This window comes from Nocardioides sp. (assembly GCF_044226765.1).
Taxonomy (GTDB): Bacteria; Actinomycetota; Actinomycetes; order Propionibacteriales; family Nocardioidaceae; genus Nocardioides.
In genome coordinates this window covers 1-112527 of record NZ_JBGAGJ010000007.1, presented here as the reverse complement: position 1 = coordinate 112527, position 112527 = coordinate 1, and the positions used below count along the sequence as shown (strand labels likewise).

Here is a 112527-nt window from a genome sequence, read left to right as displayed (position 1 = left end):
CCGACTCCCCACCGAGCGCGATCGCGAAGAGCGCCGCGAAGACGGGCTCGGTGCTCATGATGATCGCGGTGCGGGTGGCCGACAGGTGTGCCTGCGCCCAGGTCTGGCCGAGCAGCGCGAGGCCCGCGGGGAAGATCGCGAGGTAGACGACGGTCGTCCAGTCCGCGGTCGACTGCGGCAGCACGATCCCGCCCGGGGCGCTGGCCACCAGGCAGATGACCGCGACGGCGACGACCTGGAGGATCGCCATCCCGAGCGCGTCGGCCTCGGTGGCCCAGGCGCCCAGCCCGACGATGTGCAGCGCGAACAGGACGGCGGAGACGAAGGTCAGTGCCTCCCCGTAGCCGATCGAGAAGCCGCTCAGCGAGAGGACGGCCAGGCCGGCGAAGGCCAGCGCGACGGCCGCCCACGTCATCAGCGTGATCCGGTTGCGGAGCAGCACCGCGGCCAGCAGCGGGGTGAGGACGACGTACATCCCGGTGATGAAGCCCGACACGCTCGCGGCGGTGTGCGCGAGTCCGGTCGTCTGGAGGACCTGCGCGACGCCGTACACGACCCCGAGGACGGCGGCCTGGCGGCGCGCGGCCGCCGAGAGCCGCAGCACCGACCGGGGGGCGACGAGGAGCAGCAGCACCCCGGCGATGGCGAAGCGGACCGCGATGAAGTCCAGCGGCGGGACCCGTTCGACCAGGTCGTGGATCATGAAGAACGAGCTGCCCCAGGAGGCGGTGACCCCCAGCAGCACGAGCGTGGCCCACCGCGTCATCGCCCCGCGGCCTCCGCGCGAAGCGCCTTCAGCAGGGGGATGTCGCGGTTGTCGGCGGTCCGCGAGTCCGGTGTCTCCAGGATCATCGGGACGCCCGCGGTCGCGGGGTGGGCGAACAGCTCGGTGAACGCGCCGACGCCGATGTGGCCCTCGCCGATGCGCTGGTGCCGGTCCTTCGCCGCACCGCGGACGTCCATCGAGTCGTTGGCGTGGATGAGGCGCAGGCGACCGGGTCCGCCGATCTCGACGACGCGGTCGACGGTCGCCGTGGTGCCGCCCGCCTCGTCCAGGGGCGCACCGGCGGCGAAGACGTGGCAGGTGTCGAGGCAGATGCCGGCCTTGGGGTGGAAGTCCAGGGCGGCCAGGTACGCCTCCAGGTCGTCGACGCCGGCACACAGCGACCGGCCCTGCCCGGCGGTCGGCTCGAGCAGCAGCCACGGTGCGTCGTCGCCGGCGATCGCGTCCAGCACCGGCAGCAGCGCCTCGCGCACCTGCCGGAGGGCGGCGGCGTGCCGGGCGGCCGAGTCCCCGCCCCCGGGGTCGACGTAGGACCCGGTGTGCACGACGACCCCCTCCGCACCGATCTGCGCGGCCCGGGCCAGGTTGTGTGCCACCGTGGCGGCCGACTGCTCGTAGGTCGAGGCGGTCGGGCTGCCCAGGTTGACCAGGTACGGCGCGTGGATGAACGTCCGGATGCCGCGCTCACCCATCAGGTCGCGGAACCGGGCGTCCTCGGCCGGCCGGCCGGCTGACAGTGCCCACCCGCGCGGGTTGCCGGTGAACACCTGGAACGTCTCGCAGCCCAGCAGGTCGGCCTGCGCGGCGGCCCCGTCGACCAGACCCTTGCCGACCAGCACGTGGGTTCCGACCGGGTTGCGCACCGCGACAACCTACCGACCGTCGGGTCGGCCGAAGGGATCGGGATCAGATGATCTCGAGGACGATCGTCGAGCCCTTCGGGGCCTTGTCGCCGCCACCGGGGGACTGGGCGTAGACGAAGCCGAGCCCGAGGTAGCCGGGTGCCTTCTCGGTGACGACCTTGAAGCCGAGCGCCTCCAGGGTGGAGGTGGCGGCTTCGACGCCCTGCGCCCGCACGCCGGGCACCTCGACCAGCTCGGGGCCCTGGGAGACCACGAGGTTCACGTCGTCACCCCGGTGGAGCGTGGTGCCACCCGGCGGGTCCATGGAGATGACGTCGCCGTCGTCGACCGTGTCGGAGTACTCCTCGCTGGTGACCTTGCCGTCCAGCCCCTTGCCGTCGAGCCAGGCGAGGGCGTCGTCGGAGCTCTTGCCGACCCAGTCCTTGAGCGTGACCGGCTGCGGGCCCTTGCTCACCACGAGGCTGACCGCGGTGTCGGGGCGCACGGTGACCCCGGCCTTCGGACTCGTCGACACCACCGTCCCCTTCGGGACGGTGTCGGACCAGGCACCCTCGGTGCTCCCGACGACCAGGTGGGTGGCCGCCAGGGCCGCCTTGGCCTTGTCCTCGGTCAGACCGGCGAGCTTCGGGACGTCGTAGCGCTCCTTGCCGAGCGAGAGCGTCACTGCGACGCTGCCCCCGTCGACGACCTTCGCTCCCGGCGCCGGATCGGTGGCGACCACGCGGCCCGCGGGCACGGTCTCGGAGTAGGCCTCGTCCTCGAAGGTCGCCTCCAGGCCGGCGTCCTGCAGCTCCTGGGCGGCGGCCGCCCGGGTCAGGCCGAGCACGCCGGGGGTCGAGGTGTAGCGCCCGTCGAGGAACCACCACGCGCCGACGCCGAGCCCGGCCACCAGGAGCACCGCCAGCACGGTCGCCAGCAGGCCGCGGCGGCGCCGCGGCCGGCGGCCGGTCCGCACCGGCGGCCCGGCGGCAGGGGGCGGCGGGGACTGCGTGGGCAGGAACGTCGTGCGCTCGGCGTGGTCGCGGGGAGCGTCCTGCGGCTGCGGCTGCGGCTGCGAGGAGAAGAGCAGGGGCGTGAGGTCGGCGGTGAGGTCGGGGTCGTCGGCGACGCCCTCGGCGAGCGCGTGGCTGACCCGGTGCACCTGGTGGAGCAGGACACCGGCGTCCGCCGGCCGGTGGCTGCGGTCGCGGGCCGTGGCGCGGGCGACGAGCGCGTCGACGTACGCCGGGATGCCCGGCACCAGCGACGACGGGGCCGGCACGTCCTCGTGCACGTGCTTGTAGGCCACCTGGATCGGCGTCTCGCCCTCGTGGGGCTTGGTGCCGGTCAGCATCTCGAAGAGCACGACCCCGGCGGCGTAGACGTCGGCCCGGGCGTCGGCGCGACCGTCGACCACCAGCTCGGGGGCGAGGTAGGAGACGGTGCCGATCAGCACGCCACCGGTGGCGGTGTGCTGGGTGTCCGCGCTGACCGCGCGGGCCAGGCCGAAGTCGGCGACCTTGATCCGGCCGTCGTCGGCGATGAGGACGTTCTCCGGCTTGACGTCGCGGTGGACCAGCCCGGCCCGGTGGGCGGCGGCCAGCGCCGAGAGGACCGGCTCGATCAGCGCCAGCGCCCGCGCGGGCGCGATCGGCGCCTCCTTGCGGATCACGTCGCGCAGCGTGATGCCGTCGATGAGCTCCATCGCGAGGAAGACCGTGCCGTGGTCGTCGCCCTGGTCGTAGACCGCGACGACGTTGGGGTGGGAGAGCCGCGCCGCGGCGCGTGCCTCGCGGACGAACCGGGCCGCGAACTCGTCGTCGTCGCCGAGTCCGGGATGCATCACCTTGACCGCGACCGTGCGATCCAGCCGCAGGTCGGTGGCCTCGTAGACGCTGGCCATGCCGCCGCGCGCGATCCGCGCGCCGACCCGGTAGCGGCCGTCGAGGACGCGACCGGCCAGCTGGTCGGTGACGAGCGTGGACGTGGGCTCGTTGACGGTCGCGGCGACGCCCGCGGGGGCGTGCCGCTCCGAGCGCCGGTCAGGCGTCACAGCGACCCTCCTGTGGCCGGACGGGGAAGGGTCCGGTGTCCTCATGGTACGGACCGGCCGGTCCCGGGGCGTGCTCAGACGCCCCCGGCGTGGCGCGGGAGGTGGGTGGGACACTGGTCGGCATGGAGCAGCGTGTTGATCCCGGGGGCCTCGCCGCGGCGGACCTGGCGGCGCTCGTGCCCGCGTGGCTGGACTGGGCGGGCGTCGCCGAGCGGCTGGGCGTCACCCCGGCCAAGGTGCGCACGATGGTGCGCGACCACGAGCTGGCCGCCGCCGTACCGGTCTCCGGCGCCGGACCGCAGGTGCCCGAGGCGTTCCTCGGGGACGACGGTGCGCCGGTCAAGGGGCTCGCGGGCCTGCTCACCCTGCTCCACGACGCCGGCTTCGACGACCGCGAGTGCATCGCCTGGATCTTCACCGACGACGACTACCCCGGCCGCCCGATCGACGCGCTGCGGGAGAACCGCGGCTCCGAGGTCAAGCGCCGCGCCCAGGCCCTCGCCCTGTAGCGACGCAACCCCCGCGTCGCACGTCAGACCGCGCGCTGGGTGACGGCCTGCGCCAGGCCGCGCAGCACCTCGCGGGCCTGGTCGTCCACGTCCGCGCGGTCGAGCGCGTCGACGGCGTGGCCGGCGAGCTCCTCGATCACGGCCTCCACCTGGGCGTGGGCGCCCGATCCTTCGATCACCGCGCGCAGCTCCTCGACCTCGTCGCGGGAGAGCGCCGTCCCGAGCGCCGCGTCGAGCCGGGCGGCGTCGGCCGGGGGAGCGGCGTCCAGGGCGAGCGCGACCAGCACGGTCCGCTTGCCCTCGACCAGGTCGTCACCGGCCGGCTTGCCCGTCGTCGCGGGGTCGCCGAAGACGCCCAGCAGGTCGTCGCGGAGCTGGAAGGCCTCCCCGAGCGGGAGGCCGAACCGGGACAGCTCGGCCATCGTCCCCGGGGTCGCACCGGCCAGGGCGGCGCCGATGTGGAGGGGACGCTCGATCGAGTAGCGCGCCGACTTGTAGCGCAGCACCGTCATCGCGGTCTCCACGTCCGCGTGGCCGCGGGCCTGCACCGAGACGTCGAGGAACTGCCCGGCGATCACCTCCGAGCGGCACCGGTCGAAGACCTCGAGGGCCGGGGCGACCTGGGTGACGGGCAGTCCGCAGCGGCGAAGGAGCTCGTCGGACCAGCTGAGCAGCAGGTCGCCGAGCAGGATGGCCGCGGCCGCGCCGTACTGGTCCGGGTCGCCCCGCCAGCCCGAGGCACGGTGCTCGGCGGCGAGCTTGCGGTGGGTGGCCGGCCTGCCCCGCCGGGTGTCGGAGGCGTCCATGTAGTCGTCGTGGACCAGCGCGCTGGCGTGCAGCAGCTCCAGCGACGCGCAGGCGCGGACGAGGGCGTCCTCGTAGTCGTCGTCCGGGGCGGACCGGACCGCCCGGTGGCCCCAGTAGCAGAACGCCGCGCGGAAGCGCTTGCCCCCCGAGACCGAGGTGTGCGCCTCCCGGACCAGCCGGTCCGCGTCGTCACCGAGCGTCGCGAGTCCGCCGGCCTGCCGGTCCACGAACGCGTCGAGCGCTCCCTGCACGCGGTCCCGGAACTCGGCGCTGTCCCAGCCGGTCTCGCCCGTCACGGCGTCGAGACTAGCCAGCGGGCCCGTCTTCCTGGACACCGCCCGGGCGTCGACCGGCCGCTCCCTAGACTCCTGTCATGACCAGTCCCAGCGCGGGCCGCAGGATCGGTGACCTCGTGCGCCACGGCGAGCGGTCCTTCTCGTTCGAGTTCTTCCCGCCCAAGGACGAGGCCGGCGAGGAGCAGCTCTGGCAGGCGATCCGGGACCTCGAGCCCTACCGTCCGACCTTCGTCTCGGTGACCTACGGCGCCGGAGGGACGACCCGGAGCACCACCGTCCGCGTCACCGGGCGGATCGCGCGCGAGACCTCGATGACCGCCATGGCGCACCTGACCTGCGTGGGCCACACGCGCGCGGAGCTCGAGGGGGTCCTGGACTCGTACGCCGACGCCGGCATCAGCAACGTGATGGCGCTGCGCGGCGACCCGCAGGAGGGACCGCGGGCGCCGTGGACGCCGACCGAGGGCGGGCTGACCTACGCGGCCGAGCTGGTCGAGCTGGTGAGGGACCGCGGAGGCTTCAGCATCGGGGTGGCCGCGTTCCCCGAGAAGCATCCCTCGTCCGCCTCGCTCGACCACGACGCCGACGTGCTGGTCGCCAAGGCCCGGGCCGGCGCCGAGTTCGCGGTCACCCAGATGTTCTTCCGCGCCGAGGACTACTTCGCGCTGGTCGACCGGGTGCGGGCTCGCGGCGTCGACATCCCCATCCTGCCGGGCATCATGCCGATCCTGAACCTGGGCAACATCCGCCGGCAGGGCGAGCTGATCGGCACCGAGGTCCCGGCCGCGGTCATCGAGCGCATCTCCGCCCACGACGGCGACCCGGCGGCGATGCGGGCCGCCGGCATCGACCTCGCGGCCGAGCTGTGCGACGCACTGCTCGAGGGCGGCGCGCCGGGCCTGCACTTCTACACGCTCAACCGCTCGAAGGCGACCCGCGAGATCTTCGCCGCGCTCAACGTGGTCGTGTGATGCGCAGCGTCACGGTGGTCGGCCACGGAGCCACACGCGTGGCTCCCGACGCCGCCGTCGTGCACGTCGCGGCGGTCCACCGCGCCCGGTCACTGCCCGACGCGCTCGCGGGCGCCGAGTCGGCGCGCGAGCAGGTGGTCGCGGTCGCGCGCCGCTGGACCGACCGCATCGCCAGCCAGCACCTGTCGGTGTCCCGTGACGACCTCGGACGCAGCAGTGCGGGCTACCAGGCACGGCACGCCCTCCTCGTCCGGTGCTCCGGGCTCGAGGAGGCCGGCGCCCTGGTGACGGCCCTCGCCCAGGAGGTCGGCGACCGGCTCTCGGTCGACCATGTCGGGCTCGAGGTGACGGACCCGACCGCCGCCGAGCGCGAGGCCCGGGAGGCGGCGTTCGCCGACGCGCGGGAGAAGGCCGAGCACCTGGGCCGCCCAGGCGGGCGGCGCGCTCGGCCGGGTCGAGTCCGTCTCCGAGGGGGGCCTGGCGGGCAGCCCACGGTTCGCCGTCCCGCAGGCGGCCGGCGCGAAGGTGTCCTTCGAGCCGGGAGAGACGACCGTCGAGCAGCAGCTGACGGTCACCTTCGAGCTCGTCTGACGCGGCGGCTCAGGCCGGCCCGACCGCCGCGGCGACCAGTGCCGCCGAGAGCCCCACGAACGGCAGGCCGGCGCCCGGGGTGGCGTGCGCGCCCGCGGCGTACACCCCCGCGACCGGCGTGCGCGGTCCCAGCCGCCGCCGCACCGTCCCGCGGCCCTGCCACACGACGCCGTACGGCGAGCTGCCCCAGCGCTCCACCTGATCGCGGGGGCTGCGGTCGACGCGGGCGACGACGTCGGCACGCACGTCGATGCGGTGCCGCGCGAGCGCGCGCAGGATGTCCTCGGACAGCCGGCCACGGCCGTGCACGGTCAGGGTGCGCGGGCCGTTGCGGCGCACGACCAGCATCGGGTCGCCGTGCAGCACCAGCTCGTGGGGGAGCGCCGGCACCTCCTCGGCCAGGCCGACGTGCACGACGACCGGTGGCATCGCGGGCATCGTCCGCACGACGTACGGCGCGAGCGCGGGCAGCCGCCGCGGGTCGATCGCACAGACCACGGCGTCGGCGGCCAGGTCGCCGGCCGTCGTGCGGACGGCGACGACCCGGCCCGCCTCCACGACGAGGTCGCTGACCTCGGTGCCGGTCATCGTCGCGACCCCGCGGGTCGAGAGCCGCGCCGCGAGGGCCTCGCCCAGCCGGGCGAGGCCGCCCTCGACGGTCCATGCACCGAACCGCTGCTCGACGTACGCCGTCACGCCGAGCCACGCCGGCACGTTGCGCAGGTCGTGGCCCTCCGCGACGAGTGGGTGACCGGCGACCAGGCGCAGCCGCTCGTCCTTGAAGGCGCGACGCAGCCGCTGGTGGAGGGTCCGGCGGCTGTCGAGGCGGGCGGCCAGTGGCGCCGGCAGGTCCGTGGGGTCCCAGGGGCTCTCGAGGTAGCCCCGGCGCACCACGTCCCAGTCCTCCGCGTAGGACGCCACGTGGTCGACCCACCGCTGGCCCAGGCCGGGGCCGAGGTCGTCGAAGGCCGCGAGCTGGGCGGCTCGTCCGTGGGGGAGCCGCAGCGACGAGCCGTCCTCGAAGCGGTGCTCGCGCAGGATGTCCAGCGGCACGAGGTCCAGCTCACGCTCGAGCGGCCGCCCGGACTTGCGGAACAGGTCGCGCACCACCGCGGGGAGCAGCGTGTACGTCGGCCCGGCGTCCCAGCTGAAGCCGTCCTCGCTGACCGTCGACAACGCGCCGCCGAGGCTCGCGGACCGCTCCACCAGGGTCACGTCGTGGCCGAGCTTGGCCAGCCGCACGGCCACCGCCAGCCCGCCGAAGCCGCCGCCGACCACGACGACCCGCACGGCTACTCGACCTCGATCTCGGGCGCTCCGGTCATCTGGGCGAGCTCGTCGAAGGTGGTCGAGAAGACCGCGGAGGGGTGGCCGGCCGCCGCCCACACCACGTCGTAGCGACGCAGCCAGGAGTCGAGGTACGTCGGCACCGGCCGCGGGTGCGCGAGGGGGGACACGCCGCCGATGACCTGGCCGGTGTGCTCGCGCACGAACTCGGGCGTGGCCCGCCGCAGCCGGTCCACCCCGACGGTGGCGGCCACCTTGGTGGTGTCGACGCGGTGCGCCCCGGAGGTGAGGACCAGCACGGGCGAGCCGTCGCCGTCGAAGAGCAGGCTGTTGGCGATCGCGCCCACCTCGCAGCCGAGAGCCTCCGCGGCGAGCGCCGCGGTGTGGACGCTGTCGGGGAGGACCACGATGCGGCCGGTGCCTCCCCGGGCCGCGTGGTCGGCGCGGAAGCGCGAGATCGAGGGGTGCTCGGTGGTCATGGTGCGAGACCTTAGGGTGTGTGGTTCCAAGTGTCCTCGGCAACGGGTGCAGCGGACCCGAGAGGAGGCGGCGGTCGGATGACCCCCGGAGGAGTGACCCCGGAACGACCGGCGACGGTGACGGGTGCGACCTGGCTGTCGGTCGGGGTGGTGGCGATGACCGGGCTGACCGCGCTGATGACGCTCGTCTTCGAAGGCGAGCTGGTCGACGCCTGGGCCGCCCACAACTCGGGATCGGTGGAGCCCCCGGCGTTCGGCCCGGTCGCGGTGACGCTGTCGGTGGTGGTGGCGCTGCTGACGGTCGTGCTGCTGTGGTTCTTCCGCGGCGGGCACGAGTGGGCTCGCGTCGTCATGAGCGTGGTCGCCGCCCTGGTCGCGGTCGCCACCCTGGCGATCCTGCGCAGCAACCCGCCCGCCCTGTTCTGGGCGGTCGCGGTGGTCTCGCTCGTGGTGGACGCCGCGGCCGTCGCCGCGCTGTGGCACCCGGCGACGCGTGCCTACTGCCGGCACCGCCCGGTCGCGGCCACGGACGGGAGCTGAGGGCGTACCTCCACCACCCGACCGGCGGACCTTGACGGCCGGTCGGTCGGGCGGTGTACGGTGGGGCATCGTTCGAACAGATGTTCGAACGATGCCCGGCGGGGACGACCTCGACCCCCGTCCCCGCCGGGTCCTGGTGCCGGTGGGGTCGTCGGTCCGGGGTCGAGGAGAGGTCAGCGATGAACCCGTACGCCCTGCCCGCCACCACCCACTCCTACCTCGCGCGCGCCGCCGAGTCGCTCAGCGAGGCGATCGCCGCATCCGAGGTGCCGACCCGCTACGCGTGCGCCCACGTCGCGGCGCTGCGCGCCGCGGCCGCGCTGCTCGCCGCGCGGGCCCGGCCGGAGCCCGCCGGGAGGCGCCGTCAGAAGAACGCCTGGGTGCTGCTCGCCGACGTCGCACCCGAGCTCACCGAGTGGGCGCAGCTGTTTGCCGGGGGAGCGGCGAAGCGGGCCGCCGCGGAGGCGGGCTCGACCCGGGCGGTCACCGAGCGTGAGGCCGACGACCTGGTGCGCGAGGCCGACCGCTTCCTGGCGGTGGTCGAGCGCTCGCTGGGCCTGGTGCCCCACCACGGCGGGGCCGCACGGGCGGTGGCGATGCGGGCCGGGTGATCGGCCGGGATGCGGCGGGGCGGCCACTAGGGTGGAGGCATGACGGAGACCGCCAGGCCGGCCGAGCGGCGGGGTGCGGCACGCACCTCCGTGGTGTGGGACGCCCTCCGACCCGTCCTCGACACCGGGTCCCTCGAGGTACTGGACATCGGGGGTGGCACGGGTGGCTTCGCGGCCCGGGTCGCCGGGCTCGGACACCGGGTGACGGTGGTGGACCCCAGCCCCGACGCGCTGGCGGCGCTGGACCGCCGGGCGCGTGAGTCGGGTGTCGAGGTGACCGGTCGCCAGGGTGACGTCTCGTCCCTGCGCGAGGTCGCCGCACCCGCGTCGGTGGATCTCGTGCTCTGCCACGGGGTCCTCGAGGTCGTGGACGACCCCGGGGCGGCCCTCGCGTCGATCCGCGAGGTCCTGCGTCCCGGCGGGACGCTGAGCCTGCTGGTCGCCCAGCGGCACGCTGCCGTGGTCGCCCGGGCGATGGCCGGTCACTTCGCCCAGGCGCTGGCCATGCTCGACGATCCGGCGGCCGGTGGTCGGGGCACCCGCTTCACCGAGGACGAGGCGCGCTCGCTCCTCGTCTCGGCCGGCCTCGACGTCCGCGCCGTGCACGGGATCCGGGTGTTCGCCGACCTGGTGCCCGGGTCGCTGCTCGACCTCGAGCCCGGTGCGACGGCGGCGCTGCTCGAGCTCGAGCGTGCGGTCAGCGGGCGACCGGAGTTCCGCCCGCTGGCGACCCAGCTGCACGTCCTCGCGGGCTGACGGCGACGCGCGCCGGTCTGCACACGAGCCCCCCTGGCGCACGAATTTCCCCAACCCGCCTACCGCACTGCCCACCCGCTGCCTAGACTTGGGTCTACCGGGCAGCCAGTCCGGGCGAGGCCCAGGGGAGGTGCGGTGCCACTCTCGGAAGAGGAGCTCCGACTGCTCGAGCAGATGGAGCGCGCCCTCGTCGAGGAAGACCCCAAGCTCGCCTCGACCCTGCGCGGGACGGCGTTCCGCCGCTCCGCCCGCCGCCGAGCGATCATCGCCGGCGTCTGCTTCGCCCTCGGCGTCGCGGTGCTGATGACCGGTGCCGTGTCCCAGATCACCGTCGTGGGCGTCGTCGGCTTCGTCATCATGCTGGTCTCCGCGACCGTCGCCCTGACCGCTCTCCGCGGCCGCCAGGTGCACGGGCCCGACCCGCGCTCCGGTCACCCCAGCCAGGGCCTCACCGTCATCGAGGGCGGTCGCTCGGGCCGGTCGCGCCGGTCGCGCCGCCCCTCGGGCCGGTCGTTCATGGAGCGCATGGACGAGCGCTGGCGCCGTCGTCGCTCCGACGGCGGGTGGTGACGAGGACGCGCCAGCGGACTCGTCGTTGGTGGTTGAGCGCCCTTCGAGACGCCTCGTCCCTCGGCTCCTCAGGAACCGCAGAGCGGCGGCTGAGGGACGAAGCCGCGACCGGCGTGTCGAAACCGAGTCGGTGACGCGACCGAGTCGCCCGAGCCAAGCGGCATGCCTCGGCACCGCGGGCCGCTCTCGATCAGCCCCTACTGCGCGTGGTCCACGACCCCGCCGTACCGCGCCTCGACGGTGCCCCGCGCGACCCGGGCGCGCGGCCGGGTGCGCAGGACCGAGCGCGGCCACCAGGTGGCCCGCCGGCGTGAGGAGCGCAGCGCGCCACCGGCGAGCGAGTCGATGACGGTGCCGGCGTCGGCACGCACCGCGACCGGGTCGGCGGTGCTCGCACCGGGCCGGGCGTAGCGCAGCTGCTCGATCGCGAGGACCAGTCGGTCGAGCGCGGCGACCGACTCGGGCGCCACCAGCGGGCCGTGCGCAGGCCGGTCGCCGGTGGCGGGACCCAGCGGCGACCCGAGGTGGTCCACCAGGCGGTCGCGCGTGGCCCGGGGCGAGCGGCCCTCGGGCCACGGCACGCCGAGGTCGACCGCGGTGTCGTGCACCTCGGCCCAGGCCGCCTCCGGGTCGCCGGTCCCGAGCCGGCGCGTCCGGCGGCGGCGGCGGATCACGCCGGGGAGCAGCAGGACGAGCGCCGCCAGAGCGACGACCACGGCGCCGCCGGCCCACGGCCACCACGACCCGCCGCCGTCCCGCGCCCGAGGAGCGGCGCCGGTCTGGGCCGGGGCGTCCACGCTCGGCCGGTTGGTCGGCCGCAGCGACGACGCGGCGCCGGTGGGCGCGCTCGGCCCGGACGGCGCGACCCCCGGCTGCCGGTCGATGACCGTGTAGCGGGGCGCGTCGCCGGCGCGGCCGGCCGGGGTGGGCTCGAACCGGACCCAGCCGGCGCCGTCGAAGTAGAGCTCGGGCCAGGCGTGCAGGTCGTCGGAGGAGTAGATCCAGGTGTCGGGGCCCGCCGGCTGCGGGTGCAGGAAGCCGATCGCGACCCGTGCGGGGATGCCGAGGATCCGCGCCATCACCGCCATCGAGGAGGCGAACTGCTCGCAGTAGCCGACCCGGCCACCGGGGCCGGCGGTGAGGAACCGGACGAGCGCGTCGTAGCCGCTGCCGGGGGCGGTGTCGAGCGAGTAGGAGAAGCCGCCGTCCTGCCGGAACCAGTTCTGCAGCGCGACCGCCTGCTCGAACTTTGTGTCGGCGCCCTGGGTGACCTGGTCGGCGAGCTGGCGCACGACGTCGGGGACGTCGGCCGGGACGTCGGTGAACGCCTCGCTGACCTCGCCGGCGGAGCTGCCGGCCTTCTCCAACCGGGCGGCGGTGAGATCGAGCCGCAGGGCGGTCATCGTGTAGTGCAGGTTCCTGGTCGTGAGGTCGTCCGGGACCGCGAGGAAGTCCATGGTCCTGCTGTCGTAGCGCCAGTCGCCGTCGGCGTCGATGCGGCTGATCGGCGTCTGGGTCGGCAACCAGGACGAGTCGAAGGTGGGCAGGACCTGCACGTCGTAAGGCACCTCGTGGCGAGACACCGCCGCCGGCACCCCGACCAGCGGTGGCATCGCACCGGTCGCCCGCTGGTCCGACGGCACGTCGCGGTTGCCCGGGCTCCACTCGACGTCGCTGAACCGGGTGAGGGTCAGGATCCGCAGGTACGACGGGTCCGGGTCGGTCGTCGTCACCTGGACGAGCGGGGTGTCGGCGCCGCGCTGCAGGTCGCGGACCAGGTCGGCGGTGGGGTTGTCGACCCGGATGTCGTTGCCGCCTCCGCTGCCGGGGCCGACGTCGAGGAGGTGCACCCCGGCGGTCGGGATGAGCACGGGCAGGAAGACCGCGAGCGCGGTCGCGACGCCGCCCACGGTGCCCGCCGTGCCGCGCACCACGTGGGCGCCGGCACCGAAGGAGATCGGGTCGCCGGTCTCGCGGTCGACACCGAGGGGACGACCCCACCGGGTGACGTGGTCGCTCTCCTGCAAGAAGAGCATCGTCAAGAAGCCGGCCGCCGTCGTCGCGAAGACGCCCCAGCCGACGGCGTCGCCGAGGAGGCCGATCGGGACGCTGTAGACCGCCAGGAGGGGGAGTCCGGCCACCGGCACCCGGCGCAGCGTGCAGGCGAGGAGGTCGACCAGGAGCAGGCACGCCAGCCCGCAGAGTACGAGGAGCGGGTCCAGCGGGGCGGTACTGTCCGGGACCGGGGCGGCGTACGTCCGCGAGGTGTGCAGTGCGTCGGCGACGACCTGGTGCAGCTCGGTCCACGCTCCGCCGACGGGCAGGGGCGAGCCGGTGAGCAGCAGCATCGCCACGACGCCGGAGGCGACGACCTGCCCGAGCAGCACGAGCGCAGGCGAGATGCGCCACCAGCGCAGGGCGGCGCCCGTGGCGGCGACCACGACGGCGAGCAGCAGCAGGGGGTTGAGGAAGCCGCCGGGCGTCTCGGTGAAGCCGCGCCAGGCGTTGAGTGCCATCCAGGTCGTCGCGGCCGCGGCTGCCGGGAGCCCGACCGCGGCGGCGACGGTGCCACGGCTGCGGGTCAGCGGTCGGCTCATCCGGCCACCCCCGTCGCGGGCCGGCTCGTCGGTGCCTGGCTCGCCGTCGACGGGGGAGTCCGGACGGCGGACCGGGCGTTGTGCGCACTGGTGTGGCCGAGCTCCTGCCACACCGCGTCCAACCGGTCGCGCGGGGCCAGCGCGGCGGCGCGCCAGCCCTGCTGGGCGAGGGCCTGGACCGCTCCGTCGCCCGGCGTCGCACCGGCCCAGGCCGCCGCGTCGACGGCGAGCGCCAGCGCCGAACCGGCCTGGTGCTGCATGCGGCGCAGCACCGGCAGGTCGTGCGGGCCGACGGCCCCGAACACCGCGACGGTGAGGCCACCGTGGGTGCCCTCGGCGAGCCAGCCGGTGTCCAGGTGGGCCTGGGGGACCGCCTGCAGGACGGCGAGCGCCTCGAGGAGCGGGCCGGTGTTGAGATCGGCACCGCGGACGTGCCAGGCGCTGCTCGGGTCCTCGCCGGTGGCCGTCACCAGGCGCACGGCGAACCCTCGATGGGTGAGGTGCACCGCGACCGAGGCGGCGGCGGAGACCGCCGCCTCGAGCGAGGAGGCGATGCCGTGCCCGCGGTGCGCGCCCGCGCGGTTGTCCAGGAAGAGCGTGGCGCGGGACTGCCAGGGCTGCTCCTCGCGACGCACCATCAGCTCCCCGACCTTCGCCGAGCTGCGCCAGTGGACCCGGCGCAGCTCGTCGCCCCGCCGGTACTCGCGCACCGTCACGTCCTCGGCGCTGCCGGTGGCGAACGCTCGCGGTCGGTTGTCGCCGGAGCCGGTCCAGGCGCCGCCGAGCGGGATCTGGGGCAGCGGCACGGTGCGCGGGGTGACGACCAGCGGCACGGTCGTCCGGAACGCCCGGCCCAGCTCGACCAGCCCGAACGGGTCGGTGACGCGCACCGACATCGGTCCGATCTCGAAGCGGCCCCGCACGTCGGAGCGCACCTGGTAGGTGACGACCTGCTTCCACCCGGTGCCGATGCCCTCCACGACGAAGCGCGGTCGGGTCCCGAGGACGTAGGGGACCTGGTCCTCCAGCAGCAGCACGCCGTTGGGGGTCCGGCCGTCGTTGGTGAGGGACAGGGTCACCCGCGCCGGCTGCCCGGCGGCCACCAGCTGCGGCGTGACCGTGCGGACCAGCGCCAGGCGGTACCGGTTGCGGCTGACCACCCACGCGGTCAGCAGGGGCAGGGCGACGACGAGGATGCCCACCCGGGCCAGCGCGGTCTGGTCCAGCAGCACGGCGCAGACCAGTGCGGTGACGCCGGCGGCCAGGAAGGCCCGACCACGCACCGTCAGCCCGCCCAGGGCCTCCCTCATGGCTGCGTCCTCACCGCTTCGTCATCACCTGCGTCATCACCCTGCGTCATCACCCGGAGGTGCTCAGGGCTGAGGGACCGGTACGCCGGCCAGCAGGGCGTCCAGGATCGCCGTGGTCGACCGGCCGCTCATGGCCGCCTCGACGCTGGGCAGCAGCCGGTGCGCGAGCACCGTCCGGGCCAGCTGCGAGACGTCGTCGGGCAGCACGTAGTCGCGGCCGTCGAGCGCCGCGGTCGCCTTGGCCGCGCGCACCAGGTGCAGCGAGGCGCGGGGGGACGCACCCAGGCTCAGGTCCTCCGAGCGCCGGGTCGCCGAGGCGATCGCGACGGTGTAGCGCTGGACGGCCTGGGAGACGTGGACCTGTCCCACGATCCCGATCAGCTTGCGGACCTCGGCCGCGTCGGTGACCGGCTCGAGGTCGTCGAGCGGGTTGGACCCGGTGTGGGAGGTGAGCATCGCAACCTCGGCGCCCTCCACCGGGTAGCCGACCGACACCCGGGCCATGAAGCGGTCGCGCTGGGCCTCGGGCAGGGCGTAGGTGCCCTCCATCTCGATCGGGTTCTGGGTCGCGATCACCATGAACGGCTGGTCGAGCTGGTAGGTCGCGTTGTCGACGGTGACCTGCCGCTCCTCCATGCACTCCAGCAGCGCGGACTGGGTCTTCGGCGAGGCCCGGTTGATCTCGTCGCCGACGACGATGTTGGCGAACACGCCGCCGGGCCGGAACTCGAACTCGCGGGTGTTCTGGTTGAACACCGACACGCCCGTGACGTCGGAGGGCAGCAGGTCGGGGGTGAACTGGATGCGCCGCACGGAGCAGTCGATGCTGCGGGCCAGCGCCTTGCTCAGCATCGTCTTCCCGACGCCCGGGACGTCCTCGATGAGCAGGTGACCCTCGGCCAGCAGGACGACCAGCGCCGCGTTGACGACGTCGGGCTTGCCCTCGATCACCCGCTCGATGTTGGCGCGGACCCGGCCGACCACGCGCGCCAGCGTCTGCAGGTCCGCAGCACCGGACCCGGCGCCCGAGCCTGCCTGCGAGTTCGCGTGCGAGTCAGTGACCACTGCCGTTCCTCCCGATGTCCCCACGGTGCCCCACGTGACCTGCACCACGACGTCTCCACCGTAGTCGTGCCGCAGAAACCTACGTCGTCCGAGCGCTCCGGGGTTCGACGACCCCGGTCACGAATTGGTTGCAGTCGTCCCGGCCCGACGCGCGCCGGGCCGCTCCACCCGGCGCTCCACCACGCCCCACCTCCGCGCCCCACTGGCGCTCCACCCACCGGTCCGGGGCGCTGACCTGCGCAAACACTGCCCGGGCGGCGGGAGCGGCCGGTCCACGACGGCCGCAGAACCGGGCTGCGACACGCGTCTGATGGTTGACGGTGGGGGAAAGTGGCGTAGAGTGGGGCGCAGTGGAGGAAGAGTGAGGGGTGGAGGTGCCCGATGTTCTTCATGGGCACGTACACGCCGAAGCTCGACGACAAGGGGCGACTGTTCCTCCCGGCCAAGTTCAGGGACCGACTCTCGGAGGGGCTCGTGGTGACGCAGGGTCAGGAGAACTGCCTGGTCGTGTGGCCCCGCGACGTCTTCATGGAGGAGGCCCGGCGCGCCCAGTCGACGCCGCTGACCGTCCGGGGGGCGCGTGACTACGCGCGCATCCTGTTCGCCGGCGCGGACGAGGGGGCGCTGGACAAGCAGGGCCGGATCGGCATCCAGGCCTCGCTGCGGGAGTACGCCGGCCTCGACCGCGACGTGGTCGTCATCGGCGTGATGGACCGCATCGAGATCTGGAACCCGGACCGGTGGCGCGACTACAGCAGCGGCGCCCAGGCCAAGTTCGCCGAGCTCGACGAGCAGCCGAACCCGCAGCAGGCCTGACGGCCCACCAGAGCAGACACACCAGCAGACACACCAGCAGACACACCAGCAGACACACCAGCAGACACACCAGCAGACACACCAGCAGACACACCAGCACGCACAACAGCACGCACAACAGCACGCACAACAGCACAGCGATCCGCAGGGCGAGGCCTCGTGCCCGCTCCCGACGTCATCTGGGACACCTTCCCCGGCCCCAGAGGACGCCTCATCTGGGGCACCTTCCCCGGTTCCAGATGGCCACGCAGGGAGCGGGCAGGGACCTGGCCAGGCGGATCGCAGCGATTTCCACCAGGTCCGGCGGACGCCGGACCACCGAGCACAGCAAGAGGGTCGAGGGTCGATGAGCATCGTGCACGCGGCGGTCACGCCGCACGAGGTCGTGGAGGACGGGCCGGCCGTGCGTCGGGTCCGCCACCAGGCCCGCGACGCCGCGACCGTGATGGCGTTCTCCGCCGCCACCTCCGTCGGGGTCGCGGCGGTCTTCCTCCTCCTCGCCGTCGTGGCCCGACAGGCCTGAGCATGGACACCCCCACCCACGTCCCGGTGCTCCTCGACCGGGTCGTCGCCCTCCTGACGCCTGCGGTCGAGCGCGAGGGGGCCGTGCTGGTCGACGCCACACTCGGCCTCGGCGGCCACAGCGAGGCGGTGCTCTCCCGGTTTCGAGCGGTGCGCGTCGTCGGCATCGACCGCGACCCCGACGCGCTCGCGCTGGCGAGCGAGCGGTTGGCGCCGTTCGGTGACCGGTTCACCGCGGTGCACGCGGTCTACGACGAGATCGCCGACGTGGTCGACGACCTCGGGCTCTCCTCGGTCGACGCCGTCCTGTTCGACCTCGGCGTCTCGTCGATGCAGCTCGACGTGCGCGAGCGCGGCTTCGCCTACGCCGAGGACGCGCCCCTGGACATGCGCATGGACGGGAGCACCGGCAGCACCGCCGCCGACGTGCTCAACACCTACGACGCGGCCGACCTGACCCGGGTCCTGCGGGAGTACGGCGAGGAGCGCTTCGCCCGCAAGATCGCGGCTGCCGTGGTGCGCGAGCGGGCGGTCGCGCCGTTCACGACCTCGGGCCGCCTGGTCGAGCTGCTCTACGCCGAGATCCCGGCGCCAGCGCGACGGACCGGCGGGCACCCCGCGAAGCGCACCTTCCAGGCGCTGCGCATGGAGGTCAACGACGAGCTCGCGGTCCTGCGCCGGGCGATCCCGGCGGCGATCGACGCGATCAGCGTCGGCGGACGGGTCGTGGTGGAGTCCTACCACTCGCTGGAGGACCGCCTGGTCAAGCAGGCGTTCGCGGCCGCGACCCGCCTCGACGTGCCGGAGGACCTGCCGTTCGTCCCGGAGGGCCACGAGCCGGCCCTCCGCCTCGTCACCCGGGGAGCCGAGAAGGCGACCCCGGACGAGATCTCGCAGAACCCGCGCGCGGCCTCCGTCCGGCTGCGTGCGATCGAGCGTGTCATCCAGGGAGGGGTCGCCGCATGAACAGCTCTGCCGCCCAGGTCCGGGTCCGGGTGCCCCGGATCGCCGAGTACGCCGTGGAGCGCGCCCGGCTGACCGTCGTGCCGCGCCGGCGCACCCGGGCGGCCCGGGTGCCGTTCGTGGCGCTGGTCTCGATCATCCTCCTGGGGGGCGTGGTGGGACTGCTGCTGTTCAACACCTCCATGCAGCAGGCGTCGTTCGCCTCGACGGCCCTGGAGGAGCAGGCGGACACGCTGGCCGCACGCCAGCAGACCCTCGAGATGGACCTGGACCGGTTGCGGGACCCGCAGCGGATCGCCACCAAGGCCCAGCACCTCGGCATGGTGCAGGCTGGTAACCCGGCGTTCCTCGAGCTCGGCGCCGACCGCGTGGTGGGCGAGCCGTCCAGCGGGACCGCCGCGACGCCGTTCCGGATCAACCCCCGCCCGCCGGCCAAGCCCGCCGCGATCAACCCCGCCCCCCACGTCGTGGTGGTCCCCGCCCCGACCCAGGGCACCGGGTCGAACTCGTCGGACGACACGGCCCGCGGTGCCACCGCAAAGCCCGGCAGCCGGGCGAAGATGCACCAGTAGGACCTCCGGACCCGATCCCCACCAGAAGCGAGCACCGACGTGCGCCAGACCCGGCCGCCCCGCGGATCCCGCCGGGGTGCTCCCGAGCTGCGGCTGCGGATCGGGTTCGTGGTGATCGCGATGGTGCTGTCGGTCTTCGCCGCGCGTCTGGTGCAGCTGCAGGGCCTCGACCCGAACTCGTACGCCGCGATGGCCGCCGCCGAGGGCCTGGTGCGCGTCGAGCTGCCGGCCGAGCGTGGTGACATCCTCGACCGCAACGGCGAGCCGTTCGCGGACTCGGTGGACGGCCTGATGGTCGTGGCCGACCCGGAGCTGACCGCCTCGAAGGCCCCGCAGCTCGCTCGGTTCCTCTACCGCCACCTCGACGTGGAGTACGCCCCGACCCTGGCCAAGCTGCGCGCCGACAGCAAGTTCGAGTACATCGCCCGACGGGTGCCCTCGACCGTCGCGACCGAGGTGGTGGCCGCCGCCGAGAAGCAGGGGTTCGAGGGCCTGGACACCCGCCGCGACCCGGTGCGCGACTACCCGGCCGGCGACGTGGCGGCCAACCTGGTGGGGTTCGTGGGCACCGACGAGCCGCTGGCCGGCATGGAGCGGACCTTCGACCGGCAGCTCTCCGGCACCGACGGCTCGGCGCGCTACGAGGTCGGCGGCGGCAACCGGATCCCGCTGGGGGAGAGCACGGTCACCGACGCCGTCGACGGCACCGACCTGCGCACGACGCTCGACCTGCACCTGCAGTGGTACACCCAGAAGGTGCTCGCCCAGGCGGTCGAGGATGCCAACGCCGACTCGGGGTTCGCGGTGGTGCTGGACCGCCGCTCCGGTGAGACCCTGGCGCTGGCCGACGTCCCGACGTACGACGCCAACGACCCGACCGAGGCGCCCAAGGAGGACCTCGGGTCGCGCGCCATGCAGGACGTCTACGAGCCCGGCTCGGTCGAGAAGGTCCTCACCGTCAGCGCCCTGCTCGACCAGGGCCTCGTCACGCCCCGCACCAAGATCGTGGTGCCGCCCGAGCTCGACCGTCAGGACCGTCCGATCCACGACTGGTTCACGCACGGCACCATCCACCTGACCATGGCCGGCGCGATCGCCCAGTCGTCCAACATCGCGACGGTGCTCGCGGCCGACCGGTTCAAGCGCGGCCAGCTCTACGACTACCTGCGGAAGTTCGGTCTCGGCCAGCCCACCGACATCGGGGTGCGCGGCGAGACGCAGGGCCTGCTGCCCGCCAAGAGCTCGTGGACCCACCAGACCCAGGACCGCATCGCGTTCGGGCAGTCGCTGTCGGTCAACGGGATGCAGATGGCGGCGGCGATCAACACCATCGCCAACGGCGGTGTCCGGGTGTCGCCGAGCCTCATCGAGGGCTCCGCCACCACCGACGACGGCACGCTCGTCGGCACCGACCACACGACCGAGCGGCGGGTGGTCAGCCCGCAGGCGGCCCGGGCGATGACGCAGATGATGGAGCGGGTGGTGGACCCGGACGCCGGGGTGGCGCCGGCCGCCCAGGTGCCGGGCTACGTCGTGGCCGGCAAGACCGGCACGGCGCAGGCGGTCGGTGCGGACTGCGCCTGCTACGACGGCACCTTCGACGTGTCGTTCGCCGGCTTCGCGCCGGCCGACGACCCGCGGTTCACCGTCTACGTGGTGATCAAGAACCCGCGCAACGGCGGCGGTGGAGGGTCCACCGCCGGCCCGGTCTTCTCTCGGATCATGAGCTACGCGCTCAAGCGCTACGCGATCCCGCCGACCGGCGCCAAGCCCTCGCGGCTGCCCACCACCTGGTGAGGCGATAGGTTCACCCGGTGAGTGACCCGACCCGTCCCGAGCACCCGCCCCGGACGCCGCTCGCGGAGCTCGGCGAGTGGCTCGACCGGGTCGCCCCGCCGGCCGGACACGAGCACCACGAGCGCTCCGAGGTCGTCGATGCCGAGGAGCGCGCCGAGCTCGCCCGGCTCGACGAGGTGGTGGTGACGGGGGTCTCGCTGAGCTCCCAGCGGGTGCGCCCCGGCGACCTGTACGCCGCCCTGCCGGGCGCGCGGACCCACGGGATCGCCTACGCGGACGCGGCCGTCGAGGCGGGCGCGGTCGCCGTCCTCACCGACACCCTCGGCGCGGCCCGGGCGCCCGCGGACGTCTGGATCCTCGAGGTCGAGCGGCCCCGAGCCGTCCTGGGCCGGCTGGCCGCGCGGGTGTACGGCGAGCCGGCCCGCTCGATGCGGATGATCGGTGTCACGGGCACGCAGGGCAAGACCACGACGACGCGGCTGCTCGAGAGCGGCCTGGAGCGGGTCGGCGTGCCCGCCGCCGTCGTCGGCACCATCGGCACCCGGGTCCGGGGAGAGGAGCTCGCCACGGTCCTGACGACGCCGGAGGCCCCCGACCTGCACGGGCTGTTCGCGGTCATGCGCGAGCGCGGCGTGGACGTGTGCGCGATGGAGGTCTCCAGCCACGCGCTGGTCATGGGGCGGGTCGACGGTGTCGTCTTCGACGTCGCGGTCTTCTTGAACCTCGGCCGCGACCACCTCGACTTCCACACCGACCTCGAGGACTACTTCCAGGCGAAGGCGTCCCTGTTCACGCCCGAGCGCACCCGGCTCGGGCTGGTCGACGTCGACGACGAGCACGGCCGCCGCCTGGTGGGCGAGGCGACCGTGCCGGTGCGCACCTTCTCGGCGACCGGAGCCGACGCCGACTGGCGAGCGGTCGACGTGGACGTGCGCGCCGACGGGTCGTCGTTCACGGTCCTCGCCCCCGACGGCGCGCGGATCCCCGCGGCCTGCCCGCTGCCCGGCGCCTTCAACGTCGTCAACACCCTCGCCGCCGTGGCCGCCGCGGGGGAGGCGGGGCTCGACCCGGCGCAGGTCGCCGCCGGCGTCGCGACCGCCGGAGGGGTCCCCGGCCGCCTGGAGCGGGTCGACGCGGGGCAGAGCTTCGCCGTGATCGTCGACTACGCCCACAAGCCCGACGCGGTGGAGGCCGCGATCGGTGCGCTGCGACCGCTGACCTCCGGCCGCGTGCTCGTCGTGCTCGGGGCGGGCGGCGACCGTGACCCCGGCAAGCGCCCGATCATGGCGCAGGTGGCCGCCGGCCTCGCCGACCTGCTCGTGGTCACCGACGACAACCCGCGCACCGAGGACCCCGCCGCGATCCGGGCCGCGATGCTGGCCGGCGTCGAGCCGGCGGCGCGCGACCGGGTGGTCGAGATCGGCGACCGGCGCGAGGCCATCCGCGAGGCGCTGCGTCGTGCCGACCCCGGCGACATCGTGCTGATCGCGGGCAAGGGTCACGAGACCGGCCAGGAGGTCGCCGGGGTGGTCCACCCCTTCGACGACCGCGCCGTCGCACGGGAGGAGCTGGCGTGCTTGCGATGACCCTGCGGGAGATCGCGGATGTCGTGGGCGGCACCGTCGCCGGTGATGTCGCCGACCTCGTGGTGAGCGGGCCGCCGTACGTCGACACGCGGACCCCCGAGCCCGGTGGTCTCTTCGTGGCCGTGGTCGGCGAGCGGGTCGACGGCCACGCGTTCGCCGCCGGCGCCCACGCGGTGCTCGGGAGCCGCCCGACCGAGGCGCCCACGGTCGTCGTGGACGACCCGGTGGTGGCGCTGGGCCGGCTCGCCCGGCACGTCGTGGACGAGCTCGACGTGGTCGTGCTCGCCATGACCGGCTCCCAGGGCAAGACCGGCACCAAGGACTACCTCGCGCACGTGCTGGCGACCGCCGGCCCGACGGTCGCGACCGCCGGCAACCACAACAACGAGCTCGGCGTCCCCCTGACCGTCCTCCGGGCAGGACGCGACACCCGCTTCCTCGTGGTCGAGATGGGCGCCCGCGGTGTGGGCCACATCTCCTACCTCTGCGAGATCGCGCCGCCGGACGTCGCCGCCGTGCTCAACGTCGGCACCGCCCACGTGGGGGAGTTCGGCTCCCGGGAGGCGATCGCGCTGGCCAAGGGCGAGATCGTCGAGGCCCTCCCCGGCGAGGGGACCGCGGTCCTCAACGCCGCCGACGACCTGGTGGCGCCGATGCGCACCCGTACCCGCGGACGGGTCCTGACCTTCGGCGTCGACCGCGGCGACGGGACCACGGCCGACGTGCAGGCGCGCGACCTCGAGGTCGACGACCGGGTGCGGCCGTCCTTCGGGCTGGGCTTCGCCGGAGAGTGGTGGCCGGTCCGGCTGCGGCAGTCGGGCCTGCACCAGGTCGAGAACGCCGCTGCCGCGGCGGCGATGGCGATCGCGGCGGGCCTCCCGCTCGAGCAGGTCGCCGACGCCCTGAGCGCCGCCGAGAGCGCCTCCCCGATGCGGATGGAGGTCCACGAGCGCACCGACGGCCTGGTCGTGCTCAACGACGCCTACAACGCCAACCCGGCCTCGACCTCCGCGGCGTTGCAGACGCTGTGGGCGATGGGGCAGCGCCAGGGTCGGCGTACCGTCGCCGTCCTCGGCGAGATGCGCGAGCTCGGCGACACCGCCCGGGCCGGTCACGTCGAGGTGGGTGCCGTCGCCGCGCAGCTGGGCATCGACGTGGTCGTCGTGGTGGGGCCCGAGGCCGCCGGCGTCGCCGAAGGGTACGGTGCGGGGGCGGTCACCACGGCGGGGCGTGACGACGCGCTGGCATGGGTGCGCGAGAATGTCGCGGCCGAGGACGTCGTCCTCGTCAAGGCGTCGAACGGCGCCGCCCTCTGGGTGATCGCAGACGAGCTGCTGGCACAGGAGCCGGCCGAGACGGTGGAAGGAGACCGACCCGCGCCATGAGAGCCATCCTCCTCGGCGGCGGCCTGGCCCTGATCGTCTCCCTGCTCGGCACCCGCGTCGCGATCCACCTGTTCACCCAGTGGGGCTACGGGCAGGAGATCCGCGACGACGGACCGACCAGCCACCACACCAAGCGCGGCACGCCGACCATGGGCGGCGTCGTGATCATCCTCGCGACCGTCGTCGGCTACTTCGGCGCGAAGCTGATCACCCAGGACATGCCGTCGGCCTCCGCGCTGCTGCTGCTCTTCCTGTTCGTCGGCACCGGGCTGGTCGGCTTCCTCGACGACTTCATCAAGATCTCCAAGCAGCGCAGCCTCGGCCTGCGCAGCAAGGCCAAGATGATCGGGCTCACGGTCATCGCCCTGGTCTTCGGCGGCCTGGCGCTGTCGCCCTGGCTCGAGGACGACCGGGGCCAGACCCCGGCGTCGCGGCACCTGTCCTTCATCCGGGACATCGGCTGGATCACGCTGCCGGCGGTCGTCGTGCTGATCCTGATCTGGCTGATCATCGCGGCCACCACCAACGCGGTGAACCTGACCGACGGCCTCGACGGTCTCGCGACCGGCGCCTGCGTGATGGTGTTCGGCGCCTACATGCTGGTCAACATCTGGCAGAACAACCAGTGGTGCGGCCAGACCGGGCTCGACCAGCCGAACCTGTGCTACGAGGTCCGCGACCCGCTCGACCTGGCGGTCGTGGCCGCGGCGATCACCGGGGCGTGCTTCGGGTTCTTGTGGTGGAACGCGTCGCCCGCGGCCATCTTCATGGGCGACACCGGCTCCCTGTCCCTCGGCGGAGCCCTCGCCGGCCTCGCGATCCTGACCCGCACCGAGCTGCTGCTGATCATCCTCGGCGGGCTGTTCCTGGTGGAGACGCTGTCGGTGATGGCGCAGGTGGGCTACTTCAAGCTGACCAAGGGCAAGCGCATCTTCCGGATGGCCCCGCTGCACCACCACTTCGAGATGCTCGGGTGGGAGCAGGTCACCGTCGTCATCCGCTTCTGGATCATCACCGGCATCTGCGTGGCCGTCGGTCTCGGCGTGTTCTACGCCGAGTGGGTGACCGGCGCCGGCATCTGATGGGCCGCTCGTGAGCCCGCACCATCTGGGGCGGCACGACTCCTGGGAGGGCGTCCGCGCGGTCGTCGCCGGCTTCGGCGTCTCCGGGTTCGCGGCCGCGGACAACCTCAACCACCTCGGCGCGAGCGTGGTGGCCCTCGACGAGTCGGACGCGGGCGACCGACCGGCCAAGGCGGAGCTCCTCGAGGTGCTCGGCGCCGACGTGCGCCTGGGGGCCGGCAGCACCCTGGTCCTGCCCGACGACGTCGACGTGCTCGTCACCTCGCCCGGCTGGCGGCCGGACGCCCCGCTGCTGGCCCAGGCCCGCGCTCGGGGCATCCCGGTGTGGGGCGAGGTGGAGCTCGCCTGGCGGCTGCGCGACCCCGACCACGGCACGCCGTGGCTGTGCGTGACGGGCACCAACGGCAAGACCACGACCGTGCAGATGCTCGACGCGATCCTGCGGGCGGCGGGGCTGCGCAGCATCGCCGCCGGCAACGTGGGGCTGCCGATCGTCGAAGCCGTGATGGATCCCGAGCCGTACGACGTGCTCGCGGTCGAGCTCTCGAGCTTCCAGCTCCACTACACCGACTCCATGAGCGCCGAGGCGGCCGCGGTCCTCAACGTCGCCGAGGACCACCTCGACTGGTACTCCTCGATGTCCGACTACGCCGCGGACAAGGGGCGCATCTACGAACGCGTCCAGCGCGCCTGCGTCTACAACGTCGCCGACCCGGTGACCGAGCAGCTGGTCCGCGAGGCCGACGTCGTCGAGGGTCCACGGGCGATCGGGTTCACGCTCGGGATGCCGGGGGTGGGGATGCTCGGGGTCGTCGAGGACATCCTCGCCGACCGGGCGTTCATCGAGCACCGCGAGTCGAGCGCCGCCGAGCTCTGCACGATCTCCGACCTCGCCTCGCCTGCGCCGCACTTCGTCGCCAACGCGCTGGCCGCGGCCGCGCTGGCCCGGGCGCACGGCGTCCCGCAGTCGGCGGTGCGCGACGGGTTGCGGTCCTTCCGCCCCGACGGGCACCGGATCGCGGTGGTCGGCGAGCGCGGCGGCGTCACCTGGGTCGACGACTCCAAGGCCACCAACCCGCATGCCGCCCAGTCGTCGCTGCAGGCCTACGACCCGGTGGTCTGGCTCGCCGGCGGCCTGGCCAAGGGCGCCACGTTCGACGACCTGGTGGTGGCGGTGCGCGACCGCCTCCGGGGTGTCGTGCTGCTCGGCCAGGACCGCGACGTGATCGCCGGAGCGCTTTCGCGACACGCGCCCGATGTGCGGGTGATCGTCGTCGGCGACGACGAGACTGGGGCACCACACGGTGGACATGCCATGGAGCGTGCCGTGGCGGCCGCAGCCGAGTTGGCTCGACCCGGCGACACGGTCCTGCTGGCTCCGGGGTGCGCCTCCATGGACATGTTCACCAACTACGCCGAGCGCGGCGACGCGTTCGCCGACGCCGTACGACGCAGGCTCTGACCCGCTGACGAGGAGGGGACGCGCATGACGACCGCGGACCCGCTCCAGCCCTCGGCCCGCCGTCGCTCGGCCGCCGCCGGCTGGTTCGCCTCCGCACGCGCCGCGCTCGACCGGCCGCTGACGGCGTACTACCTGCTGCTCGGCGCGTCCGCGCTGCTGCTCACCATCGGCCTGGTCATGGTGCTGAGCGCCTCGAGCGTCTACTCCTACGAGCAGAACGGCGGCAACTCCTACGCCGTCGTCGAGCGCCAGCTGGTGTGGGTGGCGATCGGCGTGCCGTGCGCCTGGGTGGCCTCGCGGCTGCCGCTGCCCGTGGTCCGCAGGTTCGCATGGCTGTCGATGTTCGTCGCCATCGTCCTGCTGGCGCTGATCCGGGTGCCCGGCCTCGGCGTCGAGGTCAACGGCAACAAGAACTGGCTCGGGCTCGGACCGTTCGTCATCCAGCCGGCCGAGATCGCCAAGCTCGCGATCGTGCTCTGGGCCGCCCACATCTACGCCCGCAAGGACAAGCGCCTCGACAACTTCCACGAGGTCTTCATGCCGGTCGTGCCCGGCCTCCTGGCGGTGATCGCGCTGGTCGTGCTGGGCCACGACCTCGGCACCGCGCTCGTGCTGTTCGCGATCCTGCTCGCCATGTTGTGGGTGGTGGGGGCGCCCGGACGGCTGTTTATGTTCATGATGACCGCCGTCGGCGTCGTCGCGGTCGGCCTGGCGTCCACCAGCTCCGAGCGGCTCCAGCGCATCACGAACTTCGCCGACCCGTTCAAGGACTTCCACAACGCCGGCTGGCAGCCCGCCCACGGCCTGTTCGCCCTCGCCAGCGGCGGGATCTTCGGCGAGGGCATCGGCGCGAGCCGGCAGAAGTGGGGCGACCTGCCCGAGGCCCACACCGACTTCATCTTCGCCGTGCTCGGCGAGGAGCTCGGCCTGGTCGGCACGCTGCTGGTGGTCGGCCTGTTCGTCACCATCGCGTACGCCGCGATCCGGGTGGCCCGCCAGACCCAGGACGCGTTCGTGCGCTACATGACCTTCGGGATCGTCGTGTGGCTGCTCGGCCAGATGATCATCAACGTCGGCATGGTCCTCGCGCTCTTCCCCGTGATCGGCCTCCCGCTGCCGCTGGTCTCCTACGGCGGCTCGGCGCTGGTGCCCTCGCTGGTCGCCCTCGGCCTGCTCATCGGGTTCGCGCGCCGCGAGCCGGAGGCGGCCCGCGCCCTCGCCCAGCGCCGGAAGGCCCGCTCCGCCGGGCTCTCGGCCGGGCCCACCTCCTAGGCTTGCCGACGATGCGCGTCCTTCTCGCCGGCGGCGGTACCGCCGGGCACACCTCACCCCTGCTCGCCACCGCCGACGCCCTGCGGCGCCTGCGGCCCGACGTCGAGATCACCTGTCTCGGCACGCCCCGCGGGCTGGAGAACCAGGTGGTGCCGGCGGCCGGGTACCCCCTCGAGCTGGTCCCGCCGGTCCCGATGCCCCGGCGGCCGAACGCCGACCTGGTCAAGGTGCCGGCCCGGCTGCGCGCCGCGGTCAAGCAGACCCACACCGTCCTGGACCGGGTCCGGCCGGACGTGGTCGTGGGCTTCGGCGGCTACGTCTCCGTGCCGGCGTACCTCGCGGTCCGCAAGCGCGGCATCCCGCTGGTCGTCCACGAGCAGAACACCGTGCCCGGCCTGGCCAACAAGGTCGGTGCCCGGATCGCGCGCCGGGTGGCGGTGAGCTTCCCGGACACGCCGCTGCGGCACGCCGAGTACATCGGGCTGCCGATCCGGCCGATGATCTCCGGCCTCGACCGCTCCGCCCGCCGGGCTGAGGGGCGCGCGTTCTTCGGGCTGGACGCCGACCGGCCGACCCTGCTGGTCACCGGCGGATCCCAGGGGGCCCGCCGGCTGAACCAGGCCGTCTCCGGTGCCGCCGCGGCGCTGGCCGACGCGGGCGTCCAGGTGCTGCACGCCCAGGGCAAGCACGGCGGGGCCGACCCGGTCGTCCAGGAGTCCGGCGTGCCGTACGTCGTCGTGGAGTTCATCGACCGGATGGACCTCGCCTACGCGGCAGCCGACCTGGTCGTCTGCCGAGCCGGGGCCAACAGCGTCACCGAGGCTGCCGCGGTCGGTCTCCCGGCGGTCTTCGTGCCGCTCCCGATCGGCAACGGCGAGCAGGTGCGCAACGCCCAGCCGGTGGTTGCCGCCGGAGGCGGGATCGTCGTCGACGACGCCGACCTCACGACCGAGTGGGTCGCCGCCACGGTGCCGGCCCTGGCAGGGGACACCGCCCGGCTCGCGGCCATGGGCACAGCGGCGTCGGCGCTGATCCCGCGCGACGCCGACGAGCGGCTCGCCCGGATCGTGCTCGAGGAGGCGGGCCGGTGAAGGTCCCGGTCCCCGACCACGTGATCCCGGCCGACCGGCTCGGCCGGGTCCACTTCATCGGCATCGGCGGCGCCGGGCTGTCCGGCATCGCCCGGATCATGCTGGCCCGCGGCATCGCCGTCAGCGGGAGCGACGGCACCGACTCCCCGACGCTCGACGCCCTGCGCGCGCTGGGCGCCCGGGTCCACCTGGGGCACGCCGCCGACCAGGTGGGCGACGCCGACACGGTGGTGGTCTCGACCGCGGTCCGTGAGGACAACCCCGAGCACGCCGAGGCCGTGCGGCGCGGGATCCGCGTGCTGCCCCGCTCCGCAGCGCTCGCGTCGGTCATGGCCGGCCGTCGGGTGGTCGCCGTCGCCGGCACGCACGGCAAGACCACGACCACGTCGTTGCTCACGGTCGCCCTCCAGGCCGCGGGCGCCGACCCGACGTACGCCATCGGGGGCGACCTGGCTGCGACCGGCGTCAACGCGGCCGAGGGCTCGGGCGAGGTGTTCGTGGCGGAGGCCGACGAGAGCGACGGCGCCTTCCTCCACTACGGGCCGTACGCCGCCGTGGTCACCAACGTCGAGGCCGACCACCTGGACAACTGGGGGACCGAGGAGGCCTACCGCGCGGCGTTCGACGAGTTCGCCGACACCGTCGACCCCGACGGCTTCCTCGTCTGCTGCGTGGACGACCCCGGTGCGGCGGCGCTGGCCGAGCGGGCCCGCGGTGCTGGGCGCCGCGTCGTCACGGTCTCGGTCCGCGACCCCGGTCCGCTCGCGGACGTCACGTTGTGGTCGCCGGGGGAGCACTACCTGGCCGACGCGCTCGGCGCGCTCGCCGCCGGGACCGAGCTGGGCTACGACCCGGCCGCCCTGGTGCGCGGCATCGCGTCGTACACCGGCACCAAGCGCCGCATGGAGCTCAAGGGCGAGGCGGGGGGAGTGCGGGTCTACGACAGCTACGCCCACCACCCGACCGAGATCGCCGGCGACCTGGCCGCTGCGCGCGCGGTCGCGGGGGAGGGGCGCGTGGTCGTGGCCTTCCAGCCGCACCTGGTCTCGCGCACCCGGATCTTCGGGACCCGCATGGGCGAGGCGCTGGGTGCGGCCGACGAGGTCGTCGTGCTCGACGTCTACCTGGCGCGCGAGGACGCCGACCCCGAGGTGACCGGCGCGCTCGTGGCCGCCGCGGTTCCGCTGCCGGCCGAGCGCGTGAGGTTCGTCCCCGACGTCGACGACGTCGACGACGTCGCCGCCGAGCTGGTCGCCCGGGCCCGGCCCGGCGACCTGGTGCTCACCCTCGGTGCCGGCACGGTGACGGAGATCGGCCCCCGGGTGCTGGAGCTGCTCGCCCGATGAGCCCGACGAGCACCGGGGTCCAGGACACCACCGAGCGCACCCGCAAGCGGTTCGCGCGCCGCCAGTGGGCGCGTCGCTGGCTCGCCTGGCGGCCGCTGGTCGCGGTCGTGCTGGTGCTGCTGCTCGTCGTCGGCCTCCTGTGGCTGGTGTTCTTCTCCTCCTACCTCTCCGTGCAGGGCGTCGACGTGCGGGGCACCTCGCTGCTCACGACGTCCGAGGTCGAGAAGGCGGCCGCCGTGCCCGACGGCGAGGCGTTGGCCCGGGTCGACCTCGACCGGGTTCGCACCCGGGTCGAGGCGCTGGCGCCGGTGCGCTCGGCCGACGTGTCGCGCGAGTGGCCCGACCAGGTCCGCATCGACGTGACCGAACGGGTACCAGTCGCCGTCGTCCAGATCGCCGGGCACCTGCAGGGCATGGACGAGGAGGGCGTCGTCTTCCGCGACTACGCCAAGGCGCCGCCGGACCTCCCGCTGGTCGAGACCGGCAGCGACACCGGCAGCGACGCCCTGCGCGAGGCCGCCCTCGTCGTCGCCGCCCTGCCCGCCGACCTCGCCTCCAGGGTCGACCACGTGCAGGTCGACACCATCGACCGGATCACGCTGGTGCTGCGCGACGACCGCACCGTGCGGTGGGGGAGCTCGGCCGACTCCGACCTCAAGGCGACGGTGCTCGCCGGGCTGCTCGCCGCCACCAAGGCCCAGACCTACGACGTCTCCGTCCCCGGCCAGCCGACCACCAGCGGCTGAGCCGGTCCTTGTGGGGATCGGGCTGGTCCTTGGTCCCTGGCGTCGCAGTTTCATCATGGTCTGGTGGTGAACCTGCACTTCCCACGGTGGGCAGGCCAGGGGAAGTGCAGGTTGGCCTGCATCCCGTGGTGAAGCTGTGCCGCGTGGTGCGCGGCAGTCGCCAATCCGGACTCGGGCACGTGCAGGTCCCTGGCGTCGCAGTTCCATCATGGTCTGGTGGTGAACCTGCACTTCCCACGGTGGGCACGCCAGGGGAAGTGCAGGTTGGCCTGTATCTCGTGATGAAGCTAGCCCCTCCGGGGGAGAGGTGCGGACCCTCAGCTGGGCCGGCGCATCAAGCGCTCGAGGCGCCGGACCGTAGTGGCGGGATGGTCGAGGTCGGACCAGACCAGCCGCAGCATCCGGAAGCCGGTCGCTTCACGCAACGCGTCCTCGCGCTGCTTCTCCGCGAAGACGACCTCACCCGGGTCCTGCCCGGGCTTGAGGATCCGGCCGTACTTCAAGCGGCCGTCGAACTCCCCGAGCGTCAGGAGGTCGGGCCAGCCCCAGTCGCAGGTGCCGAGGAGGACACCCCTCTCGTCACGCACCTCCAGCTGCTGCACAGGAGCCGGGACGTGCGCGGTGCGGAAGAGCCAGTAGCCGCGAGCCTCCCCGATGCTCTCCGACCTGCCCGTGGCCATGCGCACGGGCACGTGGAGGTGCTGCATGCCCGGCCAGACGCCCAGCCTGTGGTGCATCCGGCAGAGCTCCCCCTGGGTGAAGCGACCGTGGTGGAGCCCCATCTCGAGGAGGCAGAACGCCGCCTCGGTGCTCGCGCGGCTGGCCGTCTCCAGCACGCTCCGGACCGACGAGGTCGCGCGGACGCCAGCGCCCGCCTCGACCACGTCCGCCTCGAGACAGATGCCCTCGTGGTGCACCACGTCTCCCTCGACCCGGCCGGCACCCCCGTCGAGCCGGGTGACATGGACGCGGTCGAGCGGCACGCCCCACACCTCGATCCCGTGGGCGACCGCGCCGGAGACGTGGCTGAGCACCACGGCGTCACCCAGCGAGTCCACCACCGCGCGGGCCCGCACCCAGTGGCGACCGACTGCGTCGAGGGTGCCCCACACATCGGAGAAGCAGAAGTACCCGCGTCGGAAGCGGGTCCAGACACCTGACCTGACCATCCGGGCGACCGCTCGGTCGTCGTAGCCCGCCGACGCCGCCTGTCGACGGGTGAAGAAGCCCTGCTCGTGGGCGATGACACGCAACGGATCCATGGCCCGGAGCCTGCCCGGCCCGGGGCCGACCGGCGGCCCTCGACCACCCGGCAGGGGAGAGGAGTGCCCGGACAGGACCTTGTGGACGGCAGGTGGCCCGCGCCCGGCACGTCGCAGCTTCACCATGGTCTGTCGGTGAACCGGCACTTCCCACGGTGGGCACTCCGTGGGAAGTGCAGGTTCGCCTGCATACCGTGATGAAACTGCAGCCTGCCGCGCCCCAGGAGCGCCCGAGCGCCACCCAAGGACTCACGAACCACCCGCACCCGGCGTGTCGTCACCGATCCGGGAGCACCGGCTGCCTACTGTCGTCACCACGGCGAGGTTGACATAACTATAACCCTCAGGCTGAGGGTCAGAGTTGGTCGACACGCCGCTTCCCCGGACCAGCATTGCGAAGCCGAACCCCAGACAACCCCCAGCACCCGAGCAGCGAAGGGCGACAGCCGTGGCAGCAGCACAGAACTACCTGGCCATCATCAAGGTCGTGGGCATCGGTGGTGGTGGTGTCAACGCCGTCAACCGGATGATCGAGGTCGGGCTCAAGGGCGTCGAGTTCATCGCGATCAACACCGACGCCCAGGCCCTCCTCATGAGCGACGCCGACGTCAAGCTCGACATCGGCCGCGAGCTCACCCGCGGCCTCGGCGCCGGCGCGAACCCCGACGTCGGCTCGCGGGCCGCCGAGGACCACGCCGACGAGATCGAGGAGGTCATCAAGGGCGCCGACATGGTCTTCGTGACCGCCGGCGAGGGCGGCGGCACCGGCACCGGCGGTGCGCCGGTGGTGGCGCGGATCGCTCGCAGTCTCGGCGCCCTGACCATCGGCGTGGTGACCCGGCCGTTCGCGTTCGAGGGACGACGCCGCGCCAACTCCGCCGAGGAGGGCATCGCCGCGCTGCGCGAGGAGGTCGACACCCTCATCGTGATCCCCAACGACCGGCTGCTGTCGATCAGCGACCGCAACGTCTCCGTGCTCGACGCGTTCAAGCAGGCCGACCAGGTGCTGCTGCAGGGCGTCTCGGGCATCACCGACCTGATCACCACCCCGGGCCTGATCAACCTCGACTTCGCCGACGTGAAGTCGGTGATGTCCGACGCCGGCTCGGCCCTGATGGGCATCGGCTCGGCCCGCGGCGACGACCGCTCGGTGGCGGCGGCGGAGATGGCGGTCTCCAGCCCGCTGCTCGAGGCCAGCATCGACGGTGCCCACGGCGTCCTCCTGTCCATCGCGGGCGGCTCCGACCTCGGCCTCTTCGAGATCAACGAGGCGGCCGCGCTGGTGGCCGAGGCGGTCCACCCCGAGGCCAACATCATCTTCGGTGCGACCATCGACGACGCGCTCGGCGACGAGGTCCGGGTGACCGTCATCGCGGCCGGCTTCGACGGCGGGCAGCCCAAGCGCCGCGACGAGGGATCGGTGCTGCGCCGTGACACCCGCGCCCAGCAGGCGCCGGCCGAGGCCAAGCCCGCCGCCTCGCCGGCCGGCAAGGACGCCGCGGCCGAGCAGAAGGAGAAGGAGAAGGTCTCCGCTGCGGCCGGCAGCCCGCAGCCCGCGGCGCCGCGCCCGGTCGTCCCCCAGGTCCAGTACGACGACGACGAGCTCGACGTCCCCGACTTCCTCAAGTGACAGGGGCCGGGTGACCTTCCTCTTCCTCGACACCGTGCCGGTCGCCGCCGGCACGGTGTCGGTCGCGTTCACCGACCGGCGGCTCGACGTCGGCGACCTCGCCGCCGCCGACGTGCGGACGGCCGGGCTGGCCGAGATCGCCCGGGTGACCGGCGCGACGCCCTGCCTCATGCACCAGGTGCACGGCACCGCGGTGCACCTGGTCGCTGACCCCGACGAGACGGTCCCCGACGCGGACGCCCTGGTGACCCAGGACGCCGGCGTGGCGCTGCTGGCTCGGGCGGCCGACTGCGTCCCGGTGCTCCTGGTGGCCGACACCGGTGCGGTGGCAGCGGTGCACGCCGGTCGCGAGGGCGTACGTCGCGGCGTGGTCCCCAACGCGGTCTCCCGGCTCCGCGACCTCGGCGCCGGAGGGATCCGGGGCTGGGTCGGTCCGCACATCTGCGGGCGCTGCTACGAGGTGCCCGAGGAGCTCCAGGCCGAGGTCGCCGCCGCCGTCCCGGCCACCCGGTCGACCACGAGCTGGGGGACGCCTGCGCTCGACCTGGGGGCCGGCGTGCTGGCCCAGCTCGCGGCTGCGGAGGTGTCGACCACCGAGGTCGCCGGCTGCACCCGCGAGGACGCGCGGCTGCACTCCCACCGCCGCGACGGTGCCGCCGCCGGCCGGCTGGCCGGCGTCGTCTGGAGAGCGGCATGAGCACCCCACGACGTTCTTCGCCTCCCCCGCTGCGCTCCGCCGACGAACAACGCCGCGGGGACCCCGCATGACGACCCCCGCGAGCCGCCGCGACCACGTCGCCATCGGCCTCGACACGGTCCGTGGCCGGATCGCCTCGGCGTGTGGCGACGTCGGGCGCGACCCGGGCGAGGTCACGCTCGTGGTGGTCACCAAGTTCTTCCCGGCCTCCGACGTGCGGATCCTCGCCGACCTCGGCGTGCAGCACGTCGGCGAGAACCGGCACCAGGAGGCCGAGGCCAAGGCGGCTGCCTGCGCCGACCTCGGCCTCACCTGGCACTTCATCGGCGGGCTGCAGAGCAACAAGGCGGCTGCGGTCGCGTCGTACGCCGACGTGGTCGAGTCGGTCGACCGGACCAAGCTGGTGGCGCCGCTGGCGCGCGGGGCGCAGGCCCGTGGTCGCGCCGTCGACGTGCTCCTGCAGGTCAGCCTGGACCCCCCGGGTCGCGAGGGGCGCTCGGGCGCGGACCCCGCCGACCTGCCGGCGCTCGCCGCCGCGGTCGAGGCCGCCGAACTGCTGCGGCTGCGCGGCCTGATGGCCGTCGCGCCCCTCGGGGCCGACCCCCGGCCGGCCTTCGACCGGCTGGCCGAGGTGCACGCCGGCCTCCTGGCCGACCACCCCGCCGCGACCTGGCTCTCGGCCGGGATGAGCGGCGACCTCGAGCACGCCGTACGCGCCGGCGCGACACACGTGCGCGTCGGCTCCGCGGTCCTCGGTTCGAGGCCGCAGGTCAAGTAGTGTCCCAACCACCAACCCTTTTCCGGAGGACCTGAGCTATGAGCGGCGCGATGCGCAGGATCGGCGAGTACCTCGGCCTGCTCGAGGACACCGGCCGGTACGACGACGAGTACGGCTACGAGGGCGAGTACGAGACCCAGGAGACCGCTCCCGTCCGCGCGCCCAAGCGCGAGAGCCGGCCGGCTCCGGTCGCCGACCTCGCCGAGCGGCGTCGCCCGGCCTCCGGGCCGGTGGGCGTGGTCGCGGAGCTCTCGCGGATCACGACCTTGCACCCGAGCACGTACAACGAGGCGCGCACCGTCGGCGAGAACTTCCGCGAGGGCACGCCGGTGATCATGAACCTCTCGGAGATGGACGACGCCGACGCCAAGCGGCTGGTCGACTTCGCCGCTGGTCTGGTGTTTGCCACGCGTGGCACCATCGAGCGCGTCACCAACAAGGTGTTCCTGCTCTCGCCGCCGAACGTGTCGGTGGCCGCCGAGGACAAGCAGCGGATCGTCGAGGGCGGGTTCTTCAACCAGAGCTGAGGGCGCGGTGGAAGCAGTCGGGACGATCATCTACGTCGTCCTCTGGGTCTTCATCGCGCTGCTGTGGATCCGGTTCGTCGTGGACTGGGTCCAGGTCTTCGCGCGGGCGTGGGTGCCCCGGGGCGCGCTGCTCGTGGGCCTCGAGGGCGTCTACACCGCCACCGACCCGCCGATCAAGGCGCTGCGTCGGGTGATCCCGCCGTTGCGGATCGGGCAGGTCTCCTTGGACCTGAGCTTCCTGATCGTGATGATCGGCGCGTACGTCCTGCTCCGGCTCGACACCGCGATCCTCCTGTCCTGACCGCGCCGCCCGACCGGGGTGCGCCGTCGATGCGCTGGGCACCTGCGCAGGCGCTATTGTTCGACCGACAGCAACGTTGACGATTGAGAATGGGTGAGGTCATGCCGCTGACGCCTGAGGACGTGAGCAACAAGCGCTTTACGCCCGTCCGGCTCCGCGAGGGCTACGACATGGGCGAGGTCGACCAGTTCCTCGACGAGGTGGAGGCCGAGCTCGCTCGTCTCACCCAGGAGAACGACGACCTCCGCGCCAAGCTGGCCGCGGCCCAGGGTGGCGCACCGGTCGAGACCGCTCCCCAGCCGCGCGTCGAGGAGCAGGCCCCCGAGCCCGCCCCGGTGGTCGCCGCGCCGGTGGTCGCCGCCACCCCGGTGGAGACGCTGCGGGTCGAGACCGTCCCCGAGGCGTCCAACGCTGCTGCCCGGCTGCTGGAGATCGCCACCCGCAACGCCGACGAGCTCGTCGAGGACGCCAAGAACGAGGCCGACAAGATCATCGGCGAGGCTCGCACCAAGGCCGAGCGTCTCGAGACCGAGTCGAAGACCAAGGCCGACCGGCTCGAGTCCGACGCCCGCACCCGCGCACAGATGCTCGACTCCGAGACCGCCGAGCGTCGCCGTCAGATGTTCGGCGACCTGGAGAAGGAGCGCGACAAGCTCAACGGCGAGGTCGAGAACCTGCGCTCGTTCGAGCGTGAGTACCGCTCCCGGCTCAAGAGCTACTTCTCCCAGCAGCTCGAGGCGCTCAACACCGGCACCGACAGCGGCCCCGCGGGTGGCGACGACACCCCGGCGCCGAAGCGGCTCCGGTCGATCCTCGGCGAGGACGAGGCCTGAGCCTGGCCGATCGGCCCGAGTCTCCCGCGGTCTCCTCGGTGCGGCGGATTTGAGGGGTCTGCGGTCACCCGCTACCCTCCCCGCACGAACCTGTGGCTACGACCACAGCCGCCGAGGCCCGAGGGAGGCCGACCATGGCCCGCAGCACGAGGAAGTCGCTCGCCGGTCAGGCGGCGTCCGCCGCCCGCAAGGTGATCGGCCGGACGACCTCGTCCTCGCGCCCGACCAAGACGGCCGCCAAGCCTGCTGCGAAGCAGGCGGCGGCCGTCGCGGCGTCTCCGGCGAAGAAGGCGGCACCGGCGAAGAAGGCGGCACCGGCGAAGAAGGCGGCACCGGCGAAGAAGGCGGCACCGGCGAAGAAGGCGGCACCGGCGAAGAAGGCGGCACCCGCGAAGAAGGCGGCACCCGCGAAGAAGGCGGCACCCGCGAAGAAGGCGGCACCCGCGAAGAAGGCGGCACCCGCGAAGAAGGCGGCACCCGCGAAGAAGGCGGCACCCGCGAAGAAGGCGGCGCCCGCGAAGAAGGCGGCACCGGCCAAGAAGGCGGCACCGGCCAAGAAGGCGGCGCCCGCGAAGAAGGCGGCGCCCGCGAAGAAGGCCGCGCCCGCCAAGAAGGCCGCGCCCGCCAAGAAGGCCGCACCGGCCAAGAAGGCCACACCGGCCAAGAAGACTGCAGCCGCCACCAAGGCGGCACCCGCGAAGAAGTCGGCGCCGGTCCAGAAGGTGGCCGCGACGAAGAAGGCCACACCCGTCAAGAAGGCAGCCCCTGTGTCGAAGTCGGTGTCCAAGACGCCCGCCCGCAAGGCCCCCGCGAGTGCTCTCGTCGTCAAGGAGGGCGAGGCCGCCTGGACGAAGGCCGAGCTCAAGGAGGTCCTCGAGGAGCTCAACGAGCAGCGCGCCCACAGCCGTGCCGTCCTCGAGGCCCAGGAGAACGAGCTCAGCGGCCTGATGCGCGACGCCGGTGACGGCGCCGGCCAGGACCAGGCCGACGTCGGCGCCACGACCTTCGAGCGCGACCAGGAGCTCACCGTGCTCAACAGCGAGCGCGACAAGCTGGCGCAGATCGAGCGGGCGCTGGGCCGCATCGACGACGGCACGTACGGCGTGTGCGAGTCCTGCGGCAACCCCATCGGCAAGATGCGGCTGATGGCTTTCCCCCGTGCCACACTGTGCATGACATGCAAGCAGCGCGAGGAGCGTCGCTGACCGGCGACCAGGACGGACCCGGGCCCGACGCCACGCGACCCACAGGTTCCCGCGCACGTCACCTGGTGGTCTTCGCCGGCGTCGCGCTGACGGCGTACGTCGTCGACGTCGTCTCCAAGGCCGTCGCGGTCGACCGGCTGGCCGACCGTCCCGACGTCGAGCTCGTGGGTGACCTGCTCAAGCTCCACCTGGTGCGCAACCCGGGTGCCGCGTTCAGCACCGGGACCGGCTACACCGAGCTGTTCTCGCTCCTGTCCGTGGCGGCCGTCGTCGCGATCCTCTGGGTCGCGCGGCGCATCGGCAGCACCGGCTGGGCGGTCGCCCTCGGCTTCCTGCTGGCCGGGGTGGCCGGCAATCTCACCGACCGGATGTTCCGGGCGCCCGGACCGATGCGCGGCCACGTGGTCGACTTCTTCATGCTGCCGCACTGGCCCGTCTTCAACGTGGCCGACATCTGCATCGACGTGGCGGCGGTGCTGATCCTGGTGCAGGTCTTCCGCGGCGTCCGGATCGACGGGTCCCGCGTCGAGCGCGAGGAGCGTGGCCGGTGAGCTCCGTGGCCGACCACCGCATCCTGCCGGTCCCCGAGGGGCTGGACGGCGAGCGCGTGGACGCCGCCATGGCCCGGTTGTTCGGGCTCTCGCGCACCCGCGCCGCGGAGCTGATCGCGAGCGGCCACGTCGAGCTCGACGGCAAGCCGGTCAGCAAGAGCGAGCGGGTGGTGCCCGGGGCGCTCCTGGACGTCGCCATCCCGGTCGAGGCCGACCCCCTGGCCGTGGTCCCCGAGGTCGTCGAGGGCATCAAGATCATCCACGACGACGACGCCATCGTCGTGATCGACAAGCCGGTCGGCGTCGCCGTCCACCCCTCGCCGGGCTGGTCCGGCCCGACGGTCGTGGGTCACCTGGCGGGGGCCGGCTTCCGGATCTCCACCAGCGGCGCGTCCGAGCGCCAGGGCATCGTGCAGCGCCTCGACGTCGGCACCTCCGGCGTGATGGTGATCTGCAAGTCCGAGCACGCCTACTCGGTGCTCAAGAACGCCTTCCGGCACCGCACGGTCGACAAGGTCTACCACGCGCTCGTGCAGGGCCACCCGGACCCGCTCGAGGGCACCATCGACGCCCCGATCGGCCGGCACCCCAAGGCCGACTACAAGTTCGCCGTGATGGCCGACGGCCGGCACAGCGTGACGCACTACGAGACCCTCGAAGCGCATCGCTTCGCGAGCCTGCTGGAGATCCATCTCGAGACCGGCCGCACCCACCAGATCCGGGTGCACATGGCGGCGCTGAAGCACCCGTGCGTCGGTGACCTCACCTACGGCGCCGACCCCACGCTGGCGCGGCGGGTCGGGCTGGAGCGCCAGTGGCTGCACGCCGTGCGCCTCGGGTTCGAGCACCCCGAGACGGGGGAGCAGGTGGAGTACGAGTCGCCGTACCCCGCCGACCTGGCACACGCCCTCGAGGTGATCCGTGACGCCCACTGAGCCGGACCTCACCGTCCGGCTCGCCGGCCCCGACGACGCCGCGGCGATCGCCGACCTCTACACGGCCGCCCGGGTCGCGGCGGTGCCGCAGATGCCACCCGCGCTGCACACGAACGACGAGGACCGGGCATGGATGGCCGCGCGTCTCGCGGACGGCAGCCACGAGGCCTGGGTCGCCGAGCGGGCCGGTCGGCTGCTCGGCTACGCGCTGGTCTCCCCGGTCTGGCTCGACCACCTCTTCGTCCACCCCGACCACCTCGGCGAAGGGGTCGGCACGGTCCTCCTCGACCTGGTGAAGTCGGTCCGTCCGGCCGGGTTCTCGCTGTGGGTCTTCGAGAGCAACGCCGGCGCGCGCCGCTTCTACGCCCGGCACGGCCTCGTCGAGCTCGAGCGCACCGACGGCACCGCCAACGAGGAGCAGGCGCCGGACGTCCGGATGGCCTGGCCGGGGGAGGACCCGCTCGGGTTCTACCGCGGCCTCATCGACGAGGTCGACGACCAGCTCGGCGACCTGCTGGCCCGCCGCGCGGCCCTCACCGCGGCCGTGCAGGCCCACAAGGGCGACCCGACGCGGGACGTCCGGCGCGAGGACGACATCGCCGCCGCGCTGGCGCGCCGGGCCCCGGCGCTCGGCCACGCCCGGGTCGCCCGCATCCTCGACGCGATCATCACCGAGAGCCTGGACGCCGCCACCGAGCTGTGACCCGGCTGTCGGTGGTCGGTGACACGCTCCGAATCGACCGGCCGGCCCGGTTCGGGCGTTAGAGTGAACGCCTTCCCCCGGATCGGTCCCGTGGCTTCGCCGCGGTCTGTCCAGCATGCCCACGATCGACTCGAGGAGAGTGCCCCGCGACGATGGCGAACGGCTCCCAGGACTCCTTCGTCCACCTCCACGTCCACACCGAGTACTCCATGCTGGACGGAGCGGCGCGGCTGCAGGCGATGGCGGAGCGCACCGCGGAGCTGGGGATGCCCGCCATCGCGATGACCGACCACGGCAACGTGTTCGGGGCCCACGAGTTCTACCGGAAGGCCACCGCCGCCGGGGTCAAGCCGATCATCGGCATCGAGGCCTACTTCGCGCCGAACATCTCGCGCTTCGAGCGCAAGGGCGTGAACTTCTACGACGGTGGCCCCGACGACGTCTCGGCCCGCGGTGCCTACACGCACATGACGCTGCTCTCGGAGAGCACCGAGGGCATGCACAACCTGTTCCGCCTCTCCACGGGGGCCTGGCGCGACGGGTTCTTCAAGCAGCCGCGCATGGACCGCGAGCTGCTGGCCCAGCACAGCCGCGGGATCATCGGCACCACCGGCTGCCCGTCGGGCGAGGTGCAGGTCCACCTGCGCTACGGGCAGTACGACGCAGCGCGCAAGGTCGCCGGCGAGTTCCAGGACATCCTCGGCAAGGACAGCTACTTCCTGGAGCTGATGGACCACGGCCTCGACATCGAGTCGCGCGTCCGCGACGGCCTCCTGCGGCTGGGCAAGGACCTCGGCATCCCGCTGCTGGCGACCAACGACTCCCACTACGTCATGCGCGAGGACGCCGCCTCGCAGGAGCACCTGCTCTGCATCAACTCGGGGTCGACCATGGACATCCCGGCCGGCGACGGCCCCGGGCAGCGGTTCGCGTTCTCCGGCGACGGCTACTACATCAAGTCGCCCGCCGAGATGCGGGCGCTGTGGGTCGACAAGTACGACCTGCGCGAGGCCTGCGACAACACGCTGCTGATCGCGGAGCGGTGCGACGTCTCCTTCACCGAGGGCAACGGCACCTACATGCCGCGGTTCCCCTGCCCGCCGGGGGAGGACGAGGACTCCTGGCTGGTCAAGGAGGTCGAGGTCGGCCTGTCCCGGCGCTACCCGGGCGGGGTGCCCGACCAGGTCCGCAAGCAGGCCGAGTTCGAGATCGGCGTCATCACCCAGATGGGCTTCTCCGGCTACTTCCTCGTGGTCGCCGACTTCATCAACTGGGCCAAGGACAACGGCATCCGGGTCGGTCCCGGCCGCGGCTCCGGTGCGGGGTCGATGGTCGCCTACGCGATGCGGATCACCGACCTCGACCCGCTCGAGCACGGCCTGATCTTCGAGCGCTTCCTCAACCCCGACCGCGTCTCGATGCCGGACTTCGACATCGACTTCGACGAGCGCCGGCGCGGTGAGGTCATCCGCTACGTGACCGACAAGTACGGCGACGACCGGGTCTCCTACATCGTCACCTACGGCACCATCAAGGCCAAGCAGGCGGTCAAGGACTCCAGCCGCATCCTCGGCTACCCGTTCGCGATGGGTGACCGCATCACCAAGGCGATGCCGGCCGCGGTGATGGGCAAGGACGTCCCGCTCAAGGAGATCTTCGACCCCGGCCACAAGCGCTACGGCGAGGGCGGCGAGTTCCGCTCGCTCTACGAGTCCGACAACGACGTCAAGCGGGTGGTCGACACCGCGATCGGCATCGAGGGCCTCAAGCGCCAGTGGGGCGTGCACGCCGCCGGCGTGATCATGTCCAGCGAGCCGCTGGTCGACATCATCCCGCTGCTCAAGCGCCCCGCCGACGGCGCGATGATCACCCAGTTCGACTACCCCACCTGTGAGGGCCTCGGCCTGATCAAGATGGACTTCCTCGGGCTGCGCAACCTCACGGTGCTCGACGACGCGGTCAAGAACATCCGCGCCAACCGCGGCGAGGAGGTCGTCCTGGAGGACCTCCCACTGACCGACGAGGCGACCTACAAGCTTCTCCAGCGCGGTGACACCCTCGGCGTCTTCCAGCTCGACGGCGGCCCGATGCGCGCCCTGCTGCGCAGCATGCGGCCCGACACCTTCGAGGACATCTCGGCGGTGGGTGCCCTCTACCGCCCCGGGCCGATGGGCGCCGACTCCCACAACAAGTACGCCCGCCGCAAGACCGGGCGCGAGCCGGTGGAGGCGATCCACCCCGAGCTGGCCGAGCCGCTGGCAGACATCCTGGGCGAGACCTACGGCCTGATCGTCTACCAGGAGCAGGTCATGGCCATCGCCCAGAAGCTGGCGGGCTACAGCCTGGGACAGGCAGACATCCTGCGCCGGGCGATGGGCAAGAAGAAGAAGGAGGAGCTGGACAAGCAGTACGCCGGCTTCTCGGCCGGCATGCAGGAGCGCGGCTACTCCGCGGCCGCCGTCAAGACGCTGTGGGACATCCTGCTGCCGTTCTCCGACTACGCCTTCAACAAGGCGCACTCCGCGGCGTACGGGCTGGTGTCCTACTGGACCGCCTACCTCAAGGCCAACTACCCGGCCGAGTACATGGCGGCGCTGCTGACGTCGGTGAAGGACGACAAGGACAAGTCGGCGATCTACCTCAACGAGTGCCGCCGGATGAAGATCCAGGTGCTGCCGCCCGACGTCAACGAGTCGGCGCACGACTTCACTCCCGTCGGCAACGACATCCGCTTCGGGCTCACCGCGGTCCGCAACGTCGGCGCCAACGTCGTCGACGGCGTCGTGGCCGCTCGCACCGAGAAGGGCCGCTACCTCGACTTCAACGACTTCCTGGAGAAGGTGCCGGTCCAGGTCTGCAACAAGCGGGTCATCGAGTCGTTGATCAAGGCCGGGGCGTTCGACGACATGAAGCACCGCCGGCGCGCCCTGGTCGCGATCCACGAGACCGCCGTCGACCAGTACGTCGACATCAAGCGCAACGAGGCGATCGGTCAGGACTCGCTCTTCGGTGGGCTCGACGAGACCGACGGCGGGTTCGGTGTGAGCGTGGCGATCCCGGAGATCGACGAGTGGGACAAGGCGACGCTGCTCGGCCACGAGCGCGAGATGCTCGGCCTCTACGTCTCCGACCACCCGCTGCTCGGCCTCGAGCACGTGCTGGCCAACGGCACCGACTGCACCATCGGGCAGCTGATGCTCGACGAGGATCGCCCCGACGGCGCATCCATCACCATCTCGGGGCTGGTCACCTCGGTGCAGCGCAAGATCACCAAGCGCGGCGACGCCTGGGCGATGGTGACCCTGGAGGACCTCGACGGCGCGATCGACGTGCTGCTCTTCCCCACGGCCTACCAGTTCGCCGGCCCGCACCTGGTCGAGGACGCCATCATCACCGTCAAGGGGCGGCTGTCGCGGCAGAAGGACCAGCCGGAGGTGCACGGCCAGGAGGTCAGCGTCCCGGACCTGTCCGACGGGCCGTCGGGTCCGGTGGTGATCAGCCTCCCCTCGACCCGGTGCACCCCGCCGGTGGTCGAGCAGCTCAAGGAGGTGCTCGGCACGCACCGGGGGATGACCGAGGTGCGCCTGCGACTCTTGACCCGTGAGCAGACCATGGTCATGCGGCTCGACGACCGCCTGCGCGTCACCCCGAGCCCTGCGTTGTTCGCCGACCTCAAGCAGCTGCTGGGGCCGGGATGCCTGACGGGGTGAGCGACGAGGCGAGCAGCGGGCACGGCTCGGTGCGTCCCGCCCTCGTCCAGGCCCTGCTCGCGGTCGTCCTGCTCGCCGCGGTCGGGGTGGTCGCGGGCGTCGTCTGGGAGTGGCTGTGGACCCCACCGACGGGTGTGGTCGTCGACCACCGCTGGACGGCGGTCGACGAGGCCAGCCTGCGCGGCCAGTTCACCGCGACCGGGTGGTACGTCGTGGTCGGCGGCGTGGCCGGCCTCGTGGGCGGCGCGCTGGCGGCGCTGCTCCTGGACCGCGCCCCGCTGGTCACCCTGGCCGGAGTGGTCGTCGGGTCGGCCCTGGGCGCCTGGCTGATGTACCTCGTCGGGCGGGCGCTCGGGCCCGGTGACCCGGTCGCGGCCGCCCGGGCGGCCAAGGAGGGCGCGCACCTCCCGGCCGCGCTGACCGTCTCGGGTGCCAGTCCGTTCATCGCCCTGCCCACCGGCGCGCTCGTCGCGCTCTCGCTGGTGTTCATCGGCCTCTCCGCCGCGCACCGCTCGTCGGGGGCCGACCCGGTCGCCTAGACTGCGGCAGTGTCCACGCCCGAGTACCTCGACAGCAGCGACGGGACCCCGCAGCGCACCGGCGGCCGTCGTACCCCCTGGATCGTCGGTGGCGCCGTGGCGGCGGTGGCGCTGCTCGGTGGCGGGGCGTGGGCCGCGTGGTCCTTCTTCTCCACCGGCCCGCAGCCGGCCGAGGCGCTGCCCGCCTCGACGGTCGCCTACGCCAGCGTCGACCTCGACCCCAGCGGTGGACAGAAGATCGAGGCCCTGCGGACCCTGCGGAAGTTCCCGGCGTTCCGCGAGGACATCGGTCTCGGCACCGACGACGACGTGCGCAAGTGGCTCTTCGAGAAGGCCCAGGACTCCGGCACCTGCCCCGACCTGGACTACGGCGACGACGTCGAGCCGTGGCTGGGTGACCGGATGGCGGTGGCGGCCGTCGACACCGGCGAGGACACCCCGGCCCCGGTCCTGGTGCTCCAGGTCAGCGACGAGGACGCGGCCGGGGCGGGGCTGGCGAAGATCCGCGACTGCGGGGGCGAGGACCTCGCCTGGTCCATGAGCGACGGCTGGGCGCTGCTGGGGGAGACCCAGGACGTCGTCGACGAGGTCGCGGCCGACGCCGGCGACACGCCCCTGTCCGACGACGCGGACTTCCAGCACTGGACCGACGAGGCGGGCGGGGACGGCATCGCGTCGTTCTACGTCTCTCCCGACGCCGGGGGGCTGCTCGCCGACCAGCTCGACGGCGCGGTGACCGACGAGCTCGGCGGCGAGATGAGCGGCCAGGTCGACGACCGGCTGCGCGACTTCGGCGGGATGGCGGCCACCGTCCGGTTCTCCGACGGTGCGCTCGAGCTCGAGGTGGCGGCCGACCCGGGTGACGCCGAGTCCGCGATGGACGGCAGCACGGCAGGCGACGACGTGGTGGCGACGCTGCCGGAGGACACGGCGGCCGCGGTCGGGTTCGGGCTGACGAAGGGCTGGCTCGGCGACCTGGTCGACGCGGACCTGATGAAGCAGCTCGAGGAGGAGTCCGGGCTCGACCTGCCCGACGACGTCGAGACCCTGCTGGGCAGCTCTGCGGCGCTCGCGGTGAGCGGCGACATGGATCCCGAGGCGGTGCTGCAGAGCTCCGACGGCAGCGACGTCCCAGTGGGGCTGAAGGTGAAGGGCGACGCCGACGCCATCTCGGACGTGGTCGACAAGATGGGCGGACCGTTCGAGGTCGACGTGGACGAGGACATGGTGGCGATCGGTCCCGATGCCGGCTACCGCGACGAGCTGCTGCAGGGCGGCGATCTCGGTGACACCGACGCCTTCCGGCACGCGGTCCCCGACGCCGGCGATGCCGCCGCGCTGCTCTTCGTCGACTTCGACGCCGGCAGCTGGCTCGACAAGCTCGCCGCGGACGACCAGGACGTCGCGGACAACCTCGCGCCGCTCGAGGCGGCCGGGCTCAGCGTCGCGGCGTCCGACGGCACCATGCACGCGGTGCTGCGGATCACGACCGGCTGACTCAGCGGGCGATCGGGGCGACCCTCGCGCCGGTGACCTGCACGAGGTCGGCGGGCGCGAGCCCGAGGTCGAGGCCGCGGCGCCCCCCGGAGACGTAGACGGTGCCGAAGCCGAGCGCGGACTCGTCGAGCACGGTCGGGAGCGACCGCTTCTGGCCGACCGGCGAGATGCCGCCGGCGACGTACCCGGTCGCGCGTTCGGCGTCGGCGACGTCGGCCATCGCCGCCCGGCTGGCCCCGAGCGCCCGGGCCAGGGCCTTGAGGTCGAGGTGTCCCGCCACCGGCACGATCCCGACCGCCAGCCGTCCGTCCACACTGGCCAGCAGGGTCTTCAGGACGCAGGCGGGGTCCAGCCCGAGCGCCGCTGCCGCCTCGAGCCCGTAGGACCCTGCCCGCGGGTCGTGGTCGTACTCGTGGACGGTGAAGGCGATGCCGGCACGCGTCAGGGCGACGGTGGCGGGCGTGGCGCCGGCTTTCTTCTTGGGCACAGGTTTCCTTTTCGTCTCACCGGATTTCGACGCGCCCGTTCCGGCTTCGCGGGCTCAGCCGGAGGGCTTGCTCAATCTGCGGCCACGACGCTCCAGCTCCTTCGTCGCCGAAGCTGTGGCCTTCAGTTCGGCGACCAGCGGGTGCGGGCCACCTCGGTGGCCGGCAGGGAGGGGATGACGTTCATCGCCCGCAGCTCGGCGCGCAGCAGGTCGGTGACCATGGCCAGCCGGAGGGCGGCGTCGTCCGCCTCGAGCAGCGACTGGCGCTCGGGCATCGGCAGGGGCGCCACCGCGGCGAGCGTCCAGGACAGGTACGTCGGGTCGCGGGGCAGCGCCCCCGCGTAGGGATCGCCGCGGATGTCGCTGAGCGCGGCGCGGTAGGCGGTGAACGCCGCGCGCGCCCGCTCCAGGATCTGCTCGGGGACCTCGGTCTCCGGGTCCGGACGCTCGGTGACGTGCCCGGCGGGGAACGGACCGGACGTCTCGAGCCGGTCGAGCTGGATGCGCTCCTGACCGACGGCGACGATCTCGAAGGTGCCGTCCGGGTTGGCCTCGACCTCGGTCAGCTGCATCCGGACGCCGACCCGGTAGAGCGACTGGGCGCCGTGGTCACCGACCTCGTAGCCCTCGCGGATGCCGACGGTGCCGAAGAGCCGCGCCGCGGGGTCCTCGACCCGCAGCAGGTGGTGCACCAGCGCCCGGTAGCGGTCCTCGAAGACGGTCAGCGGCACGCTCACCCCGGGGAAGAGCACGGTGTTCAGCGGGAACATCGGCAGCGTGTCGACCACGGGGCCAACCTAGTCCAGGGACTGTCGCCGGTCGGGGGCGACCGGGCGGCGCTCGTAGAATCGGCGACATGATCTCCCGCATCGACCTGCGTGGTGCCGACGGCGACGTCGACTACCGCGCAGCCGTGCCCCGCGCCGACTTCGACGTCGAGGCGGCGGTGCCGGCGGTGCATGCGATCTGCGAGGACGTCCGCGTCCGTGGCCTGGAGGCCATCCGCGAGCTGTCGGAGAAGCACGACGGAGTGCGGGTCGACGACATCCGGGTGGCGCCCGAGGCGATCGCCGCCGCGCTGGAGCAGCTCGACCCCGCCGTCCGCGCCGGGCTCGAGGAGTCGATCCGTCGGCTCCGCGCGACCTGTGCGGCCGAGCTCGAGCAGGACGTCGTCACCGACCTGGCCGACGGCGCCCGGGTCGTGCACCGCAAGGTGCCGGTCCGCCGCGTCGGTCTCTACGTCCCCGGTGGCCTCGCGCCGCTGGTCTCCAGCGTGCTGATGAACGTCGTCCCTGCCCAGACCGCCGGCGTCGGCTCGATCGCCCTGGCCAGCCCGCCGCAGCGTGAGTTCGGGGGCTCCGTCCACCCGACGATCCTCGCCGCCTGCGCCCTGCTCGGCGTCGACGAGGTGTACGCCGTCGGCGGCGCCCAGGCGATCGCGATGTTCGCCTACGGGACGGGGCCGTGCGCCAAGGTCGACCTGGTCACCGGTCCCGGCAACATCTGGACCGTGACCGCCAAGCGGATCCTCAAGGGACTGGTCGGCATCGACTCCGAGGCCGGCCCCACCGAGATCGCGATCCTCGCGGACGACTCCGCGGAGCCCGCGCACGTCGCCGCCGACCTGCTCAGCCAGGCCGAGCACGACCCGCTCGCGGCGGCGGTCCTCGTGACGCCGTCGGAGCGGCTGGCCGACGAGGTCGAGGCCGCCCTGGACAAGCAGGTGTCGGTCACCAAGCACGTCGACCGGGTGCGCACGAGCCTGGCGGGACCGCAGTCGGGCATCGTGCTCGTGCGCGACCTCGAGCAGGGGCTCGCGGTGGTCGACGCCTACGCCGCCGAGCACCTGGAGATCCAGACCGAGGACGCCGCGGCGTGGGCGGCCCGGGTCCAGAACGCCGGCGCGATCTTCGTCGGCGCCTACGCCCCGGTCAGCCTGGGTGACTACTGCGCCGGCTCCAACCACGTGCTGCCGACCGGCGGGTGCGCCTGCCACAGCAGCGGCCTGTCGGTGCGTGCGTTCACCAAGTCGGTGCACGTCGTGGACTACTCCCGCAGCGCGCTCGAGGCGGTGGCCGGCCACGTGACGACGCTCGCCGAGGCCGAGGACCTGCCCGGTCACGGCGCGGCCGTGCGCGTTCGCTTCGAGGACTGAGCCATGGCCTGGCCACCGCTCCGCGAGGAGCTGCGGGGCATCGCGCCCTACGGCGCCCCGCAGCTGGACGTCCCGGTCCAGCTCAACGTCAACGAGAACCCCTACGGCCCGTCCGAGGAGTGCGCGGCCGACATCGCCCGCGCCGTCGCCGAGGCGGCGACCACGCTCAACCGCTACCCGGACCGGGAGTTCACCGCGCTGCGCACCGCGCTCGCGGCGTATCTCTCCCGGGACACCCCGCACGGGGTGGGCCCCGAGCAGGTCTGGGCGGCCAACGGCTCCAACGAGGTGATGCTGCAGCTGCTGCAGGCCTTCGGCGGGCCGGGACGGGTGGCGCTGAGCTTCGCGCCCACCTACTCAATGTATCCCGAGTACGCCCGCGACACCGTGACCGAGTGGGTCGTCGGTCACCGGGAATCCGACTTCGCCCTCGACCTGGACCACGCCCGCCGCCTGGTCGAGGAGCGGCGCCCGAGCGTGGTGCTGCTCCCGAGCCCCAACAACCCCACCGGCACGGCGTTGCCGCCCGAGGCCGTCGGGATCCTGTGCCGGGCAGCAGGCGACGGGCTGGTCGTCGTGGACGAGGCGTACGGCGAGTTCCGCCGCGCCGGGGTCCCGAGCGCGCTCGAGCTGCTGCCGGCGTACCGCAACCTGGTCGTGACCCGCACCATGAGCAAGGCGTTCGCGCTGGCCGGTGCCCGGCTGGGCTACCTGGCCGCGGCGCCCGAGGTGTGCGACGCCATCCGGGTGGTGCGGCTGCCCTACCACCTCTCCGCGGTGACCCAGGCGACCGCGCTCGCCGCGCTCCGGCACGCCCCCGAGCTCCTCGGCCGGGTCGACGACCTGCGTGCCGAGCGGGACCGCACCGTCGCCTGGTTGCGGCAGACCGGGCTCACCGTGGCGGACAGCGACGCGAACTTCGCGTTGTTCGGGACGTTCGCCGACCGCCATGCTGTGTGGCAGGGGCTGCTCGACCGGGGTGTGCTGATCCGGGAGACCGGCCCCGACGGGTGGCTGCGGGTCTCCATCGGCACCGCGGCGGAGATGCAGGCGTTCCAGGAAGCACTCACGCAGGTGATGGATCGACAGACGGAGGACGGGCAATGACGCGCACGGCTCGCATCGAGCGTCAGACCAAGGAGTCGAAGGTGCTCGTCGAGGTGGACCTCGACGGGACCGGGCGCACGGACGTCTCCACAGGCGTGGGCTTCTACGACCACATGCTCGACGCGTTCGGCCGGCACGCCCTGCTCGACCTGACGGTCCGCACCGAGGGCGACACGCACGTCGACGCCCACCACACCGTCGAGGACACCGCGATCGTGCTGGGGCAGGCGCTGCGCGAGGCGCTCGGCGACAAGCACGGCATCCGTCGCTTCGGTGACGCCACCGTGCCGCTCGACGAGGCGCTGGTGCAGGCGGTCGTCGACGTCTCGGGGCGCCCCTACTGCGTGCACACCGGTGAGCCGGAGGGACAGCAGTACGTCGTCCTGGGCGGCGACTACCTCGGTTCGCTGACCCGGCACGTCTTCGAGACCATCGCGTTCCACGCCCACCTCGCGCTGCACGTGCGGGTGCTCGCGGGCCGCGAGCCGCACCACGTCGTGGAGACGCAGTTCAAGGCGTTCGCCCGGGCGTTCCGCGACGCCGTGGCGCTCGACCCGCGGGAGACGGGCGTGCCGTCCACGAAGGGCAGTCTGTGAGCCGTCCGGACGTCGTGGTCCTCGACTACGGGTCGGGGAACCTGCGCTCCGTCGTGCGCGCGCTGGAGCGGGCCGGCGCGGCGGTCACCCTGACCGCGGACCGCGCCACGGCGCAGGACTCCGACGGTCTCGTCGTGCCCGGGGTCGGTGCGTTCGCCGCGTGCATGCAGGGGTTGCGGGCGATCCGCGGCCACGAGGTGATCGGGCGGCGGCTGGCTGGTGGCCGGCCGGTGCTCGGCATCTGCGTCGGTATGCAGATCCTCTTCGAGCGCGGGGTCGAGCACGGTGTCGAGACCGAGGGGTGCGACGAGTGGCCCGGGGTGGTCGAGCGGCTCCGGGCACCTGTCGTCCCGCACATGGGCTGGAACACCGTCGACGCCGCCGGGGGGAGCACGCTCTTCCGTGGCGTCGAGGGGGAGCGGTTCTACTTCGTGCACTCCTACGGCGTCCGCGACTGGCGGCTGGAGACCCACGGCCGGACCCGTCCTCCGCTGGTGACCTGGTCCGAGCACGGCGGCGACCGGTTCGTGGCCGCCGTGGAGAACGGTCCGCTGAGCGCCACCCAGTTCCACCCGGAGAAGTCCGGGGACGCCGGCGCGGCGCTGCTGCGCAACTGGGTGGAGTCCCTCCCGGTGGCGGCACGATGAGCAAGGAGCGCGCGCGCCGCCGTGCCGAGCGCGAGCGCGAGGCGGCCGTCGTGGCGGCGGCCCGCGCCGCCGAGGCCGAGCGGAGGGAGCGCCGCGAGGCGCGGGTGCGATCCGTGACCTCCCGGCTCCCGCAGCGTCGTCGCGGGCCGTCGGGCATCCTCGCCGAGCGGCGGCGCAAGCAGAACGGCGCCCTGGTCGCGATCCTGGTCGCCCTCAACGTCCTGGTGTGGATCCTCAGCGACGACTGGGCGCTGCGGCTCGCCGCCGCGGTCGTCAGCCTGCTCGCCGCGCCCGTCCTGCACACCCTGCTGTTCCGCCGATCCTGAAGAGGTCCCCGTGTCCGACCACCTCGAGCTCCTTCCCGCCGTCGACATCACCGAGGGCCGCGCCGTCCAGCTCGCCCAGGGCGTCGCCGGCTCCGAACGCGTGTACGGCGACCCGGTGGCCGCCGCGCTGCGCTGGCAGGACGCCGGGGCGGAGTGGATCCACCTCGTCGACCTCGACGCCGCCTTCGGTCGGGGCTCCAACCGCGAGCTGCAGGCGCAGATCGTGGGCACGCTGGACATCAAGGTCGAGATGAGTGGCGGCATCCGGGACGACGAGTCGCTCTCCGCCGCGCTGGCGACCGGCTGCCGCCGGGTCAACATCGGCACCGCCGCGCTCGAGCGGCCGGAGTGGTGCGCGAAGGTGATCGCCGAGCACGGCGACCGGGTCGCGATCGGCCTCGACGTCCGGGGCCGCACGCTCGCGGCTCGGGGCTGGACCCAGGAGGGCGGCGACCTCTACGAGACGCTCGCGCGCCTGGACTCCGAGGGATGTGCGCGCTACGTCGTCACCGACGTCAACAAGGACGGCATGCTGCAGGGCCCGAACCTCCAGCTGCTCCGCGACGTCTGTGCCGCGACCGACGCGCCGGTCGTCGCCTCCGGCGGCGTGACCACGCTCGACGACGTACGAGCCCTGATGGGGCTCGTGTCCGACGGGGTCGAGGGGGCGATCGCCGGGACGGCGCTCTACGAGGGCCGGTTCACCCTCGAGGACGCCCTCGCGCTGACCCGGGGTGCCTCGTGAGCCTGGCGGTCCGGGTGATCCCGTGTCTCGACGTCGACGGCGGGCGGGTGGTCAAGGGGATCAACTTCGTCGACCTCCGCGACGCCGGCGACCCGGTGGAGCTCGCGCGCACCTACGACGCCGAGGGTGCGGACGAGCTGACCTTCCTCGACATCTCGGCCTCGCACGAGGGCCGGGCGACGACGATGGAGGTCGTCTCCCGCTGCGCCGAGGAGGTCTTCATCCCCCTCACGGTCGGCGGGGGAGTGTCGTCGGTGGCGGACGTCGACCGGCTGCTGCGCGCCGGTGCCGACAAGGTCGCCGTCAACACCGCCGCCATCCGCCGCCCCGAGCTGGTCGCGGAGATCGCCGACCGCTTCGGCAACCAGGTGCTGGTCCTGTCGGTCGACGCCCGGCGCTCGGCCGGCACGCCCTCCGGCTTCGAGGTCACCACCCACGGCGGCCGGACGTCGGCCGGCCTGGACGCGATCGAGTGGGCGCTGCGCGCCACGGAGCTCGGGGCCGGGGAGATCCTCCTCAACGCGATGGACGCGGACGGCACCCAGGACGGCTTCGACCTCGAGCTGATCGCCGCCGTCCGCCGCGAGGTCACCATCCCCGTGATCGCCTCGGGCGGCGCCGGCTCGGTCGACCACTTCGCCCCAGCCGTCGACGCCGGCGCCGACGCGGTGCTGGCGGCGACCGTCTTCCACTTCGGCACGCTGCGCATCGGGGACGTCAAGGCGGCGCTGGCGGGTGCGGGGCACCCGGTGCGCTGACCTCAGCCCGCCGGCACGAGGTGCCAGATGGCCGCCGCGTCCTCCGGCGCCAGCTCGAAGCACCCGAACCGCAGCTTGCTGGTCGGGAGGTGGTCTCGGACCCGGGCCAGCGGCAGCGGCTCGATCTCGCGCAGCGCGGCCGCCCGCCGGAAGCCGCCTGCGATGACGTCGCTCGGCTCGGGCTCGGCGCCGGTCACGGTCCCCACGATCGCGATGGCCCGGAACGGCTCGCCCTCGGGGAATGTCGTCCTCGGCGAGTAGACGAGCAGGCCGTCCCCGACCGCCATCCGGGCCAGCGGCGCCCGCTTGCCGTGGTTGGCCATCACGAAGCCGAGCTCGAGTCCCCGTCGGGCGTGGTCGCGCGAGGCGACGAGGACCCAGGTGCGTGCAGGTGCGTCGGTCACGGGGCGACGGTAGTGACGAGCGCCGACAGCGGGATGCGGTAGACCGTCCGTGCGTCCGGGTGCGTGACGACCAGGTCGTCGCCGACGACCGCCGCGCCGACGTTCTCGCTCGTGCGGGGCGCATCGTCGAGGGGCACGGTGTCCAGCAGCGTCCCGGAGACTGCGTCGACGACATAGACGGTCGGCCCGGACTGGCCCACGACGTAGACGGTGTCGCCGTGGGCGACCACGGCGTCCGCGTCCGGGAGGTCGGGGACCTCGGCGACCTGGTCCATCGTGCGCGCGTCGAGCGCGACCGCGCTGCCGGTCAGCGTGCAGGACACCCAGACCCGCCCGGCCACCTCCGCGACCCCCTGCGGGCCGGAGCAGCCGTCGAGCGGCTCGGTGCGCACCCGGCCCCCGGCGACGCGCGACACGGACCCGCCGTAGTAGTTGGTGACCCAGACGCCGTGGTCTCCGGCGGCCACCAGCCTTGGGGCGTCGTCGGTGTCGTAGGACCCGACGACGCGGCCGTTGCCGTCGGCCTCGACGACCCGGCCACCCGCCTGGTCGACGACCCACAGGTGCCTGCCGTCCCACGCCAGCCCCTCGGGCTCGCTCCCGGCGGACTTCAACCGGAAGGTCGTGACCTCGTGGGTGGTGGGGTCGATCCGCACGACGCTGCCGTCACGGATCACGCTGACCCATACGCCGTCGGGGGTCTCCACGATCCGCAGTGGAGCGTTCCCCACCTTGATCGGGTCGCCGTCGCCGGGGAGCACGGTGCCGGCCTCCGGCTGCACCAGCCAGGCCTGGCCGCCGACGTCGGCGACGCCGACGGCACCGTCGTCGAGTTGGCGCAGCTGTGCCGGGCTCGAGGGGGACGGGCTCGAGGACGACGGGCCGGTACCGGCCGCGTCGGACCCGGCGGAGTCCGACCCGCCGCACGCCGCGGCGGTCAGGGTGAGCGCGAGCGCAGCGAGCAGAGCACTCCTCATGGGGGAAGTGTCGTCGAGATCGAGGCCGCCGGACCGCCAGGTCGCCAGTCGTGACGGATTCGTTGTCAGCGGGTCGGGAGCCGGTGCAGCCAGGTCGCGACCGGGTCACCGGCCACGTCGGCGCGGTAGATGCTCTGGTGGTCCGCACCCGGCACCATCTCGACGGTGGTCGGGTGCCCGGCGCGCTCGAGGGCCTCGGCGAACTCGGTCGTGGAGGACGGAGGCACCATCGTGTCCGAGTCGCCGTGCAGCAGCAGCACCGGTACGCCGGGCCGCAGGTCCGCCCGCTGCACGGGGTTCGCGCTCGACCAGGCGCCGGGGTCCTCGTCCGGCTCGCTGCCGAGGAGCGCGGACGCGAGGTCGGGCACCCGGGCGATGTCGTAGGGACCACTGAGGCCGATCAGTGCGTCCGGGCGGACGAGGGGTGTGTCGCACTCCGGTGTGAAGTCGTCGACGGCGAGCACGGCGAGCGCTGCCAGGTGCGCCCCCGACGAGTGCCCGAGGACGGCCACCGGGCCGGGGGCGCGTCCCTGCCGCCGTACCTCCGCGGTGGCGGCGGCGACGGCGCACAGGACGTCGTCGACGGGGACCGGGTAGGTGACCCCGTCCTGGGCCGCCCGCAGGTGGGTGGGAGCGGCCGCGATCCCGTCCTGGGCGAGACCGGCCGCCAGCCCGGCCAGGCCGGCGGGGTCCGCGGTCTGCCAGCCGCCGCCGGGCACGAGGACGACCAGCGGCACGTGGCGCGCCCGGCCGTCGGGCAGGTAGAGGTCCTCGGTGAGGCCGCGTGCGTACTCGACGGTCGTCGTGGGCCTCGGCGTCGCGGTGGACCCGGACGGCGTCGGGCCGTCGGCGCAGGCCGACAGCGCGGCCAGCGCCAGGGTCAGGGCCGCGACAACCGCCCAGCGACGACGGTGCCGGACCATCCACGGCACAGGGATCACCTCACCTCCCACGCTCACGCAGGACGACGTGCCCGGCCAGGGGCCTTGGTCACCGAAACCCGGTTGAGCCGCGCGCGGAGCCGTCCTACCGTCGCCCGGTCGGGAGGAGGGCGGATGGGCTCCGAGCTGCACGCGCTGTGCTTCGAGGCGGTCGACCCGGGACGGCTCGGCCGGTTCTGGTCGCAGCTGCTGGGGTGGGTCCCGGTCGACGAGCGCGACGGCGGCGTGGCCGCGGTGCCCGAGGACGGCACGCCCTACCGGCTCCGGTTCGTTCCCGGCGCGTCGCCGAAGAGCGGTCGCAACCGGATCCACCTCGACCTGACCACCGAGGACCGCGACCAGCGGGAGCTCGTCGCCCGGGCGCTGGAGCTGGGCGGGAGCCACCTCGACGTCGGCCAGGGTCCCGACGAGGACCACGTGGTGCTGGCCGATCCCGAGGGCAACGAGCTGTGCGTCATCGAGCCGGGCAACGGCTTCCTCGCCGGCTGCGGGCGGATCGGTGCGATCAACTGCGAGGGCACCCGAGCGGTCGGGCTGTTCTGGAGCGCGGCCCTCGACTGGCCGCTGGTCTGGGACCAGGACGAGGAGACCGCGATCCAGTCGCCCCGGGGCGGCACGAAGATCACCTGGAGCGGGCCGCCGCTGCCGCCCCAGACCGGGAGCTGGCGGCTGCGCCTCCAGGTGCGTCCGGGTCCGGGGCAGGAACTGCCTGCCGAGGTCGACCGCCTGGTCGGGCTCGGCGCGCGGCGCGTCGGGCGCGGGCCCGACGGCAGTGTGACGCTGGCCGACCCCGACGGCAACGAGCTCTGGGTGCTGCCGACCTCTGCGGCCGGCCCCTGGTCGGCTTGGTAGCTCCCGAGGAGCGGCCGTCCGACCGGTGCGGGCAGCGTCAGCCGCGCCGCATCTCGGCGTCGATGTCGGCCTCGCTGATGGGCCTGCGCATGAACGCGTCCCAGTAGCTCAGCACCTCCCCGATGCCCCAGCCGGCCAGGACCCACCCCGGCCAGAAGTAGCCGCGTCCGGTGACGGCCCAGACGAAGACGAGGAAGGCGTTGACGACGCAGTAGGCGAGGAAGCTCCGCTTCCAGGCCCGCTTCTTCTCGATGCGGCGGACGGCGTCGGCACGAGCGTCGTCGGCTGCCGCCTCCTCGTTCGCGCCGCGGGTGTAGGCCTGTTGGTCGTCGAACTGGTCAGGTGCCATGGTGGTTCACCTCTCGGACGAGGTCGTGGTTCCGGTTGAGGGCGCGCGCGTCGGACCGCCGGCCGCGGTGCCGGGTGCGTGCCCGTCGGTGAACGGCATGCAGCGACGCGAGCAGGACGATCGCCGTGTCCCCGGTCGCGGACATCGTTCCTCCGACGGGCCTACCCGTGATCACGTGCCAGTCGCTCACGAGCGACGTGTCTTGCTTCCCCTCGAGCAACGCTGCTGTGCTCGGACCGGCCGGCGCCAGGGGCGGAGGTCCCGAGCACGGCAGAAGAAGGGCAGGGGCGGGTCAGCGGTGTGTTGGCCACCGTTTCGTGCAGCCGATCGGTGGCTGAGTCACCGCTGCGGCGTCGGACGCCCGGATCCCAGCAGACAAGGCGGCGTCGAGGTCGGCAATCGAGGAGTCCATGCCGACAGTGGCGCGTGGCGCGAGAACGGTCGATGAAAACCGCGCATCGTCCGTTCGACGCCCGCGACCTGGTGTAGACACGGACCATCGGAGAGCACGTCCAGGCCGGATGCCCAGGAGCGAACATGCCAGCTGTTGCGCCACAGCGCCCACGGTCCCAGCCCGCGGCGGTGGCCGCCGCCCTTGTCGTCGTGGCGACGACCGTGGCCATGACCCTGGTCGCGCTCCTCCCGACGACCGCTCACGCTGCCGAGCGAGGTGGCCCCGACCGGGTCACGGCCACCTCGTGGTACGGCGTGAAGCTCGGAGCGTCCTTGAGCCGTGTCGCCCGCGACCACGGCTGGACGACGGGCGACTGCGGCCTCGGAGGCACCCCGATCTACGTCAACGTCCCGCGGCACTACCGCGTCGAGGTGGCCCAGGGTCGCCGAGCCGGCCGCGTCGGGTTCATCGAGGTCTGGAACAGGAACATCAGCGGCCCACATGGAGTGCGCCCGGGGATCACGGTCGACAGCATCGCCGGCTTCCTCAGCCATGGGGCTCGCCACCAGGTCGGTGACGGCTCCACCGACACCTGGACCTACTGGGTGATCCCGCTGCGCGGCCACTTCCTCTACGTGCGCAGCGGCAACGACAACGGCAGCGGCACCCGGGACCGGGTCCTCACCTTCGGCCTGGCCGACACGCGGTCCACGGCCCGGTCGCGCGGCGAGACGATGGGCGGCTGCTACTAGCGCCACCGACGCCTGGGCGCCCCGTCGTCAGACCCCGAGGTCGGCCGCCTGCAGCTCCGCCACCCGCTCCTCGGGTCCCTCGAACGCCAGCCCCGAGGTCGCCGAGCGACCGAAGAGGAAGAGCACCAGCTCGACGACGTCGCCGGTGACCGTCACCGGGTCGACGCCCTTGCGCATCGTCGCGGTCTCGCCGGTGTCGGCGCGGCGCACGACGGTGGGCACCGGCAGTCCGCGCCCGAAGAACATCCCGCCCCGGCGCAGCTGCGACCACATCAGGTCGACGTCCTCCGCGGGCAGCGAGCGCGGGCTCCAGTCCGGCTGACCGCGCCGGAGGTCCTCGTGGTGCACGACGAGCTCGAAGGTGTTGATCAGCCGGTCCAGCGGCGGCAGCACGCGCAGCGGAGGGGACGGGGTGCGCAGCGTCTCGACCTCCACCTCGAACGGCCGTGCCCGGCGCCGCGCCATCGCCTTCTCCGTCAGGCCGGCGAGTGGCGGCACCACGTTGCCGAGCGAGGAGATCGGGTCGCGCTCGCGCACCAGCAGGTGGGCCACGAGGTCCTGCGCGTCCCAGCCCTCGCACAGGGTGGGCGCGTCGGGTCCGAGGACCTGGGCGAGGTCGCAGAACGCGCGTCGTTCGCGCAGGGCCAGGGAGTCGGTCACGCCCCGAGCATAGGGAGCGCACGGGGACGCGGCGCCGTCGGTGCCGGGGAATACCCTGGCCCGGCCGGCGGTTCGGGCCCCGGCAGGAAGGGGTGCAGGTGACGCTGCAGGTGACGGAGCGACGCAGCGGTCGGAGCACGACGACCGAGGGCTTCGCCGTCCTCGGGGTGGCGATCCGGCGGGAGCCGTGGATCTTCACCGTCTCGACGATCGGCAGCGTGCTCTTCGGCGCCCTGACCGTCGCCGACGCCTGGGTCCTCGGCTGGGCCACCGACCACGTCGTCCTGCCCGCCTTCGACGACGGCGAGATCGACAGCTCGCTGCTCTGGGCGGTGCTCGCGCTGTTCCTGGGGGTCGCGCTGCTGCGCGCCGTCGGGATCGTGGCGCGCCGGCTGGGCGCCGGCATCATGCAGTACCGCATGCAGGCGCACAGCCGCCGGGCGGTGACCCGGCAGTACCTCTCGCTCCCGATGGAGTGGCACCAGCGCCATCCCACCGGCCAGCTGCTCTCCAACGCGAACTCCGACGTCGAGGCGGCCTGGGGTCCGATCGCGCCACTGCCGATGGCGGTCGGGACCGTCGCGATGATGGTGATCGCGGTCGTCCAGATGTTCCTCGCCGACGTGGTGATGGCTCTCGTGGGCCTCCTCGTCTTCCCGGCGGTGGTGGTGACCAACCTCGTCTACCAGCGCTACGCGTCGCCGCTGATGACCAAGGCGCAACAGCTGCGTGCCGAGCTGAGCGAGGTCGCCCACGAGTCCTTCGACGGTGCGATGGTGGTCAAGACGCTCGGGCGGGAGGGGGAGGAGACCGCCCGGTTCGCGGCCAAGGCGCAGCGGCTCCGCGACGTCAACATCCGCGCCGGCCGCATCCGGGCGGCATTCGACCCGACCCTGGCCGCCCTGCCCAACCTCGGCGTCCTCGTGGTGCTCGCGGTGGGGGTGGCGCGGGTGACGAGCGGCGCCACCGAGCCCGGCGACGTCGTCACGATCGCCTACCTGCTCACGATCGTGTCCTTCCCGATCCGGTCGATCGGCTGGCTGCTCGGCGAGTTCCCGCGCAGCGTGGTGGGCTACCAGCGCGTCGACGCGGTGCTCCGGGCGACCGGCGAGATGCAGTACGGCGCCGGGCGCCTCGCCCCGGCCGACACCGGGGCCCGGCTGACCCTCGACCACCTCGCCTACCGCTACGAGCCCGACCAGCGCCTGCTCGACGACGTGACCTTCACCGTCGAGCCGGGCCGCACCGTCGCGCTCGTCGGAGCCACCGCCTCCGGCAAGAGCACCCTGACCAACCTCATCTCCCGGCTCGTCGACCCGACCGACGGCCGGATCCTCATCGACGGCGCCGACCTGCGCGACCTCGCGCGCGGCGAGCTCGCCCGGGCCCTCGCCGTCGTCCCGCAGACCCCGTTCCTCTTCGACGACACCGTGCGCGGCAACGTCACCCTCGGGGCGGACGTGTCCGACGAGGAGGTGTGGGCGGCGCTGCGCGCCGCGCAGGCCGACGGCTTCGTCGCCGCACTCTCGCACGGTCTCGACACGCGCCTCGGCGAGCGCGGCACCTCCCTCTCGGGCGGGCAGCGGCAGCGGATCTCGCTGGCCCGCGCACTCGTCCGCCGCCCACGGCTCCTGCTGCTCGACGACGCCACGTCGGCCGTCGACCCCGAGGTCGAGGCCCGGATCCTGGAGGCGCTGCGCTCCGGCAGCCATGACTCGACCCTGGTCGTGGTCGCCTACCGCAAGGCCACGATCGCGCTGGCCGACGAGGTCGTGCACCTCGAGGACGGCCGGGTGGCCGACCGCGGGACGCACGCCGAGCTCCTCGAGCGCAGCCCCGCCTACGCCCACCTGGTCAACGCCTACGAGGTCGAGGCCGAGCTGGGCAACGAGCTCGTCGGGGAGGAGGTGGAATGAGCACCACGCTGGACAGCGGTGACCGGATCGGCGCGATGGAGACGATCCGGCGGGGCGTGCACTTCTCGCCCGAGCTCAAGGACGGCGTCGGCTGGACCCTGGTGCTGGCGGTGATCGCCTCGATGGGCCAGGTCGTCGTCCCGATCGCCGTCCAGCGCACGGTGGACAACGGGCTCAACGGACCCGGTGGTCCCGACGTCTCCTACGTCGTCGAGATGGGTCTGGCGGCCGCTGCCGCGATCGTGCTGACCAGCTGGGCGTCATACCTGATGACCTCGCGCCTGTTCACCACCTCCGAGCGCGGCCTCGCCACCCTGCGCATCAAGGCCTTCCGCCACGTCCACGACCTCCCGCTGCTGACCCAGAACACCGAGCGCCGCGGCGCGCTGGTCTCCCGCGTCACCAGCGACGTCGACCAGGTCAGCCAGTTCCTCGTCTTCGGCGGCCTGATCTTCGTCGTCAGCGTCGGGCAGGTCCTGGTGGCGACCGTGGTCATGCTCTTCTACAGCTGGCAGCTCGCCCTCGTGGTGTGGGTGTGCTTCGCGCCGCTGTTCTTGTCCCTGCGCTACTTCCAGCGCAAGCTCTCCGCTGCGTACGCCGTGGTCCGTCGCGAGGTCGGCGTGATGCTCTCGGCGATCTCCGAGCCGGTGGTCGGCGCCGCGGTCGTCCGCGCGTACGCCGTGGAGGACCGGACCCAGGCGCGCATCGACGATGCGATCGACGAGTACAAGGCGGCCAGCACCCGCGCGCAGGGCTTCACCGCGTTCTCCTTCTCCCTCGGCGGCGTCTCGGCCGGCCTCGCGAACGCCGGCGTGCTCGTCATCGGCATCTGGCTGGGGTTCGCCGGCGACATCACCGCCGGCACCGTGCTGGCCTTCGCGTTCCTGGTGACGCTGTTCGTCGGTCCGGTGCAGATGGGCACCCAGATCCTCACCGACGCCCAGAACGCGATCGTCAGCTGGCGGCGGGTGATCGGCATCCTGGACACCCCTGCCGACCTCATCGACCCGGGTCCGGACGGCGCGACCCTGCCGCGGCACGCCGTCGACGTCCGGTTCCGCGACGTGGGGTTCTCCTACCCGGGCGGCCCGCCCGTGCTGCGCGACATCGACCTCGAGATCGCCGCGGGGAGCCGGGTCGCGGTGGTCGGCGAGACCGGCTCGGGCAAGTCGACGATCGCCAAGCTGCTGACCCGGCTGATGGACCCCGTCGAGGGTGCCGTGCTGCTCGACGGCGTGGACCTGCGTGACATCTCCCAGGCCTCGCTGCGCAGCAGCGTGGTGCTCGTGCCGCAGGAGGGCTTCCTCTTCGACGACACCGTCGCCGCCAACGTCCGCTACGGCCGGCTGGACGCCACCGACGACGAGATCGTCGCGGCGGCCGCCGACCTCGGCCTGGACGACTGGCTCGCCGGGCTGCCGCGGGGGATCGGGACCCGCGTCGGTCAGCGCGGCGAGTCGCTGTCGGCGGGGGAGCGGCAGCTGGTCGCGCTGTGGCGGGCGCAGCTGGCCGATCCCGACCTGCTCGTGCTCGACGAGGCCACCAGCGCCGTCGACCCCGCTCTGGAGATGCGCATCGCGCGGGCCCTGGACCGGTTGATGAGCGGGCGCACGTCGGTGACGATCGCCCACCGGCTCACGACGGCCGAGCACGCCGACGAGGTGGTCGTGGTCGACCGCGGCCGGATCGTCCAACGCGGCCCGCACGACGAGCTCGTGCAGCAGGACGGGTCGGTCTACGCGAGCCTGCACGCGTCCTGGGTCGCCCAGCACGGGGCCTGACCCGTCCAGGATCGAGGAGTCACGGACGCAGGGGACGACCGCGGCCGTCACGGCCGCCGGCGGCCAGGAGCACGATGCCGTCGACCACGGCCCACAGCCAGACGGCCGGCACCACCAGGAAGCCGATCAGCACGATCATCGAGACGATGCCGAGCAGGAACCCGAGCAGCTGGGTGAGGCCGATCCCGAGGTTGCCGGCGTAGAGGCGTCCCACGCCAGGGACCCCGAAGAGCGTCAGCGCCAGCTGCAGGGTCCCCGCGACGACCCGCGACTTGTCCGACCACGCGACGCCGGTGACCGGGTCGACGCCGTACGGCGCCGGCGGGGCGGCGTACCGCACCACCGGCGGGTACCGCACCACCGGCGGGTACGGCGCAGGAGCGTACGGCGGCGGTGGCGGCAGGTACGGCGCCGGCAGCAGCGGCGTGGGCTCGGGCCGGGCCTCGGGCCGGTAGAGCGGCGACGGGAAGGGCTGGGTCTCCTCCTCGTCCATGGGAGCAGCCTAGGACACGGTGCCGGTGCGGGGACGGCGATACTGGGCCCCGTGACCTCCCTCGACGCCGCGATCGCCGCGCGGCTCAAGCGCACCGCCGACGGACTGGTGCCCGCCGTGGTGCAGCAGCACGGCACGGGCGAGGTGCTGATGCTCGGCTGGATGGACGACGAGGCGCTGGCGCGGACGCTGACCACCGGTCGGGCGACCTACTGGAGCCGCTCGCGCCAGGAGTACTGGGTCAAGGGCGACACCTCCGGCCACGTGCAGTGGGTGCGCGAGGTGCGGCTGGACTGCGACGGCGACACCCTCCTGGTCACCGTCGACCAGGTCGGCGCCGCCTGCCACACCGGGGACCGCACCTGCTTCGACGCCGACCTGCTGCTCCGGGCAGACGGCCTCGCCGAAGACCCTGCCGATGGCTGAGCGTTCGCGCCGTCGCACCTTCGGCCCGGTCGTCCTGCTGGGGCTCGCGTCGGGGGCGCTCACGGCCGTCGCCGCGGCGAAGCCGGCCGTCGACGGGGGCGGTTCGTCGGGCGGCGGGTCGGACGCGTTCAGCTCGACGCTCACGCTCACCTTCGACGGCCACATGCCGGCCGTGACCTCGCTGGCGCTGGTGGTGCTGGCCTGCTGGGGCGTCCTGCTGGTGACGCGGGGGCGGGTACGGCGGGGGGTCGCGGTGCTGGGCGTCCTCGCGGCCCTCGGGGCGCTGGCCGCGGCCCTGGTCGCCTACGGCCAGCTCGCGTCCGACCTGGACGAGCAGCTGGCCCAGCTGGGGATCGCGGACGCCGACGTCCACCACACGGCGTGGTACTGGGTCGCCCTCGGCGCGGCGCTGGTGGCCACGGCGTGCTCGGTCCTCGCCGTCGCGTGGTGCCCCGCCTGGCCGGAGATGGGTGGCCGGTACGACGCACCGGTCGGCTCGTCCCCGGACCAGCCCCCGCTGCCGGCCGCCGCCCCGGAGGACCAGTCCAGCCTGGACCTGTGGAAGGCGATCGACGAGGGTCGCGACCCGACCGAGGCCGACCCTGAATAGACTGTGCCTGCCACGACCTGACCGCCCCGAGGAGCCACCCGAATGTCTGCGAACCACGGCAACACCCCTGCAGCCTGGACCGCCGTCATGGTCTGCATGCTCGGCTTCCTCGTCGGCGCGGTGGGGCTGCTGCTCGACCCGGTCAACATGACGGTCTTCTGGGTCGGCGTCGTCCTCGGCGTCGGGTCGCTGGTCGTCTACGCCGTGATGGCCAGGCTGGGCTACAACGACGCCGAGCACTGAGCGCTCGCCCGCCACGATGACCACCACCGCGCCCCCGCCGACCACGGCCGGCGCGGCGCGGTCGCAGAGCCGCGGCCGCCGGATGTTGGCGCCCGCGCTGACCATTGGGGGGCTCGCCCTCGCGACGGTCGCGCTCCACGTGCGCGACCCGCACCAGCACGGCAGCTGGGGCCTGTGCCCGAGCGCGGCGATGGGGATCTACTGCCCCGGCTGCGGCGGCCTGCGCGCCGTCAACGACCTCACCCGCGGCGACCTGGGCGCGGCGGCGTCGAGCAACCTGCTGTTCGTCGTGCTGCTGCCGGTCGCGGTGTTCCTGCTCGGCCGCTGGGCCGTGGACAGCTGGACCGGACGGGTGCGGGAGTCGAACCCCCGGCGCACCAGGACCCTGCTGCTCTCCCTCTGTGCGGTCGCCGTCGTCTTCACCGTCCTGCGCAACCTGCCGGGGAGCTGGCTCGCTCCCTGACGGTGCCGGGACCCGGAGCCAGACGCACGAAGGGCCGGCCCGTGGGCCGGCCCCTCGTCACCGAGTGGTGGTCGCGCAGGTCAGGACGTGCTGGCGCTGCCGCTGAACTCGAGCACGCCGGTGGCGTAGAGGATGATCCAGAGGACACCCAGCACGACGCCGATGATGCCGAGGATGTAGCCGGCCTGGGCCATGCCACGACCGGTGCCCTGCCCGGCGTCGATCTCCTTCTTGGCCATGTTGCCCAGGATGATCGCCGGGATGCCGGCGAGGATGGAACAGCCGCAGACGACGCTCACGATCCCGAGGACGAGAGACCAGATCGCCTTGCCGTTGTTCTTCTGCGGGACACCACCCGCCGGCGGGACGGGCGCGCCGTACTGGGGCGGCGGGGGAGGCGGTTCGGAGTAGCTCACTGCAAGGACCCTTCGTCATGGCCGTCCGTCTGCCGGCCGTTGGCCCGGACACTACCGATGCGAGACGGGTTCGGGCAGCGTGAAACACTGGATCCGCCCGTCCGACTTTCCCCGCTGGAGCGAAGATGTCCGTCCTCGACGAGATCGTCGCCGGGGTGCGCGTGGACCTCGCCGAGCGGGAGGCAGCGACCAGCCTGGCCGACCTACGCGCCGCGCTCGCCGACGTGGACCCGCCGCGGGACCCGATGCCGCACTTCCGCGCCCCGGGCTCCAGCGTGATCGCCGAGGTCAAGCGACGCAGCCCCAGCAAGGGCGCGCTCGCCGAGATCCCCGACCCGGCCGCTCTCGCCGCGCGGTACGCCGCCGGTGGTGCGGCCGCGATCAGCGTCCTCACCGAGCAGCGCCGCTTCGGCGGCAGCCTCGACGACCTGCGTGCCGTGCGCGCCGCGGTCGACGTGCCGGTGCTGCGCAAGGACTTCATCGTCACCTCCTACCAGCTGGTCGAGGCCCGGGCGGCCGGGGCCGACCTCGCGCTGCTGATCGTTGCGGCGCTCGACGACGACGCCCTGCGTCGGCTCCACGACGAGGCCCGGGAGCTGGGCCTGACCGTGCTGGTCGAGGTGCACGACGAGGCGGAGACCGAGCGGGCGGTCGAGCTGGGCGCCGAGCTGATCGGCGTCAACGCCCGCAACCTACGGACGCTGCAGATCCACGACGACACCTTCGGGCGACTCGCACCGCTCGTCCCCGACGACCGCGTGAAGGTCGCCGAGAGCGGCATCTTCGGCCCAGCCGACGTCGAGCGCTTCGTGGGCGAGGGTGCCCGCGTCGTGCTGGTCGGCGAGGCGCTGGTGAAGGACGGCGACCCCGAGCGGGCGGTCGCGAGCATGACAGGAGTCCAGGCATGACGACCCACCCGGAGCGCACCACCTCCTTCGACGCCGACGAGCGCGGGTGGTTCGGAGGGGCCCAGACCGGCTTCGGCGGCCGCTACATGCCCGAGGCCCTCGTCGCGGCGCTCGACGAGCTGACGGTCGCCTGGCACGACGCGATGGCCGACCCGTCGTTCGTCGCCGAGTTCGACACGATCCTGCGCGAGTACGGCGGCCTGCCCAGCCCGCTCTACCACGCCGAGCGGCTCAGCGACCGCGTCGGCGCCCGGATCCTGCTCAAGCGCGAGGACCTCAACCACACCGGCGCCCACAAGATCCGCAACGTGCTCGGCCAGGCGCTGCTCACCCGGCGGATGGGCAAGACCCGGGTGATCGCCGAGACCGGCGCCGGCCAGCACGGCGTCGCGAGCGCCACCGCGGCGGCGTACTTCGGCCTCGACTGCACCGTCTACATGGGGTCGGTCGACACCCGTCGACAGGCGCTCAACGTCGCTCGGATGAACCTGCTCGGCGCCAAGGTCGTCGCGGTGGACTCCGGCAGCGCCACCCTCAAGGACGCCATCAACGAGGCGCTGCGCGACTGGGTGGCGAGCGTGGACCACACGGCGTACCTCTTCGGCACCGCCGCCGGCCCGCACCCGTTCCCCAGCATGGTCCGCGACTTCACCCGCGGCATCGGCGACGAGGCGCGCGCCCAGTGCCTGGAGCAGTACGGCGTCCTGCCGGACGCCATCGCCGCCTGCGTCGGAGGAGGATCCAACGCGATCGGCCTCTTCACGGCGTTCCTCGAGGACGCGGACGTCGCGATCTACGGCTACGAGGCCGGGGGTGACGGCTTCGAGACCGGCCGGCACGCAGCGACCATCCACGCCGGCGACGCGGGCGTGCTGCACGGCGCGCGCACCTACGTCCTGCAGGACGAGGACGGGCAGACGCTCGAGTCGCACTCGATCTCCGCCGGCCTGGACTACCCGGGTGTCGGCCCCCAGCACGCGCACCTGGCCGCGACCGGCCGGGCGACGTACCTCCCGGTCACCGACGCCGAGGCGATGGACGCGATGGCGCTGCTGGCGCGCACGGAGGGCATCATCCCCGCGATCGAGTCCGCGCACGCGGTCGCCGGCGCGCTGCGGCTCGCCGAGGACCGCCCCGGCCAGACGATCCTGGTCTGCCTCTCGGGCCGCGGCGACAAGGACATGGGCACCGCGCTCGACTACTTCGGGCTCGGCGAAGCCGAAGCCGAGGCCCGAAGCGGTGGGTCCAGCCACCTCGGGACGCCTGACGAGGAGACCGGCGCGTGAGCACGAGCACCGCCTTCGCGGCCGCCAAGGCGGAAGGTCGCGCCGCGCTGGTCGGCTACCTCCCGGCGGGCTTCCCGACCCACGAGCGGGCGATCGAGGCCCTCCACGTGATGGTCGAGCACGGGTGCGACGTCATCGAGCTGGGTCTGCCCTACACCGACCCCGTGATGGACGGGCCGCAGGTGCAGGCGGCCGCGCAGATGGCGCTCGAGGGCGGCACCCGCACGAAGGACGTGCTGCGCACCGTCGAGGCGGTCGCCGCGACCGGTGTCCCGACGGTGATCATGACCTACTGGAACCCCGTCGACCGGTACGGCGTCGCCCGGTTCGCCGCCGACCTGGCGAACGCCGGCGGCGCCGGCCTGATCACCCCGGACATCACCCCCGACTTCGCGCCGGAGTGGATCGCGGCGGCCGACGAGCACGACCTGGACAAGGTCTTCCTGGTCTCCCCGTCGAGCACCGACGAGCGGTTGGCGATGACCACCAGCCAGTGCCGCGGCTTCGTCTACGCCACCGCGGTGATGGGCGTGACGGGCACCCGCGCCCAGACGTCCGACCTCGCCGGGCCCCTGGTCGCGCGGACCCGGCGCACGACCGACCTGCCCATCGGCGTCGGCCTGGGCATCAGCAACGGCGACCAGGCGGCCGCGGTGGCCGCCCGCGACGGCATCGGCGCGGACGGCGTCATCGTCGGGTCCGCGTTCATCCGCGCCCTGCTGGACCACCCCGACGACCACGCCGCGGGACTGCGGGCGCTCGCCGCCCTGACCGAGGACCTCGCGCGCGGGGTGCGGTGTGCGTAGGAGCCTGCTCGCCGGACCTGTCCTGGTGCTGCTGGTGCTGCTGGCCGCCTGCGGGGGCAGCGCGCAGAGCGCGGACGGTGAGCTCACCGGCACCAGGCTCGACCCGCCGTTCGACGTCTCGTCGACACCGCTGACCGACACCGACGGCAACCCGTTCTCGCTGACGGAGGACACCGACAAGCCGCTGACGATCGTCTTCTTCGGCTACACGCACTGCCCCGACATCTGCCAGACGGTGATGGCCAACCTGGCCTCGGCGATGACGCGGCTCGACGCGACGGACCGCGAGCGCGTCGACGTCGTGCTGGTGACCACCGACCCCGCACGTGACACGGCGCCGGTGCTGAAGACCTACCTCGCGCACTTCGACCCCGACTTCGTCGGGCTCACCGGCGACATCAACACGATCATCGGCATCGCCAAGCCGCTCGGTGTCGGGGTGTCGAAGGCCCAGAAGCTGCCGTCGGGTGGGTACGACATCACGCACGGCACCACCATCACGGGAATCGACGCCGAGAACGAGGGCTTCGTCTACTGGGACGAGCAGACCTCTTCGGCGCAGTTCGCCGCCGACATCCACACCCTGCTCAACGACTGAGGCCCCGTTGCTGACCACACTCTCGATCCCCAGCCCGTCCTCGGGCGTCTGGTACCTCGGGCCGTTGCCGGTCCGTGGCTACGCGCTCGCGATCATCCTGGGCATCGTCGCCGCGATCTGGATCGGGGAGCGGCGGTGGGTCGCTCGGGGCGGCACGGCCGGCGACATCTCCGACCTCGCGATCTGGGCGGTGCCGTTCGGGCTCGTCGGCGGGCGGCTCTACCACGTCGCCACCGACCACGACCTCTACTTCGGTGCCGGCCGGCACCCGAGCGACGCCCTCTACGTGTGGCGCGGCGGGCTCGGCGTGTGGGGGGCGATCGCCTTCGGCGCGCTCGGCATGGTCATCGGCGCGAAGCGGAAGGGGATCAAGCTGCTCCCGGTCCTCGACGCCTGCGCGCCCGGGGTGCTGGTCGCCCAGGCGCTCGGCCGCTGGGGCAACTGGTTCAACCAGGAGCTCTTCGGGCGGCCGACCGACCTGCCCTGGGGGCTCTCGGTCAGCGACCGCACGGCCGTCGACGCGGGCTACCCTCCGGGCACGACCTTCCACCCGACGTTCCTCTACGAGAGCCTCTGGTGCCTCGCGGCGTTCGCGCTGCTGGTGTGGGCGGACCGCCGGTTCCAGCTGGGCCACGGCCGGGTCCTGGCGCTCTACATCATGGTCTACACGGTCGGTCGCGGCTGGATCGAGACGCTGCGCATCGACAGCGTCGAGCTGTCCGACGTGGGTGGCCTGCGCTTCAACGTGTGGACGTCGATGGTGCTGTTCCTGGTGGGGCTGGTGTGGTTCGTCGTCAGCGCCCGGCTCCGACCCGGACGCGAGACCGAGGTGTACGTCGACCGCCCGGTCCAGCCCGGTCCCGAGCCCGAGACGGACGACGAGACGACCGACCGACCTGGTGTAGCCTGAACCCTCGCTCAGCTTGGGCCAATGCCGTCCCCTGCGCCGCACTTGCACAGCCGTTCCGCTCGCGCTGGACCCGACAACGTCGTGGGGCCGGCGCGGCGCTGAGACGACGGGAGAATGTCCGGTGCCCTACTCGCACGCATTCCCGCCGCCCCAGGGTCTCTACGACCCCCGACACGAGCACGACGCCTGCGGGGTCGCGTTCGTCGCGACCCTGACCGGGGTCGCCAGCCACCGCATCGTCGAGCAGGGCGTCCAGGCGCTGCTGAACCTCGACCACCGCGGCGCGGCCGGCGCCGAGCCGAACTCCGGCGACGGCGCCGGGATCCTGATCCAGGTGCCCGACGCGTTCCTGCGCGCCGTGGTCGACTTCGACCTGCCGGCCCAGCACGCGTACGCCGTCGGCACGGCCTTCCTGCCCGGTGACGCGGAGCAGGTCGTCAAGACCCGCACCCGGATCGAGGAGATCGCCGCCGAGGAGGGCCTCACCGTCCTCGGCTGGCGCGACGTGCCGGTCGACCCGTCCTCGCTGGGCACGACCGCCGCCGGCGTGATGCCGTCCTTCAGCCAGCTCTTCGTGGCCGGCGCCGGCTCGCGGGTCACCGGCATGGCGCTGGAGCGCCTGGCGTTCTGCCTGCGCAAGCGTGCGGAGCGCGAGACCGACGTCTACTTCCCGTCGCTCTCGTCGCGCACCCTGGTCTACAAGGGCATGCTCACGCCGGTCCAGCTCGACCAGGTCTTCCCCGACCTGCGAGACGAGCGGGTCACCTCGGCCCTGGCCGTCGTCCACTCCCGGTTCTCGACCAACACCTTCCCGAGCTGGCCGCTGGCCCACCCGTTCCGGTTCATCGCCCACAACGGCGAGATCAACACCGTGATGGGCAACCGCAACTGGATGCGCGCCCGTGAGGCGCTGCTGCGCTCCGACCTGATCCCCGGCGACCTCGACCGGCTGTTCCCGATCTGCACCCCGGGGGCGTCGGACTCGGCCTCGTTCGACGAGGTGCTCGAGCTGCTGCACATGGGCGGGCGCTCGCTGCCCCACTCGGTGCTGATGATGATCCCCGAGGCGTGGGAGAACCACGCCGAGATGGACCGCAAGCGCCGCGCGTTCTACGAGTTCCACTCCGCGCTCATGGAGCCCTGGGACGGCCCCGCCTGCGTCGTGTTCACCGACGGCTCCCAGATCGGCGCCGTCCTCGACCGCAACGGCCTGCGCCCCTCGCGCTACTGGGTCACCGACGACGGGCTGGTCGTGCTGGCCTCCGAGGTCGGCGTGCTCGACATCGACCCGGCGACCGTCGTGCGCAAGGGCCGGCTGCAGCCGGGCCGGATGTTCCTCGTCGACACCGACGAGCACCGGATCATCGAGGACGAGGAGGTCAAGGCAGAGCTCGCCGCCGAGCACCCCTACGACGAGTGGCTGCACGCGGGCCTGATCGACCTCGGGGAGGTCCCCGAGCGCGAGCACATCGTGCACACGCACGCCTCGGTCACGCGGCGGCAGCAGGTCTTCGGCTACACCGAGGAGGAGCTGCGGGTCCTGCTCACGCCGATGGCCAACACCGGTGCCGAGCCGATCGGCTCGATGGGCACCGACACGCCCATCGCGGCCCTCAGTGACAAGCCCCGGCTGCTGTTCGACTACTTCAGCCAGCTGTTCGCCCAGGTCACGAACCCGCCCCTGGACGCGATCCGCGAGGAGCTGGTGACCTCGCTGGCAGGGACCATCGGCCCCGAGGCGAACCTGCTCCAGCCCGCTCCCGCGTCGTGCCGGATGGTCCGGCTGCCGTTCCCGGTGATCTCGAACGACGACCTGGCCAAGATCCGTCACATCAACCGTGACGGCGACATGCCGGGCTTCATCACCCACGTCGCTCGAGGCCTCTACCCGGTCGACGGCGGCGGCGCGGCGATGGCGGAGCGGATCGACGAGATCTGCCACGAGGTGTCCGCGGCGATCGCCGACGGGGCGCGCATCATCGTGCTCTCCGACCGGCACTCGACCGCCGAGCTCGCCCCGATCCCGTCGCTGCTGCTCACCGGCGCCGTCCACCACCACCTGGTGCGCGAGAAGACCCGCACCCAGGTCGGCCTCCTCGTCGAGGCCGGCGACGTCCGCGAGGTCCACCACGTCGCCCTCCTCGTCGGGTACGGCGCGGCGGCGGTCAACCCCTACCTCGCGATGGAGTCGGTGGAGGACCTCGCTCGGGAGGGCTACTACGTCGGCGTCGAGCCGGAGAAGGCGGTCGCGAACCTCGTCAAGGCGCTCGGCAAGGGCGTGCTCAAGGTGATGTCGAAGATGGGCGTGTCGACGGTCGCGTCGTACACCGGTGCCCAGATCTTCGAGGCGCTCGGGCTCTCCCAGGCGCTCGTCGACCGCTACTTCACCGGCACGACGTCCAAGCTCGGCGGCATCGGGCTGGACACGATCGCCGAGGAGGTCGCACGGCGGCACGCGACGGCGTACCCCCCGCGCGGCATCTCCCCGGCGCACCGCGAGCTCGAGATCGGCGGGGAGTACCAGTGGCGCCGCGAGGGCGAGCCGCACCTGTTCGACCCCGAGTCGGTCTTCCGCCTGCAGCACTCCACCCGCACGGGCCGGTACGACGTCTTCAAGCAGTACACGGCGCGGGTCGACGAGCAGTCGGAGCGGCTGATGACGCTGCGGGGGCTGTTCCGTCTGCGCGGTGCCGACGAGGTCGGCCGGCAGCCCGTCCCGATCGACGAGGTCGAGCCGGTCTCGGAGATCGTCAAGCGGTTCTCGACCGGTGCGATGTCCTACGGCTCGATCTCGAAGGAGGCGCACGAGACCCTCGCGATCGCGATGAACCGGCTGGGCGCCAAGTCCAACACCGGCGAGGGCGGCGAGGACCCCGACCGTCTCTACGACCCCGAGCGGCGCAGTGCGATCAAGCAGGTGGCCTCGGGCCGGTTCGGCGTGACCGCGGAGTACCTGACGAACTCCGACGACATCCAGATCAAGATGGCGCAGGGTGCCAAGCCCGGCGAGGGCGGCCAGCTGCCCGGCAACAAGGTCTACCCCTGGGTGGCCCGGACCCGGCACTCCACTCCCGGCGTGGGGCTGATCAGCCCGCCGCCGCACCACGACATCTACTCGATCGAGGACCTGGCACAGCTGATCCACGACCTCAAGAACGCCAACCCGCGAGCCCGCATCCACGTGAAGCTGGTCTCCGAGGTCGGCGTGGGGACGGTGGCGGCCGGTGTCTCGAAGGCGCACGCCGACGTCGTCCTCATCTCCGGGCACGACGGTGGCACCGGCGCCGCGCCACTCACCTCGCTCAAGCACGCCGGCGGCCCCTGGGAGCTCGGCCTCGCCGAGACCCAGCAGACGCTGGTGCTCAACGGCCTGCGCGACCGGATCGTCGTGCAGACCGACGGCCAGCTCAAGACCGGCCGCGACGTCGTCGTGGCGGCGCTGCTCGGGGCGGAGGAGTTCGGCTTCGCGTCGGCTCCGCTCGTCGTCTCGGGGTGCATCATGATGCGGGTCTGCCACCTCGACACCTGTCCCGTGGGCGTCGCGACGCAGAACCCGGTGCTGCGCGAGCGCTACTCCGGCAAGGCCGAGTACGTCGTGAACTTCTTCGAGTACGTCGCGCAGGAGGTGCGCGAGCTGCTCGCGGAGCTCGGCTTCCGCACCATCGACGAGGCCGTCGGCCAGGTCGGGAGCCTCGACGTGCGCCAGGCGGTCGACCACTGGAAGGCGTCCGGCCTCGACCTGACGCCGGTGCTCCACCAGCCCGACCGCTCGGCGTTCCCGGGTCAGGAGCTGCGCCGTACCACGGCGCAGGACCACGGCCTGGACCGGTCCCTGGACGTCACCGAGCTGGTGCCGCTGGCGCGGGACGCACTGGAGAAGGGGGAGCCGGTGCGGGCGCAGGTCGCGATCCGCAACGTCAACCGCACGGTCGGGACGATCCTCGGTCACGAGGTCACGAAGCGGTACGGCGGCGCGGGGCTGCCCGAGGGCACGATCGACATCACGTTCACTGGGTCGGCCGGCCAGTCGTTCGGCGCGTTCGTCCCGACCGGCATGACCCTGCGGCTGGAGGGTGACGCGAACGACTACCTCGGCAAGGGACTGTCGGGCGGGCGGATCGTCGTGCGGCCCGACCGCGCGGCGCCGTTCGAGGCCAACGAGCAGATCATCGCCGGCAACGTGATCGCCTACGGCGCCACCTCCGGTGACGTCTTCATCCGCGGGGGCGTGGGGGAGCGGTGCTGCGTGCGCAACTCCGGCGCGCGAGTCGTCACCGAGGGCGTCGGCGACCACGGCTGCGAGTACATGACCGGCGGCCGGGTGGTCGTGCTGGGCAAGACCGGCCGCAACTTCGCGGCGGGCATGTCCGGCGGCGTCGCGTGGGTGCTCGACCTGAAGCCGCAGCGGGTCAACACCGAGCTCGTCGAGCTCGGTCCGGTGACCGAGCAGGCCGCGCTCGAGCTCGAGCAGCTGGTCCGGGCCCACGCCGACGAGACCGGCTCGACGGTGGCCGAGGCGCTGCTCGCCGACTGGGAGACGTCGCTGACCCGCTTCACCGAGGTCGTGCCGACCGACTACCGCAAGGTGCTGGAGGCCAAGGCGAAGGCCGAGGCCGACGGCCTGGACGAGAACGAGACCGCCCACGCGATGATGGAGGCACTCCATGGATGAGCGGAGCGAAGGAGTGGAGGGGGTGCTCGGGCATGGCTGACCCCAGAGGCTTCCTCAAGCGCGGCCGGGAGGTCGCGGAGCGGCGCCCGGTCGAGGAGCGGATCCACGACTGGCACGAGGTCTACCCCGGCAGCGCCGGGCGAGCCCTGCTGCCGATCATCACCGACCAGGCCGGCCGGTGCATGGACTGCGGCATCCCGTTCTGCCACCAGGGGTGCCCGCTGGGCAACATCATCCCGGAGTGGAACGACCTGGTCTGGCGCGACGACTGGTCCGGCGCGATCGAGCGTCTGCACGCGACCAACAACTTCCCCGAGTTCACGGGCCGGCTGTGCCCGGCGCCGTGCGAGACCGCGTGCGTGCTCGGGATCAACCAGGACCCGGTGACGATCAAGAACGTCGAGGTCTCGATCATCGACCGGGCGTGGGAGTCCGGCCTGGTCCGTCCCCAGCCACCGGAGTGGCTCTCGGGCCGCACCGTCGCCGTGATCGGCTCCGGTCCCGCGGGCCTCGCGGTCGCCCAGCAGCTCACCCGGGTCGGCCACACCGTGGCCGTCTACGAGCGCGCCGACAAGGTGGGCGGACTGCTGCGCTACGGGATCCCCGAGTTCAAGATGGAGAAGCAGCACCTCGACCGCCGGCTCGACCAGATGCGGCGTGAGGGCACCATCTTCCGGGCCGGCGTCGACGTGGGCGCCGACATCGGGGCCGAGGCGTTGCGCGAGCGGTACGACGCGGTCGTCCTCGCGATCGGCTCGACGGTCGCGCGCGACCTGCCCGTGCCGGGCCGGGAGCTGACCGGCATCCACCAGGCCATGGACTTCCTGCCGCAGGCCAACCGGGCCGCGCTGGGCGCCGAGGTCGAGGGTCAGGTCACGGCCGCCGGCAAGCACGTGGTGATCATCGGCGGCGGCGACACGGGTGCCGACTGCCTCGGCACGTCGACCCGCCAGGGTGCCGCGTCGATCACGCAGCTGGAGATCCTCCCCGAGCCGCCCGAGACCCGTCCCGCCGGACAGCCCTGGCCCACCTATCCGATGGTGTTCCGGGTCTCCTCGGCGCACGAGGAGGCGGGGGAGCGGGTCTACGGCGTCTCGACGACCGAGCTCGTCGGCGACGACGACGGCAACGTCCGGGCGCTCCGGCTCGTGGACGTCACCTTCGAGGACGGCCGCTTCGTCCCGGTCGAGGGCAGCGAGCGGGAGATCCCGGCCGACCTGGTGCTCCTGGCGATGGGCTTCACCGGCCCGCAGCGCGAGGGCCTGGTCGAGCAGCTGGGGGTCGACCTCGACGAGCGCGGCAACGTCGCGCGCGACGCGTCGTACCAGTCGTCGGTCGAGGGCGTCTTCGTCGCCGGGGACGCTGGTCGCGGGCAGTCGCTCATCGTGTGGGCGATCGCCGAGGGGCGGGCCGCGGCCGCTGCGGTGGACCGCTACCTGACCGGCTCGACGAACCTGCCGGCGCCGATCCCGCCGACCGAGCGGCCCCTCGTGGTCTGAGGTCGCGACGAGATCGGACAGGGGTTCGGTCTTTGAACGATCAAAGTCGGGGTAGGCTGGAGCGCGTGCGTAGAGCCAAGATCGTCTGCACCCTCGGTCCGGCCACCTCCTCGCCCCGGCGGATCCGCGAGCTCGTGTACGCCGGGATGGACGTCGCCCGGCTCAACATGAGCCACGGCGCCCACGAGGACCACGCCGAGGCCTACCGCCTCGTGCGGGAGGCCTCGGACGCCAGCGGCCACGGCGTGGCGATCTTCGCCGACCTCCAGGGGCCCAAGATCCGTCTCGAGACCTTCGCGGACGGGCCGGTGGTGCTGCACCGCGGCCAGCGCTGGACGATCACCACCCGCGACGTGCCAGGCGACGACCGGGAGTGCGGGACGACGTACTCCGGGCTGCCGGGCGACGTGAAGCCCGGCGACCCGATCCTCATCGATGACGGCAAGGTGCGCCTGCGCGTGGTCGAGGTGGACGACACCGACGTGCGGACCGAGGTGCTCGTCGGTGGCAAGGTCAGCGACCACAAGGGCATCAACCTGCCCGGCGTGGCGGTCTCCGTGCCGGCCCTGTCGGACAAGGACGAGGCCGACCTGCGGTTCGCCCTGGGCCTCTCGGTGGACTTCGTCGCGCTCAGCTTCGTCCGGGACGCCAAGGACGTCGAGGACGTCCGACGGGTGATGGACGAGGTCGGCATGCACGTGCCGGTCATCGCCAAGATCGAGAAGCCGCAGGCGATCGACAACCTCGACGAGATCGTGGCGGCGTTCGACGGGTTCATGGTCGCGCGCGGCGACCTCGGCGTCGAGTGTCCCCTCGAGGACGTGCCCTTCCTGCAGAAGCGGATCATCGAGAAGGCCCGGCTCAACGCCAAGCCCGTCATCGTGGCGACCCAGATGCTGGAGTCGATGATCACCAGTCCCTCGCCGACCCGCGCGGAGGCCTCCGACGTCGCCAACGCCGTCCTCGACGGTGCGGACGCGGTGATGCTGTCCGGCGAGACCAGCGTGGGGGAGTACCCCGTGCACACCGTCGAGACGATGGCCCGGATCATCACCGCCACCGAGGCGCACGCGCTGGAGGACTCCAGCGAGAGCGCCCACGTCGCGACGATCGAGTGGGACCCCCACACGCGCGGCGGCGTGATCGCCAAGGCCGCCGCGGAGGTCGCCGAGCGAGTCGGGGCGAAGTACGTCGTGGCCTTCACGACCAGCGGGGACTCCGCGAAGCGGATGTCGCGCCTGCGCGGGCGCATCCCGATCCTCGCGTTCACCCCGGTCGCGCGCGTGCGCTCCCAGCTCGCGCTCACCTGGGGCGTCGAGACCTTCAAGACGCACCCGGTCGAGCACACCGACGAGATGGTGCGCCAGGTCGACGAGCAGCTCCTGCAGATCGGCCGGGTCCGCGAGGGCGACCTGGTCGTCCTCATCGCCGGCAGCCCGCCCGGCATCCCGGGCTCCACCAACGCCCTGCGCATCCACCGGATGGGCGACGCGATCAACGAGGTCGCGCCCGCCTACCGACGCGAGGGCTGACGCACCGGCTCGTGGGCGGATCCGCAGGAGGTCGCCACGGATCACATCTTCGGCCCGATGAGCCCGTCGAGCCGCGCGACGTCAGCGCGGGTGGAGACGCTGATGGTCTTCTGGTTCGACCGTCGCCACCCGACGCCGACGAGGTCGAGCGCCCAGCAGCACAGGCCCAGGATGTCGGTGGACACGTTGGTGAACTGCCAGCGGGGGTAGTCGTACCGCTTCCTCTCCCCGGCGACGACCCTGGTCGCCCAGTTGCGCACCCGGCTGCCGTCGGAGTGGAACAGCCCGCGGAGGAAGGCGGCCGGCTCGGCCTCGACCACCTTGCGCTGCCAGTCCGCCAGCACGATCGGTCGCTCGTGCTTGCGGCCGGGGCCGTGCTGCGGGAACAGGCACGGCCAGTGCTTCCAAGAGACCGTCGTGACCAAGCACCCCGGCACGTGGCGACTATGCGGCCGGCCGTGAGGCTTCACTCGTGACATGAGCTCGGCGATGTGGACGTTGTCCTGCTCGTACTGGGCGTCGTTGTAGACGTGCAGGTTGAACACGCCGCGCCGGCCGCGGGAGATGTGACCATCACCGAGGTACCAGCCGAGCAGCTCCGAGTAGGCCGGCTCATCGAGCGGCACTCCCTGGCAACGGGGGCACGGTGGTGCGAGGTGTGATTGCCCGCGAACGTTGCCCCGGCGCTGGTACTCGCGCCGCCACCGACGGATGGTCTTGATGGCCACCCCGTGGTCAAGGGCATTCTGTCGGTCGGGCACGCCGGCGTCCGAGGCGCGCAGCGCGCTCGCGACGATCTCGGGGTGACGAATGTGCGACACCCTTGCATCGTCGGCGCGCCCACCGACAGTCGGTGCCGGGTGTGGGAGTCGAACCCACACGTCCTTGCGGACAGTGGTGTTTGAGACCACCGCGTCTGCCATTCCGCCAACCCGGCCGGGCCGCATGAACCCTAGCCGATCACGAGGTTGGGGAAACTGTACTGATCCGATACATTTTTGGACGTCCGGGCACCGAGGCAACGGGGATCGTCATGGGGAAGCCGTGGGAGTGGGCCGCCGCGCAAGTCGCGGGGTGGGCCACCGCCAGCAACGTCGCGGCGCTGGAGAACGCCCGGACGGCTGCTACCGAGCTCAGCCGACGCAGGGTGGAGCGCGACGAGGTCGAGCTGTTCCTGGCCGGACGGTCCGACGCGCGGAGGACCACGGAGGCCGGATAGCCTGCTCCCGTGAGCCAGCAGCAGGGTCCGGGTGATGCGCCTCGTCGCGTCGTGATCGCGGAGGACGAGGTGCTCATCCGCATGGACCTCGCCGAGATGCTCGCGGAGGAGGGGTACGACGTCGTCGGCCAGGCCGGCGACGGTCAGGCCGCCATCGAGCTGGCCGAGGAGCTCCGCCCCGACCTGGTGATCCTCGACGTGAAGATGCCGGTGCTCGACGGGATCGCTGCCGCCGAGCGGATCGCGGCGAGCCGGATCGCGCCGGTCGTCATCCTCACTGCGTTCTCCCAGCGCGACCTGGTGGAGCGGGCGCGCGACGCGGGCGCGATGGCCTACCTGGTCAAGCCGTTCTCCCGATCCGACCTGGTGCCGGCCGTCGAGATGGCCGTGAGCCGCTTCGCGGAGCTGACCCTGCTCGAGTCCGAGGTCGCCGACCTGACCGAGCGGCTGGAGACGCGCAAGGCCGTCGAGCGGGCCAAGAGCCTGCTGCAGGAGCGGCTCCAGCTCACCGAGGCCGAGGCGTTCCGGTGGATCCAGAAGACCGCGATGGACCTGCGGCTCTCGATGCGCCAGGTCGCCGACGGCGTCATCGCGCACGGCCCCGGCATCGCCGGGTGATCGGGGCGTAAGCGTTTTCTGCCGGTTCGCCGTGTTCGGGCGCGATCGGCGCTGACGAGGGTTACGATTCGGCAACCGTCGATCACACGACGGCACAAATGGCCTCCTGGACGGACACCCGGGTCTAGGTTGGCCGCGATCGATCCGAGCTCCGTGTGCGTGCGCGGGGCCTCTGTGTCCGACGGAAGGACTTTGAAGATGCGCTTCACCCGTTCCATCTCCGTGGTCGCTGGGCTGGCGTTGTCCGGCCTCGCACTGACCGCGTGCGGCAGCAGCGACTCCGGCGGCGGTAGCAGCAGCGACGGCTCCGCCAGTGGGGGATCTGCCAGCAGCGAGCTGTGCGGCAAGAACCTCGCCTTCCTCGGGGCACTGACCGGCGACGCCGGTGCGCTCGGCCAGAACATGGTCGGCGGCATCGAGCTGGCGCTCAAGGAGTTCAACGACAAGAACGCCGACTGCCAGATCGGCCTGAAGAAGTTCGACTCGCAGGGCAGCCCCGACACCGCGCCGGGCCTGGCCACGCAGATCGTCAACGACGACTCGATCTTCGGCCTGATCGGCCCCGGCTTCTCGGGTGAGTCGCTCGCGACCGGCAAGACCTTCTTCGAGAAGGGCCTGCCGTCGATCTCCCCCTCGGCCACCAACGTCACCATCACCCAGCAGGGCTGGACGACGTGGCACCGCGTCATCGGCAACGACGACGCCCAGGGCGAGGCCGCCGCGAACTACCTGACCACCGACATCGGCGCCAAGAAGGTCTTCGTCATCGACGACGGCCAGGACTACAGCAAGGGCCTCGCCAACACGGTGAAGGAGTCGCTGGGCGACGCCCTCGTCGACTCCGACCAGATCTCGGTCGGCCAGACCGACATGTCGGCCGCCGTCACCAAGGTCAAGGCCTCGGGTGCCGACGCGGTCTTCTACGGCGGCTACTACACCGAGGCGGGTCTGCTCGCCAAGGCGCTGCGCCAGGGTGGCTTCAAGGGCACGTTCATGTCCGGTGACGGTTCGGAGGACCCGAACTTCGTGAAGGTCGCCGGCGCCGACGCCGCCGAGGGCGCGGTCCTCACGGCGCCGGCGGGCCCGCCGCCCGCCGACTTCGGCGCGTCCGGTCTGTACGCCACGCAGTCCTACGACGCGACGAACATCTTCCTCGGCGCGCTCGAGGACGGTGCCTCCACGCCGGAGGAGATCAACGACTTCATCGGCAGCTACTCCGGAGACGGTGTCAGCGGCCCGATCGCCTTCGACGAGAACGGCGACATCACCGAGTCGACGATCTACGCCTACTTCGTCAAGAACGGCGAGCTGGACGTCGAGAACCCGAAGCCGATCTCCTGATCCTGATCGACTGACGCACTGACACGGGCTGCGGCCGGAGGGGGACCCCCTCCGGCCGCTGCCCATCACCTCGACAGAGGAGATCCCCCTTGGACCTCGGCGCCCTCTTCGGAAGCTTCGACAGCTTCCTCAGCTTCACCATCGGTGGGCTGGTCTTCGGCGCGATCTACGCGCTGATCGCACTCGGGTACACGATGGTGTACGGCGTCCTGCAGCTGATCAACTTCGCCCACTCCGAGGTCTTCATGTACGGGACCTTCGCGGTGGCCTGGACGTTCGTGCTCCTGCACGGCACCAGCTCCGCGACCTGGACCCTGTCCGAGGCCCTTCCGGTCCTCTTGGTGGCCTTGGTGGTGGCGATGGCGGTCTCGGCGCTCATCGCACTGCTGCTCGAACGCGTCGCCTACCGCCCGCTGATCAAGAGGGGTGCCCCGAAGCTGATCATCCTCATCTCGGCGATCGGCGCGTCGTTCGCGCTGTCGGAGGCGATGGGCCTGCGAGACCGGTTCGCCGGCTGGGTGGGTGCGGACAGCACGCTCGCCAACTACGTCAGCCCGGACAAGGCCCGAGACGTCTACACCAACCCCGTCACGATCGAGCCGAGCGTGCTGTTCAACATCGGCGGCTACGGCGTCACCAACGTCGACGTGACGATCATCGTCTCGGCCCTGCTGCTCATGGTGCTGCTGGACCAGCTCGTGCGCCGCACCAAGTTCGGCCGGGGCATCCGGTCCGTCGCCCAGGACCCCGAGTCGGCCGCCCTGATGGGCGTGAACGCGACGCGAGTCGTGCAGCTCACCTTCCTCATCGGCGGCATCGCGGCCGGTGTGGCGGCCACCCTCTACATGATGAAGATCGGCGCCACGAGGCAGAGCGCCGGCTTCATCCTCGGCGTCAAGGCCTTCACCGCTGCCGTCATGGGCGGCATCGGCAACCTGCGCGGCGCCCTCCTCGGCGGCCTGACCCTGGGCGTGATGGAGAACTGGGGTGCGGCCATCTTCGGCAACGAGTGGCGCGACGTCGTGGCGTTCGTCCTCCTCGTCCTGGTCCTCCTGGTGCGACCCTCGGGCATCCTGGGTGAGTCGCTCGGAAAGGCGCGTGCGTGATGGCCACCAGAATCGGCAGGGGGTGGGACCGGATGCTCGACCGGTACTACGCCAGCCCCAAGATCGTCCGGATCCTCGTCGTCACGCTGCTGCTCGTCCTCGTCTACGCACTGCCGCTCCTGCGGCCGCCTGTCCTCACCACCAACAGCATCGACTTCGCTGGGGTCATGTTCCGGGTCATCGCGTTCGCGCTCGTGGCGCTGGGACTCAACATCGTCATCGGCTACGCAGGTCTGCTCGACCTCGGGTACGTCGGCTTCTACGCCGTCGGTGCCTACACCACCGCCGTGCTGACCACCTACCACTTCGCCTGGCCGTTCTTCCTGGCGCTGCCCGTGGCGATCGCGGTCACCATGATCACCGGCGTGCTGCTGGGTGCCCCGACCCTGCGCGTACGCGGCGACTACCTCGCGATCGTGACGCTCGGATTCGGGGAGATCATCCGGATCACCGTGACCAACGTGGAGTGGCTCGGTGCGGCTGCCGGCATCAAGGACATCCCGCACCCGAACAACCTGGGCCCCGAGCCCAAGCCGCCGTTCGATCCAGGCGGCTGGTTCGCGATCCCGCGCCTGGAGTGGGACGGCTTCGTGCCGTCGGTCGACCACGAGCACGCGACCCACGTCCTCGTCTTCGGTGCGCTGGACGCGGTGCCCTACTACTGGCTCGTGCTGACGGTCCTGGTGCTGGTGTTCATCGCCGACAAGCTGATGCTGTCCAGCCGGGTGGGTCGGGCGTGGGAGGCGACCCGCGAGGACGAGGAGGCCGCGGAGCTGATGGGTGTGCCCACGTTCCGCTACAAGCTGCTGGCCTTCGCCATGGGCGCGGCGATCGGCGGGCTGTCGGGGTCGTTCTACGCCAGCAGCCAGAGCGGCTACATCAACCCACTCAGCTTCCCGCTGCTGCTGTCGATGCTGTTCGTCGCCGCGGTCATCGTCGGTGGCGCCGGCAACCGCTGGGGTGCGATTCTCGGTGGCGCCATCGTCGCCTACCTGCCCGAGCGGTTCCGCGACTTCGCCGACTACCGCCTGATGTTCTTCGGGCTGGCGCTGATGCTCCTGGCGATCTGGCGCCCGCAGGGCCTGCTGCCACCACGCCGCACCAGGCGGGCACTCGCCGCCAAGGCCGAGATCGAGGAGCTGGAAGGAGAGCCGGTCGATGTCCTCTGACGCCACCACCCCTGACGCACCCGCCCCGGTCGCCACCGGACGGCCGCTGCTCGAGGTCGACGACGTCACCATCCGGTTCGGCGGCGTGACCGCCCTCGACCAGGTGACCTTCGACATCAAGGAGGGCGAGATCCTCGGCCTCATCGGCCCGAACGGGGCCGGCAAGACGACCTGCTTCAACGTGATGACGGGCGTCTACCAGGCCACGAGCGGCCAGATCCGGTTCGACGGCCAGGTCCTGGCCAAGCGCAAGCGCCACGACATCACCAAGCTCGGGATCGCCCGGACGTTCCAGAACATCCGTCTCTTCAAGGCGATGACCGCCCTGGAGAACGTGATGGTCGGCGCCGACGCCCGCAGCAGGGTGGGTCTGCTGAACGCGCTGTTCCGCACCCCGCTGCACCGGCGCACCGAGTCGGCGGCCCGGAAGGAGGCGCTCGAGCTCCTCGACTTCGTGGGTGTGAGCGGGCGCGCCGACGAGCTCGCCGAGAACCTCTCCTACGGCGACCAGCGCCGGCTGGAGATCGCCCGGGCGATGGCCACCCGGCCGCAGCTGCTCTGCCTCGACGAGCCGGCCGCCGGGTTCAACCCCGCCGAGAAGGAACGGCTGATGGGCCTGATCCGCAAGGTGCGGGACCAGGGCATCACCGTGCTCCTCATCGAGCACGACATGCGCCTGGTGATGGGGGTCACCGACCGGATCGTCGTGCTCGAGTTCGGCCGCAAGATCGCCGAGGGCACGCCCGCGGAGATCCGCGACAACCCCGCCGTCATCGCCGCCTACCTGGGAGTGGACGAAGAAGATGCTTCTTGAGGTCGAGGGCCTGTGCGTCAACTACGGCCACATCGAGGCGATCCGCGACATCTCCTTCACGGTCGAGGAGGGCTCGGTCGTCACCCTGATCGGGGCGAACGGCGCGGGCAAGACCACGACGATGAAGACCCTGTCGGGCCTGCGCCGCGTGCGTGAGGGTCGGGTCGTCTTCGACGGCAAGGACATCACGCACCTGCCGCCCTACGAGCGGGTGCAGATCGGGCTGAGCCAGTCACCCGAGGGCCGCGGGATCTTCCCGGGGATGACGGTGCGCGAGAACCTCGACATGGGCGCCTACGCCCGTAAGGACAAGGCCGCGATCGCCGCGGACCTCGATCGTGCGCTCGGTCTGTTCCCCCGGCTCCAGGAGCGGATCGGGCAGGTCGCGGGCACGCTGTCGGGCGGTGAGCAGCAGATGCTCGCGATCGGTCGCGCCCTGATGGCCCGCCCGCGGGTCCTGCTGCTCGACGAGCCCTCGATGGGGCTCGCTCCGAAGCTGATCCAGCAGATCTTCTCGATCATCGCCGAGATCAACGCCCAGGGCACCACCGTGCTGCTGGTCGAGCAGAACGCCGCCCAGGCCCTCAAGGCCGCCGACCACGCCTACGTGCTGGAGACCGGCGAGATCGTCCGCACCGGCACCGGGGCCGAGCTCGCCGGCGACGAGTCCGTGCGCGCGGCGTACCTCGGCGGCGACCTGTAGGGCTGAGGAGCGGCCGCGCCTGCTGCGCGGCCGCCGTCAGAGCACCTTCGACAGGAACGACTGGGTGCGCTCGTGCTGGGGGTTCGCCAGCACGGTGCGCGGGTCGCCCTCCTCGACGATGACGCCGCCGTCCATGAAGACGAGGTTGTCGCCCACCTCGCGGGCGAAGCCCATCTCGTGGGTGACGACCATCATCGTCATCCCCTCGTTCGCCAGCTCCCGCATCGTCTCGAGCACGTCGCCGACGAGCTCGGGGTCCAGCGCCGAGGTCGGCTCGTCGAAGAGCATCATGTCCGGGTTCATCGACAGGGCGCGGGCGATCGCGACGCGCTGCTGCTGCCCGCCCGAGAGCTTGGCGGGGTAGGCGTCGGCCTTCTCCGACAGACCCACCTTGGCGAGGTTGGCGCGCGCGATCTCCTCGGCCTCGGACCTGGACCGCTTCTTCACGCGCTGCTGGGCGATGCACAGGTTGCGCATCACGCTCATGTGCGGGAAGAGGTTGAAGCTCTGGAAGACCATCCCGATCCGGCTGCGGACGCCGTTCAGGTCGGTCTCGGGGTCGGTGATGTCGATGCCCTCGACCAGGATCCGCCCTGAGGTGGGCTCCTCGAGCCGGTTGACGCAGCGCAGCAGCGTCGACTTGCCCGATCCGGACGGGCCGATGACGCAGACGACCTGACCCTGGTCGACGCGGAAGTCGATGCCCTTGAGCACCTCGTTCTCGCCGAAGTACTTGTGCAGGTTCTCGACCTGGATGGCCGGCGTCCCGCTGGGTGCGGTGGTCATGTCGCCGCCTTCTTCTGCCGTCGCTCCATGTGGGCCACCAGCTGGGTCAGCGGCAGCGTGATCACCAGGTAGACCAGGGCGATCGCGAGCAGCGGACTCGGGTTGGCGGCCGTGGTGAGGGCGTTCTCACCGAACGCGGTGAGCTCGACCTGGGTGGCCGTGAACCCGACGATGCTGAGCAGCGAGGTGTCCTTGAGGAGCAGGATGAACTCGTTGGTGAGCGGCGGGATCACGATCCGCACCGCCTGGGGGAGCGTGATCGACACCATCGTCCACAAGCTGTTCATGCCCAGCGACTGGGCCGCCTCGCGCTGGCCCTTCGGCACCGCCTGGATGCCGGCGCGGAGGGTCTCGGCCATGTAGGCCGAGGACACCATGATCAGCGCGACGAGTCCGGCTCCGACCGTGCCGCCCGGGGGCTGCCACTGGAACGCCAGCGGCACCCCGAGCGCCATGAAGATGATGACGACCAGGGCGGGCAGCCCGCGGAAGAACTCGATGTAGGCGGTCGCGATCCACCGGTAGGGACTCACCGGCGAGAGCTTCATCAGTGCCAGCACGAAGGCCAGCGTGATGCCACCGATGAACGCGATGATCGTGTAGACCACCGTGTTCTTCGCCGCGACGACGATGATGTCCGGGAACAGGCTCTTCCAGGTCTCGGCGTCCAGGAAGTTCGCCTTGATGGCCTCCCAGTCCGCCGCGGCGACCACCCCGACGACGGCGAGCACCAGGACGGCGTACAGGACGCCGTCTCGCACCCGACGCTTCGTCGATCTCTTCACGTCAGTCCTTCTTCACCGGGGGATCGGCCCCGTCAGCTCGAGGTGCTGAAGTACTGGTCGTAGATCTTCTGGTAGTCGCCGTTCGACTTCATCTCGGCGAGTGCCTGGTTGACCGCGTCGATCAGCGCGGTGTTGGTCTTCTTCATCGCCAGCCCGTACTTCTCGCCCGTGTCGTAGGTCTCGACGACCTTGAACTGTCCGGCGGCCTTCGGGTCGTTCTGGTGGTCCAGGTTGACCGGCAGGTCCTGCAGCAGGGCCTGGACCTGGCCGGCCTTGAGGGCGGTGTACATCTCCCCGTCGCTCGGGAAGACCACGATCGACGCACCGCTGGCGTTCTCGTTGGCGTACGCCTCACCCGTGGTGCCCTTCTGGACACCCACCTTGACGCCGTCGAGGTCGTCGATCGAGGCGATGCTGGAGTCGGCCGGCACGAGCAGGGACTGCTCGGAGTCGTAGTAGCCCTCGCTGAACCCGATGTTCTTCTCGCGCTCGGGGGTGATCGTCATCGCGCTCGCGGCCATGTCGCACTGACCCGAGTTGAGGGCCAGGCCGCTCTGGAGCGCGTCGAAGGAGGAGTCCTTGATGACCACGTCGACGCCCAGCTTCTGGGAGATCTCGTCGACGATGTCGACATCGAAGCCCGTGAACCCGGTGCTGGAGGACTTGTCGAAGTCCTCGAACGGCGGGTAGGGGACGTCGGAGCACACGGTGAGCGTCCCGGACTTGATCAGGCCGAGGTCGGCGGCACCGGACGAGCCTCCGTCCGACGAGCCGCCGCTGTCGGACGAGCCGCAGGCGGTCAGGGAGATCGCCAGCGCGGCGAACGCGGCCGCGGCGAGCGAGGAGCGCAGGGTACGGGTCAGCATGCGTGCACCTTAGTGGCGTGGCGCACACGATGTGCGCAGAACCCCCGACCGGGCCGGTCACGGTCGGGTCTCGATCCGGTCCCGGTCAGCGCAGCGCGGCCACCGCCGCGACCAGCGCCGGCGCGACCAGCAGCGCCGGCAGCAGGTCGGCCACGGGGATCTCCCGGATCCGCAGCAGCCGCAGCGCCACCCCGACCAGCAGCAGGCCGCCGGTCGCCGTGATGGCGGCGAGCTCCGCGTCGGGCAGCACCCCGCCGAGCGCCAGCCCGAGCAGCGTCAGCGAGCCCTGCACCACGAGCACGGTGAGCGCGCTCGCGGCGACACCCCAGCCGAACGACGCCGCGAAGGCGATCGCGGCGAACCCGTCGAGCGCGGCCTTGAGGAACAGCTGGTCGGCGCCGTTCCCGAGGCCGTCGTTCAGCGACCCGAGGATCGTCAGCGGGCCGGTGCAGAAGACGAGCGAGGAGACCACGAAGCCCTCGATGAACCGGTGCCGCTCCGCCGATCCGGTGTCGCCCGCGAGGCGACCCTGCAACCAGCCACCCAGGCCCTCGACCCGGGCCTCGAGCCGCAGCAGGGACCCGATGATCCCGCCGATCAGCAGCGACCCGAGCACGATCAGCATCGGCGCGCTGTCACCCACCCGGGCCGCCAGGTCGTCGTCGAGCACCGCCATGGCCGAGGTGCCCGCGATGAGGAGCGTCACCAGGCCGAGGGCGTCGGTGACCAGGTCGCGCGTGCGCACCGGCAGCCGGTTGCCCAGGAGGACGCCGATGGTGCTGCCGACCAGGACGGTGGCGACGTTCACGGCGGTACCCAGACCGGGGATCACGGGGGACTCCTCTGACAGATCGGCGCGGCTGAGCGTAGTCTCCTTCAGTGGCGCCGCTTTCGGGGGACACGAGACGCGGCGAGCGATCTGGAGGCATTCGAAAGCATGACGCGATGACCCGTGGTCTGGTGGCGCTGCGGCCGGCGACGATCGAGGACGCGCCGCAGCTGGCCGATCTGTGGAGCGACGTGCTGCGCAGGGCCGATCGCGGCGAGCAGGTCGCCGACGTCGAGGCCGTCCTGGCCCGGGTCGAGGACGCGCTGCAGGAGCGGATCGTCGTCGCGGAGTACGACGGCGAGCTCGCCGGCGCCGTCCACCTGCAGGCCACCACGATGTCCGGGCTGAACCTCGAGCCGGTCGTGCGGGCGCTCTCGCCGCACGTGTTCCCCCGGTTCCGCCGGCGCGGGGTCGGCACGGCGCTGATGGACGCGGCGACGACCTGGGCGGAGGAGCTCGGGATCGGTCACGTCGCGACCGCCGCGGTCTCGGGGTCCCGCGACGCCAACCGGTTCATGGCCCGCATCGCGCTGGGACCGTACGCCGTCCTCCGGGTCGCCCCGACGATCGCCGTCCGTGCCCGGCTGGCCTCCCACCGTCGGCCGGTCGCCGGGACCGGCGGTCGGCAGGTGACCCAGGTGCTCGCTGCCCGACGGTCGCTGCGCCGCTCGCGGACCGCTCGCTCCGCCGAGGGTTGACCAGGTCGGGCTCAGGAGTCGAAGCGCTCGCGCGGCAGCAGGGCGCAGGTGATCCGCGAGGTGCAGACCCGCTTGCCGCGCTCGTCGGTGATGACGACCTCGTAGGACGCCGTGGTCCGTCCCAGGTGCAGCGCGGTCGCGGTGCCCGTGACGGTCCCCGAGGTCGCCGACCGGTGGTGGGTCGCGTTGATCTCGATGCCGACCGAGAGCCGGTCGGGATGCGCGTGGATCGCGGACCCGACCGACCCCAGGGTCTCGGCGAGCACGACCGACGCGCCGCCGTGGAGGAGGCCGTAGGGCTGGGTGTTGCCCTCGACCGGCATGGTCGCGACCACGCGCTCCGCGGAGATCTCGACGAGCTCGATGCCCATCTTCTCGTTGAGGCCACCCATGCCCTGGGGCATGGACGACACGTACTCCTCGATGGACTGCTCGTCGGTCATGGCGGCATTCTCGACCATCACCCGTGGCGCGGACGCGGCAGGTCAGGCGTCGCAGCCGATCCGCTTGGCCGCCTTCGCGACCGAGGTGTTGGCCGGCAGGTCGCACCGCTGGCCGCCGTCGTCGCGGATCGAGAAGGAGCTCCAGCTCGTCTTGCGCCACTTCACGACACCGGTGTCCTGGTCGTGCCCGTCCGTGGCGTTGCACGAGGAGTACTCGAAGGTGCCCGAGACGATCCGGTGCCCCACGAACCAGATGACCGTCCGACCGGCCGGGATGGTCGTCGTGGTGTCGGTCGTGACCGTGCGGGTCTCGGTGCCGGTCGTGCCGTACGACGCCCGGTAGCTGGTGTCGCCGTGCGCCTCGACGAAGACGTTGACCACCTTCTTCAGCATCGCGCTCGCCCCGACGGAGGCACCGACGGTCGAGCCGACCTTCGCGGCGAACGTCTTGCGGTGCTGGGTCGTGACGGTCTCACCGCGGTGGATGACCGTGCGACCGGCGTAGGTGCGCGCCGACATCCGGCTGATCCCGATGGCGGTGGAGCCCTGCACGAAGCGGACCTTGGTGTCGTAGGTGTGGCGGTTGCAGAACGTGGGCCGCTCGGCGGCGCCCGTGGTGGCCGGCGCCGCGGCGTCGGCCGCGCCGACGAGCCCGCCGGAGGTGAGCGCGGCGCAGGCCGCGGCGACGAGCAGGTGCTTCTTCATGGGCTTCTCCCCGAGTCAGGTGGGTGGTGAGCCATGCACTACCCCGCTGCCACCCCGGCAAACCCGGCGCTCCGCAACCTGCACCGCGGGCACTGTCGGCAGCTGCGGATAGAGTCCCGAGCGTGTCGCGCCTGCTGCTCCTCGACGGTCACTCGCTCGCCTACCGCGCGTTCTTCGCGCTGCCGGTCGAGAACTTCTCGACCACCACCGGACAGCACACGAACGCCGTCTACGGCTTCACCTCGATGCTCATCAACGTGCTGCGCGACGAGCAGCCGACCCACGTCGGCGTGGCCTTCGACGTCTCCCGCCAGACGTTCCGCCTCGCGGAGTACGCGGAGTACAAGGCCAAGCGCAACAAGACCCCGGGGGAGTTCTCCAGCCAGCTCCCGCTGATCGAGGAGGTCCTCGACGCACTCAACATCCCGTTCCTGAAGAAGGACGGCTACGAGGCCGACGACATCATCGCGACCTGGGTCACCCAGGCCCTCCAGGACCCGGACATGGAGGTGCTGATCCTCACCGGCGACCGCGACTCCCTCCAGCTGGTCACCGACCGCTCGACGGTGCTCTACCCCATGCGGGGGGTCTCGGACCTGGCCCGGATGACGCCGGAGGCGGTCGAGACGAAGTACGGCGTCCCGCCGGCGCGCTACCCCGAGCTGGCCGCGATCGTGGGCGAGACCTCCGACAACCTGCCCGGCGTCCCGGGAGTCGGTCAGGGCTACGCCGCGAGGTGGATCAACCAGTTCGACGGCCTCGACAACGTGATCACCCACGCCGACCAGATCACGGGCAAGAAGGGTGAGGCGCTGCGCGAGCACCTCGGCGACGTGATCCGCAACCGGCGGCTCAACGAGCTGGTGCGCGACCTCGACCTCGACCTGGCTCCGGCCGACCTGGCGCTGCGGCCCTGGGACCGCCAGGCCGTGCACACCCTCTTCGACGGCCTGGAGTTCCGGGTGCTGCGGGACCGGCTGTTCGAGACGCTGTCCTCGGCGGAGGAGATCGACGACTCCGGCTTCGACGTCGCCATGTCGGTCCTCGCCACCGGCGACCTGGCGCCCTGGCTCGCCGCGAACGCCTCGTCCGGCGACCGGGTGGGCCTCCACGTCGTCGGCCGGTGGGGCAGCGGCACCGGCGACGTGACGGGTCTGGCGCTCGCGACCGGCGACGGCACCGCCGCGTGGGTCGCCGCCGACGGTGTCGGCCCCGACGACCAGGCGGCACTGGCGGCCTGGCTGGCCGACGAGCGGCAGCCCAAGGTCCTGCACGACGCCAAGGGGCCGATGCTGGCGCTGGCCGCCTGGGGCACGCCGCTACGGGGCCTGGCCCGCGACACCGCGCTGTCGGCGTACCTCGCCCGACCCGACCAGCGCTCCTACGACCTCGCCGACCTCACCGTGCGCTACCTCAAGCGCGAGCTCAAGCAGGGCGGGGCCGACGACGGCCAGCTCAGCCTCGACGGCCTGGGCGACCAGTCCTCCGGCGAGGTCGAGATGCTGCACGCCCGGGCCGTCCTCGACCTGGCGGCCGCGCTCGACGCGGAGCTGGAGGAGCGCGGCGGCACCCGCCTGCTCGCCGAGGTCGAGCTGCCCCTGGTCCACCTCCTCGCCACCATGGAGCAGGTCGGCATCGCCGTCGACACCGACCACCTCGAGGCGCTCGAGGCGCACTTCGCGGCCGAGGTCCGCGGCGCGGCGCAGGAGGCGTTCGCCGTCATCGGCAAGGAGATCAACCTCGGCTCGCCCAAGCAGCTGCAGGTCGTGCTGTTCGACGAGCTCGGCATGCCCAAGACCAAGCGCACCAAGACCGGCTACACCACCGACGCGGACGCGCTCCAGGCGCTCTACGTCAAGACCGAGCACCCGTTCCTGCTCCACCTCCTGCGGCACCGCGACGTGTCGCGGCTGCGCCAGACCATCGAGGGCCTGCTCAAGACGGTGGCCGGCGACGGGCGGATCCACACCACGTTCAACCAGACCATCGCCGCGACCGGGCGGCTCTCGAGCACCGACCCCAACCTGCAGAACATCCCGATCCGCACCGAGGAGGGCCGCCGGATCCGCGAGGGCTTCGTCGTCGGGCCGGGCAACGACTGCCTGATGACCGCCGACTACAGCCAGATCGAGATGCGGATCATGGCCCACCTGTCCGAGGACGCGCTCCTCATCGAGGCGTTCCGGTCCGGCCGCGACTTCCACTCGATCACCGCGGCCCGGGTCTTCGACGTGCCCGCCGACGACGTGACCGTCGAGATGCGCGCCAAGATCAAGGCGATGAACTACGGCCTGGCCTACGGCCTGTCCGCCTTCGGCCTCGGCCAGCAGCTCGGCATCGAGCCCGCCGAGGCGCGCGGGCTGATGGACGAGTACTTCCTGACCTTCGGGGGGATCCGCGACTACCTCGGCGGCGTCGTCGAGGAGGCGCGCAAGACCGGGTTCACCGAGACCATCATGGGCCGCCGCCGCTACCTGCCGGACCTCACCAGCGACAACCGTCAGCGTCGCGAGATGGCCGAGCGGATGGCGCTGAACGCTCCGATTCAGGGCTCGGCGGCTGACATCATCAAGGTCGCGATGCTCAATGTCGACCGGGCGATGACCGCGGCCGGGCTCGCGTCCCGGATGCTGCTGCAGGTGCACGACGAGCTCGTGTTCGAGGTGGCACCCGGGGAGAGGGAGACCCTGGAGGCGCTGGTCCGCGAGCAGATGGGCGCCGCAGCCGACCTGGCCGTGCCGCTCGACGTCTCGGTCGGGTTCGGCCGCAGCTGGCACGACGCCGCGCACTGACCGCCGGGCCGCCGGCGGTCAGGTGGTCGGACCGGGCACCGGGTCGGCGAGCTCGTCGGCCGGCAGCGGCTCGCGCAGACGCCAGAAGCTCACCGCGGTGAGCACGAGCAGCAGGAGCGTGTCCACGGCGATGACGGTGAGCAGGAGGCCGTCGAGGGTGCTCGTCCGGAGGGTGCCCACGACGAGGAGGACGACGCCGGCCCACACCAGGTACGACGACCGGGTGCCCCGCCGGGCGAGCACGGAGTAGACGAGCAGCTGCAGCATGGCCAGCACCGTGCCGAGCACCGCGAAGAGCCACAGCCGCGACTCGACGTCGGCGTACTCGGCGCCGCCGACGAAGGCGAGCGCGATCGGGGCCAGCAGCCAGGCACCGGCCGTGCACACCGCGCCCAGGCCCAGGACCAGGACCATGCTGCGCACCAGCGCAGTGCGGCGCAGCTCGGCGGTCGACATGGAGGGGAAGGCGATGACGACGACGACCTGGGGCAGGAACAGCACGGCCTTGGTGAGGATGAGGCCGCCGGCGTAGAGACCGGCGTCGTGCTCGCCGAGCACGTTGCGGGCGATGACGATGTCGACGTTGGAGAGCACGAAGAAGCCGAGGAGCGCGACCGACGCGGCGATCGCCTCCCGGGCGATCGAGCGGGCGCGGTGCTCCTCGCTGGTCTCGCCGGGGTCGCGGTGCGAGCGCAGCGCCCACCACCCGGTGAGGACCGGCACCCAGAGCCCGAGCATCACGCCGAACATGGCGCTGGTCTCGGTCGGGCTGACCAGGATGCAGATCGTGCCGATCACCAGTCGGGGCACGCCGACCCCGAGGTAGAGCAGCCCCAGCGGGAGCCAGCGCCGCTCGCCCTGGAGGATGCCGCCCTGGCCGCCGGCGATGGTCAGGGGCACGGCCGCGACCGCCAGCAGGAGGGCCGGCACGATGCTGTCCAGACGCAGGACGCGCCAGACCAGGGGAGCGGCCAGGAGGGTGAGCAGGCCGAGAGCCAGGGCGGCGCGGTAGGTCAGCCGCAGCACGGCGTGCTCGATCTGGCCGACGTGCTCGGGCTGCCCGGCGATCCGCCGCGCGGCGGTGGCCTGCAGGCCGAGCTGCAGCACGGCGAGCACCATGAGCAGGGCCATCAGGCTCGCGATGGCGCCGTACTGGCTGGGCCCGAGGATGCGGGCGGAGATCAGCTGGAACCCGTACGTGGAGACGTTCATGACCGCCATCGCGATGGCGATGCCCGCGCTGCCGCGGAAGATTGCGCGCCAGCCGCCGGTCGCCACCGGCTCCTGTACGGAAGTCACGCGCCGAGGGTACGGCGCGACGGTCCCCGTCCGCTGGGCAACCCGGGCACAGGCCCGGTCCACCGGCCAGGTCAGAAGGGATCGGCGGTGTCGTGGTGCCCGAGGGCCGCGGCGACCGGCCGCAGCCGCAGCCGCAGCAGCACCTTCACGACGAGGTTGCGCAGCCACCAGGGGACCTCGCGCAGCGGACGCAGCCGGTCCGCCGCGGTCGGACGGGCGACCTCGAGGCGCGCGAGGGACCCGGTCCGGTCGACGTAGCGAAGCCGGCGGCTGCCGGCCAGCACGCCGAGCAGACCCACGGTCACGCCCAGGGACGAGAAGGCGTCGTGGACGAGCACGGTCCCGCCGGCGGGCAGGAACCGCGACCACCGCAGGTCGTCCACGAGCGAGGCGACGTCGTGCTTGCCGTCGACGTAGACCAGGTCGGCCGGACCCGACCAGCGCTCCCGCGCGGCCCGGCTCGTCGTGACGCGGAGGTCGACGCGGCCCGTGACGCCGGCTCGCTCCAGGTTCGCCCGGCAGGCGGCCTCGGTGCCTGCCGCGCCGTAGCGCCAGTCGTCGGGGAAGGGGTCGACGGCCACCAGCCGGGCACCCTCGGGCAGGGCGCGGGCGAGCACCACCGTCGAACGACCGTGGTGGGTGCCGATCTCCACGACCGTGCCTGCGTCGGGCACCTGGCGCGCCGCGGCGTCGAGGACCCGGGCCTGGTCCCGGGTGAGCCAGCCCGGGATCGGGTCGGCCAGGGCGAACGACTGCGCGAACGACTCCTCGGAGGTCACGCCTGCAGGATAGGGATCTACGCTTCCTCCAGCCCGGCAGCCGCCGGTGCCGGGACACGCAGGGAGCGGAGGGACGCGGTGGGGCCTGGTCCTCGAGCGCGCCGCTGGGTCCTCGACGCCTGGCCGCTGCTGCTGGCGGTGGTGCTGACCCTGCCCCTCCTGCGCCAGCCCGGCCACCCCCTGGCCCGCGACCTGGTCTTCGTGCCGCACCAGCCGTGGACCGACGCGGTGCTCGGGCTGGGTGACACCCCTCCGCGCGCGGTCCCGCTGGACGCGGTCGTCTCCGTGCTGACCGGGCACCTCCTCGACGGGGGGCTGGTGGCGCGGGTCGCGATCCCACTGATCCTCGCCGCGGCCGGGTGGGGTGCGCACCGCCTGGTCGGCGGCCTCGGGACCCCGGCCCGGCTCGCGGCCGGCGGACTGGCGGTGTGGAACCCGTACGTCGTCGAGCGGCTCGCCCTGGGCCAGTGGGCCCTGCTCGGCGCCTACGCGGCGCTGCCCTGGCTGCTGGCGGCGGCGCGGCGCTTCCGGCTCGGCGGTCGCGCCGCCGACGCCGGCGCGACCGCCGGTTGGCTCGGACTCGCCTCCCTGACGCCGACCGGTGGGCTGATCGGCTCGGCCGCGGTCCTCACGGCCGGGTGGAGCCGCTCGCTGCGCCGCACCGCCGTGCTGCTCGCCGGGTGCCTGGTCCTCCAGCTGCCCTGGCTGGTCCCCTCGTTGCTCGCCTCGTCGGCCTTCGGGTCCGACCCGCGCAGCGTCGAGGCGTTCTCGGCCGACGCCGACGGACCCGGTGGCGTGCTGGTCGCGCTGCTCGGCCTGGGCGGGATCTGGGACCGGGGCAGCGTCCCGGTCACCCGAGGAGCCTGGTGGGGCCCGGTCACGGCCGCGGTGGTGGTCGTCGCCCTGGTGGTCGGCTGGACGACGCTGCGCCGGATCTGGGGCCGCGGTGACCTGGTGCGGGTGGCGGCGCTCGCCACGGCGGGGCTCCTGCTCGCACTGCTCAGCAGCCTCCCGATCGGGGTGGACGTCGTGGGGTGGGTCGTCTCGCACGTGCCCGGTGGCGGACTGCTGCGCGACAGCCAGAAGCTGCTCGCGCCCTGGGTGGTGCTGGCGGTGGCCGCGGTCGCCGCCGCGGTCGACCGCGGCGCCCGGGCCGCTGCCGCCGCCGGCTCCGAGGTCGTCGGCTCGGTCGGTGTCGCGGCCGTGCTGCTGCCGCTCGTCCTCCTTCCCGACGGGGCCCGCACGGCGTGGCCGACCCTCGAACCGGTCACCTACCCCCCGGGTCTGGCTGCCTCGGCCGAGCTGGTCGGCTCGGACCGCGGGACCCTGGTGACCCTGCCGTGGCGGTCCTACCGGCGCTTCTCGTGGGGGAACGGACTGACGTCGTCGGACCCGGCCGTGCGGTGGTTCGACACCGACGTGCTCACCTCCGACGACCTGCAGGTCGGCCCGGTGCTGCTGCGGGGTGAGGGTGCGCGTGCTGCTGCGCTCGGCCGCGCGCTCGAGACCGAGCCGACCGCGCAGGCGCTGCGGGCCGCCGGCGTGACCTGGGCCCTGGTCTACCGCGACGACCCCGCCGCGGCCGACCTGGACCTGGCTGGTCTGGACCTGGCGTACCGCGACGACCTGCTGGCGCTCTACCGGGTCCCCGGTGTCTCGGCCCGCGTCGAGGCGTCGTGGCCCGAACGCGTCGCCGCCGTCGCGGCCTTTGCAGTGGCGGCGGCGGTGAGCCTCGCGGGCGCCGCGGTCGCCACCTCGTCGAGATTGCGCGCGAACCGGCGTCGAGGTGCTACCCTCGGCGACGACGAGAGGGAGAACTCCTGATGCCGTTTTTCTTTCTGAAGATCTTCCTGCCGATCTTCATCGGCGGGACTTTCGCGTTCGGCTCGATCTACGGGCTGGTCTGGACGAAGACCCAGCCGCCGTCGAACAACCCCGCGAGCCAGCAGATCATCACCTACGGCAACTGACGCTCACCCTCGTCGCCGCGTCTGCGCGGCACCCTGCAGCACCCTCTCGACCACGTCGGTGGTCCGCTCCCAGGTGAACGTCGACGCACGCCGCTGCGCCGCCTCACCCAGCTGCACCCGTAGCGCGTCGTCGGCCAGGATCCTCCGGGTGGCCTGGACCAGTCCCGGCAGGTCGTCGGCGAGCAGGCCGGTCGCCCCGTCGACGACCGCCTCGGCCAGCCCGCCGGCGTACCGGTAGCCGACGGTCGGCGTCCCGAGGGTCGCGGCCTCCAACGCGGCCAGACCCCAGCCCTCCTTGACCGAGGGCAGCAGCATCGCCCACGCGCTGCCCAGCAGCCGGTCGCGCTCGGCCTCGTCGACGTGGCCGTGGAAGACCACCAGCCCCGGGGCGACCAGGTCGGCCGCGTCGGCCTCGAGCTCGTCGCGCCACCAGCCGTCGCCGACGACGTCGAGGTGGAGTCCGGGGATCTCGGGGGCGAGGCGACGCACGACCTCGAAGGCGTCCTCGATCCGCTTGTGCGGGACGAGCCGGGCCAGCACGACCAGCCGCGGGGTGGGGGAGCGGTCGGGAGAGCCGTGGGGCGGGTCGACCCCGTTGCGGGCGACGGTCACCTGGGCACCGGGGATCCCGTGGGCCACCAGGTCGGCGCGCGAGTCCTCCGACACGGTCAGGTGCGGCCGGCGCCGGTAGACCAGCGGCACCAGCCGCCGCTCGACGAACCAGCCGAGCGCGCCGCGCCAGCCCGGGTAGATCAGGTGCCACTGCCGCTCGTGGGAGTGGTGCACCAGGGCCACGACGCCTCCTCGTCGCACGAGAGGGGTGCCGAACGGCAGCCCGTTGATGACGTCGAGCACCACGTCGTGGCGGCGGCGGTGGCGGGCCACCCACCACAGCCCGCGTGGGTAGACCGTGAGGCGACCGCCGCGCCGGTGCACGCGGACCCCGTCGAGGTCACCCTCGGCCGCGGCACCGGGGTAGCGGGCCGTGAACATCTCGACCGGGTGACCGCGCCGGACCAGCTCGGCGGCAACCCGCTCGACGAAGACCTCCGAGCCACCGCCGTCGGGGTGGCCCGAGTCCCGCCAGGTGAGGATGGCGACGCGCACCGTCAGCGCGCCCCGAGCGCTGCCGAGCCCTGCTCCGACTGCGCCAGGAGGGCCCGGCACAGCGGTGGCTCGAGGCCCGGCACCTCCCGGACCGTCATCCCGAGGCGGCGCAGGTCGGCGGGCCCGAGCTTCGCCGGACTGATGTCGACCAGCTTGGAGACCCAGTCGGTGTCCCACTCGAAGGCCCGGGCGAACCCGACGAACCCGCCCGGGGTCGAACTCACCGCGGCGTACCCGAGCTCGGGCTCGTCCCGGATCCCGACGCGCACCACGCGCGGGTCGAGGATCTCGAAGTAGGGGCCGTAGTAGGTGCCGGTCTCGTTGACGATCTCCAGCCGCGCCTGTCCCTTGCCGTCGGTCTCGAGCCAGACGCTGCCGGGCTCGGCGGTGCCGATGTCGATCAGCTTGATCCGGCCGGCGCGGGGCTCCTCGGGCAGGGTGACGTCGAAGACCAGGGCCCGCCGCTCGACCAGCTGCCACGGCTGGTAGGCGTCCCCGGTGTTGAGGTACATCGCGTCGCAGTCGCCCTGGATCCAGATGTCGTCGGTCGAGCCACCGTGCGGGGGATCGTCGGAGTGCGTGATGAGGCGCTGCTGGGCACCGCCGGAGAGGTGGTGCTGGGTCCACAGGTAGTCCCGGAGGCGGTCGCCGCCGCCGACCGTCGCCGCGGTGCTGTAGCCCACCAGCATGTGCGCGGTGATCGACCAGGCGGTGAACACCGCCAGCACGGCGATCCCGGCGCCCCGGACCCAGGCGCCGCGGCGCACCAGCCACTGGGTGAGGACGCAGGTGCCGACCGTGCCGGCGAAGACCAGCGCCGGCACGAACTCGGCGGTGTAGCGGAACGCCATGTAGCCGTAGCCCATGACACCACCGGTGACCAGCACGCCGGCGACGAACGGCATCCGGAGGAACCGCCTGGCCTGGTCGACCCCGGGGCGGAAGAGGTAGCCGAGGGTGAACAGCCACATCAGGCTCAGCCACGGCATGAAGGCCGTGATGCTGCCGGTCCGGTACGACTGGTCGATGATCACGTCGCCGTAGGCCTGCGCCGGCCGGGCCGGCAGGGTGACGAAGGGGAAGTAGTCGACGAAGCGGATGCCGTCGGGCCGCAGGTAGGCCATGGCCGTCGACGGAAGGAACTGGGGGCCGGTGATCGTGCCGCCGTTGGCGGCCAGCGCCTCGCGCCGGTGCGCGTTGACGGTCGTCCAGACCTGGTCCTGGAGGGGGAACAGGTAGGGGTGGCGGAACTTGATCATGTTGAGCGTGATGCCGGCCAGGAGCGGCACGGCCCCGGCCGCGACCACGGCCCACCCGATCCGCCGCCGCCCGGGGGAGACCCGGCCGGTGAGGACCCAGACGCCGATGGCGATCGTGGTCAGGCAGACCGCCCAGCCACCCGTCGTGCGGGTCATGATCGTGCCGAGGTCGAACGCAGCGAGCCACCCGATCGCCTTCGGCGTGGGGTCGCGGAGCACCCGGAGCATCCAGTACATGGCGCCGATCGCGAACGGCACCGCCCACGCGTAGACCTCGTGGTAGGCCCAGGGGAGCGAGGCGACGAACGTGAGGGCCGTGCCGCCGGTGACCAGGGCGATCAGCAGGCCCATCGTCCCGACCTCGGTCCAGGTCGTCACGACGCCCGGGTAGAGCATGTCGCGCACCAGCCACACCAGGCGCGGCGCCATCACCATGAGCAGCACGAAGCCGAGCGCCATCGAGATCACGGTGAGGCGGCCGTCGTACTCCGTCGTGGTCTTCAGGACCGGGATGCGCAGCAGTGCCGGCCACAGCGGGAAGTACATGTACTCCTTGCCGTGCTCGACGAAGCCCTCGATGCCGAGGCTGCCCCTCGGGACGTCGAGGTGACCGTGGATCAGCGCGCGGGCCTGGAAGTCGAAGAAGTTCGACGCGTACCCGAGGGCGTTGGCGGTGCGGGTCAGGCTGGTGCTGAAGTCGAGGAGGGTCAGGAGGTAGGCGAGGGCGCCCACGACGAGTCCCGCCGCCGTCGAGATGCCACGACGACGGGACGCGGAGGGGTCGGTCAAGCTCGCTCCAGCCGATACAGGAACTGGTAGCCGAACATCGTGGGCCAGGCCTTCGTCAACAGCCGGTCGATGCGGGCCACCCCCGCTGCGAGCCGGCCGGCGTGGCTGGCCTCGGCGCCGCGGTCGAGGACGTCGAAGGGCGAGCCCACCGTCTCGCGCTCGACGATCCGCAGGCCGCTGCGGCGCACGAGCTTCTCGAAGCTGCGACGCGTGAAGAACCGGACGTGGCCGCGGTCGAGCAGCCCGCGCTGGTCGTAGTCGAAGAGCCCGAGGGCGACGCGGGTGCGCGGGTACCAGTGCGCGAAGTTCGGCACCGAGACGAAGACCTCGCCGTCGTCGGCGAGCCGGTCCGCGATCGAGGTGAGGAGCAGGTGCGGGTCGGTCACGTGCTCCAGCACATCACCCGCGACGGCGACGCGGAAGTCCGCCCCCACCTCGTCGGGCAGGCCGAGGGTCAGGTCGGCCTCCACGAACTCGTCGACGCGCTCGCCGACGCCCTGGTGCTTGACCAGGTCCACGCCGGTGACCCGGTGGCCGCACCCGCGGGCGAGCGCGGCGAAGTGGCCGTCGGAGCAGCCGACGTCGAGCACCCGGCCGGGAGGCACGTGCGCCAGCCAGCGCAGGAGCACACCGTGCGAGGAGTGGGGGGAGGGCTTGATCTCGTAGGCCTCGAGGTCCGGGCCCGGCACGCTCTCGCCGAAGCCCATCCGGCGGAGCCTGAAGCGCAGTGAGTCGACCATGACGTCCTTGGCGTACTTCATCCCGTTGACGTAGCAGATCTCGTCACCGTAGTACGTCGGGATCGGGACCTCGACGATCCGCTTCCCGGCGGCGTGCAGCCCCAGGATGATCTCGGTGTCGAAGTCGAACGCGTCCGAGTACGACGCGAGGTCGATGTCGGCGAGCGCGTCGACCCGGTAGGCGCGGTAGCCGCTGTGCCACTCGGTCAGCTTCAACCCGGCCAGCTGGTTCTGCGCGGTCGTCAGGATGCGGTTGCCGACGAACTTGTAGAGCGGCATCCCGCCCTCGAGGGCGCCACCGCGGGTCATCATGCGCGAGCCGAACACGGCGTCCGCCTCGCCCCGGACGAGCGGGTCGACGAGCGTCTCGATGCACTCCGGTGCGTACTGCCCGTCACCGTGGAGCAGGACCACGATGTCCAGGCCGTGCGACATCGCCCAGGCGTAGCCGGCCTTCTGGTTGCCGCCGTAGCCCAGGTTCCGCTCGTGCCGGACGACCGAGATCGGGAGGCTGGAGGTCTCCTTGAACGCCAGGCCCACCTCGTAGGTGTCGTCCGAGCTGGCGTCGTCGCACACCATGACGTGGTCGACGGTCCGGGCGAAGCTCTCGGGCAGCCGGGAGAGGGTCTGCGCGAGCGTGCCGGAGGCGTTGTAGGCGACGACGAGCACCCCGACGCGTGGCGCGTGGGCCGACGCGTCGCTCGCTGCTGCCGACGACTGTCGAGCGGTGGACATGGGCGCTCCTCTTTCCGGCCCGACCTCCTGCGTGCGAACGCCGACCGTGCGACGTTCGTCACCTCCCCACGAGCCGAAGCAGAGGTTACCGAAGAGTTCTGCGGCCCGTGCATTTTCGGTGGCATGATGCGCGGCATGGCCGAGAACGCGCTCATCGACTTCACCACGCTCGAGTCCGGGATGGACGAGAAGGCGGCGGCGTACCGCTCCGCGCAGCCCTTCCCGCACATCGTGCTGGACGACGTGCTGGTCCCCGAGGCGTTCGACAAGGCGGTCGGGGAGTTCCCCGGCATCAAGGACGAGTTCTGGCAGGGCTACCTGCACGTGAACGAGACCAAGTACTCCAACACGCAGCCCGACACCTGGGGCCCGACGCTGCACGACGTCGCCGAGGAGTTCTGCAGCCCGCGGTTCGTCGCCTTCCTGGAGAAGCTGACCGGCATCGAGGGCCTGATGTCGGACTGGACCATGGACGGCGGCGGCCTGCACCAGACGCTGCGAGGCGGTCACCTCAACATCCACGCCGACTTCACCACCCACCACACCCACCAGAACTGGGCGCGGCGGGTCAACATCCTGCTCTACCTCAACGAGGAGTGGCCCGAGGAGTGGGGCGGCAAGCTGGAGCTCTGGGACAAGGACATGACCGCGTGCCAGGGCACGGTCACCCCCGCGGGCAACCGGATGCTGGTCTTCACCACCTCGTTCGACAGCTTCCACGGGCACCCGGACCCGCTGACCTGCCCCGACACGGTGGCTCGCCGCTCGATGGCGCTCTACTACTTCACCGAGGAGGAGCACGCCGTCCGGCGCTCCACCAACTACCAGCCGCGGCCCGACGAGAGCGTGACCCGCAAGGCCGCGATCCGGGCCGACCGCACGATCGTGGACATCTACGACCGGGTCAAGCGGCGCCTCGGGATCTCCGACGAGCGGATCCAGGCGATCCTGGCGCGGGTGGACAAGATCCGGCGCCGCTGACGACGCCGGTCCGCCTCAGCGGGGCCGGTCCTCGACGGGCCGGTCGGCCGGCGCGGCCGGCTGGTCGGTGTCGGCCCGGCCGCCCCGGACCTTGTGCCAGGCCCGGCCAGAGACCGCCCGCGATCGGGCGACCAGGTAGCGGCCCAGGCCCTGGTCGGTCTCGCGCCACTTCGGGGACGCGAGCCACTTCTGCACTCGCGACTCCACGTAGCGCTCGCTGACCCAGCACGCGAACGCCGTGATGACGAACGCGACGGCGACCCGCTCCTCCCAGCTCCAGTCGAGCGTGTGCCGCGACAGGAACCAGTACACCGGGTAGTGCCACAGGTAGATGCTCAGCGAGTGCTTGCCGAGGAACACCAGGGTCCTGCGCTCCAGCGGCCACCGCACGACCGCCGGCACCGTCGCCAGAGCACAGCCGGCGACGAAGACCATCAGGGCGAGGTCGAGCAGGACCCCGGGCAGGTGGAAGTAGCCCTCGGCCGACACATTGAGGTAGAGCAGCGGGATGAGCGAGTAGAACGCCACGATGGTGAGCGGCCGCAGCTGCGGTCCGAACCGGCGCAGGTAGGGCAGTGCGGCAGCGACCAGGGCGCCGGCGACGGGCGCGTCGCCGCGGGCCCAGGTGCGGATCAGGGCCGAGAACGAGCCCTCGACGTCGTAGATGTGCGAGCGCCAGACCAGCAGGATGAGGAAGAAGACCGAGAGCGCGACGACCAGCCACGCCCGGCGCCGGCGAAGCAGCCAGACGAACAGCAAGATGACCAGGAACATCTGGAGGTCGACCGAGAGGTACCAGAGGTGCCCGAGGTCGGGGCGGGCGACCAGGGCGTGGTCGCGGACGTACCAGTTCCAGGTGTAGGTGGCGGCGCGGAACACCGACTCGCGCGTCGCTGTCCGGGGATAGGTGTCCGTCGTGTCGACGGCGGTGCTCACCAAGATGACCAGGAGCAGGAAGTACATCTGGCCGCTGAGCCGGATCCACCGCCGCGTGGCGGCGACGCCCGGCAGCAGGCCGAGCTCGGAGTCGGCCGAGCGCAGCATCGCGCGGGTCGCGAAGAACGCACCGATCACGAAGAACACCGTCACCGCGAAGTCGCCGCTGCTGAAGAGCGCCTTGAGGGTCGGGTCCTGGCTGATCCGCGTGGTCGGCCAGATCGTCCAGCCGTGCGAGAGCACCACCAGGAGGATGGCGATGCCCCGCAGGCCGTCGTAGACCGCGAGACGCCGGGTCGCCGTCGCGGTCGGTGTCTCGACCGGTGTGGGGATCGCCATGGCGGCACTCTAGTTCGTGAGCGGGGTCACCTGCGGCCGGGTTGAGCAGACTCGACCCGGTCCTCGACCCGGTCCTCGACCGGTCCGATGTCTGGACCGCAGGCGGGCCCGGACACGCGAGAGACGTGGATCACTCATTCCGGATCAGAACCGGTTCCACTGCTGCTACTGTGCGGTCACTTCGTCACCGGGACTGGGAGGCTTGTGGTGCGTTCGAAGCTGGGAATCGGTCTGGCGTTCCTGGGGGCGTTCTTCATCGGGGTCGGCCTGCTGGCCCAGTTCTGGGCGCCGGACAAGCTCGAGGTGACCCCCCTCAACGTCGACAACACCACCCACCTGGACGGGACCGCCGTGCTGTCCGGTGAGTCGCAGCCGATCAAGGCGGCGAGCACGACCCACACGAACTCCGAGGCGTCGACGAGCGACATCGCCGTCTGGGACAACTCGACCTGCGTCGTGATCGACCTCCCGGACACCCCGGACTGCGTCTCCACCGACGACCCCAAGGGGCGCCTGCTGAGCGCCTCGGTCTCGACCTTCGCCACCGACCGGGTGACCGGCCTCGCGGTCAACGACCCCGACCTGCTGCCCCCGGACGCGACGCCGCGCGAGGGCCTGGTCAACAAGTGGCCGTTCAACGCCGAGAAGAAGACCTACCCCTACTGGAGCGACACCCTCGGCAAGGCCGTCCCCGCCGTCTACGACCGTACGGAGGACCTGGCCGGCGTCGAGTGCTACGTCTACAAGGTGACGATCACCGACGCGCCGAAGGAGATCGCCGCCGGCGTCAACGGCACGGTGGACTCCACCGACGAGATCTACGTCGAGCCGCTGACCGGCGCGATCCAGAACCAGGTGACCCACCAGGACCAGAAGCTCGAGGACGGCACCCCGGCGGTGACGATCGACCTCGCCTTCACCGACGAGCAGATCCAGAAGAGCGCCGACGACATCACGACGCAGATCGACCAGCTCAACCTCGTCACCAAGACGGTTCCGCTGGTCACCTACATCGTCGGCATCCCGGTCCTGATCATCGGCCTGGTGCTGGTGGTGCTCAGCCGCCGTCCCGAGGACGAGGCACCCGCCGCCAGCGCCGAGCCGAACGTCGGTGAGACCACCGACGTCGGCGCGTAGTCCTTCCGCCGCACCCCTTGAAGCGGCGCCTCGTGCGCTCCGGCGCCCCTGCTCGGAGGAGAGAGGAACCGCCGGTGGTTGACGAAGCACGACCCGTCCAGCAACGGGCCGGACGGGTCGCGGCCCTCGACGGCCTGCGCGGCCTGGTGATCATCGCGGTCGTCGTCAACCACGGGACCGGGATCCTCTGGCCGCTCGGCCGGATCTACGACGAGCCGCTGGTGGCCGGCGCGCTCGGCGGCGGCGCGGTCACGGTGTTCTTCGTGGTCGGCGCGTTCATCGTCACCCACGCGCTCCAGCGCGACCTCGAGCGGGACACCTTCGACGCGGTCCGCTTCTACCTGCGGCGGCTGGTCCGACTCGGCCCGCAGCTGGTCCTGGTCTGCGCCGCCGTGTGGATCGCGAACTCCTACGCGACGTTCCGCGCCTCCAACCTCGACATGGCGCACAACGTGATGGGTGTGCTCACCTACACCTTCAACATCTTCGCGACCCAGAACCTGTTCGTGACGCAGCCTGCGTTCGGCCACCTCTGGTACCTCAGCGTCCAGCAGCAGTGCTACCTGGTGCTGCCGCTCGCCCTCATCGTCCTCGCCCGGGCGAGATGGGCGGCGTTCCTGCTCATCCTGGTCCTCATCGGCCTCATCTACGTGCACCGCCAGGACGTGCTCGCCGACCAGGGCTGGGTGATCGCGTCGGCGGCGACCACGACTCGGGCCGACGGCCTCCTGTGGGGGGTCGCCGTCGCGCTGGCGCTGCCCTGGCTCGGCCGGGTCCGCGGCTGGGGCCACATCCTGTGGATCTCCGGGATCGCGCTGGTCGTGCTCAAGATCATCTGGCCCGAGTTCGGCCCGTACGCCTACCTCGGCTGGTGGTCGCTGGCCTTCACCGGGGTCGCCGGCGTCGTGGTCGTCGCGATCTGGCAGCTCCCCGCCCCGACCCGGGTCTCGCGGTTCTTGTCGCTGCGGCCGCTGCAGCGGCTGGGCAAGGCGTCCCTGGCCATCTACATCTGGCACCTGCCGATCTTCGTCGTCCTGCGCGACCACACCCCGACGTGGCAGTGGGGAGTGCGCACCGCGGTGGCGTTCGCGATCCTCGCCGTGGTCGTGGTCGTCACCGAGCGGTGGGTCGACGAGCCGGTGCGACGCCTCCTCGCGACCCGGCCGGTCTTCCGCATCCGGCCGCGGAGCTCGGATGCCCCGGCGACCCCGGCGGTGGTGCAGGCATGAGCACCGACACCGCCGCACCCCCGGCCGAGCGGACCCGGGTCGCCGTACCGACGGTGCTCGCGATCCAGGGGGTCGGGGCGCTCCTGTTCGCCTTCGCCCAGGTCGCCCGGCTCTTCGACCCGGACTGGCTGACCTGGATCGAGCCGCTCGACGGGTTCTTCAAGTCCAGCAACCTCGCCTTCTCCGTGCTCCTCGCCACCGAGGGCTTCGCCATCGCCTCGCTGCTCGCCGACCGCCGCTCTCCCCGGGAGGTGGTGCTGCGCGTGGTCGGCTACGTCGCCGCGTTCTGGCTGCTGATCGCCTTGGTGTGCCTGGGCGCCGTGGCCCTGCAGGCGTTCGACTCGACCGACGACCAGACCTGGGACCAGCTCCGTCCGGCCATCGGCCGGGCGCTCTCCCTGACCATGAACGTCTGGGCGGCCAACAACCCGCTCGCGGTGCCGGGGGACCTCGCGATGCTGTGGTACTTCAGCATCGTGGCCCAGCTCGCCGCCACCCTCACCGTCGCGGGGCTGGTCCTGCGCCGGTGGCCGCGGTTCCTCGGGACCGTCCTGCTCCTCGGTGCGGTCAGCGCCGCCGTCTACCGCGGCTACGCGGTCGACACCGACGGCTGGTTCGCCGCCGCGCTCAGCACGCCGGCACGCGCGGACGCCTTCCTGGCCGGGGCTGCGGCCGTCTTCCTCCTGCGCCCGCTCCCCGCTCGCATCGGCGCCGGTCTCTGCGGCGGTGCGCTGCTCACGCTGGTGGGACTCGTCATCTCCTCGGCGTTCCTCGACGTCGACGAGATCCTCACCTACCAGCTGCCGCTGGTCGCGGTGGCGATGGCCGCCTACCTGGTCGGCGCCCGGTCCGCGCTGGACGAGCGGGCGCTCACCATCCAGATGGCCGTCTCACGCGACACGATCACCGTGGCGCGGGTGTGGCGCGACCTCGTCGCCTGGAGCCCGCTGGTCGTCGTCACGGTCCGGCGACACCTCTTCGACCAGCCCTACGCTGCGGGCACCTGGACGGCGGTCGTCGCCCTGGCCGTCGTCGCCACCTTGTCGCGCGGGGCGATGGACCGCATCCTCGGGCTCGTCGCCCAGGTGCCTGGCGAGCTCGACCGCGGCGTCCGCGACGTCCGCGGCGGCCGGCGACGCGCAGCCGGCTCAACCGAGGCGGGCACCGAAGATCGCGGTGCCCGGCGTGAGCCGCCCGCGGAGGGCTGACCAGCCGCCCCACACGCGGTCGTGCCCCTCGGGCCACTCCGGCTCGAGCAGGTCGGTGATCACGAAGCCGGCGCCGGCGAGGAGGGCGACCCAGTCGCCGAGCGTGCGGTGGTGCTCGACGTACGACGTCCGGCCGGTCTCGTCGTCCACCTCGACGTAGGGAGTGCGGTCCCAGTAGGACTGGCTGGCGACCAGCCCGGGCTCACCGGGGTCGTCGGGGAACATCCACCGGGTCGGGTGGGTGATCGAGAACGCGAACCGTCCGCCCGGGCGCAGCACCCGGGCGGTCTCGGCGACGGCCTCACCGATGTCGCGGACGAACTGCAGCGCGCCGAAGGAGGAGAACACGACGTCGAAGCTGGCATCGGCGAAGGGGAGCGCCGTCGCGGTGCCGAGGACCGAGGGCACGGCCACCCCGGTGTCGAGGTCGATCCGCCGGGAGTGCTGCAGCTGGCGGAAGGACAGGTCCAGGCCGTAGCCGCGACCACCCTGCGCCCGGACCCAGCGCGAGCACTGGCCGGCGCCGGACCCGACCTCGAGGACGTCGCGGTCGGTGACGTCGCCGAGCACGCCGGCCTCGGCCTCGGTGAGGCCCTCGGGCCCCCACACGAAGCCGGTGTCGCCCAGGAACTCGCCGTGCGTGGCCTGGTACTCGTCGGCGTACCGGTCCCAGTCGGGGCCGTTGGCGCTGCGCGACTCCTGCTCGGTGACCGCTCGCCGTTCGACCCGGACCCGCTGCGGGAGGTGGTTCTCCACGAGTCGAGGGTAGGGGGACGGGGGCAGGAAGAGGAGGGCGGGTCAGCCGGCCGGCTGCCGGCGCCGGGCCAGCGGGATCCGCCCGGCCAGCTCGCCGAGCGGCCCGACCGCCTGGCCCAGCGCGTCCGCCGAGGTCGAGAGCGCCGGGATGATCAGGGCCAGCTCGGCCAGGCGGGGCTGGATCGACTCCAGGGTCTCGCCGAGCGCGACGAGCTGGTCGAGGGTGCCGCCGTCGGCGACCAGGCGCTCGACGTACCCGTCGTCGGAGAGCATCCGGTCCGCGAGGCCGCCGGGTCGCAGCAGCTGGTCGAGCAGGCCGCCCTCGACCGTCAGCCGGTCCAGCGCCCCGCCCGGGGCCAGGAGGCGGTCCAGGACGCCCTCGGTCGCGGCGATCCGGTCCAGGGCACCGTCCTCGGCGAGCAGGCGCTCGAGCGGCCCGTCCGCGGCCATCAGCCGGTCGAGGACCCCGTCTCGGGCGATCATCCGCCCGAGCGGGCGGTCGGGCGCGATGATCTCGTTCACCGCCGCCGCGAGCCGGTCGATCGACGCGATGCCCAACGAGGTCCCGAGGGAGGACCCCAGCGAGGCGCGCGTGGTGGCCGCGGCGAGCCGGACGGGGTAGGTGACCAGGGCGGCGAGCTGCATGGACGGTCAACCGGCACCGCTGCGCCGGGGTTACGCTGGTGCGGACGTGGTCGCCCCCGGGGTCTCCCGGTTGGACGTACCTCGCGCGCGCCGCGTACCCTTGAGGGTGCGCCGGAGGTCTGCCTTTAGTCCCAGACGGAGTGGACACTCGCTCGCGCCCCGCAGGGCTCACCTGCAGGGGTCGTGAAAAAGGACCTTTCGACGTGCCCGCACGACTCCATCCATCCAAGGACAACCCTTCCTTATGACGAGCAGCATCTCGACCCTCCCCGACATCACCGATGCACCGCAGGTCGCGGTCAACGACATCGGGTCGGAGGCGGACTTCCTCGCCGCGATCGACGAGACCATCAAGTACTTCAACGACGGTGACATCGTGGATGGCACCATCGTCAAGGTCGACCGGGACGAGGTCCTGCTCGACATCGGCTACAAGACCGAGGGCGTCATCCCCTCGCGCGAGCTGTCGATCAAGCACGACGTCGACCCCAACGAGGTCGTCGAGGTCGGTGACAAGGTCGAGGCCCTGGTCCTCCAGAAGGAGGACAAGGAAGGCCGCCTGATCCTGTCCAAGAAGCGCGCCCAGTACGAGCGCGCCTGGGGCACCATCGAGCAGGTCAAGGAGGAGGACGGCGTCGTCGAGGGCACCGTCATCGAGGTCGTCAAGGGCGGCCTGATCCTCGACATCGGCCTGCGCGGCTTCCTGCCGGCCTCCCTGGTGGAGATGCGTCGCGTGCGCGACCTGCAGCCCTACGTCGGCCAGACGCTCGAGGCGAAGATCATCGAGCTCGACAAGAACCGCAACAACGTGGTCCTGTCGCGCCGCGCCTGGCTCGAGCAGACCCAGTCCGAGGTCCGCCACGGCTTCCTCACCCAGCTCCAGAAGGGCCAGATCCGCAAGGGCGTCGTGTCCTCGATCGTCAACTTCGGTGCGTTCGTGGACCTCGGCGGCGTCGACGGCCTGGTGCACGTCTCCGAGCTGTCGTGGAAGCACATCGACCACCCGTCCGAGGTCGTCGCCGTCGGCGACGAGGTCACCGTCGAGGTCCTCGACGTGGACATGGACCGCGAGCGGGTCTCCCTGTCGCTGAAGGCGACGCAGGAGGACCCGTGGCAGCACTTCGCCCGGACCCACCAGATCGGTCAGATCGTGCCCGGCAAGGTCACCAAGCTGGTGCCGTTCGGTGCGTTCGTCCGCGTCGAGGAGGGCATCGAGGGCCTGGTGCACATCTCCGAGCTCGCCGAGCGTCACGTCGAGATCCCCGAGCAGGTCGTCCAGGTCAACGACGACGTCATGGTCAAGATCATCGACATCGACCTCGAGCGTCGCCGGATCTCGCTGTCGCTCAAGCAGGCCAACGAGACCGCCGCCGCCTCGGACGTCGAGGAGTTCGACCCGACGCTCTACGGCATGACCGCGACCTACGACGAGCAGGGCAACTACGTCTACCCCGAGGGCTTCGACCCGGAGACCGGCGAGTGGCTCGAGGGCTACGACGAGCAGCGCGCGACCTGGGAGGACCAGTACGCCAAGGCGCACGCCCGCTGGGAGGCGCACGTCAAGCAGCAGGCCGAGGCCAAGCAGGCCGAGGTCGAGGCCGGCGAGGCGACGTCGTACTCCTCCGCGGCCCCGGAGGAGACCAGCGGCTCGCTGGCCTCCGACGAGGCGCTGCAGGCCCTTCGCGAGAAGCTCACCGGCGGCAACTGAGAGCGCCGACCGGCGGAGCGTCTGCCGGACGACGCTCTGCCACCGTCTGACGTCTGACCGACGACCCGCCCGGGTGACCGGGCGGGTCGTCGTCATTTCGTTTCGGGTACGCCGGCGACCGGACGGGCCTAGGGTGCGAGGACACACCCAGGAGGCAGCCCATGATCACTCGCAGGAGGCTCCTCGCCTCGGCCGCAGCAGCACCCCCGGCCGTCGCGCTCGCGGCAAGCGCCGGCCAGCCCGGGTACGGCGTCGCGCCGGCCGTCGCGGGCAAGAACATCCTGATCTTCATCAACGACCAGCAGCGTGCCACCCAGCACTTCCCGCGGGGCTGGGAGGAGGAGAACCTGCCGGGACTGACCCGGCTGAAGAAGCACGGGGTCAGCTTCGAGAACGCCTTCACCAACGCGTGCATGTGCTCACCCTCGCGGGCGACCATGTTCACCGGTCTCTACCCGGCGCAGCACGGCGTGAAGTACACGCTCGAGGAGGACATGCCGGCCGACCAGTACCCGCAGGTGGAGCTGTCGACCGACCTGACCAACCTCGCCTCGGTGATGAGCGCCGCCGGCTACGAGGTGGTCTACAAGGGCAAGTGGCACTGCTCGAAGCCGGAGGGGGAGGACTGGGCGCCGTCGGACCTCGCGGCGTACGGCTTCTCCCGCTGGGACCCGCCGGACTCCGGCGGCAACCAGGACCTCTCGGAGGCCGGGGGCGGCACCGTCGACCACGACGGCCACTACATGCACGACCAGGGCGACGCCGCGGCCGGTGAGGAGGGGGTCATCCAGTTCCTGCGCAGGCGGGAAGGGGCGACCAAGCCCTGGTGCCTCGTGGTCGGGCTGGTCAACCCGCACGACGTGCTGTTCTACCCGGGTCCGCGCAAGATGGACCCGCCGAAGTGGCAGCAGGCCGGCTACACGCAGGCGGACCTGGAGGGTGACATCGGCCTGCCGCCCACGGTCCTGGAGGACCTGCGGACCAAGCCGGACGCGCAGGCCCAGTTCGCCCGCCTCTACGGGGCCGGCGGCAAGCCGCTCACCCGCAAGCAGAAGCTGGAGTACATCAACTTCTACGGCAACCTGATGAAGGTCGTCGACGGCTACCTGGTCGAGATCCTCGACACGCTGGCCGAGACCCACCAGCTGCGCGACACCGTCGTCATCCGGACCTCCGACCACGGCGAGATGGGCCTGGCGCACCGGATGCAGCAGAAGAACTTCAACTTCTACGAGGAGAGCACCCGCATCCCGCTGGTGTTCTCCAACCCCGAGCTCTTCCGTCGCCCACGGCGCTCCCGGGAGCTGGTCTCCCACCTGGACCTGCTGCCGACGCTGGCGACCCTGGTGGACGCTCCCGACGACGTCCGGAGCGACGACTGGCGAGGTGTCGACTACTCCGGGCTGGTCCTCGGGACCAAGCGCCGGGCGGTCCAGAAGGACATCGTGTTCACCTACGACGACTGGCAGGCCGGGCAGTCCAGCGGGCCCTACATCCGACCGCCCAACCACATCGTCGCGGTGCGCGAGAAGCGGTGGAAGGTGGCCAAGTACTACGACACCGCCGGGATCGAGCCGGCGCAGTGGGAGATGTACGACCTGGCCAAGGACCCGCTCGAACGGCACAACCTCGCGTACAAGCCCAAGCGGATGACCAAGGTCCAGCGCAGCAACTTCCGCCGGCTCAAGAAGCGGATCAAGCAGGCCGAGAAGACCGACCTGCTGCCGCTGGCGCACGGTGCCGGGCGTGCGGGCGAGGAGCGTCAGCCGCTGCCCAGCTGATCGCGGCGTACCTTGCCGGTCAGGGTGCGCGGCAGGTCGTCGAGGCGGTGGTACTCCTTGGGCCGCTTCGGCGGAGCCAGCCGCTCGCGCGCGAACGCGTCGAGGTCGGCGGCGGTCGCCGTGCCGACCACGGCGGCGCACACCCGCTGCCCCCACCGGTCGTCCGGGACGGCGTACACGGCGATGTCGGTGACGCCCGGGTGCTCGCGCAGGGCGTTCTCCACCTCCAGCGGGTAGACGTTGACCCCGCCGGTGATGATCAGGTCGTGCCGGCGTCCCTCCAGGTAGAGGTAGCCGTCGTCGTCGAGGCGGCCGACGTCGCCCACCGTGAAGGAGCTGTCTCTCCAGGCGGCGGCGGTCTTGACCGGGTCGCCGAAGTACTCGAAGCGGGCGTACGAGGGCACCGCGCACCAGATCGTGTCGTCCTCGTCGACGCTGAGCCGGCGGCCGGGACGGGCCCGGCCGACCGTGCCGGGTCGCTCGAGCCACTCCTCGCTGCGGCACGCGGTGAACTGGCCCTCGGTGGAGCCGTAGAACTCCCAGGTGGAGCCGGCCGGGAACACCTCGATGAGGCGGCGCTTGAGCGCGGGCGGACAGGGGGCGCCGGCGTGGGCGACCAGCCGGAACGACGAGAGGTCCGGCCAGCCGTGCGCGTCCCAGTGGGCGAAGAGTCGCTGGAGGTGGGCGGGGACGCAGAACATCGTCGTGGGTCGCTCGCGCTGGATCGCCTCGGTCATCACGGGCGCGTCGAACGCTCCCGGCGCGACCACGCGGCCACCCGCGAGCGTCGTGCCGCTGGCGAACCGCAGCGGCGCCGAGTGGTAGAGCGGGCTCAGGACGAGGTTGACGTCGGTCGCCGTGAAGCCCCAGAGGTCGCGCTCCTCGTCGACCAGCGCGCGGGCGTCCTCCGGGGCGAGCAGCCCGCTCCAGACGCCCTTCGGCGTGCCCGTGGTGCCGCTGGTGACGTGCATCGGGCGCGCGCGGGGGAGTCCGACGTCCCCGACCAGTCGGGCCAGGGCGTCCTCGGTCTCGACGACGACCGCGGGGGAGAGGGTTCCGAGGATGCGCTCGCGCTCGTACGCCGTCAGCCGCGGGTCGAGGGGGATCGGCACCACCCCCCGCGCGAGGAGGGACTGCACGGCGGTCAGGTAGGTCAGCGATCCCGGCACCAGCAGCGCGACCCGGTCGCCCTCCTGCAGCCCGTCACCCACGCGCTCACCGTAGCGGGCGGCCGCCGACTCGGTGGGGCGGGTGTTCGCGGGGAACTCGCCACGCATACTGCGTTTATTCGAACATAGTTTCGGGTATCGTCAGTTCATGGACCACCGTGACGCCCTCGACGACCTGGGCCCGGGTGCGACGCTCGCGGCGGTCGAGGCGCGGGTGGTGGCGCGGCGGGCGGTCGAGGTGGAGGACCTGGTGCTGGTGTGCCACTGGGCCGACCTGCACGGCAGCGATCCGCGGCGTGGCCCGGACGGGGGGCGGGTGTGGGACGGGGCGGACCGGTTGGTCGAGGTCGGTGGGGACGGGACCCCGTTGGTGCGGGAGCTGTGCCTGCCCGAGCTGGCGGTGGCACGGCGGACCCACACGGTGAGCACCCGGTCGGCGGTGGCCGACGCGCTGGACCTGCGGCACCGGCTGCCGCGGGTGTGGGCGCTGCTGCTGGCCGG

107 protein-coding genes, 1 tRNA gene and 2 pseudogenes (1 of these 110 only partly in view) are annotated in these 112527 nt (G+C 72.4%); 74 read left to right on the top strand and 36 right to left on the bottom strand.

Annotated elements, in window-relative coordinates; genetic code table 11:
• The 3 genes in view from ACILRH_RS15475 to pknB are tightly spaced (at most 43 nt apart) and all read right to left on the bottom strand, a layout consistent with a single transcriptional unit that may run on beyond the window.
• Window positions 1–766, bottom strand: the 5' portion of a protein-coding gene (locus tag ACILRH_RS15475; RefSeq protein ID WP_395694729.1) for a DMT family transporter. 110 nt of this gene lie to the left of the window's left edge; 766 of the gene's 876 nt are visible here — the first part of the coding sequence; the start codon lies at window positions 764–766; its stop codon lies beyond the left edge, outside the window.
• Window positions 763–1647: a deoxyribonuclease IV gene (locus ACILRH_RS15470; RefSeq protein ID WP_395694728.1), complete on the bottom strand. Its 885-nt coding sequence runs from the start codon at window positions 1645–1647 to the stop codon at window positions 763–765. Before ACILRH_RS15470 ends, ACILRH_RS15475 begins: the two co-directional genes overlap by 4 nt.
• Before the next feature lie 43 nt (window positions 1648–1690).
• Window positions 1691–3679, bottom strand: a complete 1989-nt coding sequence (pknB, locus tag ACILRH_RS15465; RefSeq protein ID WP_395694726.1) for a Stk1 family PASTA domain-containing Ser/Thr kinase — start codon at window positions 3677–3679, stop codon at window positions 1691–1693.
• Window positions 3680–3801: 122 nt separating this feature from the next.
• On the opposite strand from pknB, the gene ACILRH_RS15460 reads away from it, so the two are divergent.
• Window positions 3802–4188 carry an Rv2175c family DNA-binding protein gene (locus ACILRH_RS15460; RefSeq protein ID WP_395694725.1) on the top strand — a complete coding sequence of 129 codons (387 nt, stop codon included), beginning with the start codon at window positions 3802–3804 and terminating at the stop codon, window positions 4186–4188.
• Between the two features lie 23 nt (window positions 4189–4211).
• On the opposite strand, the gene ACILRH_RS15455 is transcribed toward ACILRH_RS15460, so the two are convergent.
• Window positions 4212–5291, bottom strand: coding sequence for a polyprenyl synthetase family protein (locus tag ACILRH_RS15455; protein WP_395694723.1), 1080 nt, complete (start codon window positions 5289–5291; stop codon window positions 4212–4214).
• A 77-nt stretch (window positions 5292–5368) separates the two neighbouring features.
• Here ACILRH_RS15455 and metF point away from each other — a divergent pair, with 77 nt between their 5' ends.
• Together metF and ACILRH_RS15445 are read left to right on the top strand one after the other, a co-directional pair.
• Complete coding sequence (metF, locus tag ACILRH_RS15450; protein WP_395694721.1) at window positions 5369–6262, top strand: methylenetetrahydrofolate reductase [NAD(P)H]; 894 nt, start codon at window positions 5369–5371, stop codon at window positions 6260–6262.
• Window positions 6262–6711 (top strand): annotated as a pseudogene (locus tag ACILRH_RS15445) (SIMPL domain-containing protein); the annotation flags it as partial. The gene metF and the pseudogene ACILRH_RS15445, both read left to right, overlap by 1 nt.
• A 151-nt stretch (window positions 6712–6862) precedes the next feature.
• On the opposite strand, the gene ACILRH_RS15440 reads toward ACILRH_RS15445, so the two are convergent.
• Both ACILRH_RS15440 and ACILRH_RS15435 read right to left on the bottom strand, forming a co-directional pair.
• Window positions 6863–8143, bottom strand: coding sequence for a phytoene desaturase family protein (locus ACILRH_RS15440; RefSeq protein ID WP_395694720.1), 1281 nt, complete (start codon window positions 8141–8143; stop codon window positions 6863–6865).
• A 2-nt stretch (window positions 8144–8145) separates the two neighbouring features.
• Complete coding sequence (locus ACILRH_RS15435) at window positions 8146–8619, bottom strand: YbaK/EbsC family protein (RefSeq protein ID WP_395694718.1); 474 nt, start codon at window positions 8617–8619, stop codon at window positions 8146–8148.
• A 78-nt stretch (window positions 8620–8697) separates the two neighbouring features.
• Here ACILRH_RS15435 and ACILRH_RS15430 point away from each other — a divergent pair, with 78 nt between their 5' ends.
• The 4 genes from ACILRH_RS15430 (at window position 8698) to ACILRH_RS15415 (ending at window position 11096) form a co-directional block, all read left to right on the top strand.
• Window positions 8698–9159, top strand: coding sequence for a hypothetical protein (locus tag ACILRH_RS15430; RefSeq protein WP_395694716.1), 462 nt, complete (start codon window positions 8698–8700; stop codon window positions 9157–9159).
• 179 nt (window positions 9160–9338) lie between these two features.
• Window positions 9339–9770: an SAV_6107 family HEPN domain-containing protein gene (locus ACILRH_RS15425; RefSeq protein WP_395694714.1), complete on the top strand. Its 432-nt coding sequence runs from the start codon at window positions 9339–9341 to the stop codon at window positions 9768–9770.
• A 39-nt stretch (window positions 9771–9809) separates the two neighbouring features.
• Entirely contained in the window at window positions 9810–10526 is a 717-nt protein-coding gene (locus tag ACILRH_RS15420) for a methyltransferase domain-containing protein (RefSeq protein ID WP_395694713.1), read from the top strand.
• Window positions 10527–10661: 135 nt separating this feature from the next.
• Window positions 10662–11096 (top strand): DUF3040 domain-containing protein, encoded by a 435-nt coding sequence (locus tag ACILRH_RS15415; protein ID WP_395694711.1) that lies wholly within the window; start codon window positions 10662–10664, stop codon window positions 11094–11096.
• A 197-nt stretch (window positions 11097–11293) separates the two neighbouring features.
• Here the strand turns inward: ACILRH_RS15415 and ACILRH_RS15410 are convergent, their stop codons facing one another.
• The 3 genes from ACILRH_RS15410 to ACILRH_RS15400 form a co-directional block, all read right to left on the bottom strand.
• Window positions 11294–13693 (bottom strand): transglutaminaseTgpA domain-containing protein, encoded by a 2400-nt coding sequence (locus ACILRH_RS15410; protein WP_395694709.1) that lies wholly within the window; start codon window positions 13691–13693, stop codon window positions 11294–11296.
• Window positions 13690–15003 carry a DUF58 domain-containing protein gene (locus ACILRH_RS15405; RefSeq protein WP_395694708.1) on the bottom strand — a complete coding sequence of 438 codons (1314 nt, stop codon included), beginning with the start codon at window positions 15001–15003 and terminating at the stop codon, window positions 13690–13692. The genes ACILRH_RS15410 and ACILRH_RS15405 overlap by 4 nt, the downstream gene beginning before the upstream one ends.
• Window positions 15004–15066: 63 nt before the next feature.
• A complete protein-coding gene (locus ACILRH_RS15400) occupies window positions 15067–16068 on the bottom strand; it encodes an AAA family ATPase (protein WP_395694707.1) in 1002 nt (333 codons plus the stop codon).
• A gap of 381 nt (window positions 16069–16449) precedes the next feature.
• Between ACILRH_RS15400 and mraZ the strand changes: the two genes are divergently transcribed.
• The 13 genes from mraZ to ACILRH_RS15335 all read left to right on the top strand — a co-directional run bounded on the left by mraZ (window position 16450) and on the right by ACILRH_RS15335 (window position 30708).
• On the top strand, window positions 16450–16884 hold the full coding sequence (gene mraZ / locus ACILRH_RS15395; protein WP_395694705.1) for a division/cell wall cluster transcriptional repressor MraZ: 435 nt from the start codon (window positions 16450–16452) through the stop codon (window positions 16882–16884).
• Window positions 16885–17230: 346 nt separating this feature from the next.
• A complete protein-coding gene (locus ACILRH_RS15390) occupies window positions 17231–17407 on the top strand; it encodes a hypothetical protein (RefSeq protein WP_395694703.1) in 177 nt (58 codons plus the stop codon).
• 2 nt (window positions 17408–17409) lie between these two features.
• Window positions 17410–18372, top strand: coding sequence for a 16S rRNA (cytosine(1402)-N(4))-methyltransferase RsmH (rsmH, locus tag ACILRH_RS15385; RefSeq protein WP_395694701.1), 963 nt, complete (start codon window positions 17410–17412; stop codon window positions 18370–18372).
• Window positions 18369–18941, top strand: coding sequence for a hypothetical protein (locus ACILRH_RS15380; RefSeq protein WP_395694699.1), 573 nt, complete (start codon window positions 18369–18371; stop codon window positions 18939–18941). The genes rsmH and ACILRH_RS15380 overlap by 4 nt, the downstream gene beginning before the upstream one ends.
• A gap of 39 nt (window positions 18942–18980) precedes the next feature.
• Window positions 18981–20738 carry a peptidoglycan D,D-transpeptidase FtsI family protein gene (locus ACILRH_RS15375; RefSeq protein WP_395694697.1) on the top strand — a complete coding sequence of 586 codons (1758 nt, stop codon included), beginning with the start codon at window positions 18981–18983 and terminating at the stop codon, window positions 20736–20738.
• Window positions 20739–20914: 176 nt separating this feature from the next.
• Window positions 20915–22324 carry a UDP-N-acetylmuramoyl-L-alanyl-D-glutamate--2,6-diaminopimelate ligase gene (locus tag ACILRH_RS15370; RefSeq protein ID WP_395694923.1) on the top strand — a complete coding sequence of 470 codons (1410 nt, stop codon included), beginning with the start codon at window positions 20915–20917 and terminating at the stop codon, window positions 22322–22324.
• Window positions 22321–23709, top strand: a complete 1389-nt coding sequence (gene murF / locus ACILRH_RS15365; RefSeq protein ID WP_395694921.1) for a UDP-N-acetylmuramoyl-tripeptide--D-alanyl-D-alanine ligase — start codon at window positions 22321–22323, stop codon at window positions 23707–23709. The genes ACILRH_RS15370 and murF overlap by 4 nt, the downstream gene beginning before the upstream one ends.
• A complete protein-coding gene (mraY, locus tag ACILRH_RS15360) occupies window positions 23706–24791 on the top strand; it encodes a phospho-N-acetylmuramoyl-pentapeptide-transferase (RefSeq protein WP_395694695.1) in 1086 nt (361 codons plus the stop codon). The genes murF and mraY overlap by 4 nt, the downstream gene beginning before the upstream one ends.
• Window positions 24792–24801: 10 nt before the next feature.
• Window positions 24802–26253, top strand: a complete 1452-nt coding sequence (gene murD, locus ACILRH_RS15355; RefSeq protein WP_395694693.1) for a UDP-N-acetylmuramoyl-L-alanine--D-glutamate ligase — start codon at window positions 24802–24804, stop codon at window positions 26251–26253.
• Between the two features lie 24 nt (window positions 26254–26277).
• Window positions 26278–27525 (top strand): putative lipid II flippase FtsW, encoded by a 1248-nt coding sequence (gene ftsW / locus ACILRH_RS15350; RefSeq protein WP_395694691.1) that lies wholly within the window; start codon window positions 26278–26280, stop codon window positions 27523–27525.
• 11 nt (window positions 27526–27536) lie between these two features.
• On the top strand, window positions 27537–28616 hold the full coding sequence (murG, locus tag ACILRH_RS15345; RefSeq protein ID WP_395694689.1) for an undecaprenyldiphospho-muramoylpentapeptide beta-N-acetylglucosaminyltransferase: 1080 nt from the start codon (window positions 27537–27539) through the stop codon (window positions 28614–28616).
• Window positions 28613–29962 (top strand): UDP-N-acetylmuramate--L-alanine ligase, encoded by a 1350-nt coding sequence (locus ACILRH_RS15340; protein WP_395694687.1) that lies wholly within the window; start codon window positions 28613–28615, stop codon window positions 29960–29962. Before murG ends, ACILRH_RS15340 begins: the two co-directional genes overlap by 4 nt.
• Entirely contained in the window at window positions 29959–30708 is a 750-nt protein-coding gene (locus tag ACILRH_RS15335; RefSeq protein ID WP_395694685.1) for a cell division protein FtsQ/DivIB, read from the top strand. Before ACILRH_RS15340 ends, ACILRH_RS15335 begins: the two co-directional genes overlap by 4 nt.
• Window positions 30709–31025: 317 nt before the next feature.
• Here ACILRH_RS15335 and ACILRH_RS15330 read toward each other — a convergent pair whose 3' ends face one another.
• A complete protein-coding gene (locus tag ACILRH_RS15330) occupies window positions 31026–31970 on the bottom strand; it encodes a type IV toxin-antitoxin system AbiEi family antitoxin domain-containing protein (RefSeq protein ID WP_395694684.1) in 945 nt (314 codons plus the stop codon).
• A 448-nt stretch (window positions 31971–32418) separates the two neighbouring features.
• Here ACILRH_RS15330 and ftsZ point away from each other — a divergent pair, with 448 nt between their 5' ends.
• The 13 genes from ftsZ to ACILRH_RS15265 all read left to right on the top strand — a co-directional run bounded on the left by ftsZ (window position 32419) and on the right by ACILRH_RS15265 (window position 45876).
• Entirely contained in the window at window positions 32419–33600 is a 1182-nt protein-coding gene (ftsZ, locus tag ACILRH_RS15325) for a cell division protein FtsZ (protein WP_395694683.1), read from the top strand.
• Window positions 33601–33610: 10 nt separating this feature from the next.
• On the top strand, window positions 33611–34297 hold the full coding sequence (locus tag ACILRH_RS15320) for a polyphenol oxidase family protein (RefSeq protein ID WP_395694681.1): 687 nt from the start codon (window positions 33611–33613) through the stop codon (window positions 34295–34297).
• A gap of 67 nt (window positions 34298–34364) precedes the next feature.
• Window positions 34365–35075 carry a YggS family pyridoxal phosphate-dependent enzyme gene (locus ACILRH_RS15315; RefSeq protein WP_395694680.1) on the top strand — a complete coding sequence of 237 codons (711 nt, stop codon included), beginning with the start codon at window positions 34365–34367 and terminating at the stop codon, window positions 35073–35075.
• Between the two features lie 38 nt (window positions 35076–35113).
• Window positions 35114–35602, top strand: coding sequence for a cell division protein SepF (locus ACILRH_RS15310; protein ID WP_395694679.1), 489 nt, complete (start codon window positions 35114–35116; stop codon window positions 35600–35602).
• A 7-nt stretch (window positions 35603–35609) separates the two neighbouring features.
• On the top strand, window positions 35610–35903 hold the full coding sequence (locus tag ACILRH_RS15305; protein ID WP_395694677.1) for a YggT family protein: 294 nt from the start codon (window positions 35610–35612) through the stop codon (window positions 35901–35903).
• Between the two features lie 101 nt (window positions 35904–36004).
• Window positions 36005–36736, top strand: coding sequence for a DivIVA domain-containing protein (locus tag ACILRH_RS15300; protein WP_395694675.1), 732 nt, complete (start codon window positions 36005–36007; stop codon window positions 36734–36736).
• A gap of 134 nt (window positions 36737–36870) precedes the next feature.
• Window positions 36871–37941, top strand: a complete 1071-nt coding sequence (locus ACILRH_RS15295) for a TraR/DksA family transcriptional regulator (protein ID WP_395694673.1) — start codon at window positions 36871–36873, stop codon at window positions 37939–37941.
• Entirely contained in the window at window positions 37914–38492 is a 579-nt protein-coding gene (lspA, locus tag ACILRH_RS15290; RefSeq protein ID WP_395694672.1) for a signal peptidase II, read from the top strand. The genes ACILRH_RS15295 and lspA overlap by 28 nt, the downstream gene beginning before the upstream one ends.
• 68 nt (window positions 38493–38560) lie before the next feature.
• The gene (locus tag ACILRH_RS15285) at window positions 38561–39427 is read left to right on the top strand and encodes an RluA family pseudouridine synthase (RefSeq protein WP_395694919.1); all 867 of its coding nucleotides are present in this window, start codon (window positions 38561–38563) and stop codon (window positions 39425–39427) included.
• On the top strand, window positions 39414–40130 hold the full coding sequence (locus ACILRH_RS15280; protein ID WP_395694670.1) for a GNAT family N-acetyltransferase: 717 nt from the start codon (window positions 39414–39416) through the stop codon (window positions 40128–40130). Before ACILRH_RS15285 ends, ACILRH_RS15280 begins: the two co-directional genes overlap by 14 nt.
• A gap of 152 nt (window positions 40131–40282) precedes the next feature.
• Window positions 40283–43840, top strand: a complete 3558-nt coding sequence (gene dnaE, locus ACILRH_RS15275; RefSeq protein ID WP_395694668.1) for a DNA polymerase III subunit alpha — start codon at window positions 40283–40285, stop codon at window positions 43838–43840.
• Window positions 43837–44379, top strand: coding sequence for a hypothetical protein (locus tag ACILRH_RS15270; RefSeq protein ID WP_395694666.1), 543 nt, complete (start codon window positions 43837–43839; stop codon window positions 44377–44379). The genes dnaE and ACILRH_RS15270 overlap by 4 nt, the downstream gene beginning before the upstream one ends.
• A 9-nt stretch (window positions 44380–44388) precedes the next feature.
• On the top strand, window positions 44389–45876 hold the full coding sequence (locus ACILRH_RS15265) for a DUF3352 domain-containing protein (RefSeq protein WP_395694665.1): 1488 nt from the start codon (window positions 44389–44391) through the stop codon (window positions 45874–45876).
• Between the two features lies 1 nt (window position 45877).
• On the opposite strand, the gene ybaK is transcribed toward ACILRH_RS15265, so the two are convergent.
• A complete protein-coding gene (ybaK, locus tag ACILRH_RS15260) occupies window positions 45878–46363 on the bottom strand; it encodes a Cys-tRNA(Pro) deacylase (RefSeq protein ID WP_395694663.1) in 486 nt (161 codons plus the stop codon).
• 122 nt (window positions 46364–46485) lie between these two features.
• Entirely contained in the window at window positions 46486–47151 is a 666-nt protein-coding gene (locus tag ACILRH_RS15255) for an LON peptidase substrate-binding domain-containing protein (protein ID WP_395694661.1), read from the bottom strand.
• Between the two features lie 68 nt (window positions 47152–47219).
• On the opposite strand from ACILRH_RS15255, the gene hisD reads away from it, so the two are divergent.
• Genes hisD through hisF form a run of 7 tightly spaced genes read left to right on the top strand, consistent with a single transcriptional unit; the run spans window position 47220 to window position 52697 of the window.
• A complete protein-coding gene (hisD, locus tag ACILRH_RS15250) occupies window positions 47220–48518 on the top strand; it encodes a histidinol dehydrogenase (RefSeq protein ID WP_395694659.1) in 1299 nt (432 codons plus the stop codon).
• A gap of 3 nt (window positions 48519–48521) precedes the next feature.
• Entirely contained in the window at window positions 48522–49625 is a 1104-nt protein-coding gene (locus tag ACILRH_RS15245) for a histidinol-phosphate transaminase (protein WP_395694658.1), read from the top strand.
• Window positions 49622–50221, top strand: a complete 600-nt coding sequence (hisB, locus tag ACILRH_RS15240) for an imidazoleglycerol-phosphate dehydratase HisB (RefSeq protein ID WP_395694656.1) — start codon at window positions 49622–49624, stop codon at window positions 50219–50221. Before ACILRH_RS15245 ends, hisB begins: the two co-directional genes overlap by 4 nt.
• On the top strand, window positions 50218–50868 hold the full coding sequence (gene hisH, locus ACILRH_RS15235; RefSeq protein WP_395694654.1) for an imidazole glycerol phosphate synthase subunit HisH: 651 nt from the start codon (window positions 50218–50220) through the stop codon (window positions 50866–50868). The genes hisB and hisH overlap by 4 nt, the downstream gene beginning before the upstream one ends.
• Complete coding sequence (locus tag ACILRH_RS15230) at window positions 50865–51194, top strand: hypothetical protein (RefSeq protein WP_395694652.1); 330 nt, start codon at window positions 50865–50867, stop codon at window positions 51192–51194. The genes hisH and ACILRH_RS15230 overlap by 4 nt, the downstream gene beginning before the upstream one ends.
• 10 nt (window positions 51195–51204) lie before the next feature.
• Complete coding sequence (priA, locus tag ACILRH_RS15225) at window positions 51205–51939, top strand: bifunctional 1-(5-phosphoribosyl)-5-((5-phosphoribosylamino)methylideneamino)imidazole-4-carboxamide isomerase/phosphoribosylanthranilate isomerase PriA (protein ID WP_395694651.1); 735 nt, start codon at window positions 51205–51207, stop codon at window positions 51937–51939.
• Window positions 51936–52697, top strand: coding sequence for an imidazole glycerol phosphate synthase subunit HisF (gene hisF / locus ACILRH_RS15220; protein ID WP_395694649.1), 762 nt, complete (start codon window positions 51936–51938; stop codon window positions 52695–52697). The genes priA and hisF overlap by 4 nt, the downstream gene beginning before the upstream one ends.
• Before the next feature lie 2 nt (window positions 52698–52699).
• Here the strand turns inward: hisF and ACILRH_RS15215 are convergent, their stop codons facing one another.
• The 3 genes from ACILRH_RS15215 to ACILRH_RS15205 form a co-directional block, all read right to left on the bottom strand.
• Entirely contained in the window at window positions 52700–53101 is a 402-nt protein-coding gene (locus tag ACILRH_RS15215) for an EVE domain-containing protein (protein ID WP_395694647.1), read from the bottom strand.
• Window positions 53098–54078: a hypothetical protein gene (locus tag ACILRH_RS15210; RefSeq protein ID WP_395694645.1), complete on the bottom strand. Its 981-nt coding sequence runs from the start codon at window positions 54076–54078 to the stop codon at window positions 53098–53100. The genes ACILRH_RS15215 and ACILRH_RS15210 overlap by 4 nt, the downstream gene beginning before the upstream one ends.
• 65 nt (window positions 54079–54143) lie before the next feature.
• Window positions 54144–55019, bottom strand: a complete 876-nt coding sequence (locus tag ACILRH_RS15205) for an alpha/beta hydrolase (protein ID WP_395694643.1) — start codon at window positions 55017–55019, stop codon at window positions 54144–54146.
• Between the two features lie 114 nt (window positions 55020–55133).
• On the opposite strand from ACILRH_RS15205, the gene ACILRH_RS15200 reads away from it, so the two are divergent.
• Window positions 55134–55871, top strand: a complete 738-nt coding sequence (locus tag ACILRH_RS15200) for a VOC family protein (protein ID WP_395694642.1) — start codon at window positions 55134–55136, stop codon at window positions 55869–55871.
• A 37-nt stretch (window positions 55872–55908) separates the two neighbouring features.
• On the opposite strand, the gene ACILRH_RS15195 is transcribed toward ACILRH_RS15200, so the two are convergent.
• Complete coding sequence (locus ACILRH_RS15195) at window positions 55909–56220, bottom strand: 2TM domain-containing protein (RefSeq protein ID WP_395694640.1); 312 nt, start codon at window positions 56218–56220, stop codon at window positions 55909–55911.
• Window positions 56221–56802: 582 nt separating this feature from the next.
• On the opposite strand from ACILRH_RS15195, the gene ACILRH_RS15190 reads away from it, so the two are divergent.
• Entirely contained in the window at window positions 56803–57366 is a 564-nt protein-coding gene (locus ACILRH_RS15190) for a hypothetical protein (RefSeq protein WP_395694639.1), read from the top strand.
• A gap of 27 nt (window positions 57367–57393) precedes the next feature.
• Here the strand turns inward: ACILRH_RS15190 and ACILRH_RS15185 are convergent, their stop codons facing one another.
• Entirely contained in the window at window positions 57394–58026 is a 633-nt protein-coding gene (locus ACILRH_RS15185) for a TIGR03085 family metal-binding protein (protein WP_395694638.1), read from the bottom strand.
• Window positions 58027–58124: 98 nt separating this feature from the next.
• Between ACILRH_RS15185 and ACILRH_RS15180 the strand changes: the two genes are divergently transcribed.
• Together ACILRH_RS15180 and ACILRH_RS15175 are read left to right on the top strand one after the other, a co-directional pair.
• On the top strand, window positions 58125–59942 hold the full coding sequence (locus ACILRH_RS15180; protein ID WP_395694636.1) for an ABC transporter ATP-binding protein: 1818 nt from the start codon (window positions 58125–58127) through the stop codon (window positions 59940–59942).
• The gene (locus ACILRH_RS15175; protein ID WP_395694634.1) at window positions 59939–61723 is read left to right on the top strand and encodes an ABC transporter ATP-binding protein; all 1785 of its coding nucleotides are present in this window, start codon (window positions 59939–59941) and stop codon (window positions 61721–61723) included. The genes ACILRH_RS15180 and ACILRH_RS15175 overlap by 4 nt, the downstream gene beginning before the upstream one ends.
• 19 nt (window positions 61724–61742) lie before the next feature.
• Here the strand turns inward: ACILRH_RS15175 and ACILRH_RS15170 are convergent, their stop codons facing one another.
• The gene (locus tag ACILRH_RS15170) at window positions 61743–62216 is read right to left on the bottom strand and encodes an NINE protein (RefSeq protein ID WP_395694633.1); all 474 of its coding nucleotides are present in this window, start codon (window positions 62214–62216) and stop codon (window positions 61743–61745) included.
• A gap of 51 nt (window positions 62217–62267) precedes the next feature.
• On the opposite strand from ACILRH_RS15170, the gene hisI reads away from it, so the two are divergent.
• The 4 genes from hisI to ACILRH_RS15150 are packed head-to-tail and all read left to right on the top strand — an operon-like array spanning window position 62268 to window position 63958.
• Entirely contained in the window at window positions 62268–62642 is a 375-nt protein-coding gene (hisI, locus tag ACILRH_RS15165; RefSeq protein WP_395694632.1) for a phosphoribosyl-AMP cyclohydrolase, read from the top strand.
• Window positions 62635–63252, top strand: a complete 618-nt coding sequence (locus tag ACILRH_RS15160; RefSeq protein ID WP_395694630.1) for a Trp biosynthesis-associated membrane protein — start codon at window positions 62635–62637, stop codon at window positions 63250–63252. The genes hisI and ACILRH_RS15160 overlap by 8 nt, the downstream gene beginning before the upstream one ends.
• A 42-nt stretch (window positions 63253–63294) precedes the next feature.
• Window positions 63295–63495 (top strand): HGxxPAAW family protein, encoded by a 201-nt coding sequence (locus ACILRH_RS15155; RefSeq protein ID WP_395694628.1) that lies wholly within the window; start codon window positions 63295–63297, stop codon window positions 63493–63495.
• Between the two features lie 16 nt (window positions 63496–63511).
• Window positions 63512–63958 carry a DUF2752 domain-containing protein gene (locus ACILRH_RS15150; RefSeq protein WP_395694626.1) on the top strand — a complete coding sequence of 149 codons (447 nt, stop codon included), beginning with the start codon at window positions 63512–63514 and terminating at the stop codon, window positions 63956–63958.
• Between the two features lie 80 nt (window positions 63959–64038).
• Here ACILRH_RS15150 and ACILRH_RS15145 read toward each other — a convergent pair whose 3' ends face one another.
• Entirely contained in the window at window positions 64039–64374 is a 336-nt protein-coding gene (locus tag ACILRH_RS15145; protein ID WP_395694624.1) for a DUF4190 domain-containing protein, read from the bottom strand.
• 125 nt (window positions 64375–64499) lie between these two features.
• Between ACILRH_RS15145 and trpC the strand changes: the two genes are divergently transcribed.
• The 8 genes from trpC to pyk all read left to right on the top strand — a co-directional run bounded on the left by trpC (window position 64500) and on the right by pyk (window position 76585).
• Window positions 64500–65282, top strand: a complete 783-nt coding sequence (gene trpC / locus ACILRH_RS15140) for an indole-3-glycerol phosphate synthase TrpC (protein ID WP_395694622.1) — start codon at window positions 64500–64502, stop codon at window positions 65280–65282.
• Entirely contained in the window at window positions 65279–66568 is a 1290-nt protein-coding gene (gene trpB, locus ACILRH_RS15135; protein WP_395694621.1) for a tryptophan synthase subunit beta, read from the top strand. Before trpC ends, trpB begins: the two co-directional genes overlap by 4 nt.
• The gene (gene trpA, locus ACILRH_RS15130; protein ID WP_395694619.1) at window positions 66565–67374 is read left to right on the top strand and encodes a tryptophan synthase subunit alpha; all 810 of its coding nucleotides are present in this window, start codon (window positions 66565–66567) and stop codon (window positions 67372–67374) included. The genes trpB and trpA overlap by 4 nt, the downstream gene beginning before the upstream one ends.
• Window positions 67367–67972, top strand: coding sequence for an SCO family protein (locus ACILRH_RS15125; protein ID WP_395694617.1), 606 nt, complete (start codon window positions 67367–67369; stop codon window positions 67970–67972). The genes trpA and ACILRH_RS15125 overlap by 8 nt, the downstream gene beginning before the upstream one ends.
• 7 nt (window positions 67973–67979) lie before the next feature.
• Window positions 67980–68882 (top strand): prolipoprotein diacylglyceryl transferase, encoded by a 903-nt coding sequence (gene lgt, locus ACILRH_RS15120; RefSeq protein WP_395694615.1) that lies wholly within the window; start codon window positions 67980–67982, stop codon window positions 68880–68882.
• A 121-nt stretch (window positions 68883–69003) separates the two neighbouring features.
• The gene (gltB, locus tag ACILRH_RS15115) at window positions 69004–73554 is read left to right on the top strand and encodes a glutamate synthase large subunit (protein ID WP_395694613.1); all 4551 of its coding nucleotides are present in this window, start codon (window positions 69004–69006) and stop codon (window positions 73552–73554) included.
• Window positions 73555–73586: 32 nt separating this feature from the next.
• Window positions 73587–75053, top strand: a complete 1467-nt coding sequence (locus ACILRH_RS15110) for a glutamate synthase subunit beta (protein ID WP_395694611.1) — start codon at window positions 73587–73589, stop codon at window positions 75051–75053.
• A 65-nt stretch (window positions 75054–75118) separates the two neighbouring features.
• Window positions 75119–76585 carry a pyruvate kinase gene (pyk, locus tag ACILRH_RS15105; RefSeq protein WP_395694610.1) on the top strand — a complete coding sequence of 489 codons (1467 nt, stop codon included), beginning with the start codon at window positions 75119–75121 and terminating at the stop codon, window positions 76583–76585.
• 41 nt (window positions 76586–76626) lie between these two features.
• Here the strand turns inward: pyk and ACILRH_RS15100 are convergent, their stop codons facing one another.
• Window positions 76627–77211 carry a transcriptional regulator gene (locus tag ACILRH_RS15100; RefSeq protein ID WP_395694608.1) on the bottom strand — a complete coding sequence of 195 codons (585 nt, stop codon included), beginning with the start codon at window positions 77209–77211 and terminating at the stop codon, window positions 76627–76629.
• A 228-nt stretch (window positions 77212–77439) separates the two neighbouring features.
• A tRNA-Leu gene (locus ACILRH_RS15095) sits at window positions 77440–77522 on the bottom strand.
• A 96-nt stretch (window positions 77523–77618) separates the two neighbouring features.
• On the opposite strand from ACILRH_RS15095, the gene ACILRH_RS15090 reads away from it, so the two are divergent.
• The 7 genes from ACILRH_RS15090 to ACILRH_RS15060 all read left to right on the top strand — a co-directional run bounded on the left by ACILRH_RS15090 (window position 77619) and on the right by ACILRH_RS15060 (window position 83555).
• Entirely contained in the window at window positions 77619–77804 is a 186-nt protein-coding gene (locus ACILRH_RS15090) for a hypothetical protein (RefSeq protein WP_395694606.1), read from the top strand.
• A 9-nt stretch (window positions 77805–77813) separates the two neighbouring features.
• Window positions 77814–78422, top strand: coding sequence for an ANTAR domain-containing response regulator (locus ACILRH_RS15085; RefSeq protein ID WP_395694605.1), 609 nt, complete (start codon window positions 77814–77816; stop codon window positions 78420–78422).
• 198 nt (window positions 78423–78620) lie between these two features.
• The gene (locus ACILRH_RS15080; protein WP_395694603.1) at window positions 78621–79763 is read left to right on the top strand and encodes a branched-chain amino acid ABC transporter substrate-binding protein; all 1143 of its coding nucleotides are present in this window, start codon (window positions 78621–78623) and stop codon (window positions 79761–79763) included.
• A gap of 89 nt (window positions 79764–79852) precedes the next feature.
• Window positions 79853–80869: a branched-chain amino acid ABC transporter permease gene (locus ACILRH_RS15075; RefSeq protein ID WP_395694601.1), complete on the top strand. Its 1017-nt coding sequence runs from the start codon at window positions 79853–79855 to the stop codon at window positions 80867–80869.
• Complete coding sequence (locus ACILRH_RS15070; protein ID WP_395694599.1) at window positions 80869–82038, top strand: branched-chain amino acid ABC transporter permease; 1170 nt, start codon at window positions 80869–80871, stop codon at window positions 82036–82038. Before ACILRH_RS15075 ends, ACILRH_RS15070 begins: the two co-directional genes overlap by 1 nt.
• Window positions 82028–82852 (top strand): ABC transporter ATP-binding protein, encoded by an 825-nt coding sequence (locus tag ACILRH_RS15065; RefSeq protein WP_395694598.1) that lies wholly within the window; start codon window positions 82028–82030, stop codon window positions 82850–82852. Before ACILRH_RS15070 ends, ACILRH_RS15065 begins: the two co-directional genes overlap by 11 nt.
• A complete protein-coding gene (locus ACILRH_RS15060; protein WP_395694596.1) occupies window positions 82842–83555 on the top strand; it encodes an ABC transporter ATP-binding protein in 714 nt (237 codons plus the stop codon). Before ACILRH_RS15065 ends, ACILRH_RS15060 begins: the two co-directional genes overlap by 11 nt.
• Window positions 83556–83591: 36 nt before the next feature.
• Here the strand turns inward: ACILRH_RS15060 and ACILRH_RS15055 are convergent, their stop codons facing one another.
• The 4 genes from ACILRH_RS15055 to ACILRH_RS15040 form a co-directional block, all read right to left on the bottom strand.
• A complete protein-coding gene (locus ACILRH_RS15055) occupies window positions 83592–84341 on the bottom strand; it encodes an amino acid ABC transporter ATP-binding protein (RefSeq protein WP_395694595.1) in 750 nt (249 codons plus the stop codon).
• The gene (locus ACILRH_RS15050; RefSeq protein ID WP_395694593.1) at window positions 84338–85126 is read right to left on the bottom strand and encodes an amino acid ABC transporter permease; all 789 of its coding nucleotides are present in this window, start codon (window positions 85124–85126) and stop codon (window positions 84338–84340) included. The genes ACILRH_RS15055 and ACILRH_RS15050 overlap by 4 nt, the downstream gene beginning before the upstream one ends.
• A gap of 32 nt (window positions 85127–85158) precedes the next feature.
• Complete coding sequence (locus tag ACILRH_RS15045; RefSeq protein WP_395694591.1) at window positions 85159–85992, bottom strand: ABC transporter substrate-binding protein; 834 nt, start codon at window positions 85990–85992, stop codon at window positions 85159–85161.
• An 85-nt stretch (window positions 85993–86077) separates the two neighbouring features.
• Window positions 86078–86824, bottom strand: a complete 747-nt coding sequence (locus ACILRH_RS15040) for a DUF554 domain-containing protein (protein WP_395694589.1) — start codon at window positions 86822–86824, stop codon at window positions 86078–86080.
• A 113-nt stretch (window positions 86825–86937) separates the two neighbouring features.
• Here ACILRH_RS15040 and ACILRH_RS15035 point away from each other — a divergent pair, with 113 nt between their 5' ends.
• Window positions 86938–87519 carry a GNAT family N-acetyltransferase gene (locus ACILRH_RS15035; protein WP_395694587.1) on the top strand — a complete coding sequence of 194 codons (582 nt, stop codon included), beginning with the start codon at window positions 86938–86940 and terminating at the stop codon, window positions 87517–87519.
• Window positions 87520–87530: 11 nt separating this feature from the next.
• Here the strand turns inward: ACILRH_RS15035 and ACILRH_RS15030 are convergent, their stop codons facing one another.
• Window positions 87531–87962 (bottom strand): PaaI family thioesterase, encoded by a 432-nt coding sequence (locus ACILRH_RS15030; RefSeq protein ID WP_395694585.1) that lies wholly within the window; start codon window positions 87960–87962, stop codon window positions 87531–87533.
• A 42-nt stretch (window positions 87963–88004) separates the two neighbouring features.
• Window positions 88005–88667, bottom strand: a complete 663-nt coding sequence (locus ACILRH_RS15025) for a hypothetical protein (RefSeq protein ID WP_395694583.1) — start codon at window positions 88665–88667, stop codon at window positions 88005–88007.
• Window positions 88668–88789: 122 nt separating this feature from the next.
• Between ACILRH_RS15025 and polA the strand changes: the two genes are divergently transcribed.
• Window positions 88790–91459 (top strand): DNA polymerase I, encoded by a 2670-nt coding sequence (polA, locus tag ACILRH_RS15020; protein ID WP_395694581.1) that lies wholly within the window; start codon window positions 88790–88792, stop codon window positions 91457–91459.
• Window positions 91460–91477: 18 nt separating this feature from the next.
• On the opposite strand, the gene ACILRH_RS15015 is transcribed toward polA, so the two are convergent.
• Both ACILRH_RS15015 and ACILRH_RS15010 read right to left on the bottom strand, forming a co-directional pair.
• Complete coding sequence (locus tag ACILRH_RS15015; protein WP_395694580.1) at window positions 91478–92758, bottom strand: lipopolysaccharide biosynthesis protein; 1281 nt, start codon at window positions 92756–92758, stop codon at window positions 91478–91480.
• 71 nt (window positions 92759–92829) lie between these two features.
• Window positions 92830–93537 (bottom strand): class I SAM-dependent methyltransferase, encoded by a 708-nt coding sequence (locus ACILRH_RS15010; protein ID WP_395694578.1) that lies wholly within the window; start codon window positions 93535–93537, stop codon window positions 92830–92832.
• 78 nt (window positions 93538–93615) lie between these two features.
• Between ACILRH_RS15010 and ACILRH_RS15005 the strand changes: the two genes are divergently transcribed.
• Window positions 93616–95361 (top strand): hypothetical protein, encoded by a 1746-nt coding sequence (locus ACILRH_RS15005; RefSeq protein WP_395694577.1) that lies wholly within the window; start codon window positions 93616–93618, stop codon window positions 95359–95361.
• The gene (locus ACILRH_RS15000; protein ID WP_395694575.1) at window positions 95361–95507 is read left to right on the top strand and encodes a hypothetical protein; all 147 of its coding nucleotides are present in this window, start codon (window positions 95361–95363) and stop codon (window positions 95505–95507) included. Before ACILRH_RS15005 ends, ACILRH_RS15000 begins: the two co-directional genes overlap by 1 nt.
• Window positions 95508–95510: 3 nt before the next feature.
• Here ACILRH_RS15000 and ACILRH_RS14995 read toward each other — a convergent pair whose 3' ends face one another.
• The 3 genes from ACILRH_RS14995 to ACILRH_RS14985 are packed head-to-tail and all read right to left on the bottom strand — an operon-like array spanning window position 95511 to window position 100137.
• Window positions 95511–96614 carry a glycosyltransferase family 4 protein gene (locus tag ACILRH_RS14995; protein WP_395694574.1) on the bottom strand — a complete coding sequence of 368 codons (1104 nt, stop codon included), beginning with the start codon at window positions 96612–96614 and terminating at the stop codon, window positions 95511–95513.
• A 2-nt stretch (window positions 96615–96616) separates the two neighbouring features.
• The gene (locus ACILRH_RS14990) at window positions 96617–98662 is read right to left on the bottom strand and encodes a hypothetical protein (protein WP_395694572.1); all 2046 of its coding nucleotides are present in this window, start codon (window positions 98660–98662) and stop codon (window positions 96617–96619) included.
• Window positions 98659–100137 carry a bifunctional glycosyltransferase/class I SAM-dependent methyltransferase gene (locus tag ACILRH_RS14985; protein WP_395694571.1) on the bottom strand — a complete coding sequence of 493 codons (1479 nt, stop codon included), beginning with the start codon at window positions 100135–100137 and terminating at the stop codon, window positions 98659–98661. The genes ACILRH_RS14990 and ACILRH_RS14985 overlap by 4 nt, the downstream gene beginning before the upstream one ends.
• Before the next feature lie 135 nt (window positions 100138–100272).
• Here ACILRH_RS14985 and ACILRH_RS14980 point away from each other — a divergent pair, with 135 nt between their 5' ends.
• Complete coding sequence (locus ACILRH_RS14980) at window positions 100273–101118, top strand: 2OG-Fe(II) oxygenase (protein ID WP_395694569.1); 846 nt, start codon at window positions 100273–100275, stop codon at window positions 101116–101118.
• A 15-nt stretch (window positions 101119–101133) separates the two neighbouring features.
• On the opposite strand, the gene ACILRH_RS14975 is transcribed toward ACILRH_RS14980, so the two are convergent.
• Complete coding sequence (locus ACILRH_RS14975; protein WP_395694567.1) at window positions 101134–102393, bottom strand: acyltransferase family protein; 1260 nt, start codon at window positions 102391–102393, stop codon at window positions 101134–101136.
• A 207-nt stretch (window positions 102394–102600) separates the two neighbouring features.
• Between ACILRH_RS14975 and ACILRH_RS14970 the strand changes: the two genes are divergently transcribed.
• The 3 genes from ACILRH_RS14970 (at window position 102601) to ACILRH_RS14960 (ending at window position 105967) form a co-directional block, all read left to right on the top strand.
• The gene (locus tag ACILRH_RS14970) at window positions 102601–103530 is read left to right on the top strand and encodes a DUF3068 domain-containing protein (RefSeq protein ID WP_395694565.1); all 930 of its coding nucleotides are present in this window, start codon (window positions 102601–102603) and stop codon (window positions 103528–103530) included.
• 74 nt (window positions 103531–103604) lie between these two features.
• The gene (locus tag ACILRH_RS14965) at window positions 103605–104759 is read left to right on the top strand and encodes an acyltransferase family protein (protein ID WP_395694564.1); all 1155 of its coding nucleotides are present in this window, start codon (window positions 103605–103607) and stop codon (window positions 104757–104759) included.
• Window positions 104756–105967, top strand: coding sequence for a hypothetical protein (locus ACILRH_RS14960; protein WP_395694562.1), 1212 nt, complete (start codon window positions 104756–104758; stop codon window positions 105965–105967). The genes ACILRH_RS14965 and ACILRH_RS14960 overlap by 4 nt, the downstream gene beginning before the upstream one ends.
• Here ACILRH_RS14960 and ACILRH_RS14955 read toward each other — a convergent pair.
• Both ACILRH_RS14955 and ACILRH_RS14950 read right to left on the bottom strand, forming a co-directional pair.
• Window positions 105908–106723: a class I SAM-dependent methyltransferase gene (locus tag ACILRH_RS14955; RefSeq protein ID WP_395694560.1), complete on the bottom strand. Its 816-nt coding sequence runs from the start codon at window positions 106721–106723 to the stop codon at window positions 105908–105910. The genes ACILRH_RS14960 and ACILRH_RS14955 overlap by 60 nt on opposite strands.
• A gap of 42 nt (window positions 106724–106765) precedes the next feature.
• The gene (locus ACILRH_RS14950) at window positions 106766–107368 is read right to left on the bottom strand and encodes a hypothetical protein (protein ID WP_395694558.1); all 603 of its coding nucleotides are present in this window, start codon (window positions 107366–107368) and stop codon (window positions 106766–106768) included.
• 244 nt (window positions 107369–107612) lie between these two features.
• Between ACILRH_RS14950 and rpsA the strand changes: the two genes are divergently transcribed.
• On the top strand, window positions 107613–109076 hold the full coding sequence (gene rpsA, locus ACILRH_RS14945) for a 30S ribosomal protein S1 (RefSeq protein ID WP_395694556.1): 1464 nt from the start codon (window positions 107613–107615) through the stop codon (window positions 109074–109076).
• A 161-nt stretch (window positions 109077–109237) separates the two neighbouring features.
• Window positions 109238–110857, top strand: a complete 1620-nt coding sequence (locus ACILRH_RS14940) for a sulfatase-like hydrolase/transferase (RefSeq protein ID WP_395694554.1) — start codon at window positions 109238–109240, stop codon at window positions 110855–110857.
• Here ACILRH_RS14940 and ACILRH_RS14935 read toward each other — a convergent pair.
• Entirely contained in the window at window positions 110839–112068 is a 1230-nt protein-coding gene (locus ACILRH_RS14935) for a class I adenylate-forming enzyme family protein (protein WP_395694552.1), read from the bottom strand. The two genes, ACILRH_RS14940 and ACILRH_RS14935, sit on opposite strands and share 19 nt — an antisense overlap.
• Window positions 112069–112174: 106 nt before the next feature.
• Between ACILRH_RS14935 and ACILRH_RS14930 the strand changes: the two are divergent.
• Window positions 112175–112527: pseudogene (locus ACILRH_RS14930) on the top strand (hypothetical protein); the annotation flags it as partial.

Excerpts from the sequence above, each read along its gene's own strand:
- ACILRH_RS15460 (WP_395694725.1), top strand. The coding sequence starts at position 3,802 with ATGGAGCAGCGTGTTGATCCCGGGGGCCTCGCCGCGGCGGACCTGGCG.
- metF (WP_395694721.1), top strand. The coding sequence starts at position 5,369 with ATGACCAGTCCCAGCGCGGGCCGCAGGATCGGTGACCTCGTGCGCCAC.
- ACILRH_RS15435 (WP_395694718.1), bottom strand. The coding sequence starts at position 8,619 with ATGACCACCGAGCACCCCTCGATCTCGCGCTTCCGCGCCGACCACGCG.
- ACILRH_RS15430 (WP_395694716.1), top strand. The coding sequence starts at position 8,698 with ATGACCCCCGGAGGAGTGACCCCGGAACGACCGGCGACGGTGACGGGT.
- ACILRH_RS15425 (WP_395694714.1), top strand. The coding sequence starts at position 9,339 with ATGAACCCGTACGCCCTGCCCGCCACCACCCACTCCTACCTCGCGCGC.
- ACILRH_RS15420 (WP_395694713.1), top strand. The coding sequence starts at position 9,810 with ATGACGGAGACCGCCAGGCCGGCCGAGCGGCGGGGTGCGGCACGCACC.
- ACILRH_RS15410 (WP_395694709.1), bottom strand. The coding sequence starts at position 13,693 with ATGAGCCGACCGCTGACCCGCAGCCGTGGCACCGTCGCCGCCGCGGTC.
- ACILRH_RS15405 (WP_395694708.1), bottom strand. The coding sequence starts at position 15,003 with ATGAGGGAGGCCCTGGGCGGGCTGACGGTGCGTGGTCGGGCCTTCCTG.
- mraZ (WP_395694705.1), top strand. The coding sequence starts at position 16,450 with ATGTTCTTCATGGGCACGTACACGCCGAAGCTCGACGACAAGGGGCGA.
- ACILRH_RS15390 (WP_395694703.1), top strand. The coding sequence starts at position 17,231 with ATGAGCATCGTGCACGCGGCGGTCACGCCGCACGAGGTCGTGGAGGAC.
- rsmH (WP_395694701.1), top strand. The coding sequence starts at position 17,410 with ATGGACACCCCCACCCACGTCCCGGTGCTCCTCGACCGGGTCGTCGCC.
- ACILRH_RS15380 (WP_395694699.1), top strand. The coding sequence starts at position 18,369 with ATGAACAGCTCTGCCGCCCAGGTCCGGGTCCGGGTGCCCCGGATCGCC.
- murF (WP_395694921.1), top strand. The coding sequence starts at position 22,321 with ATGACCCTGCGGGAGATCGCGGATGTCGTGGGCGGCACCGTCGCCGGT.
- mraY (WP_395694695.1), top strand. The coding sequence starts at position 23,706 with ATGAGAGCCATCCTCCTCGGCGGCGGCCTGGCCCTGATCGTCTCCCTG.
- ftsW (WP_395694691.1), top strand. The coding sequence starts at position 26,278 with ATGACGACCGCGGACCCGCTCCAGCCCTCGGCCCGCCGTCGCTCGGCC.
- murG (WP_395694689.1), top strand. The coding sequence starts at position 27,537 with ATGCGCGTCCTTCTCGCCGGCGGCGGTACCGCCGGGCACACCTCACCC.
- ACILRH_RS15335 (WP_395694685.1), top strand. The coding sequence starts at position 29,959 with ATGAGCCCGACGAGCACCGGGGTCCAGGACACCACCGAGCGCACCCGC.
- ACILRH_RS15330 (WP_395694684.1), bottom strand. The coding sequence starts at position 31,970 with ATGGATCCGTTGCGTGTCATCGCCCACGAGCAGGGCTTCTTCACCCGT.
- ACILRH_RS15315 (WP_395694680.1), top strand. The coding sequence starts at position 34,365 with ATGACGACCCCCGCGAGCCGCCGCGACCACGTCGCCATCGGCCTCGAC.
- ACILRH_RS15310 (WP_395694679.1), top strand. The coding sequence starts at position 35,114 with ATGAGCGGCGCGATGCGCAGGATCGGCGAGTACCTCGGCCTGCTCGAG.
- ACILRH_RS15300 (WP_395694675.1), top strand. The coding sequence starts at position 36,005 with ATGCCGCTGACGCCTGAGGACGTGAGCAACAAGCGCTTTACGCCCGTC.
- ACILRH_RS15295 (WP_395694673.1), top strand. The coding sequence starts at position 36,871 with ATGGCCCGCAGCACGAGGAAGTCGCTCGCCGGTCAGGCGGCGTCCGCC.
- lspA (WP_395694672.1), top strand. The coding sequence starts at position 37,914 with ATGCAAGCAGCGCGAGGAGCGTCGCTGACCGGCGACCAGGACGGACCC.
- ACILRH_RS15285 (WP_395694919.1), top strand. The coding sequence starts at position 38,561 with ATGGCCCGGTTGTTCGGGCTCTCGCGCACCCGCGCCGCGGAGCTGATC.
- dnaE (WP_395694668.1), top strand. The coding sequence starts at position 40,283 with ATGGCGAACGGCTCCCAGGACTCCTTCGTCCACCTCCACGTCCACACC.
- hisD (WP_395694659.1), top strand. The coding sequence starts at position 47,220 with ATGATCTCCCGCATCGACCTGCGTGGTGCCGACGGCGACGTCGACTAC.
- ACILRH_RS15245 (WP_395694658.1), top strand. The coding sequence starts at position 48,522 with ATGGCCTGGCCACCGCTCCGCGAGGAGCTGCGGGGCATCGCGCCCTAC.
- hisB (WP_395694656.1), top strand. The coding sequence starts at position 49,622 with ATGACGCGCACGGCTCGCATCGAGCGTCAGACCAAGGAGTCGAAGGTG.
- ACILRH_RS15230 (WP_395694652.1), top strand. The coding sequence starts at position 50,865 with ATGAGCAAGGAGCGCGCGCGCCGCCGTGCCGAGCGCGAGCGCGAGGCG.
- ACILRH_RS15210 (WP_395694645.1), bottom strand. The coding sequence starts at position 54,078 with ATGAGGAGTGCTCTGCTCGCTGCGCTCGCGCTCACCCTGACCGCCGCG.
- ACILRH_RS15200 (WP_395694642.1), top strand. The coding sequence starts at position 55,134 with ATGGGCTCCGAGCTGCACGCGCTGTGCTTCGAGGCGGTCGACCCGGGA.
- ACILRH_RS15195 (WP_395694640.1), bottom strand. The coding sequence starts at position 56,220 with ATGGCACCTGACCAGTTCGACGACCAACAGGCCTACACCCGCGGCGCG.
- ACILRH_RS15175 (WP_395694634.1), top strand. The coding sequence starts at position 59,939 with ATGAGCACCACGCTGGACAGCGGTGACCGGATCGGCGCGATGGAGACG.
- ACILRH_RS15170 (WP_395694633.1), bottom strand. The coding sequence starts at position 62,216 with ATGGACGAGGAGGAGACCCAGCCCTTCCCGTCGCCGCTCTACCGGCCC.
- ACILRH_RS15160 (WP_395694630.1), top strand. The coding sequence starts at position 62,635 with ATGGCTGAGCGTTCGCGCCGTCGCACCTTCGGCCCGGTCGTCCTGCTG.
- ACILRH_RS15155 (WP_395694628.1), top strand. The coding sequence starts at position 63,295 with ATGTCTGCGAACCACGGCAACACCCCTGCAGCCTGGACCGCCGTCATG.
- ACILRH_RS15150 (WP_395694626.1), top strand. The coding sequence starts at position 63,512 with ATGACCACCACCGCGCCCCCGCCGACCACGGCCGGCGCGGCGCGGTCG.
- trpC (WP_395694622.1), top strand. The coding sequence starts at position 64,500 with ATGTCCGTCCTCGACGAGATCGTCGCCGGGGTGCGCGTGGACCTCGCC.
- trpB (WP_395694621.1), top strand. The coding sequence starts at position 65,279 with ATGACGACCCACCCGGAGCGCACCACCTCCTTCGACGCCGACGAGCGC.
- ACILRH_RS15110 (WP_395694611.1), top strand. The coding sequence starts at position 73,587 with ATGGCTGACCCCAGAGGCTTCCTCAAGCGCGGCCGGGAGGTCGCGGAG.
- ACILRH_RS15090 (WP_395694606.1), top strand. The coding sequence starts at position 77,619 with ATGGGGAAGCCGTGGGAGTGGGCCGCCGCGCAAGTCGCGGGGTGGGCC.
- ACILRH_RS15080 (WP_395694603.1), top strand. The coding sequence starts at position 78,621 with ATGCGCTTCACCCGTTCCATCTCCGTGGTCGCTGGGCTGGCGTTGTCC.
- ACILRH_RS15070 (WP_395694599.1), top strand. The coding sequence starts at position 80,869 with ATGGCCACCAGAATCGGCAGGGGGTGGGACCGGATGCTCGACCGGTAC.
- ACILRH_RS15065 (WP_395694598.1), top strand. The coding sequence starts at position 82,028 with ATGTCCTCTGACGCCACCACCCCTGACGCACCCGCCCCGGTCGCCACC.
- ACILRH_RS15060 (WP_395694596.1), top strand. The coding sequence starts at position 82,842 with ATGCTTCTTGAGGTCGAGGGCCTGTGCGTCAACTACGGCCACATCGAG.
- ACILRH_RS15055 (WP_395694595.1), bottom strand. The coding sequence starts at position 84,341 with ATGACCACCGCACCCAGCGGGACGCCGGCCATCCAGGTCGAGAACCTG.
- ACILRH_RS15045 (WP_395694591.1), bottom strand. The coding sequence starts at position 85,992 with ATGCTGACCCGTACCCTGCGCTCCTCGCTCGCCGCGGCCGCGTTCGCC.
- ACILRH_RS15035 (WP_395694587.1), top strand. The coding sequence starts at position 86,938 with ATGACCCGTGGTCTGGTGGCGCTGCGGCCGGCGACGATCGAGGACGCG.
- ACILRH_RS15030 (WP_395694585.1), bottom strand. The coding sequence starts at position 87,962 with ATGACCGACGAGCAGTCCATCGAGGAGTACGTGTCGTCCATGCCCCAG.
- ACILRH_RS15025 (WP_395694583.1), bottom strand. The coding sequence starts at position 88,667 with ATGAAGAAGCACCTGCTCGTCGCCGCGGCCTGCGCCGCGCTCACCTCC.
- ACILRH_RS15000 (WP_395694575.1), top strand. The coding sequence starts at position 95,361 with ATGCCGTTTTTCTTTCTGAAGATCTTCCTGCCGATCTTCATCGGCGGG.
- ACILRH_RS14985 (WP_395694571.1), bottom strand. The coding sequence starts at position 100,137 with ATGTCCACCGCTCGACAGTCGTCGGCAGCAGCGAGCGACGCGTCGGCC.
- ACILRH_RS14980 (WP_395694569.1), top strand. The coding sequence starts at position 100,273 with ATGGCCGAGAACGCGCTCATCGACTTCACCACGCTCGAGTCCGGGATG.
- ACILRH_RS14975 (WP_395694567.1), bottom strand. The coding sequence starts at position 102,393 with ATGGCGATCCCCACACCGGTCGAGACACCGACCGCGACGGCGACCCGG.
- ACILRH_RS14960 (WP_395694562.1), top strand. The coding sequence starts at position 104,756 with ATGAGCACCGACACCGCCGCACCCCCGGCCGAGCGGACCCGGGTCGCC.
- ACILRH_RS14950 (WP_395694558.1), bottom strand. The coding sequence starts at position 107,368 with ATGCAGCTCGCCGCCCTGGTCACCTACCCCGTCCGGCTCGCCGCGGCC.
- rpsA (WP_395694556.1), top strand. The coding sequence starts at position 107,613 with ATGACGAGCAGCATCTCGACCCTCCCCGACATCACCGATGCACCGCAG.
- ACILRH_RS14940 (WP_395694554.1), top strand. The coding sequence starts at position 109,238 with ATGATCACTCGCAGGAGGCTCCTCGCCTCGGCCGCAGCAGCACCCCCG.